This window comes from Tenacibaculum sp. Bg11-29 (genome assembly GCF_002836595.1).
In the GTDB taxonomy this organism is placed as follows: domain Bacteria; phylum Bacteroidota; class Bacteroidia; order Flavobacteriales; family Flavobacteriaceae; genus Polaribacter.
The window spans coordinates 2,613,046-2,728,388 of record NZ_PJBB01000003.1 but is presented as its reverse complement, the minus strand read 5'-3'; the positions used below and the strand labels follow the sequence as shown (position 1 = coordinate 2,728,388).

At 28.9% G+C, this 115,343-nt stretch carries 111 protein-coding genes and 2 pseudogenes (2 of these 113 only partly in view); 43 read left to right on the top strand and 70 right to left on the bottom strand.

Features of this window, described 5'->3' with window-relative positions:
• The 18 genes from CXF68_RS12390 to CXF68_RS12305 form a co-directional block, all read right to left on the bottom strand.
• Positions 1-2,285, bottom strand: partial view of an ArdC family protein gene (locus CXF68_RS12390; protein ID WP_101045137.1) — the 5' portion only. 22 nt of this gene lie to the left of the window's left edge; only the first 2,285 of its 2,307 coding nucleotides appear in the window; it begins with the start codon at positions 2,283-2,285; the stop codon falls past the left edge of the window.
• 5 nt (positions 2,286-2,290) lie between these two features.
• Positions 2,291-2,749, bottom strand: a complete 459-nt coding sequence (locus tag CXF68_RS12385) for a hypothetical protein (RefSeq protein WP_101045135.1) — start codon at positions 2,747-2,749, stop codon at positions 2,291-2,293.
• A gap of 108 nt (positions 2,750-2,857) precedes the next feature.
• Entirely contained in the window at positions 2,858-4,126 is a 1,269-nt protein-coding gene (locus CXF68_RS12380) for a hypothetical protein (protein ID WP_101045134.1), read from the bottom strand.
• Positions 4,126-4,653 (bottom strand): hypothetical protein, encoded by a 528-nt coding sequence (locus CXF68_RS12375; protein WP_101045132.1) that lies wholly within the window; start codon positions 4,651-4,653, stop codon positions 4,126-4,128. The genes CXF68_RS12380 and CXF68_RS12375 overlap by 1 nt, the downstream gene beginning before the upstream one ends.
• Positions 4,654-4,656: 3 nt before the next feature.
• Positions 4,657-5,256 (bottom strand): hypothetical protein, encoded by a 600-nt coding sequence (locus tag CXF68_RS12370; protein WP_101045127.1) that lies wholly within the window; start codon positions 5,254-5,256, stop codon positions 4,657-4,659.
• The gene (locus tag CXF68_RS12365) at positions 5,253-5,561 is read right to left on the bottom strand and encodes a hypothetical protein (RefSeq protein ID WP_101045126.1); all 309 of its coding nucleotides are present in this window, start codon (positions 5,559-5,561) and stop codon (positions 5,253-5,255) included. The genes CXF68_RS12370 and CXF68_RS12365 overlap by 4 nt, the downstream gene beginning before the upstream one ends.
• A gap of 57 nt (positions 5,562-5,618) precedes the next feature.
• Positions 5,619-6,146 (bottom strand): transglycosylase SLT domain-containing protein, encoded by a 528-nt coding sequence (locus CXF68_RS12360; RefSeq protein WP_101045125.1) that lies wholly within the window; start codon positions 6,144-6,146, stop codon positions 5,619-5,621.
• Complete coding sequence (locus CXF68_RS12355) at positions 6,146-6,532, bottom strand: carboxypeptidase-like regulatory domain-containing protein (protein WP_101045124.1); 387 nt, start codon at positions 6,530-6,532, stop codon at positions 6,146-6,148. Before CXF68_RS12355 ends, CXF68_RS12360 begins: the two co-directional genes overlap by 1 nt.
• A 2-nt stretch (positions 6,533-6,534) precedes the next feature.
• Positions 6,535-7,326: a hypothetical protein gene (locus tag CXF68_RS12350; protein WP_101045123.1), complete on the bottom strand. Its 792-nt coding sequence runs from the start codon at positions 7,324-7,326 to the stop codon at positions 6,535-6,537.
• Between the two features lie 10 nt (positions 7,327-7,336).
• Entirely contained in the window at positions 7,337-7,525 is a 189-nt protein-coding gene (locus tag CXF68_RS12345) for a hypothetical protein (protein ID WP_101045121.1), read from the bottom strand.
• Positions 7,525-8,409 (bottom strand): hypothetical protein, encoded by an 885-nt coding sequence (locus CXF68_RS12340; protein WP_101045119.1) that lies wholly within the window; start codon positions 8,407-8,409, stop codon positions 7,525-7,527. Before CXF68_RS12340 ends, CXF68_RS12345 begins: the two co-directional genes overlap by 1 nt.
• 20 nt (positions 8,410-8,429) lie before the next feature.
• On the bottom strand, positions 8,430-8,705 hold the full coding sequence (locus tag CXF68_RS12335) for a hypothetical protein (RefSeq protein WP_101045117.1): 276 nt from the start codon (positions 8,703-8,705) through the stop codon (positions 8,430-8,432).
• A 5-nt stretch (positions 8,706-8,710) separates the two neighbouring features.
• Positions 8,711-9,058: a hypothetical protein gene (locus CXF68_RS12330; protein ID WP_028889386.1), complete on the bottom strand. Its 348-nt coding sequence runs from the start codon at positions 9,056-9,058 to the stop codon at positions 8,711-8,713.
• Between the two features lie 71 nt (positions 9,059-9,129).
• The gene (locus CXF68_RS12325) at positions 9,130-9,726 is read right to left on the bottom strand and encodes a hypothetical protein (protein ID WP_157821924.1); all 597 of its coding nucleotides are present in this window, start codon (positions 9,724-9,726) and stop codon (positions 9,130-9,132) included.
• Positions 9,727-9,730: 4 nt separating this feature from the next.
• The gene (locus tag CXF68_RS12320; protein ID WP_101045113.1) at positions 9,731-10,192 is read right to left on the bottom strand and encodes a hypothetical protein; all 462 of its coding nucleotides are present in this window, start codon (positions 10,190-10,192) and stop codon (positions 9,731-9,733) included.
• Positions 10,193-10,200: 8 nt separating this feature from the next.
• Entirely contained in the window at positions 10,201-11,763 is a 1,563-nt protein-coding gene (locus CXF68_RS12315) for a transglutaminase-like domain-containing protein (RefSeq protein WP_101045112.1), read from the bottom strand.
• 142 nt (positions 11,764-11,905) lie between these two features.
• The gene (locus tag CXF68_RS12310; RefSeq protein ID WP_101045110.1) at positions 11,906-12,115 is read right to left on the bottom strand and encodes a hypothetical protein; all 210 of its coding nucleotides are present in this window, start codon (positions 12,113-12,115) and stop codon (positions 11,906-11,908) included.
• 297 nt (positions 12,116-12,412) lie between these two features.
• On the bottom strand, positions 12,413-12,784 hold the full coding sequence (locus CXF68_RS12305; RefSeq protein WP_101045108.1) for a hypothetical protein: 372 nt from the start codon (positions 12,782-12,784) through the stop codon (positions 12,413-12,415).
• Between the two features lie 429 nt (positions 12,785-13,213).
• Here CXF68_RS12305 and CXF68_RS20620 point away from each other — a divergent pair, with 429 nt between their 5' ends.
• The 3 genes from CXF68_RS20620 (at position 13,214) to CXF68_RS12300 (ending at position 14,696) form a co-directional block, all read left to right on the top strand.
• On the top strand, positions 13,214-13,393 hold the full coding sequence (locus tag CXF68_RS20620; protein ID WP_157821923.1) for a hypothetical protein: 180 nt from the start codon (positions 13,214-13,216) through the stop codon (positions 13,391-13,393).
• A gap of 373 nt (positions 13,394-13,766) precedes the next feature.
• The gene (locus CXF68_RS20850) at positions 13,767-13,940 is read left to right on the top strand and encodes a hypothetical protein (RefSeq protein WP_198553812.1); all 174 of its coding nucleotides are present in this window, start codon (positions 13,767-13,769) and stop codon (positions 13,938-13,940) included.
• Between the two features lie 558 nt (positions 13,941-14,498).
• Positions 14,499-14,696, top strand: coding sequence for a hypothetical protein (locus CXF68_RS12300; RefSeq protein WP_101045105.1), 198 nt, complete (start codon positions 14,499-14,501; stop codon positions 14,694-14,696).
• 408 nt (positions 14,697-15,104) lie between these two features.
• Here the strand turns inward: CXF68_RS12300 and CXF68_RS12295 are convergent, their stop codons facing one another.
• Entirely contained in the window at positions 15,105-15,326 is a 222-nt protein-coding gene (locus CXF68_RS12295) for a hypothetical protein (RefSeq protein ID WP_101045104.1), read from the bottom strand.
• Between the two features lie 127 nt (positions 15,327-15,453).
• On the opposite strand from CXF68_RS12295, the gene CXF68_RS20615 reads away from it, so the two are divergent.
• Positions 15,454-15,621: a hypothetical protein gene (locus CXF68_RS20615; protein ID WP_157821922.1), complete on the top strand. Its 168-nt coding sequence runs from the start codon at positions 15,454-15,456 to the stop codon at positions 15,619-15,621.
• A 381-nt stretch (positions 15,622-16,002) separates the two neighbouring features.
• On the opposite strand, the gene CXF68_RS12290 is transcribed toward CXF68_RS20615, so the two are convergent.
• Together CXF68_RS12290 and CXF68_RS12285 are read right to left on the bottom strand one after the other, a co-directional pair.
• Positions 16,003-16,395 (bottom strand): hypothetical protein, encoded by a 393-nt coding sequence (locus CXF68_RS12290; RefSeq protein WP_198553811.1) that lies wholly within the window; start codon positions 16,393-16,395, stop codon positions 16,003-16,005.
• A gap of 515 nt (positions 16,396-16,910) precedes the next feature.
• On the bottom strand, positions 16,911-17,198 hold the full coding sequence (locus tag CXF68_RS12285) for a hypothetical protein (RefSeq protein WP_101045103.1): 288 nt from the start codon (positions 17,196-17,198) through the stop codon (positions 16,911-16,913).
• A 276-nt stretch (positions 17,199-17,474) separates the two neighbouring features.
• On the opposite strand from CXF68_RS12285, the gene CXF68_RS20610 reads away from it, so the two are divergent.
• Complete coding sequence (locus tag CXF68_RS20610) at positions 17,475-17,648, top strand: hypothetical protein (RefSeq protein WP_157821921.1); 174 nt, start codon at positions 17,475-17,477, stop codon at positions 17,646-17,648.
• 161 nt (positions 17,649-17,809) lie between these two features.
• Here CXF68_RS20610 and CXF68_RS12280 read toward each other — a convergent pair whose 3' ends face one another.
• From CXF68_RS12280 to CXF68_RS12255, 6 genes are all read right to left on the bottom strand, one after another.
• On the bottom strand, positions 17,810-18,406 hold the full coding sequence (locus tag CXF68_RS12280; RefSeq protein WP_101045102.1) for a hypothetical protein: 597 nt from the start codon (positions 18,404-18,406) through the stop codon (positions 17,810-17,812).
• Positions 18,407-18,463: 57 nt separating this feature from the next.
• The gene (locus CXF68_RS12275) at positions 18,464-18,802 is read right to left on the bottom strand and encodes a hypothetical protein (RefSeq protein ID WP_101045101.1); all 339 of its coding nucleotides are present in this window, start codon (positions 18,800-18,802) and stop codon (positions 18,464-18,466) included.
• A gap of 2 nt (positions 18,803-18,804) precedes the next feature.
• Entirely contained in the window at positions 18,805-19,116 is a 312-nt protein-coding gene (locus CXF68_RS12270; protein ID WP_101045099.1) for a hypothetical protein, read from the bottom strand.
• A 12-nt stretch (positions 19,117-19,128) separates the two neighbouring features.
• Positions 19,129-21,015, bottom strand: coding sequence for a hypothetical protein (locus CXF68_RS12265; RefSeq protein ID WP_101045097.1), 1,887 nt, complete (start codon positions 21,013-21,015; stop codon positions 19,129-19,131).
• Positions 21,016-21,120: 105 nt separating this feature from the next.
• Positions 21,121-21,426: a hypothetical protein gene (locus CXF68_RS12260; protein WP_101045095.1), complete on the bottom strand. Its 306-nt coding sequence runs from the start codon at positions 21,424-21,426 to the stop codon at positions 21,121-21,123.
• A gap of 269 nt (positions 21,427-21,695) precedes the next feature.
• Positions 21,696-21,890: a helix-turn-helix domain-containing protein gene (locus CXF68_RS12255; protein ID WP_101045093.1), complete on the bottom strand. Its 195-nt coding sequence runs from the start codon at positions 21,888-21,890 to the stop codon at positions 21,696-21,698.
• Between the two features lie 172 nt (positions 21,891-22,062).
• Here CXF68_RS12255 and CXF68_RS12250 point away from each other — a divergent pair, with 172 nt between their 5' ends.
• Positions 22,063-22,476: a hypothetical protein gene (locus CXF68_RS12250; protein WP_101045091.1), complete on the top strand. Its 414-nt coding sequence runs from the start codon at positions 22,063-22,065 to the stop codon at positions 22,474-22,476.
• Positions 22,477-22,483: 7 nt separating this feature from the next.
• On the opposite strand, the gene CXF68_RS20605 is transcribed toward CXF68_RS12250, so the two are convergent.
• From CXF68_RS20605 to recR, 9 genes are all read right to left on the bottom strand, one after another.
• Entirely contained in the window at positions 22,484-22,639 is a 156-nt protein-coding gene (locus tag CXF68_RS20605; protein ID WP_157821920.1) for a hypothetical protein, read from the bottom strand.
• Positions 22,629-23,360 (bottom strand): hypothetical protein, encoded by a 732-nt coding sequence (locus CXF68_RS12245; protein ID WP_101045089.1) that lies wholly within the window; start codon positions 23,358-23,360, stop codon positions 22,629-22,631. Before CXF68_RS12245 ends, CXF68_RS20605 begins: the two co-directional genes overlap by 11 nt.
• Positions 23,347-23,523 carry a hypothetical protein gene (locus CXF68_RS20600; protein ID WP_157821919.1) on the bottom strand — a complete coding sequence of 59 codons (177 nt, stop codon included), beginning with the start codon at positions 23,521-23,523 and terminating at the stop codon, positions 23,347-23,349. Before CXF68_RS20600 ends, CXF68_RS12245 begins: the two co-directional genes overlap by 14 nt.
• Before the next feature lie 469 nt (positions 23,524-23,992).
• Positions 23,993-24,757, bottom strand: coding sequence for a hypothetical protein (locus CXF68_RS12240; RefSeq protein WP_101045087.1), 765 nt, complete (start codon positions 24,755-24,757; stop codon positions 23,993-23,995).
• Between the two features lie 226 nt (positions 24,758-24,983).
• Positions 24,984-26,315, bottom strand: coding sequence for a hypothetical protein (locus tag CXF68_RS12235; protein ID WP_101045085.1), 1,332 nt, complete (start codon positions 26,313-26,315; stop codon positions 24,984-24,986).
• 302 nt (positions 26,316-26,617) lie between these two features.
• Complete coding sequence (locus tag CXF68_RS12230; protein ID WP_101045083.1) at positions 26,618-27,148, bottom strand: hypothetical protein; 531 nt, start codon at positions 27,146-27,148, stop codon at positions 26,618-26,620.
• A 902-nt stretch (positions 27,149-28,050) separates the two neighbouring features.
• The gene (locus tag CXF68_RS12225) at positions 28,051-28,671 is read right to left on the bottom strand and encodes a hypothetical protein (RefSeq protein WP_157821918.1); all 621 of its coding nucleotides are present in this window, start codon (positions 28,669-28,671) and stop codon (positions 28,051-28,053) included.
• Between the two features lie 34 nt (positions 28,672-28,705).
• The gene (locus CXF68_RS12220; RefSeq protein WP_101045078.1) at positions 28,706-29,932 is read right to left on the bottom strand and encodes a phage integrase SAM-like domain-containing protein; all 1,227 of its coding nucleotides are present in this window, start codon (positions 29,930-29,932) and stop codon (positions 28,706-28,708) included.
• A gap of 151 nt (positions 29,933-30,083) precedes the next feature.
• Positions 30,084-30,704: a recombination mediator RecR gene (recR, locus tag CXF68_RS12215; RefSeq protein WP_101045076.1), complete on the bottom strand. Its 621-nt coding sequence runs from the start codon at positions 30,702-30,704 to the stop codon at positions 30,084-30,086.
• Positions 30,705-30,797: 93 nt separating this feature from the next.
• Between recR and CXF68_RS12210 the strand changes: the two genes are divergently transcribed.
• The 7 genes from CXF68_RS12210 (at position 30,798) to ggt (ending at position 41,728) form a co-directional block, all read left to right on the top strand.
• A complete protein-coding gene (locus tag CXF68_RS12210) occupies positions 30,798-32,261 on the top strand; it encodes an aminoacyl-histidine dipeptidase (protein ID WP_101045073.1) in 1,464 nt (487 codons plus the stop codon).
• An 840-nt stretch (positions 32,262-33,101) separates the two neighbouring features.
• Positions 33,102-33,791, top strand: coding sequence for a hypothetical protein (locus CXF68_RS12205; protein WP_101045071.1), 690 nt, complete (start codon positions 33,102-33,104; stop codon positions 33,789-33,791).
• Positions 33,792-33,796: 5 nt separating this feature from the next.
• Complete coding sequence (locus tag CXF68_RS12200; protein ID WP_232771652.1) at positions 33,797-36,532, top strand: TonB-dependent receptor domain-containing protein; 2,736 nt, start codon at positions 33,797-33,799, stop codon at positions 36,530-36,532.
• A gap of 10 nt (positions 36,533-36,542) precedes the next feature.
• Positions 36,543-37,730 (top strand): DUF4249 domain-containing protein, encoded by a 1,188-nt coding sequence (locus CXF68_RS12195; RefSeq protein WP_101045069.1) that lies wholly within the window; start codon positions 36,543-36,545, stop codon positions 37,728-37,730.
• 10 nt (positions 37,731-37,740) lie between these two features.
• Complete coding sequence (locus tag CXF68_RS12190; RefSeq protein ID WP_101045067.1) at positions 37,741-39,393, top strand: hypothetical protein; 1,653 nt, start codon at positions 37,741-37,743, stop codon at positions 39,391-39,393.
• 51 nt (positions 39,394-39,444) lie between these two features.
• Positions 39,445-40,032 (top strand): ACP phosphodiesterase, encoded by a 588-nt coding sequence (locus tag CXF68_RS12185; RefSeq protein WP_101045065.1) that lies wholly within the window; start codon positions 39,445-39,447, stop codon positions 40,030-40,032.
• A 4-nt stretch (positions 40,033-40,036) separates the two neighbouring features.
• Positions 40,037-41,728, top strand: a complete 1,692-nt coding sequence (gene ggt, locus CXF68_RS12180) for a gamma-glutamyltransferase (RefSeq protein WP_101045063.1) — start codon at positions 40,037-40,039, stop codon at positions 41,726-41,728.
• Between the two features lie 118 nt (positions 41,729-41,846).
• Here the strand turns inward: ggt and CXF68_RS12175 are convergent, their stop codons facing one another.
• From CXF68_RS12175 to CXF68_RS12160, 4 genes are all read right to left on the bottom strand, one after another.
• On the bottom strand, positions 41,847-42,617 hold the full coding sequence (locus CXF68_RS12175) for a GH25 family lysozyme (protein ID WP_101045061.1): 771 nt from the start codon (positions 42,615-42,617) through the stop codon (positions 41,847-41,849).
• 22 nt (positions 42,618-42,639) lie between these two features.
• The gene (locus tag CXF68_RS12170; protein ID WP_101045059.1) at positions 42,640-44,409 is read right to left on the bottom strand and encodes an FAD-dependent oxidoreductase; all 1,770 of its coding nucleotides are present in this window, start codon (positions 44,407-44,409) and stop codon (positions 42,640-42,642) included.
• Positions 44,410-44,453: 44 nt separating this feature from the next.
• Positions 44,454-45,527 (bottom strand): hypothetical protein, encoded by a 1,074-nt coding sequence (locus CXF68_RS12165; protein WP_101045057.1) that lies wholly within the window; start codon positions 45,525-45,527, stop codon positions 44,454-44,456.
• Between the two features lie 80 nt (positions 45,528-45,607).
• Entirely contained in the window at positions 45,608-47,350 is a 1,743-nt protein-coding gene (locus CXF68_RS12160) for an FAD-dependent oxidoreductase (protein WP_101045055.1), read from the bottom strand.
• A 234-nt stretch (positions 47,351-47,584) separates the two neighbouring features.
• Here CXF68_RS12160 and CXF68_RS12155 point away from each other — a divergent pair, with 234 nt between their 5' ends.
• The 15 genes from CXF68_RS12155 (at position 47,585) to ric (ending at position 64,783) form a co-directional block, all read left to right on the top strand.
• On the top strand, positions 47,585-48,445 hold the full coding sequence (locus tag CXF68_RS12155; RefSeq protein WP_101045053.1) for an RluA family pseudouridine synthase: 861 nt from the start codon (positions 47,585-47,587) through the stop codon (positions 48,443-48,445).
• 30 nt (positions 48,446-48,475) lie between these two features.
• Entirely contained in the window at positions 48,476-49,153 is a 678-nt protein-coding gene (trmD, locus tag CXF68_RS12150) for a tRNA (guanosine(37)-N1)-methyltransferase TrmD (protein WP_101045051.1), read from the top strand.
• Positions 49,154-49,500: 347 nt separating this feature from the next.
• On the top strand, positions 49,501-49,848 hold the full coding sequence (gene rplS / locus CXF68_RS12145; protein WP_101045049.1) for a 50S ribosomal protein L19: 348 nt from the start codon (positions 49,501-49,503) through the stop codon (positions 49,846-49,848).
• A 467-nt stretch (positions 49,849-50,315) separates the two neighbouring features.
• On the top strand, positions 50,316-52,541 hold the full coding sequence (locus CXF68_RS12140; RefSeq protein ID WP_101045047.1) for an NADP-dependent isocitrate dehydrogenase: 2,226 nt from the start codon (positions 50,316-50,318) through the stop codon (positions 52,539-52,541).
• 80 nt (positions 52,542-52,621) lie between these two features.
• Positions 52,622-53,437: an N-acetylmuramic acid 6-phosphate etherase gene (gene murQ / locus CXF68_RS12135; RefSeq protein WP_101045045.1), complete on the top strand. Its 816-nt coding sequence runs from the start codon at positions 52,622-52,624 to the stop codon at positions 53,435-53,437.
• A complete protein-coding gene (locus CXF68_RS12130; RefSeq protein WP_101045043.1) occupies positions 53,430-53,666 on the top strand; it encodes a hypothetical protein in 237 nt (78 codons plus the stop codon). The genes murQ and CXF68_RS12130 overlap by 8 nt, the downstream gene beginning before the upstream one ends.
• A 4-nt stretch (positions 53,667-53,670) precedes the next feature.
• Positions 53,671-54,720: a D-alanine--D-alanine ligase gene (locus CXF68_RS12125; RefSeq protein ID WP_101045041.1), complete on the top strand. Its 1,050-nt coding sequence runs from the start codon at positions 53,671-53,673 to the stop codon at positions 54,718-54,720.
• A gap of 117 nt (positions 54,721-54,837) precedes the next feature.
• On the top strand, positions 54,838-55,779 hold the full coding sequence (locus CXF68_RS12120) for a hypothetical protein (RefSeq protein WP_101045039.1): 942 nt from the start codon (positions 54,838-54,840) through the stop codon (positions 55,777-55,779).
• A 38-nt stretch (positions 55,780-55,817) separates the two neighbouring features.
• Positions 55,818-56,522, top strand: a complete 705-nt coding sequence (locus tag CXF68_RS12115) for a hypothetical protein (RefSeq protein WP_101045037.1) — start codon at positions 55,818-55,820, stop codon at positions 56,520-56,522.
• Between the two features lie 293 nt (positions 56,523-56,815).
• On the top strand, positions 56,816-58,027 hold the full coding sequence (locus CXF68_RS12110; protein ID WP_101045035.1) for a hypothetical protein: 1,212 nt from the start codon (positions 56,816-56,818) through the stop codon (positions 58,025-58,027).
• Positions 58,024-59,178 carry a gliding motility-associated C-terminal domain-containing protein gene (locus tag CXF68_RS12105; protein ID WP_101045033.1) on the top strand — a complete coding sequence of 385 codons (1,155 nt, stop codon included), beginning with the start codon at positions 58,024-58,026 and terminating at the stop codon, positions 59,176-59,178. The genes CXF68_RS12110 and CXF68_RS12105 overlap by 4 nt, the downstream gene beginning before the upstream one ends.
• A 322-nt stretch (positions 59,179-59,500) precedes the next feature.
• On the top strand, positions 59,501-61,330 hold the full coding sequence (locus tag CXF68_RS12100) for a PLP-dependent transferase (protein ID WP_232771651.1): 1,830 nt from the start codon (positions 59,501-59,503) through the stop codon (positions 61,328-61,330).
• Positions 61,331-61,725: 395 nt separating this feature from the next.
• Positions 61,726-62,604, top strand: a complete 879-nt coding sequence (locus CXF68_RS12095; RefSeq protein ID WP_101045029.1) for a metalloprotease — start codon at positions 61,726-61,728, stop codon at positions 62,602-62,604.
• Between the two features lie 222 nt (positions 62,605-62,826).
• On the top strand, positions 62,827-64,062 hold the full coding sequence (locus tag CXF68_RS12090; protein ID WP_101045027.1) for an alginate export family protein: 1,236 nt from the start codon (positions 62,827-62,829) through the stop codon (positions 64,060-64,062).
• Between the two features lie 4 nt (positions 64,063-64,066).
• Positions 64,067-64,783: an iron-sulfur cluster repair di-iron protein gene (gene ric, locus CXF68_RS12085; RefSeq protein WP_101045025.1), complete on the top strand. Its 717-nt coding sequence runs from the start codon at positions 64,067-64,069 to the stop codon at positions 64,781-64,783.
• A gap of 519 nt (positions 64,784-65,302) precedes the next feature.
• Here ric and CXF68_RS12080 read toward each other — a convergent pair.
• A complete protein-coding gene (locus CXF68_RS12080; protein WP_101045023.1) occupies positions 65,303-68,671 on the bottom strand; it encodes a VIT domain-containing protein in 3,369 nt (1,122 codons plus the stop codon).
• 170 nt (positions 68,672-68,841) lie between these two features.
• On the opposite strand from CXF68_RS12080, the gene CXF68_RS12075 reads away from it, so the two are divergent.
• The 5 genes from CXF68_RS12075 to CXF68_RS12055 all read left to right on the top strand — a co-directional run bounded on the left by CXF68_RS12075 (position 68,842) and on the right by CXF68_RS12055 (position 72,816).
• A complete protein-coding gene (locus CXF68_RS12075; RefSeq protein ID WP_028889439.1) occupies positions 68,842-69,177 on the top strand; it encodes a zinc-ribbon domain-containing protein in 336 nt (111 codons plus the stop codon).
• A 490-nt stretch (positions 69,178-69,667) separates the two neighbouring features.
• Positions 69,668-70,171: a porin family protein gene (locus CXF68_RS12070; protein WP_101045021.1), complete on the top strand. Its 504-nt coding sequence runs from the start codon at positions 69,668-69,670 to the stop codon at positions 70,169-70,171.
• Positions 70,172-70,267: 96 nt separating this feature from the next.
• Positions 70,268-71,401 (top strand): helix-turn-helix domain-containing protein, encoded by a 1,134-nt coding sequence (locus CXF68_RS12065; RefSeq protein WP_101045019.1) that lies wholly within the window; start codon positions 70,268-70,270, stop codon positions 71,399-71,401.
• Positions 71,402-71,513: 112 nt separating this feature from the next.
• Complete coding sequence (locus tag CXF68_RS12060; protein ID WP_101045017.1) at positions 71,514-71,918, top strand: hypothetical protein; 405 nt, start codon at positions 71,514-71,516, stop codon at positions 71,916-71,918.
• A gap of 25 nt (positions 71,919-71,943) precedes the next feature.
• Positions 71,944-72,816 (top strand): sterol desaturase family protein, encoded by an 873-nt coding sequence (locus tag CXF68_RS12055; RefSeq protein ID WP_101045014.1) that lies wholly within the window; start codon positions 71,944-71,946, stop codon positions 72,814-72,816.
• Positions 72,817-72,927: 111 nt separating this feature from the next.
• Here CXF68_RS12055 and CXF68_RS12050 read toward each other — a convergent pair whose 3' ends face one another.
• From CXF68_RS12050 to CXF68_RS11990, 13 genes and pseudogenes are all read right to left on the bottom strand, one after another.
• The gene (locus CXF68_RS12050) at positions 72,928-73,986 is read right to left on the bottom strand and encodes an AMP-binding protein (protein ID WP_101045012.1); all 1,059 of its coding nucleotides are present in this window, start codon (positions 73,984-73,986) and stop codon (positions 72,928-72,930) included.
• A 72-nt stretch (positions 73,987-74,058) separates the two neighbouring features.
• A complete protein-coding gene (locus CXF68_RS12045) occupies positions 74,059-74,991 on the bottom strand; it encodes a CPBP family intramembrane glutamic endopeptidase (RefSeq protein ID WP_101045010.1) in 933 nt (310 codons plus the stop codon).
• Positions 74,992-75,040: 49 nt separating this feature from the next.
• The gene (locus tag CXF68_RS12040) at positions 75,041-76,081 is read right to left on the bottom strand and encodes an o-succinylbenzoate synthase (protein ID WP_101045008.1); all 1,041 of its coding nucleotides are present in this window, start codon (positions 76,079-76,081) and stop codon (positions 75,041-75,043) included.
• 102 nt (positions 76,082-76,183) lie between these two features.
• Entirely contained in the window at positions 76,184-76,696 is a 513-nt protein-coding gene (locus CXF68_RS12035) for an SRPBCC family protein (protein ID WP_101045006.1), read from the bottom strand.
• Between the two features lie 25 nt (positions 76,697-76,721).
• Complete coding sequence (locus CXF68_RS12030; RefSeq protein ID WP_101045004.1) at positions 76,722-77,519, bottom strand: DUF4349 domain-containing protein; 798 nt, start codon at positions 77,517-77,519, stop codon at positions 76,722-76,724.
• 21 nt (positions 77,520-77,540) lie between these two features.
• On the bottom strand, positions 77,541-78,497 hold the full coding sequence (gene menA / locus CXF68_RS12025) for a 1,4-dihydroxy-2-naphthoate octaprenyltransferase (RefSeq protein WP_101045002.1): 957 nt from the start codon (positions 78,495-78,497) through the stop codon (positions 77,541-77,543).
• 47 nt (positions 78,498-78,544) lie between these two features.
• Positions 78,545-78,946 (bottom strand): hypothetical protein, encoded by a 402-nt coding sequence (locus tag CXF68_RS12020; RefSeq protein WP_101045000.1) that lies wholly within the window; start codon positions 78,944-78,946, stop codon positions 78,545-78,547.
• 113 nt (positions 78,947-79,059) lie between these two features.
• Positions 79,060-79,374: pseudogene (locus tag CXF68_RS12015) on the bottom strand (heterodisulfide reductase-related iron-sulfur binding cluster); the annotation flags it as partial.
• Positions 79,375-79,533: 159 nt separating this feature from the next.
• On the bottom strand, positions 79,534-80,124 hold the full coding sequence (locus tag CXF68_RS12010; RefSeq protein WP_157821917.1) for a hypothetical protein: 591 nt from the start codon (positions 80,122-80,124) through the stop codon (positions 79,534-79,536).
• A gap of 16 nt (positions 80,125-80,140) precedes the next feature.
• Positions 80,141-80,920: a (Fe-S)-binding protein gene (locus tag CXF68_RS12005; protein ID WP_101044996.1), complete on the bottom strand. Its 780-nt coding sequence runs from the start codon at positions 80,918-80,920 to the stop codon at positions 80,141-80,143.
• A 57-nt stretch (positions 80,921-80,977) separates the two neighbouring features.
• Positions 80,978-82,294, bottom strand: a complete 1,317-nt coding sequence (locus CXF68_RS12000; RefSeq protein ID WP_232771650.1) for a (Fe-S)-binding protein — start codon at positions 82,292-82,294, stop codon at positions 80,978-80,980.
• 43 nt (positions 82,295-82,337) lie between these two features.
• Positions 82,338-83,303, bottom strand: coding sequence for an MlaD family protein (locus CXF68_RS11995; protein WP_101044994.1), 966 nt, complete (start codon positions 83,301-83,303; stop codon positions 82,338-82,340).
• Positions 83,304-83,368: 65 nt separating this feature from the next.
• Positions 83,369-84,574 carry an N-acetylmuramoyl-L-alanine amidase gene (locus CXF68_RS11990; RefSeq protein ID WP_101044992.1) on the bottom strand — a complete coding sequence of 402 codons (1,206 nt, stop codon included), beginning with the start codon at positions 84,572-84,574 and terminating at the stop codon, positions 83,369-83,371.
• 92 nt (positions 84,575-84,666) lie between these two features.
• Between CXF68_RS11990 and CXF68_RS11985 the strand changes: the two genes are divergently transcribed.
• From CXF68_RS11985 to CXF68_RS11975, 3 genes are all read left to right on the top strand, one after another.
• On the top strand, positions 84,667-87,354 hold the full coding sequence (locus tag CXF68_RS11985; RefSeq protein WP_198553810.1) for a putative LPS assembly protein LptD: 2,688 nt from the start codon (positions 84,667-84,669) through the stop codon (positions 87,352-87,354).
• Positions 87,355-87,390: 36 nt separating this feature from the next.
• Positions 87,391-87,771, top strand: coding sequence for a Rid family detoxifying hydrolase (locus CXF68_RS11980; RefSeq protein ID WP_101044990.1), 381 nt, complete (start codon positions 87,391-87,393; stop codon positions 87,769-87,771).
• Between the two features lie 125 nt (positions 87,772-87,896).
• Complete coding sequence (locus CXF68_RS11975) at positions 87,897-88,445, top strand: carboxymuconolactone decarboxylase family protein (protein ID WP_101044988.1); 549 nt, start codon at positions 87,897-87,899, stop codon at positions 88,443-88,445.
• Positions 88,446-88,573: 128 nt separating this feature from the next.
• Here CXF68_RS11975 and CXF68_RS11970 read toward each other — a convergent pair.
• The 13 genes and pseudogenes from CXF68_RS11970 to CXF68_RS11910 all read right to left on the bottom strand — a co-directional run bounded on the left by CXF68_RS11970 (position 88,574) and on the right by CXF68_RS11910 (position 105,235).
• Positions 88,574-89,521 (bottom strand): annotated as a pseudogene (locus CXF68_RS11970) (IS110 family transposase).
• A gap of 479 nt (positions 89,522-90,000) precedes the next feature.
• On the bottom strand, positions 90,001-90,363 hold the full coding sequence (locus CXF68_RS11965) for a methylglyoxal synthase (RefSeq protein ID WP_101044986.1): 363 nt from the start codon (positions 90,361-90,363) through the stop codon (positions 90,001-90,003).
• Positions 90,364-90,430: 67 nt separating this feature from the next.
• Positions 90,431-91,423: a type I glyceraldehyde-3-phosphate dehydrogenase gene (gene gap / locus CXF68_RS11960; RefSeq protein ID WP_101047498.1), complete on the bottom strand. Its 993-nt coding sequence runs from the start codon at positions 91,421-91,423 to the stop codon at positions 90,431-90,433.
• Between the two features lie 151 nt (positions 91,424-91,574).
• Complete coding sequence (gene gap / locus CXF68_RS11955) at positions 91,575-92,567, bottom strand: type I glyceraldehyde-3-phosphate dehydrogenase (RefSeq protein ID WP_101044984.1); 993 nt, start codon at positions 92,565-92,567, stop codon at positions 91,575-91,577.
• Positions 92,568-92,590: 23 nt separating this feature from the next.
• Complete coding sequence (gene pfkA / locus CXF68_RS11950; protein ID WP_101044982.1) at positions 92,591-93,574, bottom strand: 6-phosphofructokinase; 984 nt, start codon at positions 93,572-93,574, stop codon at positions 92,591-92,593.
• A gap of 60 nt (positions 93,575-93,634) precedes the next feature.
• The gene (locus CXF68_RS11945; protein WP_101044980.1) at positions 93,635-94,513 is read right to left on the bottom strand and encodes an N-acetylglucosamine kinase; all 879 of its coding nucleotides are present in this window, start codon (positions 94,511-94,513) and stop codon (positions 93,635-93,637) included.
• Position 94,514: 1 nt separating this feature from the next.
• Positions 94,515-95,102: a LacI family DNA-binding transcriptional regulator gene (locus tag CXF68_RS11940; protein WP_101044978.1), complete on the bottom strand. Its 588-nt coding sequence runs from the start codon at positions 95,100-95,102 to the stop codon at positions 94,515-94,517.
• Between the two features lie 2 nt (positions 95,103-95,104).
• The gene (locus CXF68_RS11935; protein ID WP_198553809.1) at positions 95,105-96,001 is read right to left on the bottom strand and encodes an SMP-30/gluconolactonase/LRE family protein; all 897 of its coding nucleotides are present in this window, start codon (positions 95,999-96,001) and stop codon (positions 95,105-95,107) included.
• Positions 95,994-98,036: a beta-N-acetylhexosaminidase gene (locus CXF68_RS11930; protein WP_101044976.1), complete on the bottom strand. Its 2,043-nt coding sequence runs from the start codon at positions 98,034-98,036 to the stop codon at positions 95,994-95,996. Before CXF68_RS11930 ends, CXF68_RS11935 begins: the two co-directional genes overlap by 8 nt.
• Positions 98,033-98,473, bottom strand: coding sequence for a hypothetical protein (locus CXF68_RS11925; RefSeq protein WP_101044974.1), 441 nt, complete (start codon positions 98,471-98,473; stop codon positions 98,033-98,035). Before CXF68_RS11925 ends, CXF68_RS11930 begins: the two co-directional genes overlap by 4 nt.
• 3 nt (positions 98,474-98,476) lie before the next feature.
• Positions 98,477-100,411, bottom strand: coding sequence for a glucosamine-6-phosphate deaminase (nagB, locus tag CXF68_RS11920; RefSeq protein ID WP_101044971.1), 1,935 nt, complete (start codon positions 100,409-100,411; stop codon positions 98,477-98,479).
• A 143-nt stretch (positions 100,412-100,554) separates the two neighbouring features.
• On the bottom strand, positions 100,555-102,147 hold the full coding sequence (locus tag CXF68_RS11915; RefSeq protein WP_101044969.1) for a RagB/SusD family nutrient uptake outer membrane protein: 1,593 nt from the start codon (positions 102,145-102,147) through the stop codon (positions 100,555-100,557).
• 4 nt (positions 102,148-102,151) lie between these two features.
• A complete protein-coding gene (locus CXF68_RS11910) occupies positions 102,152-105,235 on the bottom strand; it encodes a SusC/RagA family TonB-linked outer membrane protein (protein ID WP_101044967.1) in 3,084 nt (1,027 codons plus the stop codon).
• A 196-nt stretch (positions 105,236-105,431) separates the two neighbouring features.
• Between CXF68_RS11910 and CXF68_RS11905 the strand changes: the two genes are divergently transcribed.
• The 5 genes from CXF68_RS11905 to CXF68_RS11885 all read left to right on the top strand — a co-directional run bounded on the left by CXF68_RS11905 (position 105,432) and on the right by CXF68_RS11885 (position 110,547).
• The gene (locus CXF68_RS11905) at positions 105,432-106,496 is read left to right on the top strand and encodes a sensor histidine kinase (RefSeq protein ID WP_101044965.1); all 1,065 of its coding nucleotides are present in this window, start codon (positions 105,432-105,434) and stop codon (positions 106,494-106,496) included.
• 10 nt (positions 106,497-106,506) lie between these two features.
• Positions 106,507-107,214: a LytTR family DNA-binding domain-containing protein gene (locus tag CXF68_RS11900; protein ID WP_101044963.1), complete on the top strand. Its 708-nt coding sequence runs from the start codon at positions 106,507-106,509 to the stop codon at positions 107,212-107,214.
• A 111-nt stretch (positions 107,215-107,325) separates the two neighbouring features.
• Positions 107,326-109,056, top strand: coding sequence for a sodium:solute symporter family protein (locus tag CXF68_RS11895; protein WP_369800504.1), 1,731 nt, complete (start codon positions 107,326-107,328; stop codon positions 109,054-109,056).
• Positions 109,057-109,069: 13 nt separating this feature from the next.
• A complete protein-coding gene (locus CXF68_RS11890) occupies positions 109,070-109,708 on the top strand; it encodes a hypothetical protein (RefSeq protein ID WP_101044961.1) in 639 nt (212 codons plus the stop codon).
• Positions 109,709-109,734: 26 nt separating this feature from the next.
• Complete coding sequence (locus tag CXF68_RS11885) at positions 109,735-110,547, top strand: hypothetical protein (RefSeq protein ID WP_232771649.1); 813 nt, start codon at positions 109,735-109,737, stop codon at positions 110,545-110,547.
• 20 nt (positions 110,548-110,567) lie between these two features.
• Here the strand turns inward: CXF68_RS11885 and CXF68_RS11880 are convergent, their stop codons facing one another.
• Positions 110,568-111,914 (bottom strand): tetratricopeptide repeat protein, encoded by a 1,347-nt coding sequence (locus CXF68_RS11880; RefSeq protein WP_232771648.1) that lies wholly within the window; start codon positions 111,912-111,914, stop codon positions 110,568-110,570.
• Positions 111,915-112,153: 239 nt separating this feature from the next.
• Between CXF68_RS11880 and CXF68_RS11875 the strand changes: the two genes are divergently transcribed.
• The gene (locus CXF68_RS11875; RefSeq protein ID WP_101044956.1) at positions 112,154-112,495 is read left to right on the top strand and encodes a DUF2853 family protein; all 342 of its coding nucleotides are present in this window, start codon (positions 112,154-112,156) and stop codon (positions 112,493-112,495) included.
• Positions 112,496-112,583: 88 nt separating this feature from the next.
• The gene (locus CXF68_RS11870; RefSeq protein ID WP_101044954.1) at positions 112,584-114,008 is read left to right on the top strand and encodes an L-serine ammonia-lyase; all 1,425 of its coding nucleotides are present in this window, start codon (positions 112,584-112,586) and stop codon (positions 114,006-114,008) included.
• Between the two features lies 1 nt (position 114,009).
• Here CXF68_RS11870 and CXF68_RS11865 read toward each other — a convergent pair whose 3' ends face one another.
• Complete coding sequence (locus CXF68_RS11865) at positions 114,010-114,654, bottom strand: vancomycin high temperature exclusion protein (RefSeq protein ID WP_101044951.1); 645 nt, start codon at positions 114,652-114,654, stop codon at positions 114,010-114,012.
• Positions 114,655-115,343, bottom strand: partial view of a peroxide stress protein YaaA gene (yaaA, locus tag CXF68_RS11860; protein WP_101044949.1) — the 3' portion only. It continues 70 nt past the right edge of the window; 689 of the gene's 759 nt are visible here — the last part of the coding sequence; its start codon lies beyond the right edge, outside the window; the stop codon is at positions 114,655-114,657.

Below are 115,343 nucleotides of genomic sequence, written 5' to 3'. Positions count from 1 at the left end.
TTTTCTTCCTCTTCTTCACCAAAATACTCTTTGTACTTCTTAGGGTTTACTTTTCTTAAACCTTCTTCCCATACAACATACTCACCTACTCCATAACGTCCTTGGTTATGCATCACAAAACTATCAACCGTAATTAATGCATCAGTTAAATGCGTCCATCCTTGATCTCCTTTAAAATTCCCAGACTTGGTTACCTCAAAAATTAAAATGAATGAAATATTAGGAAATTTCTTTATAAATCGATCTTCAAACTCATGAGGTTTCATTCCTGTTCTATGAATGTAGGTATTTATCATATCAATAAAAACAAAATCATAATCTCCACTAGCACATAATTTTTCAAGGTCTTTTATTTCTCTTGCTTCAGAAAGAAAAGCATTCTCTTTTTCATGTAATCCTGATAACTTCCATAAATCTTGCGTACTTTTATTTATTCCCTGGTCTGCAAAATTATAAAGTATACTTCCAAAATTAGTCAAGTAATTTGCCAGTTTTGTTGCTCCTGCTGTTTTACCATTTTTAGGTTTCCCCCAAATTGCTAATTTCATTGTTTTTGCAGGTTCTTGCATAAAATTAGCCCACTCCCCTGTAAAAGGCAACGTATCAAAAGTCATATTATTAATATCTGAAGTAGACAAAACATTTTTGTGTTGCTTTGTTGTTCCTCTTTTAGATTCATGCAACACTTGTTGCGGTTTTGTTGCAACGTTGTTGTTTTGTTGCAACAAAGGTGTTTTGTTTTCTGCAACAACTTCAGAAAGCACTGTATTTACAGGGGCTTGTACAGTTGCTTCTTTAAATTCTTCTTGTTGCAGTTTTGTTGCAATTTTGCTGCTACTTGTTGCAACAAGTAATTCTTGCTTTGGTGGTAACCTAAGAATCATTTCTTTAATTGGTGGTAAATCAAGAATTATTTCGGGTGCGTTCATTCCCACAACTTCTTTTTGTCTTGTAACTTTCTTTTTGACTGTTTTTAATAATCCATGTAAATACTTTGGAACGCCATTTTCATCGCGTTGCAAAATAAAGTCCGTTGCTTTTTGCGCTTGTGAACTTGCTCTAAAGAGTAATTTATTATCCTCTTTTAGGTGTTTTAAAGCACTTTTCCAATTCTTTATATATTCTGCATGATTAGAATTATTACGCCACATAATACCCGCTTCTGCACTTAAAAAAATAGCCCCAAATTCTGCCACTAATTCTTCTTTTGCATAAGCTGCATTTCCAAAACTTACACCAGGTACAAAACGATCTAATCTTTTTTTATGGCCTGTACTATGAATAAACTCATGAAACAACGTTCTATAGTAATCTTCCTTAGTATCAAAGTCATTCAGCTTAGGCATTTGCACAAAGTCATTCGTAGGGGTGTAATACGCATTATCTCCACCATGTCTTAACGGTGGATTTGGTTTTGGATACGCTTTTACAATTGCTTCAGCTGTTGTAATTTTCTCTTTAGCTGTTTTGGCAAATTCTTTTCGGTACTCATCTAATTTAAAATCTATTCCTTCAATATCTGACCCGTTAAACACACAGTAGTATCTTAATAAAGGAACTGTCGATTTATAAATAAAGGAATCTAAACTCCCTCCTTTTTGAAAGTGTTTAATTTTACTTTTATGTTTGTTGATGTACGAAACAAACCGCTTTACATCGTAAGTTCCTATTTTTAATTTAGGCGATTCTTGTTGAAATACAAACAGCTTTGTAAAATAAATTACTTCATGACCTTTTGATCCTTTCTTAATTTTTCCTTTAAGCTTTTCAATTTGTTTGAAGGTTAAAAAGTAAGGGTTCTCAAAACTTTGCATTCCAAAAATGGTTAAAAGCGCATGATTGATGCCTCTGTATGCTTTCTTAGATACAAAGTTTACCGGGTACATAAATTCGTTAATCGTTTCTTGCCATTTTTTTTGATAACCGTGTCCGGTTGCTTCTTCTATTAAAGCAATCATCTTATCTGTGATCATCTGATAAATGTCTACTGCATTAATTTTACCATTTAATCCCTGAGTAACATCTTTTACAGGTCGGTTGTACAGCGGAATTCCCATTCCTTGTAATTCCGCAACATCTATCGTTTTTATTTTTTTTGACAACTCAATAAAAAACGCATCGTCTGTAAATTCGTTTAAAATGCTTTGAATTTTACCGTGCATAAAACGAGCTTCTTTGGTTGTATTTTTTACAAGGGCTAATTGTTTTAAAAAAGTGGTTAAAAAAACTCTAGTTACTTCGGTATTATCTAATGCGTTGTATTGCTGAATAAGTGATTCTAACATAAATATTAAGCTATTAATTCAAATTGCTTTCCCAGTGATTCAAACTGCAATTTAATCAAGAGGTTTTCTTCTATATTTCCTTTGAACAATGCTAAGTTTGACAAGATATTTTTTACAGGCAAAGCTGTGGGTACTTCTTTAATTTCTAACGTCTGTTTTGCAGGTATTTGAATGTTTGAGAAGTTTACGTTTGCTGTACCTAAATAGGCATTGTTTGTTTTGTTATAAAACTTAATTTGCTTTAAACTTAAAAGTTTATAGGTGTTAATACCAATATGGGTATTGGTTGGGTTATGAATAACAAAAGATAAATTAAATCGAATTTGTGTGAAACTTGCTTTTAAATTACTTATCCCACTAATTTTTATAGACAATTCATTTAATGATTCCTTTACTTTTTGGTACTTTACAGCTGCGTAAATTCCTGCTCCTGCTATTAATCCTATGATTAGTTTTTTTTTCATTTTTTTAAAGTATTTAATTCTTTTTTCTCCAAAGCTTTATTAACAGCATTCCTAATAATGAGAAAAACAAAAATCCTACGTGATTTATAATAGGCTCATTATCTATTGTTATATGTGTCTATTAATAACGGCATCATTATTAATCGTCGATATTAAATAAGTACCTCTTACCTGTATTTTACCGTTTGTAAATCTATAACTCACCCCTTCTCTTACTGTTTGGTTCCTATCGTTTACACTATTATACCCCTGCAAAACCAGCTCATGACTGTTGCTTACTGTAAAGTTGTAAAACAAATCTTTTAAATCGGTATCTAACCCAGAAATATGCATATCAGAAAACACAGGTTGTTGTTTAGCTACATCTAACCACATGAAATAAGGCAAGCCTTTTATTATAAAATTACCTGATCGAGCTCCATTTCTTTGCGTATTAATATTTAAGATAGTTATTTCAAAATGCAGCACCTTACCTATCCTGTAATACATGCCATAAGCATCATAAGTAAATGTATCTGGAGTTTCATTAGCGACCGCTACTAAATTAACAAGGGACGGTTGAAAAGTACCTGTCTCTATAAAATCATTCGGCATTAACCCTGCGTAATCAACATTAGCTAAAGGGATTATTGCACTCTCTCCTGTACTAGAATTTACCAAACCATTTTCAGAAGCTTGAGTATACGCTAAATCAGTAGAGGAAGAAGCTCCTGATATCGTTAAATAAAAATTAAAATCGTAGGTCTCATTTAAAAGCAAATCGGTACCCAATACAAAATTTGAATAATCCAAGTTATAAACACGATACCTTGCTGTACTTAAATCTAATCTTAAATCGGTTAATGAGTTATCAATTGCATCAGCGTTTTCAGAATTTATAGAAAGCCTATTGGTTCCTTGCATTCTTTTGGCAAAATTATAGGCTCCCTTAGAGGTATCATGTACAAATAGTATACTTCCCTTTAATTCACATAGGTAAAAAATATTACTTGCTTTTGGATTGCCTAACGCTCTGTATATATCTGATATATCTGACATAGGAGGTACTGTTTTTATCGTACCAAATTTTAAAGAACTCCCTGATAAATCAATTGTTTTATCAATAGTTGATTCGCCGCCACTAAAAAAACCTCGTACAGCGAATTCCGTAATTAACGCTTCTGGTGTTTTTGCCCCGAAAGAATCTTCTAATTCATCTAAATCAATGTAAAAATTATTAAAGGCTGCTTCTTCTGGATCTGGTTGAATTTGCACACCGTTTAAATGTTTTGTTACATTTCGCCTGATCGATGAATAACTCGTTTGGGTGTTTCCTTTTTCGGTAATGCTTACCAGGGTACTATTATTTACTTTCTCTATTTTTATAACTCTACTCATTATGATGCATGTTTATTTTTACAGCTACAAGGTTTTTGGTGTGGGTCTGGTCTTGATACTTGCTGAAATGAAGTTGGTCTTTGCTCGTTTTCATTTCTCAATACTTCAGGCTGATATCCTCTTTTAAATGTAAATCCACAAAAAGAATAGGTAACTGCCATGATTGACGCATTTGGAGTTTTATTGCTTGTTGCGATTGCTTTTAATACTATTGGAATATGGGAGCTCGCTACTATTTTTTTATGCAATTCACAGCCTTGAACTTTCCAAATATGGTTATCCAAAAACAATTCAATGTTTTCTATTTTATAAGGAATATTAAGACAACTTAAGGGACTTATAAAACATGTAATCGCTTGTTGGTTATTTTGAACTAACACAATTCTAAATCGTACAGAATCAATGAATTTTACGAACTTATTATATTTTGTAACCCCGATAATTGCAATAATTACAGCGGTAACTAATCCTGTAGGAAAAGAGCTATCTTCTGCTGCTTTTTTGTTTGGTAGTTTTGTTGTTTCCATGATTTAATTTAATGGGATGCCTATTGAAATTTTATAAAAAGCGGTGTTGCTTAGTCCTGGTATATTTAAAAGTCCTGCGCCTGCGCCTATTCTAAATTTGTTTTTAATGGTGTAATCAATCGTTGCTTCAGCTCCTATAAGCGAACTATTAAAGCTCAATAATGGACTTACATTCAAAAACAAGGTGTTTTTTGTGTTTTCTGTAAATACTTCTCTTTCTGTAATTTTGGTGATTATGGAATCGTTTGTAATAACTTTTAAATCGTGTTTTAAAACTTTTCCTTCTGCAAAAATTGTCGAATACACCGTTGCATTTGATAGATTAAACGTGTCTTTACTTTTTACAACTTCTTTTAAAACTTCGTTTTTCTTACGTGGTTGCTTAACATATTCAACGATTGTTTTTCTGATAGTATCATAGACCACTAATTCTTTTATATTAAAAATAGTATCGTGTGAAATACTATCTTTTCGTTGTTTTACTTCCTTGGTAATCGTTGTTTTTTCTGTGGTTATTGATACTGGTTTGTAACATGTTTTCAAATTAAAAAGGAGTAGGAAAACAATCAGTATTAATAAAATATATTTTGTAAAATTTTTCATCGTTTTGTAGGTATCATGGTTTTAATAAATTCAACGTCTGAGCATATTTTTAAAAGTACCTGCACTAAATTCATGGAGGTTAATCCAATCAAAAAACCTACTCCATAAGATGAGTTTTCTGATAAATGAAAAGAATCCACCAACATTGGGGTTATGTAAGTCGTTGTCATTGCACCTCCAAAAGCACGAAAGAGATAATTAAAAAATCCTTTCTTATCTTCTGCTCTTGCGCCTATAATTCCTGAAATACCGCCTGTTATTAATAAACTTATTTTTATTCCTAAAAAATCAAACATTTCTTGCATTGTCTTGTTGTGTTATTTTATAAATTCCAAAGCCAATACCTACGAGAAGGAAAACGGTTAGCAGGTTGCCTTTTTTTTTACAAATACCTTTCTCCAACCCCCAGGAATATGTTTTAAAAGCTTCGTTTCAATTTCTTGAACAGTAATTTTATGATCTTTATTGATATCAAAAATTGGATTTGCTTTTGCTACTCTTTCAGCAGGTAAATGTCTTGTCTGAAGAACATAATTTGAAGGTTTTCCGATCGCAACTGGAAATAAAGTTGCCAAGTACAAATCAATGTAGTTCTTAATCTTTCTTTTGTAGGGTTTATAATACAAGTAAACATAGTCCAGTTGCTGTTCTGCTGTCATGTTTTCTAAATCCTCTACCGTTGTTCCAATTCTTTGAGCTGCTGATTTACCGAATTGAATTAAACCAACATACCCAAAAGGGTTTTTAATGGATGGGCTAAATGTTCCTGCACTTTCAAAATTGATAATAGCCATTAACCAATTAGGATTTACATTTAATTGATCCGCTACTAATTTTAACTTCGATATAAACGAAGCTGAAACTTTATCTTGGTAAATTAATTTCTCCATTATAAAACTACTTTTTTAACGTTCTTTTCTTTTTTTTCTTCATCATTCTTTGATAACAAACCAACCAGTAACAATGTCCCTGCGATACCTCCAAAAATCTTCCATCCGAGATAACTTTTGGGTGGTGGTACGTCTAAAACAACTTCGTCTAGCATATCAAAACTGGCATCCAGTTTTAATACTTCGGGTACTGCTGAAGCTGCAATTGTCTTAATTCCTTTACCTAAATGCGAAAAGTTTAGCGTTGCTTCACTTCCTACTAATAAAGAATAATTACCATCTATATCGGTCGTAGTTCCCGCTAAAGGATCTCCTTCAACGGATACATGAACACCAGGTATTCCCATACCTGTTTCATCTATTATTTTTCCTTGCTTTCTAAACATTTTTATTTTTTTTCGTTTGTAATTTGATGCTGTACAACGACACCAGTCCTATAAAATGGACGAGGCCAAAAATATCCATCAACGATGTAGTAATTTTCTTTGGTGTTGTAATTTTCTTTACTTTTATCTTTGTATGTGTATACTCCGTGCGCGATTATCTTTCCTACTTCCTCCCTAAACTTTAGTTTATCATAAAAAATACCTGTGCCTTTCCATTTTCCATTTTCTTTTGCGGCTTGGTTTACGGTAATACCGTTTTTGTCTGCGCAATAAAGTATGCTTCCTATGGGGTATAGTGTGGTGACATTTTCATTTTTTGAACTCGAACTAATAATACCCCAAAATCGTTTTAATTCTTCGGTGTCTAATCCTTTGCGGACATCTGTAAATAAATTACGATCAAACAGTATATAATAGGCGTGTGATACCGCTTTGATATTCGATACTTTGGTAGCAATATCATTTAACGCTGCTTCATCTGTTGAAATATTTATCGATGAAATCAGCATACTTAATAAGCTTGATGCTGGAAAACCAATTCTAGTAAATGATTCGTAAATAATAGCTGCTGCCGTTAAATTCGGATTCCCTGCATTATTTCTTGCAAAGTTGCTTGCTCGTAGCTTTTTATATTGGCTGTTTGCCAAGCGTAATCCCGCAATAACTCCTAAACCAAGTAAAATCACTTTAACCGCATTCACTCCTTGTCCAATTGCTTTTTGTCCTTCTTTTGAATTTACGACTGTAGTTGCTGCTGTGATCGCTAAAGGGTTTCCCATTCCTTGATTTTTCATTGCTTTTGGTTTAAATAAAGCTTTTTAACATGTTACCGTTTTTAACAAACTTGTTACTTGCGCCTGGCTTTTCTACCATTTCCGCTAAAAGAATCAATGCTTCTGTTGATCCATGCTTGTTTATTGTTGCTAAAGCGGATTGTCTATTCATTTTATCCACAATGTCTTTCCCTGATACTTCTACTTTAAAACTTCCCATTATTTTACCAATTCTTGTATGTTATGTTTTTTTATTAACGCTTCTAATTCAGTTTTAAAGGGTGCGACGCGCAGCATTGCTACCGTTAAAAAGGATAGTTGTTTTGCGAACGCATCATTTATATTGTTAGATTTTATTAAATGAACAAAGGCTTTTTTATCCTCTGATAATCCTTCAGTTAAATCTGGCGCCGCCATACCGACTGATGCTCCTTCTGGTCCTGGTAAAAAATTACCCGCCATTTCAAGGGCTTTATTAATTATAGCGGGATCAAGGAGTGGTTTTTTATTTAAGCGTTCTTCTTTTAACGCTAATTCCTTTACCTGATCTGCAATTTCTATCGCTGCCTTTAGTTTTCTGTTTTCAGAAGACAATTCATCAAACTTTAACTCTTGCCTATTGTGTTTTGCTTTTAAATCACTAAATCTTTCTTTTAATGTCTCGTGCGCTGCAGCAGTAGTATGTAATTGAATTACCTCTGGCATGGACATTCCCATTGCGGCATTCATACCTTGATTTTGTTGATAATAGGTTAAATTAGAAACAGGCGGTGCAATAGGTGGCTGATTTTCTATTGCACGCACTGTTTCATGAACCACCTTCTCTGGCATTTTGTTTTCTGTACTATTAATTCTTATACACAAATCAACTTTGCGTTTTGAACTTCCGTTAGGCTTAAATTTCTGTATCCCTAAAGCAGCAAGGTTGTGTGTGTAATGTAATTGAGAAAGTAAATCTTTTAGAGAACTCGCTTTTCCTGTTAAATCAGCATAGGAAAGTTTTTTATAGTATTTTTCATCTTGATTTTCGTAGTTGAAAATATCTATAGAATTGCGGGGGTCTGCTTTTAAAAAATCAACTATTTCTTCTAATGTGTTTTGCATCTTGATCGGTGGTCATTTAATTAGTCACATGTACATTCTGGTACTTTTATATAGCGTACATACAACTCTTGTTTTATTCCCATACCATCTGTAAAAACAATTTCTAAATTCTTAGATTCTAAGGTTATATTTCCTGTATGTATGTAAGTTTCTTGATCTGGCCTTAAAAGATATTGGCCTATCATTACGTTTTTTTCTCCAAAATTTTTGAAATAGATATTTTGTAGGTTTTCAAGTTGAAAATCTTTATCACTTGTAATTATATCTTCAATAAGCTTACCTTTTACCTCTTCCATTTAATTTATGCTTTATTATAATAAAATATCATTTGAAAGTTGAAATCGGCTGCTAAATCTCCCATTGCTTGCGTTGTGATTTTCACATCTCTATTTCCATCAAAATGCATATCTTTTCTACTGTCAAAATGGTTTCCATTGGTTGGTTGATATTCATGGTAGGTAATAAATGGGTGTAATTCATCGCCTGTACTTGCATCTTCAATTTTTACATTGACAATTTCACTTGGTAGAGAACCATTTACGAACAAAGCACATTTTAAAACAGTACCTTTTTCTATGTGTATTGTTTTAGAGTCTTTATTAGTACCTGAAACAATTTTAATGTTTGCTACTTTTGATTTGATTTTCATCTGAAAAATTTTAAAAAAAAGCTCTTACTTAAAAGCAAGAGCTTTTTTATTATTTGAATATTAATTAACGCTTAACGAGATAGTTTTATACCTCCAAAACCAAGCTCTAAATACTCAATTTCTGTTTTATGTGCCTCAGCTCCTTTTCCAAATTCTAATTCAAATTTGATTTCTAATCCACCAACTAATGTTACTGGATTTTTTAAGTGCACATAATCATCTTCTAAAGAAGTACCTGTATATCTGTTAAACACATCTGACAAACCAGTTTCATAAATAACATCGCCGTCTTGACGAATTCTGAATGTTGCATTTCTAAAAGCAACAGGCAATGCCTTTTTATAAGCTCCTAAAGCTTCTGCTTTAGAAGCTAAAGATGTACAATACCCTATTCTTAGTTTCTCAATAATTAAAACTTCCGTATTTGAAATTACTTTTTCAGAAAAATCGGATACGCCAACCACTTTTCGTGTGTCTTCATCAATTAAGTTTTGAATCCCCATTGAAGGCTTAATTTCCTTTCTTAAAATTGGAGTTCCATTTAAAATCTTGATTCTTTGATTCGAAAAATCACCTATAAATTGTGGGCTTAATTTCTTTTCATTTGCTACTAAAATTGCTTTTATTGCAGCTTTTTGAGCGTCTATGTTGTAAACTGTGCTATTCATTTTTTTATGCTTTAAAATCACTTGTTAATAATTTACTTTTGGCGGTATCTCCTACTTCATCAAGTACATCATTTAAATTCCAGTCATACGCTGAAAGACTTAATGTAGGTTGATACATATCTTCTTCTCCTCCATTCATTCCCGCAATGGCAGCAACAAATTTTTCTCCTTTGGTTGTTGGAGTATCCTTTACACTTGGAGAGACTAATTTTGAAACTGAGGTTAAGCCTTGCTCTACTGAAATACCCAACAAAGCGCCTTTTGAGGCTTTTGCTAAAGTGTCATTTCCTTGAATTCCACTTGCTATTGCAAGCGTTAATAATGAAATTCCTGCTCTTACAATTGGTTTTTTTGCCCCTTCTGGAACAATTCCCATGATTCCTTTTGAGGCAGTAGCTCCTGTAATGGCAGCAACTCCTGTAATGGTTGAATCAATGGCGTTTTTTTGATTAAATTTAAACTTCATTTTTCTTTTTATTTATTTGTGTTACTTTCTTTATTATTATTCATTAAAAGGAATCCTCCACCAAGTGCTAATGCTAAAACAGCAAGTGTTCCGCCTCCAATTCCTGCTTGATTTACATTCTTTTTTGGGGTTCCTGTTGTAGTATTTGAACCTGATTGCGTGTTATCTAGCGAAGTAGTTGTGGTCGTTGTTGTTGGAATGGTTGGCGTAGTATCGTTTACTGTATCCACAGTGTGTACATCTTTTGGGGTAAGGTCAATTGCCGTTGGAGATAAGTTTGTGGCTTTAAATTGTCGGTGTTCATAATTGCCTCGTCCAAACTTAGTAAGAGATGCTTTCCATAGCATCATTTCGTTTGTTGATGTTGTTTTTACAATAAAATTTACGCCTCTATTTTTAAATAAATTATATGTTTTATCAACGATCTCTCCTCGCATTTTACGAAGCGTAACAATTGCATTGTTCATGGCTAAACGTGATGAATATGCACGCCCAATATTATTCATCCAGTAATAATGCTGATAAATTAAAAAATTGAAATATTGATCTAATCGTGTTAATTTTTGCCCAATATTTGAAGCGCTAATACCTCCTTGTAATTTTTGAATTTCTGCTAAATAGGCTTTGAATCCATCTGAACCAGGATATGATGCTGGAGTTTGAGAAGCTCCCCAGGAGTTTAGTCCGTAGGTTAAAACATTACCAATTTCTTTTGTAAATTCAATATCTCCTACAATTGATTCAAATAAACCTCCTCCGATTGGTGAATTTAATCCTGATGATTCTAATTGAATTAACTCCCTATGAATAATCAACCCTTTTCTTGTTAATTTAAAATCAAAATCAAAGCTATTATTTACTGAATATGCTTGTTTTACTTTTTCATTTATAAGCGTTAAAGTGCTTTCCGAGATTCCTTTTTTCTTAAAAAGCTGCAAAACTTTTGAAAACCCACCTAAACGATCTTTATCATTTATAAATTCTTCGGATTTTTCGGTTCCTTCTGCTCCATGCAAACCGTAATAATCTAATTTAACTTCCATATCTTCTTTTTGTATGTATTTTACTTCTGTATTTACCCGTAGTGTTGGGTCAATAATTAATGTTTCATTCCCTGAAGGAATTTGCACGTACACGTGTGACCATCTTGAAGGTGAAGAAGGTTGTTTTACTTTTCTAAATGAGTGTGGTATATTTAAATTCGTAAGTATGGTACTTACAAAAAGACTGTAACTTTTACAGTCAACGCCTTCTAAACGTACATTCCATGTACAGGAAGGACTTCTTAGTTGTTGATCGTACCCATCAGCTTGGTACTGTATATGATCGTAGGTAAATTGATATATGTTTGCAACCGTTTCTTTTAAATTCCGCCCTTTTAATTTTTTAGAAATTTCTTTGGTGAAATTTTTATACTTAAAAGCCCATTCTACCATTTGTTGCATTCCACCTGTTGTTGTATAGCTACCTAAGAAAGTAGCTTTACAAGGTGTTTTAGTGAAATAACGGTCATACTTTGTATGTGTTTTCACGTTACGATACAATGCTGAATTTAATGTTGCTATACTCATATATTGCTATTAATACGGACTCTAAAATCAATATCAATGCAAATATGTGTGCTTATAAAATGTGGGTGTTAGGATTCGTTAGCTTTCGTTAGGATTTGTTAGCTTTTGCAACGATTCGTTAGGATTCGTTAGGATACTTTTGCTAAATTCCATCAATTTCTGCTACAAACAATTTAAATTCTCTTGGTGTTATTGTTTTTAATCGTTTCGCTTCTCCTAATGGTATATTCCTAGATTCTGAAATTATTCTATTAATAGTATTACGGAAAAATCGACTAGAAAGTTTCCAATAATGATTTGCTAATTCCTTTTTTGTCCCCATTAATTTTGGGTAGTTTATTTGAGACTCCATTGTTTAATTATTTGTTGCAGTTAGTTGATTTGCTGTTGCTCTTTTGTTGTAACCTTGTTGCTGTTTTGTTGATTTACTTATTTTTAACTCACTAAAACCTTTATTAATACTACGTTTATCTGTTACCTAAAGCATTTACGTACTGTTGCAACAAAAGTTAATTTTGTTGCAACAGTATTACCTTTTTTTATTGCTTAGGTCTGCATTAATCTTTATATTTGATGCTGTCGGAGTCTCATTTCGACATTTCTTTTTCATAGCAATTTTCCCACCTCTCAATGAAGTGGGTTTTTTATTTTATGACTTTTCAAAGGTTAAATAATGCAATACTTCTATATAAGCTAACATTTGATCTATTACTCCTACCGATGGATCATAAATTTTATCAGCACTCTTCAATACAAAGTGTCTTGTTTCATTAGGATAACTTAAAAGTACAATGCTGTTATTAGGGATCGCTTTTAATTTCATGCCACTAGCACGAATTAACGTGGTTTTATAACCTTCTTTATTTAGTAAGGTTTGTAAATCTGATTCAATACAAGTTGACCATTTTTTCCCTAAAATTGTGCAAACTTCATCTATAGATTTTCCTGTTACCATGGAAAGACAAGCCTGTCCGCATTTTTTAGAATGATACGGTTGTTCTATAAATTTAATTTTATTCATTTTGCTTATTTAATTACAATTTATTTATCCTTACTTTTTGATTTTTAATCGATACTTCAATGCTATTTATCTAACATTTAAAACTCACACCTCTTCTTAAATTATATTTACAGTATAGTTTTTTATATAGATAATTAAATATATAGAATTTGTAAATGAAACATAAAGTAAATCTCACCCCATAGAAAAGAGGTCACTAAAAAGAAACATTTATACATTTCTTAATAATATATTTAATTTACCAGTACTAGATTTTTATACCCTAGTACTGGTTTTTTTTATCATATTTATTAATGATTCTACATTCATAATTCCTACACTATTTATGTTAATTTTAGTTAAGTAAGGTTTTACCTTACTTTTTTTACGGTTTTTTTATACTAATCTTAATTTTTACTTTTTAATTTTGAGAAATTAAAAACTCAAATTATGCTAAAGAACATTTCAAACTTAGGTTCAGTATTGAACAAATCAGAGCAAAAATCTATTAATGGAGGTCTTCAATACTCTTGTGACCCTTCTAGACCAACACCATGTGCTTCACCTATTCATCTTTCTGTTGAATGCATTGGTAATAGATGTGTTTATTCTGACATCACACCTTTTTAATAATCTCTCATTATATTAGAGCCCTTTTTTGATAAATTAGGGCTCTTTTCATTTTTACTACTGTTTGATTAATATTTATTTTACGCTTTTACCTTACTTATTTTACGGTTTTTAATCTATAACTTTATCTTTAATAATTTAATTTTGAAAAAACCAAAATGTATATAGCTTTCTTATGGGGATAAAAAGCTTTATTAATCAAGAGTTCAGAAATGAACTCTTTTTTATTGATTTAATCTTTTCACTTTAATTACACTATTTATGTTATTTGTTAATTTTAGTTAAGTAGGGTTTTACCTTACTTTTATTACGGTTTTTTATTGTCTATTATATTTTTATCTATTTATATTTGAGAAACTTAAAACATTTTATTATGTTAAAAAACATCTCAAACTTGGGTACTACCCTAAACAAAACTGAACAAAAATCTATTAATGGTGGTAATTGGTCACAATGTGGTAATTCAACTTGTTGTAGAACATTACCAAATGGATATGTATTAAGAGAGCCTTGTCAATGTGGTTGGTATGGTTGTATTTTATTATAATTATTTAACGAACAAATTTATAAAGCGAGCTTCGGTTCGCTTTTTTTATACTCCTTATTCTACAGATTAAATGCTTTCCAGAATGCAAAAATTGCAAACACTAGTAAAGCTGTTAATATTATATAGTCCTTTGTTTTGAAACCTAATTTTTTCATAATCTCTACAGTTTTTTTTTATATCTAAATAAATTTTACTTATCAATTCAATTTAAAAAATTAAAAAACCTTATATATATTTGATCTATTAAATTAAGTCGGGGAGATTTAAAGATTGATTAATTGAAAGGAGCTGTAATGGCTCCTTTCTCTTGTTTTAAAATCTACTGTTGATTTTGTAATTGTTTGTTCTGTTTTTTCCATTGTATTCTTTTTATTACTGTTTTATTAATTTTTTTTATGGTTTTTAACTTACTTATTTTATGGTTTTTCACCTATACCTTAATCTTTAAGTTATTTGTTAATTTTTAGTTAAGTGAGGTTTAGCCTTACTTATTTTACGTTTTTTTCTTACTAACTTTATTTTTAACCTTTTAAATTTGTAAAACTTAAAACTTATATTATGTTAAAAAACATTTCAAACTTAGGATTAGAATTAACTAAATCTGATCAAAAACAAATTAAAGGAAGCGGAAGGTTTAATGAAGGATTTGGTGAATCTTGTAATACTAGTACTGATTGTAAACAAACTAATACGATTCCTTCTATTTGTTGTTCTGGTATTTGCATTTACGCATCTAATATCCATGCTTTTTGTTAAAAATTGAATTTGCGATCTTCGGATCGCTTTTTTCACCTATTTATCTTTCATTATTTTTACACTTTTTTTTGATTCCCAGTAACTTTTTTGTTCCGTTACTAGGCTCCGATTATCTACAGATTAAATGTTAATTGATTTTCGTTTTCTAATTCATTCAAGAGCCACCGAAACTGTTTTTCACTTGAATACTGATTATCAAAATTTTCTTTCAATTTGTTCCGGAGCCAATTTTTTGCACTCTCTTTTATTTCGGAAATAGTTTCACCATTTTTAAACTGATTTACAAAACCTGACCAATGACCACAAATTGAAAAACTTTTTCTTTGTTCCGGTGCGTAATCTGTAATTATAAAATTGCACCGGTTACTTTCCCAAATTTAAAAACTTCATTTGCCATTATATCTACTCTTATTTTAGTATTGCTAATTCTTTACACCAGCTTTTCCCTTTTAAAAACATTGTTAAGTTTATAAATAAGTTTTTCCCTTTATCAAAAATGATTTCCGTACCATCTTTACTCACTTTTACTATATATGCTTTTGCAGGATGATTAACTAAACCAGCACCAGTAATTATTATAGTATCATCTTTTTTGATCTGGTCAATTTTTGTTACTTTTTCTAAATTCATTTTATCTACACTATTTATATTATTTGTTAATTTTAGTTAAGTAAGGTTCAGCCTTACTTTTTTTACGGTTTTTTCTGACTAACCTTTTTTTTTTATTTTTATTTTTGAGAAATTTAAAACTACAATTATGTTAAAGAATATTTCAAACTTAGGTTCTGTCCTAAACAAACAACAACAACAATCTATTAATGGTGGAGACGCATGTACCGAGTCGACTATTACTGCTGACGGATGTACTACTACCTACATTAAATGTGATAACGGTGGAACAATGGATATTACTGCTTGTGATTAATGTATTACCTAGCGATCTTCGGATCGCTTTTTTCTTCCTTTTACTTCCCACAATTTCTACTGTTTTTCGCTTTTAAGCGATAGTTTAACGCCATTTATCTAATATTAAACGATTTAACTTCCTTCTTAAACTATCTTTACTGTATAGTTTAAATTTGAGTTAATTATATCGAAAAGAAGTTATACGGGGGGACTGCTTCTTTTCTCTTTTACTACAGTATTTTTAATATGTATTTTATGGTTTTACCGTACTTTTTCTACGGTTTATTATTCACTATTCTGTTTAATTCGATTTAATTTAGCAGCTCTTAAGAGACGTCTTAAGTTCTTTTTCATAGCAATTTCCCACCTCTCAAAAAAGTGAGTTTTTTTGTTATAATTTCTACATATTTAGTGTGTTTACTATTTCATTTAAAGGCATTTCTTCAGTTATTCTAAAATGAAAACCTTGTCTTCCTGCCTTGATTATTTTACCAAGTTCAAATACATAATATTTTACATCTTTGTTAGCTCCCCAATTTTCTATGCCAGTTCTTTTTTTTAAGCTCTTTAACTCAATTACAAATTGTGAGCGAGTCTTTGAGTAACCATTTGAGAAAGTAATAGTGTCAACAATTGGGTAAAATGTTTCTCCTTTAATTTCCTGAGGGAATAAATGCCAAAAACGTTTATCCCAAAATGGTTTAATGTCTCGATACTCTTCGGTTTTAATTCCCTTCAATATCATATCAAACCATTTTCGTTTTAAATTCAGATGTAATGTGTTATCCGTCATACTACACTTATTTTAATTCCCTTGTGACTTTTATTCTTTTCTTGTTTCTAATTAGTTAATAGAAACTATAGAATTCGGGGGGATCTATAGCTTTATATTAAATGGAAGGAACTATAATGGTTCCTTCTTTTTATTAAAAACACTACAGTTTTATTTATTCTATTTGTTTTACTATCTAAATAATTTAACTTAATTTTGAAACTTCTTAAGAGACGTCTTAAGTTTTCTTTTTCATAGCAATTTTCCCACTTCTCAAAGAAGTGGGTTTTTTATTTCCCCTTCTTAACTACAGTTTGTTTATCTATACTATTTTTCTTTTCATCGATACTTAAATGCCATTAATCTAACTTTTAAAAATTCAACGATCTTCTTAAATTATCTTTACAGTATAGTTTAGAGTTTGATTTTCGTTTTATAGTTAAATTTTCTTTTGAAGGGTTATTTGACAATTAAAATTTATTTCCCCTTTTTGTTTTTATGGCTTCTCCCCAGGAGCCATTTTTTTGTTTTAAAACCTACAGATTGTCTAAGTCTATTAATTCTTTTATTCTTATCTCTTCAGTCAAGGATTCAGGTTTTATTAAAATCCATCCACTTTCTTTTAAAGCTCCTAAAAGATCATCTTCAGAATAATCAGTAACACAAGTTGGTTTCATTTTATCTTCTTTAATCATATCTAAATGATACTCTGCATACTCTTCGATATCACTTGAATGAATATTTTCTAATAAAAATTCATCAAAATCTCCTTCGTAAGGAATTCTTTCATAAACTACTCCTTCTACTTTTACAGATTCTATCATAATTTCTACTGTTTTTCGCTTTTAAGCGATAGTTTAAGGCCATTTATCTAATATTAAACGATTTAACTTTCTTCTTAAACGATCTTTACTGTATAGTTTAAATTTGAGTTAATTATATCGAAAAGAAGTTATCCGGGGGGACTGCTTCTTTTCTTTTTTACTACACTATTTATGTTAATTTTAGTTAAGTAAGGTTTTACCTTACTTTTTTTACGGTTTTTTATCATCAATTTTATTTTATACTATTTAGATTTGAGAAACTTTAAAACTCAAATTATGTTAAAGAACATTTCAAACTTAGGTTCAGTATTAAATAAAACTGAACAACAATCTATTAATGGAGGGAAATTTACTCGCTCAGCTTGTTATAATATGGCATGTCCACCTCCTTCTCCTGGTTGTCGATGTCTTATTACATCGAATACCATTTGTGAACAAGAATGTTTCTAGTCTTTTAGTTTACTTTCCTAAAGGTGTCGAATTCGACACCTTTTACTACAGATTTAATGCTATTATTATTAGTATGATGCTCAACCACATCATGGCTCCAATTACTCTTATCACTTTGTCATTTGTTCTAAACAATAAACATTCATTTAATATATCTTTTATCATGCTGCTACTTTTTTGTTTTTAGGGTTCTCTTTACATCTACCAACATGAGCGTTTAAAGCATTTTTACTGGAGTACTCTTTTTCGCAAAATCCGCAAGTAGTTTGTTTTACTTCCCTTAACTCTCGCTTTAATTCGTTAAGCTCTTGTAATGATTCGCTACACTCAATATTAATTTCGCTTATTGCTTGCTGCTTTTCGCTAATTGTTTGCTTGTATTTAGTTACAAAAACTGAAATTAATTGATACCCTATAAAAGCCATGAAAAAGCTAATAAAACTTGAAGTAAGAGTTTCATTAATTGATTTTGAATTAAGAATATTAAACACAAGTAATAACATTACTGCATCCATTAGTGCAATTACATAAGGAGTGTATTTATTTTTATCGTTAACCGATACTATTAATAAGCCAGTTGATAAAGCTACTCCTGTAAACCCTGCTGCTATAAACTTTACAATTATATTTGGTATTATTGGGTTTAAAACTTCGACAAGTAGTACAGAAATTTTTAAAGCATAGCCAAAAATGTAAAGTAAAACAGCAATAGAAACTGCTCGTAAACTTGTCATTTTATCTTCTAATTTATAACTCATTTTAACCCTATTTTGTTTTTTAGTTTTTGAATATTGTTTTCTGAAATATGTTTCAAATTAGCATCCATCACGATCTAGTTTATTTATTACATTTTGAATACCTAGTTTTTCAAAATCAGTATCTCCAATACCGTATAATTCAATACATAATTTTTTTAATGCCCATGCTTCGTAAAAATCTAAAGTAAATTTGATTGATTTTTTTGCTTCGAATAAATCTAGTTTCTTTTGAATGGTTTTATATTTTTTATCAAACTTGTCAGCCAATATCAAACCTATTGAAACTGCTATTTTTTCTTCTTTCTCAAGCAATGAGAAGTTTAAATCATAAAGCTTGTTTGTGATTTTGTGAAGAGAGATTAATTCGTTTATTTTTAAATTCAATTTCTTTTTCATAATTAAACTTTTATACTTGTTACTAAATCACCAGTTATGTTGCTGTAAAAATTTACTTTATTCGTAGCATTTGCATATTTAGATTGCTCAAATCTTCGAAACATAGCGTTTACCAACAGGTTTGCTTTTTTTCTGTTTTTACTTAAATGATTATACCAAACTGGGTTAAATTTTCTGCCACCATTTCCCGCAATTTTTAAATCATTATTTCCATGTTTTAAAAGAATCACCATTTTTAATTCGCTACAATTCGGACAAGTAATTTTATTATTTGCACCACAAGTACATTTCTTCAATTCGTTTTCTTGGCTCATGCTATTTGGTTTTTATGCTAAATTTGTATTTTGATTATTAATTAAATTAGGTAGTGAAATAAGATACTCATGAGGTAAATTATCTTTTACGTAATTGAATAATTGCTTGTAACTAAACTTTCCTAATTCGTATTTTTTTATTGCGTTTGTCAGCTTCTTTTGTGATGATAATCTGCGTTTTCTAATGTTAGAATCCTCTATTTGTTTTTTCCTTTCTGCTTCCTTTTTCTCCTGGTACTTTAAATGACTTTTCCATACTGAATGCAGTCCGTAAAAACCTAATTCATTTGAATTTTTACGTGTTTTATCAAAATATGCGAACGGAAACAATGCCTTTACCTCCTTATTTTTAAGAAACCATTTACGTGCAAAATCAAGCTTCCAACGATACTCTTTTAGTTTTTCAATAATTGTTAATTTGTGAACGATGTTAGCAAACACTTGTGTTTTTAAAGTATTAATAGTCTTGCGCCACTCCCCCACATAAACATTGTGATTTTTCCAAATTTTAGCAGAACTTTTAATAAAATCCTGAATTACTATCTGCTTAAACTCTTCATTACTAATAAGGGCGTATTGTTCAACCTTTTGTAAGTAATCATATCTTAAACCTTTGTAATTATTAAATTCACCACTAGCTAGTTTTTCAGCCAATTTGGTTTCATCTATAAAATTGGCAGTAAAATTTTCGGTTAGTAAATTGGTTTTACTCTTTGGTTCTGATATTTTAAGAAAATCGGGCCGTTTTATTTTTTTTTCGCCGCCGAAAGAAATTTCTTTTTTGTTACTTATCCCTTTGGTGTTCTCGTAGCCGTCCGCAGGACATTCGTTAGTGTTGCTTTCGTGTTCGTTTGCCAGCATCGAACCGCATTTATAAAGAGCTGTGCTATTTGCACAGTCTTTTATTTCTTTTTCTTTTAATTTAGTTCTAGTAGTATCAGTACTATCATGTAATTCTTTCCGATTAAAAGATTTAAAAAATTGAAAATCAGCATTTTGTGATTTTGGAGGATTTCCTTCTAAAACGGTTAAAATTTCAGGTTTAAAATTCACTGAAATAGGTTTTTCTGAATTAATAAACTTATAATTCACCAATAAACCTGCCTCTCTAAACCTTTTAATGTGGTTTTGCGCTGTTTTTTTACAAATTCCTAACATTGCCCACCCTTCTCTTTTATGTTCTGCTAACTTCTTGTGATCTATCTCTAATTTAGGAAGCTTATTTTTTAAAACAGAAGTAGGTTTATTCATTTGAAGAAGAAATGAATTTCTAGTTTTTAATTGCGATACATAAAAACCTGCTAAGGTTCTAAACATCATTTGCGAAAAAGGTTTTAAAGTCTGTTCTCTTTTTTTAGGTAAAATTTTATAAGCTAAAGGGCTATTAAATTCTGCTACTTTTTTATTATAGTCACTAATAAAAAGCCTGTTGTTTTCTTTTTTAAACTTAGTAATTGCGCTTAGAAACTCTTTATTCGTAGTTTTTACAATTGATAAGTTATAAGCTGCTATTTTTTTGTTTTCTTGAGTAACCTTTTCATTATAAATTTCTTTATGCTTTCTAAAGTTATTCATTGCATTATTTACAGCTGCTTGGTTTAAGTACGGAAAATTTATATATGAATACTGTTTTTGCTCGTACTCTTGCTCTTTACCTCTTTTAAGCAGCAATAAACCATGTGTAGCATTAAACGCTTCTACCGATTTATTATACTGTACATCTGTTACTTTTTTTCTATACGCATTATCAATAAAATGTTTAATGGTATGCTCGGTAACTGCGTTTAACTTGCGTTTTCTTAAATTGTCTTTAACAGCCTCATTATAAACGCCAATACTATTAAGTATTAGTTTGCGTTTTTGCGTTTTGTTTGCGTTATTTTTTGTATTTTTGTTCATAGGAAATAACGTGTTATATCTTTCTTTTTTAAGATTGGTTTTATCATACTTATTCCTTTGGTAGAAAGTGGTAGAGGGTCGAAATTTCTAGCCACTTTCTTTATTTTATGCTACTTTATTTATTACTTTACAATTACCTGCTCTATTAATTAAAAACTCATTTAATTTATCTTTTAGTTCTAAGAGTTTATAGGATGCTAAGCATTCTGAAGATTTAAATTTTTCTAAGAATTTTAAAAACTCATTAAAAACACTGTTTTCACAAGTGATTAATGATTTAAAATTACTGTTTGGTAAGTGGTTGGCTTTTCCTTTTACATAAAAAACTTGTAGCTTTTCTGAAAAGAAAACTTGAATAATATTTTGCGGTTTAATTGCGCAATTTTGCTTGGTAATTTGCCCTTTTTTCATTGTTTAAATATTAAAATGGCAGACTAAGAACTTACTATTAAAAACTAAACTACGAACTATATAAAACTCTCTTAATCTGCCAATATGTTAATGATCTTTTAAAGAAAGTAACTCACAACTTTAGAAAAGGGCTAACTTTTAAGAATGTTACTTAGTAACGATGTTGTGAGTTACTGTTAGATAAGCTTTCTTACTTATCCCTTTGGTATTTTTAACCGATTAATGCCCTTTTATCGGTTTGTTAAAAGCAAATTAAATTGCTTTATTTTTTATTTGATAATTCCATTATTTTCCCAATATTTATTGAATGAACTAATTGAAATCATTAACCCTGAATTTTTTCTATTTCCGTTTTTTGAAAACTTAATATCTCCAGTTTCTAATAACTTCAAAACAAAACTTCTTGAAACTCCTGTATCTTCCGCTATTTTTTTGGCTGTTACCCAATCTATCGCTGTTGTCATATTTCTAATCGTTTTGAAAATGAGATATAAAACTCATTTTTAGTTTTACTGAACAATCTTGCAACCCAACATATATCACTTATTTATGTATATTTGTTTTGTTGAGTACAATATTAAGACACTTTTTGGACAATAGCAATATTTTTGGACACTTTTTTTACACTATGAGATAATGGTACAGGAAAAATTTGAGAAATTACTTATAGATTTAAGATTAACACCTGACGAATTCAGTAAAATAATTGGGGTTGGTAAAAGTTCTATATACAAGATTCTTAGGGGTGATACTAAAAAAATAACAAGATTGTTGGCTAAGAAAATAAACTCTAAGTTTGATAAGTATTCGATTGATGATTTACTTAGTTTTAATTTTGATTCACAACCGAAAGAAAAAGAATTAATTTATAAAAATGAAAATGAAAAGGTCTCTTTTTCTGTTAACGAAATAATAGATATCGTTTTAGAAAATGAAGAGTTATTTATGAGTAAAAAGAGTTTTTCTAATTTAATAGAAATTAAAGTTTCTAAACGCATAGCTGAGATAACCTCTTCAAAAGAGAAACTTGAAGAATATCTAAAGTCTTAAAAAACGATTATTTTAATAAATTCAAATTATAAATTGATACGCTTTTATATATTTTAATCTTTTGATTTTGTTTTTCAATAATTTGAATCTGTTTTTTATAGTCTTTTTCTTTTATTTGACCAGATTCTTTTAGCTTTTGAAGTATTTCTTTTTTATTTTCCATTATCAGCAACTTTTTCTAATAATTCCCATTTCTCATCCTCTTTTTCTTCTTTAGTATAATTCAAAACATGAGAAACTAAATTTCTTATATTTTCCAAAAGCTTACCTTCTATAGAAAAAACTCTAATGATAAAATGATAAATAAAGTAAGATAACGGAAACATTACTCCTAATAGAACTAACAAATATGTAATATTAAAGTAATCTCTAGCAGTCATAAAAATAGAGTGGTATAACCAAAACAATGAAATTGCAATAAAAGATATTGCCGCTTTAGGTTCGTACCATTTTAGCAATCCTTTTCTATATAAAATAGCATCTTTAAATGCTAAAAAACAAGAAACAATAAAGAATGTTAATGAAAACCCAAATGATTTCAACCAATAATGTAAACTATTTCTACCGTTAAAACTAAATTCAATTCCAATTTTTTTTCTCCTTTTTGAAATAGCAATGAAATCAGCTTTCCGTTCTTTTTCGTTTCTATTTTTAATTAAAAAGTAATCATTTTTTGAAATCAAATTATTTTTAAAAACACTATCATGAGAAGTTTCTTTTTTATTCCACTCCTTTTTTAATTGAGATCTTTCTTTATTTAATTCTAAACTTGCTGGGTTTTCTTTAAATGGTGTAAAAAAACTATGAGAAAAAGATGCTGTTATTCCAATTAAAAGTAAAACAACAGCAATTATGCTAGTTATTTTGCTCCTACCCTTCACCATCGTCTTCTGGATCTTCTGTAACGATGACTCCGTCATCTCCTGGGTTTGTTGATTGGAGTTCTTTTCCTTGTGTTTCATTTGGTAAATTTTCTAATGAACTATCTGTACAACTTGATAATATAATTACACTAAACATTGCTAATAATAAGACTGCTTTTTTCATTTTTACTTTATTTAAATTAATTTTTAAAAAAGTAAAAATAATGGTATTTTATATTAAGTATTCATCAGTCGAAGGTTTTTCATTTTAATTTTCAGCAAATAAACATACTTTTATTCTAATTTACAATACCCAATACCCCTACATTAAATAGGGTTACCCCTATTTTCTTTAACATTATTTTAACATTTAACAAACCACTTAATAAATATAAATCTTGAACATACAAAACACCTCGTTAGAGGTGTTTTGTGGTAAGTATATATACTGAATTAACGGTTTTGCTAAGTTGCGTGGGCGATTAAAACAGTTGCCCTATCAAACCGCTAAATAAGTAAGTCGATTTAATTAACATATTTATGTTTTGAACAAACTAATTGAATTGGCTTGCTGGTGTTTCTTAATTGTACTAAACTTTCAAACTACTCATAAGCGCACATGAAATTTAGCTTTTGTTAGCGTTTTGTTGTTTTTATAATCCAATTCCTGTTTTCTTAAACTCTTTAATTTTCTCATCTACAAAATTGAAATCTTTACTAAGAAGAAGAGGGCTACCACATAAATGCAATAAGCCATTAATAGCCCCTATATTAACTATCCTATTATTTACTTTAACGATTTCTGGATGATAAATATTTTCCCATAAAATTACAGCTTTTGACTTTAATAAATCCTCATTTTCATCCATCTTCTCAATCAAAACAACGACATTCTGAAACAGTCTAATATTTTCTATAATTGCCTGTAAGTTTGATGTATCATATCCGTCATTACTCAAGTCATCTTGAGCAGCTGAGCATATGGTTGTCAATTCACTCTGTTGTTTTTGTAATTCTGTTAAGTTTCGTGAAATTACATCGAAATTATATTGATTTCGATTACTTTTATTTGCTTTAACTTGCTCTCTGAAAGTAATAAATATTAAGATTGCCCCCAACCAAGCAATAAAAGGAGCGGTAATACCATTTATCGTAGAACCTATATCACCAGTTTTTGAAAAATCAAAATCTGAAATAATTGCTTCCCTTGTAAATAACCATGGTGTGAACGCTATGAGAATTGTGAAAATAATTATAAAAAACCATTGGTAGTTAAATTTGAAATTAGGTAGTTTAAAATCAAGATTCAATTTTTGTTTTTCTTTTTTAGTAAATATTAATTTAATTAATACATAACCTAATAATAGGAAACTGATTATTCCCGTTATATAAAATACTAATTCTATTATTTCTTTCATTGGTTGTTTTTCATTTTACAATAAACGCTAACGTTAAATATATGGCAAGTTGGGCAGAAAATAAGCAATTATCTTCGATTGAACCACAAGCCAAATCTTTTGTATTTTGTTTTAATTTTTCTCTTTTAATACCAAATCAAAAGATTTGGCGACTTTGCAAATAGACACAGACCTTTGGATTAAACACTAATCGCCCAATTTGTTATATATAGTGTTACCACCTTTACTATTTATTTTTAGTTAATCCAACTATTTTTTGAGCTGTGTCAATTACAGAATCAATCCCAGACTTTATACCACCATCTACATCTTTATCCGATTTAGAACGTTTTCTTAATGGGTCTTGATGAATCTCAGATAATGCCATTTTAATATATTCCTTGTATTCATCAGAATTATCTTGCCCATTATTTAATTGCTCTGAAAATCCAACAATTGATTTTGCAAGGACCATTTTATAAGAATAGTCTTCTATTACATTCTTTTGTCTAATATATTGGTTTGCACAAAAAATAGCTCCTATAACAGTGAAAGGAGTTAATGCTATACGTCCAATTGTACCAGAAATATCAGTATGTCCAGATAAAACAATCCAAATACCAATTCCAATTGTTAATAATAAAAAGAATCCAGCTCCTAGTAACCATTGTTTATAATTGCTTTTTTCAATTTTATCGAGTTGCGTTTGGAAGGAAGCGCTAAGGCCTCTGGCAGTATTGTATTCTAAAGCTGTTAAGGCTTGGTTAATTGTATCTTTAGCTTTTTTATTTAATTGTTCTCTTTCTTTTTCAAAATTTTCAATATTAGTATTGTATTCTTGTGTACGTTTGTCAATTGAATCAGCTTGTATTTGTCTTTTTTCTACATTTTCTTCAAAAACCTTAATAGTAGAGGTACTTTCCTTTGCTTCTTCGAGTTGTTCGTTAGTATTTGCGACAGTTTCTTTAGCCGAAGTTATTAAACCATTTCCCTCTGCTATTTTCTCGTCTAATACAGATATTCTTTCTAATAATTCCTCGTTTTTGTCATTAGTATTATTAACTCGTTCCTTTAAATCTTCCAAAAGATTAGATAGTTCCTCATTTTTATCGGTTAAGTCAACTAGTAATTCTTCATTCTCTAATTTTGTCTTTTTTACAACTTCAATTTCCTCTTCTAATAATTGTTTTTTACGACCTACATTTGATATTTCTTCGTCGAAATTTAATAATCGTTCTTGAGTATATCTTATATGAAATGGTCTAATTGCTTGTTTTAAATTATCAAGTTGTCTCCAAAGCTGATTAGGAGATTCAAGATAAGATTCTGTATTTTTTAATCCAGTTAATATTGCTTGTCTTTCATCGTAAGTTGAAAGTTTTAAAAATTGATTAGGAGCTTTTGTAAGTGTTGTAATATCCGTTAATAAAAAATCCAATCCTCCTAAAAGCCCACGATAACTATATTCATCTTCATTACCATAGAAAGAATCATTATATACAGATTTATCAATTTTTGTAATTTGTTCTTTGATTGAGTTTTTTAATTCTCGAATTTCAGTAATGCTTGTTAATTCCATTTTATATCGTGTGATTAACTTTTTTCGTATTGGTGGTAACAACGGGATATATGTACTGGTACATATATTTCCATTATATTTTTTTAAACAAAGCTAAGGGATTTTTAATTAATTTAAAGCTATGAAATACTTTAAGTTTCAACAACTACTCTTGTCGTTTCTTACTTTCTAACTTAGTGAATACAAATTATAATATTTATCGTCAATGAACTTTTTTGTCGTTTTTTTTGTAGCCGATAACTACTGCTATTCTAATGTTTCTTTACTCAAATCTTGAGCATAAAAAACATCTTAATTTTTTATCATTTAAACCAATTTGGCACTGATACCATAGCTCTATGCGTTGAACCATCATTAATTCCTCTTTTAGCTGTGTAGGCTATTAAGTCTGCTCCTTTTCTTTCAAACCAACGAGTAATTTGGTATTGTCCGCTTGGTACTGGCATCCATTCTCCCCCATTAATTTGCATTTCATATTGTTGATTCATTGTCCAAACTTGAGAACTGCCATCTTGGTTAAGTTTAAAATTAAAACCAGGAGGTATTATTGAATGGTCATCAATTCCAATACCACCACTAGCTGTGTTAGAACCTAGTCCATTATGAACACCAGAACGTGCATATTCTCCACTTGGTCCAAATTCTGCGGGTGCAGCATCCCAAGATACTCGCTCTCTCGTTTTTATGTGTCCTAAATCAGCGATAGCTCCAGTACTAGATTCCCATGAAACTTCATGATGAAGAGTTGCTGCACCTGTTGACATTGATTTCGTTTTGAAATTAATGAGGTTTCCTGTAGTTGATGCATTTTCCATTACACTTGATTTTGCCATAATTCTTTATACTTAATTTAATTAATCTTTTTTTTGTTTGGTTTAACGTGCCTTTTAAATTGCCTGTAACAACGGTATATATGTGCTGACACATAAATTTCCATTATATTTTTACTAAATCTAAGAGATTTTTAATTAATTTAAAGCGCTGAAATACTCTAAATTTAAACAGTTACAGCTACTATTTTCGCTTGTTTCGTTGCAAATTTCATCTAATAATAAAATAGTTTATAAAAAAAACACCTAAACGCTTATTTCTAAAGCATGAGAGACGTAAAAACGGGTATGAACGTTACTTATTTAGGCTTGTAAAGCTATTACTTCTTTAATGTTTATTTTTACGGATTTTCGTAACTTTTATTACGGATTTCCTTTAACTTTTATATTTATTAGTAGTTATTTTTGAGAAACTAAAAACTAAAAATTAAAAATTTTACTATGTTAGAAGACTTTAAGAATGATTTAGTAATAAAAGGATACCCACTCTACAGTTTTTTTTTATATCTAAATAAATTTTACTTATCAATTTAGAAGACCTTATATATATTTGATCTATTAAATTTAAATCCGGGGGGATTTAAAAGATTGATTAATTGAAAAGAGCCGTAATGGCTCTTTTCTTTTGTTTTAAAGCCTATAATTTTACGGTTACACCTTACTTATTTTATGGTTTTACACCTATACCTCTATCTTTAATAATTTAACTTTGAGAATATATAGCTTTCTTATGGGGATAAAAAGCTTTATTAATCAAGGGTTCAGAAATGAACTCTTTTTTATTGCTTTAATCTTATCGCTTTTGCAACACTTATTTTAATATTCATTTTCTTATTTTTTTGCATAAAAAAACACCTTGAAAAAGGTGTTTTTTGGTAAGTAGACCTTATAATTTATAAATAAAATCAGGCCTTTTTTATACTCTCTACTCTTTGTTTTTTCTTATCATAAACCAAAATATAACTTTCCACCTTCTCACCACCATCAAAATAAAAATATGCATATATCATACTAATATTATCTTTTGAATAATACCCGTATACATCCATACCTTCTGTTGCTTCAAAATGCTCTTTAAAAAAAACAGGGTAATTAAAATTACTAACGTTCAAGAAATAATCTCTAATAGATTCCCCTTTTTTAAATTTAATAAACATCTCTTTTGTTTTCTCTAAAAACTGATCCACTTCTCTTATTTTATTATTTGAAATATTTTGCTCATCAATAATTTCATTCTTTTTATTATAAAATTTAAAAATAGTTTTTCCTTTAACATTAGCCTCTGGTCTATATTTCGACATGAAACCATCGATTATAACTGAAAGGACTGGTATAAAAAGCTTCTTTCCTCGGTCATTCATTTTATCCTGATATACATGGACTAAAATATCATTAACATTATAATCAATAATTACATCTTCAGCCCCCGTATATGTTTTTACTAAAGATAAATCCTCTTCTAAAACTGAATTTTTACAGGATAATAACACTGACAATAAAATAAAATAAATTAAAGCTCTGTTCATTTTTGTTTTTACTTCAAAACTAAACATTATTTACTTACCACAATTCTTTAAGAACTTTATCTATTACTTGTCTATGATAATTATCTATTTTTTCCTGCGGAAATACATCTAAATAAATATCGGTTGTAGATTTAGTTTTATGACCTAATAATTCTTGTAAATAAAGAAATGGAACTTCATTTAACTTTGCTAAATTTATAAAGGTATACCTAGCTGACATTGAGGTTAAATTAAAATCAACATTTAAATCTTTTTTTCCTATGTTTCGTAAATTACTATTTATTACTGTAAGCTTGTGTTTATAAGCTTTATAATCATTAATACTAGTATCTTTATTATATCCGTTTTCTAATAATGGAAAAACGTAATCGTTTCCTTTAACAAAATATTTTTTTATAATTTCTCTAGCTTCAGGGTAAATTTTAATTTTCTGTTTAGTATTAATTTTTGTTTTTAATTTTTCTCTAGTAAAACTAAAATACTCCCCTTCTATATCTTTTGGTTTAATTAGCGCCATTTCAATAAAATTTATTCCTCGCATTAAAAAACAAAATTTCCAAAAGTCTAACGACATATCTTTATAAGACTTTCCCCAACCAGTGCCATAATTAAGTTTAAATAGTTCTTTTGTCTTAATTAAGTTTAAGTTTCTATTTATAGTTGTTGTAGTTATTTTTTTACTAAAGAGTGACGATTTAAATGGGTTTTTCTTAGGTACAAAATCATCTTGTTCAATAGCGTAGTTATATACTTGCCTAAGTATTGATAAATATCTAGTAGCACTTTTTAAACCTTCATCTTCTAAAAACTTCTTATATTTAGATAGTAATTGAAAATCTAGTTCGTTAAACGAAATATCTTTACCTCCTATAAAATTTTTAAACTTTTTAAGTTTAGACGCATCTAGTAATTTTGTAGAAATACCAATTTTATTTTCAAAATTAATTTCAGCAGAATATTTAAAAAACATTATTTCTTTAGTATCCTTTCCGGCAAATATGCTTGCAATTTTTTTTGAAGACCAACCTTTATCAATTCCTTCAAACAGCAACTCTTCGCATTCTAAAAGTTTTTTTTGACATATTAATGAAAGCCTTCTATTTTTAGGAAGGTTCGTTTTTATATCCCACTCTTCAATATGACAATTAATATTTAGCGTTGTTATTGCTTTTTTTTTATCTTTAAGTATTTGAATTATTATAGGATGAGAACAATCTTTTAAAGTTTGTGAAGTTTTTAATTTTAATTTAGCTGAAGCCATAAAAGTGAAGTCGTAAAATATTTTAAGTGAACTATAAGTGAAATTAATTACGCTAAATATACATAAATATATTAAAAACTTCACTTTTAAAGCTCCTTAAAAACTAAACAAATACGACTACATAACCTATACCCCCTATAAAACCAGTATATTAAGCTCCTTTAATTGACTGCTCAAAAGGAATCCTATTAACAATACTTCTACCCAAAGTAACTTCATCAGCATATTCTAACTCATCACCAACAGAAATTCCACGAGCAATTGTAGACGTTGTTATATTACACTTTTCAATCTGTTTATATATATAAAAATTCGTTGTATCACCTTCCATTGTAGAACTTAGGGCGAAAATCAATTCTTTCACTTCACCTTCTTTAACTTTCGCCACTAATGATTCTATTTGTAAATTCTGCGGACCAATACCTTCAATAGGCGATATCTTTCCTCCTAACACATGATATACGCCCCTAAATTGTGCCGTATTTTCAATTGCCATTACATCACGGATATCTTCAACAACACAAACTATTTCAGCTTTTCTATTAGGATTGTTACATATTTCACACAAAACAGTATCTGAAATATTATGGCATTTGCTGCACGAATTCACATCATTTCGTAAATGAGTTAATGCTTCAGTTAAAAATTTTGTATTCTCATTCGGTTGCTTTAACAAATGCAATACCAAACGAAGCGCAGTTCTTTTACCAATACCAGGTAATCTACTCACTTCATCTACTGCCCTTTCTAGTAATTTTGACGAAAAATCCATGGCGCGAATTTACAATTTTTCAAAGAGCATTCACTAACATATCTAACTTAAAAAAAGTATCTTCGTGCTTTAAATTTAAACAAACATTTTACAATGAATTCAGATATTAAAAATTTAGAACCGAAAGCTGTTTGGAAGAATTTTGCTGATTTAAACGCAGTACCTCGTCCTTCAAAAAAAGAAGAAAGAGTCATTCAGTTTATGGTTGATTTTGGAAAAAAACTAAATCTTGAAACCATAGTTGATAAAGTTGGTAACGTTATTATTCGTAAACCAGCCTCTTCAGGAATGGAAGACCGTAAAATGATTGTAATGCAAAGTCATTTAGATATGGTACACCAAAAAAATTCTGATACTGTTTTTGATTTTGATACAGAAGGAATTAAAATGTTTATTGATGGTGACTGGGTAAAAGCAGAAGGAACTACTTTAGGTGCAGATAACGGTTTAGGTGTAGCATCTATAATGGCTGTTTTAGAATCTATCGAAATTGTTCACCCAGCTATTGAAGCATTATTTACCATTGATGAAGAAACTGGGATGACTGGAGCAATGGGATTAGAAGGTGGAATTCTAAAAGGTGAAATCTTACTAAACTTAGATACTGAAGATGATGATGAAATTAGTATGGGTTGTGCTGGTGGTGTAGATGTTACTGCTACAAGAACATATACTGAAGAAGCTACTCCTGAGAATACAACTGCTTTTACAATTTCTATTACAGGTTTAAAAGGAGGACATTCTGGAATGGATATTCACAAAGGCTTAGGAAATGCTAACAAAATAATGAATCGTTTATTATTTGATGGTTTTACAAACTTCGGTTTACGTATTTCTGAAATAAACGGTGGAAGTTTACGAAATGCAATACCACGTGAAAGCTTTTCTAATGTAGTTATTGATACTGTTTCAAAAGAACCTTTCTTATTTGAAATCCAAGAATTAATAACAATTATTAAATCAGAATTTTCATTAATAGAACCTAATTTATCAATTGATTTAAAAGAAATTGAAATACCAAAACAAGTAATGGACTTAGGTATTCAAGAAGGCTTAATAAAAGCAATGTATACTGCTCTAAACGGTGTGTATCGCATGAGTCCAAGTATTGAAGGATTAGTAGAAACCTCTAATAACATTGCTCGTGTTTTAGTAAAAGAAGGAGCTATTAAAATAGGGTGTTTAACTCGTTCTTCTTCTGACTCAAACAAATGGGATTTAGCAAATTCACTACGTTCAGCTTTCGAATTAGCAGGATTTGATGTTGAATTTTCAGGGTCTTATCCAGGCTGGTTACCTAATTTAGGTTCTGAAATATTAAAGATAGTTGCTAAACTATATGAAGATTTACATCATGAAAAGCCAAATGTTGCAGCTTGTCATGCAGGTTTAGAATGCGGACTTTTAGGTCAGAATTACCCTGAGATGGATATGGTTTCTTTTGGACCTAACATTAGAGGCCCACACTCTCCTGATGAACGTGCTCAAATTTCATCTACACAAAAATATTGGAAATTTTTATTAGAAATTTTAAAGAACATCCCTAGTAAAAATTAATAAAAAGTATTTAAATATAATATAATCCCTTCATTTTAAGTTAAAATGAAGGGATTATATTTAACGTGAGAATTTTCATATGAAGCGTTATTTTCTAAAACGGTTACTTTCTTTTATGTAATTGCACAGATTCTCAGGCATATTCGGAATTAGTAGTTTCTTTATTTTTCTAAAAATAAAATTAACACAAAATAAAAATTATAAATATATTTTTTTTAAAATAAAGGAGGTTATTTTTTTTTTAATATTGCTCCCCCTATACTATATACTTATGCTTTTTATAATTCCTAAAAACACAACACACACATAACCAATTAACAACTACTTAAAGTGAAAAATTTATTTTTATTCCCCTAAAGATTAAGTAAAGATTCTTTCCGTTGATAATTACTGTAAAAAAAATAATCAACGTCTTAAATATCATGCTTTATCTATTTGTCTAAATAAAGAAATATTTAGTATTCTATTAAGGAAAACAGATACGAATTTATATAAAATTTTAAGTTATTACATCTTCATTAAATTCAATTACTTAATATAGCTATACATCTATATTTTTAGAAAAAAAACAACGATAAAACCCTATTTTAATAAATTTTACATAGAAAAAACTTCAATCAAGATAAAATCGTAAATAAAAAAACAAGATCCAATTACTGTCCTTTTTCAAAACGGAAAAAAACATTTTTCTCTAACAGAAATGTTTAAGTAAAAAATGTAAAATACTGAATAATTATACAGCATATTATCCTTATTTAAAATTTATTTATTGTTTTTTTTATTTTTATAAAATTATAATTATACATTTATAATCTGTAAAAAATAAAATTGTGGATAAAAATGAAAAAAAAAATACTGCTATCACTTTTATTAATAGTCAATTATAATCTTTTCTCTCAAAAGAAACATGAAAAAAAATTCTATAACTATTTCGACGAAATCATAGGTCAAAAAAACACCGATTTAAGTTACGGTACACTATTCAAAAACAAATACAAAAAGATAGATGGTAATCACAATTACTATGAAGTAGATGAATTTAGAATAGGGCAAGTTTCTTATAGAAATCAGTTTTTCAGTAATGTTCTTATGAAATATGATTTATTCGATGATAATTTAATTATTTATATAACTCAAGGGTATGAAAACTTCCCTATCAAACTTCACTCTCATCTTGTTGAAAAATTTAAGATAAACAATACTGATTTTATATATAACACTGATTTTGGTTTTTTAGAAACTTTATTATTAAAAAAGGAGATAAAACTATACAAAAAATATATCAAAAAAAAACACAAAAAATTAGATAAAAATTTTAGTTATTACAAGTTTGAAAAAGACATTTTTTATTTAATCAATTTTAAAAACAAAAATTATGTTATCAATAAAGTAAAAGACATTTTCAAAGTTTTTCCTGATAAAAAAAAACAGATAAAAAAATTCAATCAAAAGAATAGTTTTATCCGAAAAGATAATTTTGGTTTATTTATTAAAAATTTAATAGAATCACTGAATCCAAAAAATCAATAAAAAGCATGAAAATAGATAAGATGTTTTTTGCTATATTTTTTACAATTAGTTTTAATTTACTAGCTCAAAATAAAACAGATAAGTTATCTATCAATATAGATAATCTCAATAAAGAACAAATAATTAATTTAATAGAAAGCAAAACTACTTATAATTTTTTTTACTTAAAAAAATGGTTAGATAAAAAAGTTATAACCAAAGACTTTAAAAACTTAAATATTTCTTCTATTTTAAATCACGTTCTAGATAATTCTGATCTAAACTTTTTTATTGATAAAAATAAAATTATACTAACAAAAGGAAATTTAATTCATAAAAGTAGTTATCAAAAAAAAGACTATAAACAGTTACAAAACAACAATCTAAATTTTCTTTCTAAAACACCTATAATAGATAATTATAATTTTTTAAAAATAGGAAAAGATAATAATAATTATAATAATAACACCTATATACTTTCTGGTTATATCAAGAATAAAAAAACAGGAAAACCAATAGAAGGTATTAATGTTTTTGAAAGAAAAAAAAATAAATCTACCACCACGAATAAAGAGGGCTTTTATCGTTTAAAACTTACTTACGGAAAAAACTATATAGAAACTTCTTTTACAGGTTTTAGAAATGATGCGAAGAGTATTATTTTATATGGTAATGGTAATTTAAATTTTCAGGCTTATGAAGAGTCTGAAAAATTAGATGAGATAATAATTAATGCTAATCAGTTTAGTAATAATATTAAGGAATCAATAATAGGTATTACTCAAATAAAAGCTAAGGATATTAAAACTATCCCTCAAGTATTAGGAGAAAGAGATATTTTAAAAGCAGCAACAACATTACCTGGAATTAAATCTGCAGGAGAAGGAGCTGAAGGAATAAATGTTAGAGGTGGAAAAGTCGATCAAAACTTATTTCTTTTAGATGGCGGTGTAATCTATAACCCTACACATTTTTTAGGTTTATTTTCAGCAATAAACCCTTTTACAACTAATGACTTAAAAATTTATAAAGGAAATATACCAGCCGAATATGGCGGTAGGATTTCTTCTGTTTTTGATCTAAAAACTAAAGACGCTAGCACAAAAAAAATAAAAGGAGAAGCCTCTATTGGACCTGTTACTGGTAACATAAGCCTTGAATTACCTATTATTAAAGAAAAAGCAGGGTTAATGATAGGGATTAGAAGTACCTATTCTAATTGGTTATTAAATGCTTTGGACAACAAAAGGTTCAAAAATAGTAGTGCAAATTTTTATGATTTAATAACAAAATATAATCATAAAATAAATGAGACCAATTCAATAAAATTAACAGGTTATTATAGTAAAGATAAATACCAAATAGCTTCAGATTCGATTAACTCTTATGGCAATACTATTGCTTCTTTAAATTGGAGGCATCAATTTAATGATAAAAATATTGGAAATTTAATACTTTCTAATAGTAGCTATACTTTTAATATTGATTATGAAAACAATAGCAATAAATCCTTCAATCTAAAATACAAAATTAATGAAATGAGTATGAAGTTAAAAATGAAATATCTTCATTCAAAAAAACATAATTTCACTTATGGCGTAGAGTCTAAATTATACAATATATCTCCAGGAACAATAAAACCAAGTAATGAAAATTCTTTAGTAACTCCTCTTAGTATAAATAAGGAAAGAGCTTTAGAAAATGGAATATTCTTATCTGATAAATATCAGATAAATAAAAAATTAACTATAAATTTAGGCTTACGTTTTTCTCAATATCTTGCTTTAGGAGCATCTAACCAAAGGATTTATCGAGAAAACTTACCTAAAAATGAATCAACTTTAACGAATACATTGCAGTATGATGAAAATGAGATTTACAAAACGTATCAAGGTCTAAGTTATAGATTATCTACTAGCTACTTAGTTACACCCAGTTTCTCAATTAAAGCGGGAATTAATAAATCTTTTCAATACATACATCGATTAAACAACAATACTAGTGCCTCACCTATAGACACCTGGAGACTATCTAATATTAATATTAAACCTCAAGAAGGAATACAAGCTTCTTTTGGTATATTTAAGAATCTAATTACTTCTAATTATGAAATAAGCTTAGAAAGCTATTATAAAGAGTATAAAAACATTTTAGATTATAAAACTGGAGCTAATTTACTATTGAACGAAACAATTGAAACCGATGTACTTCAAGGTCCTGGTAAATCATATGGTATTGAGTTTTTGATTAAAAAGAAAATGGGACGATTAAATGGATGGTTAGGCTATAGCTATTCTAAGTCTCTTTTAAAATTAGATAGTGAATTTAACGAAGAAAGAATAAATAACGGTAATTATTTTGTAACAAATTATGACAAACCTCATGATCTAAATTTAATTTTAAATTATAAGTTAACTAAAAGGTTTAGCTTATCAAGTAATTTTAATTATCAAACAGGTAGACCTGTTACTTATCCTAATGGAAAATATTCTTATCAAGGAATAGAGTTTTTAACTTATAGTAATAGAAATGAATTTAGAATACCTGATTACTATAGATTAGATATTGGACTTAATATTGAAGGCAACCATAAAATAAAAAAACTAGCCCATAGCTTTTGGAATATTTCTATATATAATGTACTTGGACGAAACAATCCTTATTCTGTGTTTTTCAGAACTGAAGGCGAAAATATTAATGCTTATAGAAGCTCTATTTTCTCTTTTCCTGTCCCTACAATTACGTACAATTTAAAATTTTAACGATTATATTATGAAAAAAACATGCTATTATTTTTTATTTTTTATTGCGATAAGCTGTATTGAACCAATTGAAATTAAATCTACAACTCAAAATAAAGAGTTACTTGTAATTGAAGCCATAATTACAAGTGAGTTTAAAAAGCACGAAATTAAATTATCAAGAACTATACCTATTGATTCTTTAAGTTATAAATTAGAGGGAGGAGCATTAGTTAAAATTATTGATGAGTTTAAAAACACATATAATTTTGAAGAAATTAGTACAGGGAAATATAGATCTAAAACTGATTTTAGCGCTTTAAAAAACACCGAATATACTCTAGAAGTTGAAACTAGTGATGGAGAAGTATATTCTTCTAGAGCAGAAAAAATTACAGCAGAGTCTAAAATAGAAAATATAACTTCTATACCCACTCAAAGCTTCTTTGATGAAGAGGGTGTAATGATTAGTGTTAATAGTTCTACTATTGATGATAATGCAAATTATTATCGATTTGAATACAACGAAACCTATAATATTTTGCCTCCTTTATGGTCTAAAGACACAATCATCGTTACTTCTGATACACCTCCGTTTGGAATAAAAATCGAAACTAAAAAAAACATTAATAGAGATAAAGTTTGTTATAAAACTAAATATTCAGATAAAATATTCCAAACTGAAACAAAGTCATTAGTCGAGAATAATGTTGTTAATTATCCTTTAAGATTTTTATCTTATTCTGGCTTAATACTTTCTTCAAGATATATGCACAGATATACAATAATTGTCAAACAATATGTAGAAAGCTTCGAAGCTTATAATTATTATAATATACTAAATAAATTTTCAGATATAAACAATGTTTTCTCTCAAATACAAACAGGGAATTTAACAGGGAATATTCAATCTAAAAAAAAACCAGACAAAAGTGTTATTGGTTACTTTAGTGTTGCATCAGTTTCTGAAAAAAGAGTGTTTTTCAATAGAAATGAACTTACAAGTCTTCAACCTACTTTTGATGAAAATTGTAAAATACTAAAAACAAGTCTTGCTTCTGGAGATAAAAAAGAATCTCCTTTGATTAGAGCGCTTAATAACGGTTATATTTTTTTTGCTAAAACTGATGATGAAAACCCTTATTATTTAACAAAAAGAATATGCGGTGATTGTACCGCGCAAGGAACTAACGTAAAACCAGTATTCTGGATTGATTAAGAAATAAATTATGAAAAAGAAAAAAAATATTATACTAATTCTTTTCACATTATATACAATAGTAGCTATAGCCCAATCAAATACTGATGACTTACCTATAGAGAAAACGTACATCCATTTTAGTTCTAACTTTTTATTAACTGGAGAAAACCTATATTATAAAATTTATAATCTATCTCAAAAAAAATTATCTCCTTATAGTAAGATTGCTTATGTTGAAATTATAGATGATAATAACAAAAGTCTAATAAAACAAAAAGTAAAATTAAATAATGGAACTGGTTATGGAGATATTTTTATTGAATCAAAGCTAAAAACTGGTACTTATAAGCTCATTTCTTATACACAATGGTCTAGGAATAAACAGATTTTTTTTGAAAATGATCTATACATTGTAAATCCTTTTATTGAAAAACAAAATAGCGGAACAAAAACGATACAAAAAAACACATATACTTCTAATAAAAATTCAAAATACAATCTTAAAATTAACAAAGAAAAATTTTTGAATAGAGAAAAAGTGATATTAAAAATCGAAGAAAATATTAAAGGTAATTTCTCTATATCTGTTAATAAAAAACAACCTATAAATATCCCCTTAAAGAAAAACATTAGAGATGTTTTTAATAAAAATTCGTATTCTCAAAAAATATCTGAAACTAAATTTCTCCCAGAATTAAGAGGCCAACTAATTCAGGGTAAAATATTACAATCAGATAGTATTTCTGCTGAAATATCGAATATTAAACTTGGTTTGTCAATATTAGGAACTAATCCTTTTTTTAGAACTTCAATAACTAATGATCTTGGTGAGTTTTACTTCAATGTTAGCAACAATGATTCTTCTACTGCTTTTATTCAAGTTCTAAATAAAGAGAGGGGAAATTATAAAATTAAAATTAAAAACATTCCATTATATAAACAATTTAAAAACTTCAAGTATCTAAAATTAGATGACAAATTAATGAATCTAATTGATAAAAGAACTGAGTATATGCAAATAGAAAACTCATATCACGAAGTCAAAAAAAACTTAGAATTGCCCTTAATTATAGAAGAAAATATTTTTGATAAAATAAGTTTAACTTATACTTTAAGTGATTATAAACAATTCAAAACAGTTAAAGAAGTTATTATTGAAATTTTAAATGATGTTTGGCTAACTAAAAATAAAAACAATAATTATATACATGTTCGTGATTCTAATTTAAAAACTGACACAAAACTACCTAGTTTATTAGTTGTTGATGGTAACATAATCTTTAACCATCAAGACTTCATGGAATATGATACCAAGAAGATAAAATCGTTCTCTTTAGTAAAAAACAAATATCTTTTTGGAAGTGTTTTATATCAAGGAATACTTTATGTTAATACTTTTAAAAAAGACTTTAAACCAAATTCAGAATATGTAAGTCAGATTGATATACTTAGACCTGTTTCTTTGAAAGAATATTTCTTTCAAATGCATGATGTACCTGAAAAAACAAAAAGAATTCCTGATTATAGAACCCAACTATACTGGAACCCCAATGTTGATTTATCTACGAAAGAAATTACTTTTTACACTTCAGATATCTCAGGAGAATTCGAAATTGAAATTGAAGGTTTTACTCAAAAAGGAAAACCAATATCATTAATAAAAACTTTTTTTGTCGATTAATAAAAACCACAACTGATCGATCAGTTGTGGTTTTTTGTTTACATTTATAAAATGAATTTTTTAGCACATTTATATCTTTCTGGTAATAATACTGATTTAATGATTGGTAACTTTATTGCCGATCATATACGAGGTAATAAATTTTCTCATTATCATGAGGAAATACAAAAAGGTATTTTTTTACATAGAGAAATAGATACTTTTACAGATACTCATCATATTGTTAGAAAAAGCAAGCGTAGATTACATGAACGCTATGGTCATTACGATGGAATTATAATCGATATTTTTTATGATCATTTTTTAGCCAGAAACTGGAATACTTACTCACAAATACCACTAAATACTTACGTTAAATCAGTTTATAAATTATTACAAGATAATTACAATATTCTTCCTGAAAAGACACAAGAAATACTTCCATTTTTAACAAAGTATAACTGGTTATATAATTATCAGTTTGCTAATGGTATTCAAGAAGTCTTAAACGGTATGAACAAGCGCACTAAAGGAAAATCTCAAATGAATTTAGCTTCTGAAGACCTGTTAGTTCACTACCAATTACTTGAAAATGATTTTACATTATTTTTTGAAGACTTACGTAAATTTTGTGACTCTAAAATAAATCCAACAACTTAAAATCATGAAAAAAGGCTTTTTCTTTACTTTCTTACTTATTAATTTATTAAGCTGTAAAACAGTTACAAAAAAGGAAAAAACAATTGGCTTAATTACAAATAAAGCAATGGTTGTTTCTGCTCGTAAAGAAGCTTCTAAAATCGGAACTGACATTCTTAAAAAAGGAGGGAATGCTTTCGATGCAATGGCAGCCACAGAACTTGCGCTCGCAGTAGCCTATCCGTATGCTGGTAATATTGGTGGTGGTGGCTTTATGATATACAGAAAAAAAGATGGAGAAATTGGGGCTTTAGATTATCGTGAAAAAGCACCAATTGCCGCTACAAAAAAAATGTTTTTAGATACTAATGGAAATGTTATAAAATACAAAAGTACACTTGGCGCAATGGCCGTAGGTATACCTGGTACAATTGCTGGTGTTTTTGCTACTCATAAAAAATTTGGATCACTACCTATTGCTGATATATTAACACCTGTAATTGCATTAGCAAAAAAAGGTGTTATTGTAACAAAAAAACAAGCTTACAAAATAAAAAAACATCAACCATCTTTTCTTAAAGCAAATAAAGATTCTATCCTTTTTTCTAAAAATTGGAAAGAAAATGACACTATAAAATACAACGCTTTAGCTAATACTTTAATGCGTATTTTAAAAAATGGCCGTGATGAGTTTTATAAAGGAGATACCGCAAAACGTCTTGTAAAATTTATGCAAGAAAATGGAGGTATTATGACCGAAGAAGATTTAGCTAAATATAAAGTAAAATGGAGAACACCTATTACTTTTAAGTATGATGACTTACGTATTATATCTATGTCACCTCCTTCTAGTGGAGGTATTTGTTTAGCTCAAATTATGAATGCTATTGAACCTTACAACTTAGATAAATTCGGACACAACACAACAAAAACAATACAAGTTGTTACAGAAGCTGAAAGACGTGCTTATGCAGATAGAAGTCATTTTTTAGGAGATCCTGATTTTGTAAATATTCCTTTAAAAACTTTAACAAGTAAAGAATACATAAAAGAAAGAATGAATAACTTTTCTTTTAATAAAGCAACCTCTTCTAAAGATGTTTCTTATGGAAGTGTAGAAATGGTTGAAAGTAACGAAACCACTCACTACTCTATTGTAGATCAATTCGGTAATGCTGTATCAGCAACAACTACTATAAACGCGGCATTTGGCTCAAAATTATATTGCGAAGATTTAGGCTTCTTTTTAAATAATGAAATGGATGATTTTAGTAGTAAGGCTGGCACACCAAATATGTTTGGTTTAATTGGAGCTAAAGCTAACGAAATTGCACCTGAAAAACGAATGTTAAGCTCTATGACTCCTACTATTGTTGAAAAAAACGGAAAATTATGGATGGTTGTAGGAACACCTGGTGGATCAACAATTATAACTTCTGTTTTACAAACCATTTTAAACGTACATGAATTTAAAATGGGAATGCAAGAAGCTGTTAACCAACCACGATTTCATCACCAATGGTTACCTGATGTTATTATGATGGAGCCTAATAAATTTGACACAACTGTAAAGCAAAACTTACAAAAAACTGGTTACATTTTAAACGAAGAAGACTCACCTGTAATCGGAAAGGTTGCAGCCATTTTAATATTACCTAATGGAAAACTAGAAGGTGGAGCCGATCCTAGAGGAGATGACAAAGCACTTGGTTTCTAATTATTAAATAAAACTATAAAAAAAATACTAAAACAGTTTGATTTTTATCAAGATTACAAAAAATCAAACTGTCTTTAAACCAAAAATAATATGTAAAAGTTTAGGTTTAAATTTATTTTTATTTGATACTGCTATTTTTAATAAATATTTTAAATTCTTCTAAACTACCATTAAACATGTCTAAATCATCAGTTACACCATCAAGCTTATAACTATCAGACCTTTGCCACATTAACCATCCTTTTTCTTTCCAAGCATTAGGTAAATCAGGAGATTTTTCTCCATTATAATTAGCTATCCATAATTTATAATCTGCAAAAAAAGAATCATTCAAATACTTATTCCCTGTAGAAACACTTGTATATATTATAGGTTTACGTTCTAGTATTTTCTCTAATTGATTAATAAAAATTTTTAATGTATGTTGAACTTCTTCTACAGATTGTGATACATCAATTCCTCCAACTTCAAAATCTATTATCGGTGGAATATCTGATTTTTTAATACTTGCAATAGTATTCGTAAAATGGTTGGCCTGAGCTATAGGATCATCATCACTTCTATAAAAATGATAAGCGCCTCTTATAAATGATTTTTCTTTAATCATTTTCCAATTATAACTAAACTTTGGATCGGTATACGTAATTCCTTCAGTAGCTTTACAAATAATAAAACTTAAACTATCTTTTTGTTTACTTAACTCAGTAATTTCATCACCTTGATATTTAGAAATATCAATACCATAAACAAATAACGGAGCATTACTTGTTACTTTTTTAGATTTAGTTTCGTTCTTTAAAATCGAGCTGTTAACTTTTGTTTCTTTTTTAGATTGATTACAACTAATAATAATTAGTATTAAAAAAACATATGTTGATATTTTTTTCATTTTTGTTAACTTTATATAATAGTTATAAAATAGTTTTTCTTGATTTAAAAATACATTTTTTATCCTTACTATAATCCAACTTTACCCCTATTAATTTCTCGTAATTATCTACAAAATAATTTTTAGTAGGTACAGAAGCATCTTTAAAACTAATAAATGAACCATTAGTTTCATTTATTATATAATCACGACATACTTCCATCCAATCTAAAGCTCTATTTGAATAAAAACGTGTTGGAATTACTTTTTCGATTGTATTTTCATCCATTTTACATTTGCAATCAGTTTCACTCTGAGTAGGCATATCCCACCATGTTTGGTATTGAATTGTAAAAGCGCTCTCCTGAAACGGAAAAGCACATTTTAAAGCAGATTTTTCTCTAGCTTCTTTAGTTCCATAAAAGTCTCCCTGAATAGCTCCCAAAGTAATGTATGATGAAATATTTGTTTCTTCAATTCCTTTTAATAATATTGATTGCAATGAACAAACTAACTGTTCTCTACTCTTGTCATCCCAACTACTTGTTGGCATTCTTGATGTAATTTTATGAGGTGCAGGACAATCAGTTTCTAAACTCAACCCATTTTCTTTTGCAGTAACAGAGTACCTATCCCATGACTCAAAAGTATATGGATACCCATTAGTAACTCCTTTAATAAAAGTTAGAATATGTGCGTCATTAGTTAATTCATCAAACTTAATTTTCAATCCTTCAATAACAGCAGCTATCATTTCTATCTTTTCTTCTTTATTAAAATCAGGATCCTTTTCTATCAATTTAACTAAATAACTCCCCCATTCTATCATCATTGTTTTCAACTCTTCACGCGTACCTCCAAAATGTCCGTTTAGTGTCCAGTCTAAAACTGCATTTTTAGATATTTCCTTTTTACTAGTAACCTGTTTCGCTACAACCTTTAAATTAGTCCCTATTAGTTGATTATTTTTTCCTGGTGTTGTTATACTTTCCCATGCTTCAATAACTGCTGTCGCTTTTATTTTTTTGAATACAGGAAGCATATCATAAGATATATGAAAACTAGAAGCTATGTCTGGTAATTCAAAAGGCTCATAGAAAAATTCAGTTACAATACCATAACTCAATCCTCCTCCTCCACGGATTGCCCATAATAATTTACTAGTTGCACCTTCAGTATTGCCTTCAGTAGCTTTTTCTTTATTATAAAAAACACTAGATCCTAAATATTTCACAGTACCATCTCCTAAAACGATGGTTGCCCCCATTAATCGTTCGCACCCCATTCCATATTTACGAGTCCAAGGCCCCCAACCTCCTCCCATCGTATATCCTGCGATGGCAACACTTTGGCATGTTCCGTGTGGAATACCTAAATGTTCTTTATCTAATACTTCTTTTATGCTTTTAAACTTTGCACCAGGTTGAATACTTATTTGTTTAACCTCTCCTTTTTCTATAGGATAATTTTTTAAAGAAGCATCAGTCTTATTCATTAGAGCAAAATCAATCAATACTTTTCCTGTAGCGACACATTCTCCTTCATGGTCATGGCCTCCAGATTTTACAGTAATTTGTATATTATTGTCAGTTGCATATTGAGTTGCTATAGCCACATGCTCTGTATTATGTGGCTGTACAATTAAAGAAGGCATGAAATCGAATCTTCTATTAAAAACTTTTCTTAATTCATTATATGAATTATCTCCTGAGGGTTGCCAAAAATTAGGTTTTATTATACAATCGCAAAAAGCTTTTTTAAAATTATCAATCGCTTCTTGGTCAATTTTAACTGTATACATATCGTTTTTCATAATTATAGGGGGAATAAATTTTATTCTGTATTATTAATTAATATTTATTTTTTTAAAGCAGCAAGAATTTTATCTTTCTCTTCTCCTTCAATTTTTTCTAAGAAATTAAAAAGCTTACTGTGCTCTTCTTTTTTTATAGTCTCTTCTGTAACTTTAAGCAATTCACTTTCTACATCATCTTTTAAAGTACCTAAACCAACTTTAAAAGGTGTTCCATCATAATATCTTGCTATTGTTCCTGGACCTTCTGGTGAGCCATGGTCGGCATCAATAGATTCTCTCCACTTTCTTGCATGACTTGCCCATTCATCTTGATCAACTAACTCTGGTTGAGTAAACCAAACATTCCATGTAAGTATATTATCTTTTTGTAACATATTACCAGATCCTAAATTGAAAACGTCCATAATAAATTTATTAAATTCATCTACTACTGGATACCCTGTTTTTTTAATGGCTCCAATTTGTACATTTAAATTACCAACAGTCCAAGCTGCTGCTTCGTGTTTCGCAAAGTCAGGAATAGGAAAACCACTACTCTCCCCTTTATTTAAAGGAAATACTGGTTGTTCAGAATCTCCAACTAAACTTGTAAAAACAACTATTGCTTGTGATTTTTTTGAAGGAAAAGGCAAGTAACTTTTTTCAAAATGATCCCACAATTGCTTTACTATAAAATTCTGTTTTGCTCCTGGGCTAAACCATATTTTACCAACAACCCCCATATCGGCAGCCAATTCTTTATTATCTTCATTTACCCAGCCTCTTGTTCCTGTAACTGTAACCTCTACATTTAAGGTTCCTAAAGAAGGAGAACTAATACCTTGTTGTGGGCAAATAATAGAATATACTTTTCCAGTATCTGTATATCCAATTCTAGAAATATCAGGAGCAAACATTTGATAACATCGCTTAGAATCTGGTTTTCCCATTTGTGTTTCCCAACTGAATTCTGGCCATTTCACTGCTTGTTGTCGTTGAAGTTTGTCTATATTCAACATATTATCTGGCATTGGTAATGAGCTAAGATCTGGGGTTGGGTATGCAAATGCAGGGTTTGACGCTGCAAATCCTCCAATCCAACCTGCTGGTATTGCTGTTTTTAATTTCGTTTTCATTTTATGTTTAAATTAGTTTAGTTTATATGATTTACTTTAACTCTTTGTATGGAGCATTCTATTTTAATAGGTAACCCTTTTTAAAAGCTTACCGGTGTTTCATTCACCTCTAAAGCCGCACGAATACCAGATTCTATAGCGCCTTCTATCCAAGCATGTTTTAGCGAGGCATGTTCTCCTGCAAAATGCACTTTTCCATCCCATTCTGGTTTTTCAATGTCAGCCTGTAATAAATTTAATTGACCTGGTGAAAAGATCGCTGCTTCACCAAAAGCATATGGATTTTGCATCCAAGCTACAGTAGCTGCTCCTTTTATTTTATCTACATATCCTATTGCTTCTGGCGCTTCTGGATCAAATACCGATAGGTTTTTAATCCGTTGCTGTTCCTTTAAATCATCTGGCGCATGTGCTACAGCAATATTATCTAATGCATAAATATATCGATCCATATGACTCATAGAATCCCATTTTCTAGCATCATCAGCCCAACAATAACAAGCTAACATTAATCCATGACCTTTTCCATTTATATCCTGACTTGGATAATATATAAAGCGATTTGCTAAATCAGTAATAGTTCCTCCTCCAACAATATTATATGGGGCTTTTTCCCACCATCTTTCTTTGAATTCAATTAGCACCTTTGTTGCTGCATCATAATGAAGTTCACGGATTGCTTTTCTTTTTCCTTGTGAAAACTCAGGCCAAACGTGTACCATTCTTAATGCTGAAAAAGGGACGGTAACAATTGCTTCGTCAAATTCCATGTTAGAAACTGATACCTCTTGTTTTTTATAGCCTCTTTTTTCATAATAAGATGCCTCTCTTTTAATTTCAATTTCAGTAGAAATTTTCACTTTTCCATCTCTCAAGTAAATATCTGTCATTCTAGTATCTAAATGAGTAATTTCTGCTAATTTACACTTTGCATAAAACCTTTCTGTAATTACATCTGTCCCTCCAATTACCTGCCAAAAAACAGTGTCATTTTTAATAATATTAGACTCAATAAAACTTTGAATAAAATCATATGACATACGTGATTCTAAATTCTGAAGTACTCCTATCATTTCAATTGCATTCTCTGAGTAATTCGTAAACTCCTTTAAAAATCTACGCATCGAATATTCCCCTAGCTTCTCAATTAATTTTGGCCAATTCTCTACAGGGTTAATAGCAATAAAATCTATAAGAGGTTGCATTGCATTGGTTAACAAATCACCCGCATTTTGATTTTCTCCTAAAACTTCTGGGTCAACACTTTCTTGTAAATTATAATTTAACAACTCATTTATATTAGTACTCTCATTATAAACATTTTGTCGTACCTGTTTATAATTAACAAATAAGAACGAGTTAAATGTTTTCTTAGGAAATGTTAAACTGAGTTTTTTATAATTTTCATAAGCTTCTTCCTTGTTTTTCAAAGCTTCTTTTTTATCTACAGATACATAATAAAATGGTTCTAAATCAACATCAAGTTGCTTACAATATTCCATTAACATATAATGAAAATCAGGTAAACGCATCGCTCCAGCTTCAGCATATAATGATGGATCTTCCCAATATTTTTTCTCTTCCGTATTTCTAAATGTTTTAATTCTTCCTCCAATACGTGTATTGGCCTCTACTATAGTAACATTATGTCCTGATTTTTTTAAAATTGAGGCAGTTACCATGCCTGCCATTCCAGCACCAATAACTAAAATATCTTTTTTTTCTCCTTTTCTTTCTGGAAACCCATTTTGAATATATTCTAAGTATTTTTTATCAATTGGATCTTCTTCTTCTTTTAATAGACTATGTAAATATGTTTTCATTATGTATTTTTTAATATTTATTACTAATTTTTTATATAGTACTAATACGTTTCACGTCCTAAATTATTAATAATCTTCTTAAAAGTTTAATAAATTTCTTTAAACGTAGGTATAACAATCAAGAGTGCTTTATTTTTAATGATAAAGCTATTTCATCTAAAAAAACTAGAGACTAATTAAAACGGTTTGTTTAATTTTGACGTAATAAATCATTCTTCATTTAAATTTTATTTTTTGAAAATTTCTGATTCACATAAAGTTCCTTTATTAGAGAAAGCAATTCGACTACAAGAATATGGAGTTGGTATATTTAAAACTATTCCAACAAAATCAGGAATTAAAAAAGCTATTAAAAAAGATTTGGTTTATGTTAATGGTCAAATTGCAACTACTGCTCTATTTATAAAAGGAGGTGAAAGTATACAACTATATAAAACAGAGGAAGGTTCGACTTTTAAACAGTTCAGTTTTCCTTTAGAAATACTTTTTGAAGATGATTATTTAGCTATAATTTATAAACCATCTGGAATTTTAGTTAGTGGTAATTCTTTTGCAACTATAGATAATGCTTTATTACAAAACTTAAGTAAAAGCAACTTACCTGATGCTGTACGCCCAAGGCCTGTACATAGATTAGATTACCCAACAAGCGGGCTTTTATTAATAGGAAAAACAAGCGCAAGTATTATTACTTTAAATAAGTTGTTTGAACTTAAACAAATTAAAAAAACATATCACGCAATTACCATAGGTAAAATGAAAGATAACGGAGAGATTAATTCTCCTATTGATTTCAAAAACGCATTTACTTCTTATAAAGTTATAAAAACTGTATTATCTGAACGTTTTAATTGTTTAAACTTAGTTAAACTACAGCCACAAACAGGAAGAAAACATCAACTAAGAAAACACATTCTTTATATAGGAAATGCCATACTAGGTGATAAAGAACATTATATTGATGGATTAGTTTTAAAAGGAAAGGGGTTGTATTTACATGCATCAACTTTAGAATTCATACATCCTTTTACAAAAGAGCAAGTTATCGCTACAAAGGAACTTCCTAGTAAATTCAAAAAAATATTTACATCTTAATTTCCCTTTAAAAAATATATCTTTGCGCACATGCGAATAGATATTATTACCCTAGCTCCAGATTTATTAAAAAGCCCGTTTGAACATTCTATGATGAAACGTGCTATAGACAAAGGTTTAGCTGAAATTCATTTTCATAATTTACGTGATTACGGAATTGGTTCTTACAAAAAACTAGATGACACTCAATTTGGCGGTGGAGCTGGTATGGTTTTAATGATAGAGCCTATTGATAAATGTATTTCTAAACTGCAAGCGGAAAGAACATATGATGAAATTATTTATATGACGCCTGATGCTAAGACTTTAAATCAATCTATTGCTAATACACTTTCTCTAAAAGAAAACATAATTATTCTAACTGGGCATTATAAAGGTGTAGACCAACGTGTTCGTGATAAATTTATTACAAAAGAAATTTCTATTGGTGATTATGTTTTAACAGGTGGTGAATTAGCAGCAGCTATTTTATGTGACGCTGTTGTTCGTTTAATCCCTGGTGTTTTAGGCGATGAACAATCTGCTTTAACAGACTCTTTTCAAGATAATTTATTATCTCCTCCTGTTTATACAAGACCTGCAGAATATGACGGTTTAAAAGTTCCTGAAGTGCTACTATCTGGCAACTTCCCTAAAATTGATGAATGGAGAAGTGAAAAAGCATATTTGCATACTAAAAACATAAGACCTGATTTATTAGACGAATAAGAAAACATATTATAAATACTTTTTAGTAATACATAAATAGTTAAATACATTATCGTTTTCATAGTTCTGTATTTTGATTGCTTAATTAATGGTTTATAGCAATTAAATAAACTAAAAGTTGTTTTCTTACATGCTAAGAAAAAAATTAAAATAAAACCTCTATTAAAAGAAACAACTTCAAGTTGATAAAGTATCTGTATTAAAAACTTTTACACTAATTATCAGTATAAAAAATAAACAACTTTAATTTTTCATTCAAAAAAATAATTCTTAATTTCGCAGCCACAAATCAACCTCTGACGAAAATCGTGAATGTTGCTTTAAACAACCATATAAATATCATTACAATGGATTTAGTAAAATTTGTTCAAGACGAATTTGTAACAAGAAACGAATTACCAGAATTTGCAGCTGGAGATACATTAACAGTGTATTACGAAATTAGAGAAGGAGAAAAAGTGCGTACTCAGTTCTTTAGAGGTGTTGTTATCCAAAAAAGAGGTGTTGGTGCTTCTGAAACTTTTACAATCAGAAAAATGTCTGGTACTGTAGGAGTTGAACGTATCTTCCCTGTTAATTTACCTGCTATTCAAAAAATAGAAGTAAACAAAAAAGGTGTTGTACGTAGAGCTCGTATTTACTACTTTAGAGGTCTTACTGGTAAAAAAGCAAGAATTAAAGAAAAAAGAAACTAATATCTTTTTTCTTACTCAAGAAATTAAAAGCATCATAATTATTTATGATGCTTTTTTTTGTTTATTTTTTTAACTTATACATTTTATTAAATAAGTTTTCAAAACAACCACTATAAATACCTATTAACTACAATAGTATTATAATAACTATCTTAAGTAAAGACAGTCGTGTCCACACATCAAAACCATAACAACTCTTTTGTTTAAATTTATATTTTAATGTTATTACACTATCAAATACGACTTTAAAAAAGGTGTTTAAACAGAAAACTATACCAGAGAACCTTTTGCATCCAATAACAAAAACTTAAAAAACCATTATTTTTTTATCAAATTCTCAGCAAAACACATAAACTAATAACATTTTAGCATCAAAAAACTCATTCGTAATTCTTAAATTTGCAGTACTTCAATTTAATGATTACTGTGCGTATTTTAATTAATACCACTTTAAAACAACTAATAATATGAGCAAAACTGCTAAAATCATGTACACTAAAACGGATGAAGCTCCAGCGTTAGCTACTCGTTCGTTTTTACCTATTGTAAAAGCTTTTACAAAATCATCTAACATAGAAATTGTAACTAAAGATATTTCTCTTTCAGGACGAATTCTAGCTAATTTTTCGGATTTTTTAACTAAAGAACAACAAGTCGAAGATGCTTTAGCTTTTTTAGGAGATTTAGCTAAAAAACCAGATGCAAATATTATTAAATTACCTAATATTTCTGCTTCAGTTCCTCAATTAAAAGCTGCAATTAAAGAATTACAAGCTTTAGGGTATGCTTTACCTAACTTTCCTGAAGAAGCAAATACAGAAGAAGAAAAAGCTATTTTAGCTCGTTATAATAAAATTAAAGGTTCTGCTGTAAACCCTGTTTTACGTGAAGGTAATTCAGACCGTAGAGCTCCAAAAGCTGTAAAAAATTACGCAAAAAAGAATCCACATTCAATGGGTGCTTGGGCTTCAGATTCTGAAACTCATGTTTCAACAATGAATGATGGAGATTTTGCACATACTGAAAAATCGGTTACAGTAAATAATGCTACTGATGTAAAAATTGTACATACTGATGCTAACGGAAAATCAACCACTTTAAAAGAAAAAGTTTCTTTATTAGATAGTGAAGTAATTGACGGTTCGGTTATGAATAAAAAAGCTTTATTAGCTTTCTTAGCAGAACAAATAGCTGACACAAAAGAAAAAGGGTTGTTACTTTCATTACATATGAAAGCAACGATGATGAAAGTTTCAGATCCAATTATTTTTGGTCATGCTGTTCGTGTTTTCTTTAAAGATTTGTTTACTAAACATAGTGCTACTTTCGATAAAATTGGCGTTGATGTAAATAACGGTTTTGGAAATTTATTAAATAATCTTGAAGAATTAGCTGCTGATAAAAAAGCTGAAATATTAGCTGATATTGAAGCTATTTACACTAAGAATCCTGATGTTGCTATGGTAAATTCTGATAAAGGAATTACCAATTTACATGTTCCTTCAGATGTTATTATTGACGCTTCTATGCCTGCAATGATTCGTACTTCTGGACAAATGTGGAACAAAGAAGGAAAACAACAAGACACGAAAGCTATAATTCCTGATAGCTCTTATGCTGGTTTATATCAAGAAACAATCGATTTCTGTAAAAAGAATGGTGCTTTCGATCCAACAACAATGGGAACTGTTCCTAATGTTGGTTTAATGGCTCAAAAAGCTGAAGAATATGGTTCACACGACAAAACTTTCGAAATAGCTTCTAACGGTACTGTAAATGTTATCGACTCTAACGGAACTACTTTAATTTCTCACGAAGTTGAAGAAGGTGATATTTGGAGAATGTGTCAAACAAAAGATGCGCCTGTTCAAGATTGGGTAAAGTTAGCTGTTACAAGAGCTAGAGCTTCTAAAACTCCTGCTATTTTCTGGTTAGGAAAAGAAAGAGCTCACGATGCAGAAATTATCAAAAAAGTAGCGAAATATTTACAAGACCACGATACTACTGGTTTAGATATTCAAATTTTATCACAAGTTGATGCTACTAAATATACATTAGAAAGAGTAAAAGAAGGAAAGGATACAATTTCAGTAACAGGTAACGTTTTACGTGACTATTTAACTGATTTATTTCCTATTTTAGAATTAGGTACCTCTGCAAAAATGTTATCTATCGTTCCGTTAATGAATGGTGGTGGCTTATTTGAAACCGGTGCTGGTGGTTCTGCTCCTAAACATGTACAACAATTAGTTGAAGAAAATCACTTACGTTGGGATTCTTTAGGTGAGTTTTTAGCCTTAGCTGTTTCTTTAGAGCATTTAGGTGAAACCAATAACAATAATAAAGCAAAAGTATTAGCTGAAACTTTAGACGATGCTACTGATAAATTGTTGGACAATAAAAAAGGACCTTCAAGAAGAACTGGAGAGTTAGATAATAGAGGGTCACATTTTTACTTAGCAATGTATTGGGCACAAGCATTAGCTTCTCAAGATAAAGATACTGACTTAAAAGCTCAGTTTACTCCAGTTGCCAATGAGTTGAAAGCTAATGAAACTTCAATTGTTACTGAATTAAATAAAGTTCAAGGACAAGAAGCTAAAATTGGAGGATATTATGAGCCTACTGATAGTTTAGCTGATACTATAATGAAACCTAGTGAAACATTAAATACTCTTTTAGCTAGTATTTAATTTTATTTTCTATAAAAATTAAAAAGCAGGTGATTTATAACACCTGCTTTTTTTATGCTATAATACATTATATTTGATATATGAGCTTTATAAAAACCACAGAACAATCTTCAAAATATAATCATTTAGAAAAAATGAGCATTTCTGAATTATTATTAAACATAAATAACGAAGATAAAACAGTGCCCTTTGCCGTAGAAAAAGCATTACCTCAAATAAATAAATTAACTACAGAAATAGTGTTAAAACTAAAAGAAGGTGGTCGTTTATTTTATATTGGTGCTGGTACTAGTGGCCGATTAGGAATTTTAGATGCTAGTGAGTGCCCTCCTACTTTTGGTGTTCCTCATGAATTAGTGATCGGACTCATTGCCGGTGGAGATATAGCCATAAGAAAAGCTGTAGAAAATGCGGAAGATTCAATAGAACAAGGTTGGTTAGATTTACAAAAGCATAACATTTCAAACAAAGACGTTGTTATTGGTATTGCTGCCTCAGGTACAACTCCATATGTAATTACTACGCTAGAAAAATGTAACGAAAACAGAATTATAACAGGATGTATAACCTGTAATCAGAATAGTCCTTTAGCCTTAACAGCTCAATTTCCGATAGAAGTTGTGGTTGGCCCAGAGTTTGTTACTGGAAGTTCTCGTATGAAAGCTGGTACTGCTCAAAAGTTAGTATTAAACATGCTATCAACAGCTACAATGATTCAATTAGGCAAAGTAAAAGGCAATAAAATGGTTGATATGCAACTTTCTAACAGTAAGCTTGTAGATAGAGGTGAAAAAATGTTAGTTTCAGAATTAAATATCGACAAAGAAACTGCAAGTAAATTATTAAGACAACATGGAAGCGTACGAAAAGTAATTAAAAACTATAATAATGAGTAAATCAGACACTTTTGATAAAGTTGTAAAAAAATTCTTAATACTATTAGGACTTTTAATTGTTTCCCCAATTATATTAAGTTTTGGTTTTAAAGCTTTAAAAATATACGCGCAAAGTCCTAAAGTTTATATAGCTTATACTTTTTTAACAATAGGTATATTTTTAATTTTATTTACTGTATACTTCGGACTTAAAACAATAAAAGCTTTTTTAGACAACTTATTTCAATAAGAATTTGAGAAAAAATAATACCATAGAAAAACTTACAAATTGGGAACATTGGCCAACAGCCATGTTTTACGTTCCAAATTTGCCCTATGCTTTTTACTTAGCATTTAAAGCAAAACACCTTGCCTTTTTTAGCGCAGCAAATCCATGTATAAAAAGTTCTGGAAATGGCACTGAAAGCAAATACGAGACTATTATGTTGGTTCCGAAAGAATACAGACCTAAATCAATACTCGTAAAACCTAATGCTGATTTTTATAATGTTCTAATTGATATTCAAAAACAAAAAATAACATTCCCTTTAATTGCTAAACCAGATGTTGGATTCAGAGGTTTATTAGTCAAAAAAATAAACTCAGAAGCAGCGTTAAGAAGTTATTTAGAAAAATACCCTATTAATATTATTATACAAGAGTTTCTTGATTATGAAAATGAATGTGGCATTTTTTATCACCGCAACCCCGAAAGTGAAACAGGTAAAATTACTTCTATAACATTAAAACGTTTTTTATCTGTTATAGGAAACGGAAAACATACTTTAAAAGAATTAATTTTAAAAGACAATAGGGCTCGTTTGTACCTTGAGTTGTTTTCTGAAATTCATAAAAAAAAATTAAATACTATTCCTAAAAAAAATGAAACTGTAAAACTTACAGCTATAGGAAATCACTCAAAAGGAACTCAATTTATTAATGGTAATCACTTAATTAGTGACACTTTAATTAAAAGTTTCGATAAACTTAATAAAGCTATTCCTGGATGGTTTTACGGCAGGATTGATTTAAAATACAATTCATTCTCTTCTTTAGAAAATGGTCTTGATTTCAAAATCCTTGAGATTAATGGGATTTTAGCAGAACCGACACATATATACGACTCTGAAAACTACACCTATTTTAAAGCTCTAAAATCAATAAGAAATCATTGGCGAAATGTGTATGAAATAGCTACTATAAATAATAAAAAGTTTAAAACACCTTATAAAAGCCCCAAGTTATTCACCTCTGAGATGATAGAATTAAAAAGACATGTTAAAAAAATAAAAAAAATATGTTAAACTAGTACATGTGACTTATAATAAAAACATGTGTCACATAAATGTAAAAGAAAATTACTATTATTTTTTTATAACAAAAAAAAAAGTTATTATTGTAATTAATATACAGCCCCAAGTATGAAAATAAAATATCTTTTCTTATTTTTTATTTTATTGAACACTTCTCTTTACGCTCAAGTAAAGATAGGAGATAATCCTTCTTCGATTCATTCAAACTCTATATTAGAATTAGAAAGTATTGACAAAGCTTTAGTTATAAGTCGTATGTCTGATACTCAAATGAACGCTATCATTCCTTTAAGAGGAGCTTTAATTTTTAATACTGATCAAAATTGTGTTTTTATATATGATGGAACTTCTTGGAGAAGTTTATGTAATACAGGTGCTGGTATAAATGTTACTACATCATCAACAGCTCCGACAGCTAACAATTTAGGTGATTTTTGGATAAACAACACACTAAACAACTCAACAAGTATTTGGGACGGAACTAACTGGATATCAATAGACAATAATCCAAGAAGAGGCAATGGAATACCTAATATAACAACAGCTCCTAATGCAATTGCTGGTGATGTGTATATCGATAGTACTACAGGAATTATTTACGCATATGATGGTATTGGTTGGGTTAGTTCAAATGCAACTCCATCTGCTAACAATGGGCTTTTAGTTGATGTTACAAATACCATTCAACTAGGCGGTGTATTAATTAAACCAACGACAATAGAAACAGATGTTACAAATACACTTGCCATTACTGGTTTACAAAACGGTGATGTTATTCAAGATGATATCGTAACAGTAAATAGAACCACAGGTCAATTACGAAAAATAAGTGCTGCTAATTTATTTAGAGAGGAAGTTGCTGAAATAATTGCAACAAATGGTCAAATACAATTTACACCACCATTGGTTATAACAGACTCAAGAAAAGTAAATATTTACAGAAATGGTGTACGAGTAGATTTTACTGTAGTTAATACAACTACAATAGAAATAGAACCTGAAGCAGTTTGCTACTCAGGTGATCAAATAAGAATAGTTCAATTTTACTAATAAACCCCAATTATAAACTTTAAAACAATCATTTATTTATGAAAACAATTACAAACAAATTTAAAATAGCACTAGTTGCCGTTGGTCTTTTAACTATCGGAACCGTTAGTGCGCAGAGAACAACTGGAGCTGATTTTACAAAGCAAGCAAATACTGTATTAGGTGCTGCTGCTGGTTCTGTTAAAGTTGTAGATAATAAAGGTACAATCAAATACTTACAATCTAATAATGGTGTAACCATGTTTACAGATACAGCTCCTGATGGTGGTGTCGTTACTACTTGGCAATTAGGTGGTACTTTAACTGATAATACTTATATTGATGCTTCTGGTGCTGAATTTGGAATTACAGGAATTTCAGCTATAGATCCTACAGTAGATGCTGCAGCTGCTATTTCTGACATTGCTGCAACTACATATGGCGCTACAGGTTTTACATTAATGGTAAGAGATGAAGTAACTGGTGAAATTAAAAAATTATTAGCTACCGATTTAGTTAGTGGTATAAGAACAGAGTATATTCAGGTTGGAAATGCTGCTGCTGATGTTGCTATCACTGTTACTGGTTTACCACTATTAACTGTTGGTTCAACTTTCGCAAAATTATTTGTATACAGAAATGGAGTAAAATTAAGAACAATTTCTGATTTTGTAGCTACCGCTGATACAGTTACTATTCAATTTGATGCTGCAGACTTACCAATGTATGCTGGTGATATAATTGAAATTCAATATATTAAATAATTTTTGTATTAAGAACAAATATATTATTATTAGCTTCTGCATTGGTTCTATTTTCTATTAGAACCAATGCTCAAGAAGTTAACTTATTAAGTTTATTAACACCAAAAGAATTATTACAACTGTTAATAACATAAAATTAGATGATCCTGGTATATTAAAAAATCCCCTTATAGCTTTATACTTGTTTGCTAATTATTAGCACTTTAAAGTTATAAATAAAAAATTACATACTAAATAAAGACAGAAGAACTACTTCTCGATCTCGAATTACAAGTTTAGTTTTATAGTAAAAAATGAAAAAAAACAATAAACATATAGTTATATTAGTTTTAGTCTTGATATTTATCTCTTTAAATATCAATGCACAAGAAGTTAATGTTGTTGATAATAAAGGAACTATACAAACTGTAAACAATAATACAGTTACTACAATAGCAATAGCACCTACGAGTCCTGTTGAAAATGATGTATGGTTTGACACTAGTACTACACCAAATACCATTAGGATTTGGGATGGCACATCATGGCTACCTTTTGCTAATAATTTTTGGTCGTTGACTGGTAATTCAGGTACTACTGCTCCTAATTTTTTAGGAACTACCGATGCACAAGCTTTAGTATTAAGAACTAATAATATTGAAAAATTAAAAATTCATGAAACTAAAGGTCAAGTATTGATAAACCAAGCACTTACATTTAACAATCACCCTCTTGTTATTCGTGCAACCGGAGTTGATGTACTTGCTTTTGAAGATGCTACAGGAGATCCTAAATGGCATTGGAATCTTTTAGCAAATGGTTTAAATTTTGCTGAAAGTGGAATTAGTGATAATAGACTCTTTTTAGAATATGGAGGTAATATTGGTATAAATACAGGCACTCCTACAGAACGTTTAGATGTTAATGGTAGACTAAGAGTTAGAACTATTGATAATGGAGATTTAACTACAGATAAAGTAATTGTAGCTGATACTAATGGTGTTATTAAAAAAGTAGATGCTAGTTTTCAGACCTCTGGAGATATTAAAAATGGAGTTCAAGCTGCTGATCATGCTGGCTGGTATATTTTAGATGGTAGGGTTACTAGTAGTTTATCAGCGACTGCACAAGCTGCTGCAAACGCTCTAGGTTTCCCAACAAATTTACCTGATGCAGCCAATCGTGTATTAAAGCACCCTAATGGTGGAGAAACTATTGGATCAACGGGAGGTCAAGTAAATACTACGCTTGTTCAAGCTAATTTACCAAACATAACCTTCCCAACAGCAGCAACGACTACTAACGGAAACCATAGCCATACAATTGCAAGAACTCTAAGAGCTCAACCTGTAGTGTTTGCTTTTGACTCTAATTTAACATTTTACAATAATGGAGGTACTACCAATACATCTACTACTGGTAATCATACACATAACGTAACAGTTAGTAGTGGTGGTAGTGATCAATCGTTTGAACGTTATCAACCTTATTTAGTCGTAAATACATTTATTTATTTAGGCTTATGAGAAACTTAGCCTTTATATTATTTTCATCTTATTTATCTGCACAAACAGCCTTTTTTAATTCAGGAAATGTGCAATTACATGATGGTGCTAAAATTGGTTTTCATACCGATGTGATAAATAATGGTGTCTTGAATAATTATATTGGTTTTGCTGGATTTTATGCTAATACTGAAACTAGAATTATTTCTGGTAATAATAGAATAGCATTCTTTGATGTTGAAATTGATGCTTCAAACAATCTAGAGCTTCAAAATTCTTTAGGTGTAAGAAATCAATTAGATTTTATAAACGGTACAGTAATTACGCCAAGAAATAACCCAAATATTTCTCTTGACTTTATAAATTACGATAGCTATGCAGGAGAAGATGATATAAGACATGTTGATGGGTACTCATCAATAAAAGGAGGCAATCCAAGTTTTACTTTTCCTATTGGTGATGGTACTTTACTACGCCCAATGAGAATACCAAATAAAAATCAATACGATTTATTTAAAGGAGCATATTTTTATGAAGATCCTAACTCTCCTATTACTTTTTCTACAAATTTCTTAACGAATCAAAAACAAGTAATGCTTGAGAATATTAGTAATCTTGAGTTTTGGGATTTAGATGGAAGTAAAGAAACTAGAATTACATTAACTTGGGATGCTAGAAGCGATATTTCTGCTATTTCTGATCAAATTTCATTACTAACCGTAGTTGGCTGGAGTATTACCGAGAACAGATGGGAAAACTTAAGTGTTTTAAATGTTACTGGTGATTTAACTACCGGTGAAATTACATCAGCTGTATTTGTACCCGACAATTATGAAGTAATTACAATTGGTTCAATTGTAAAAGATGTTATAGAAATAGATAGTAACAATATATTAATATCACCAAATGGTGATAATCTTAATGATTTTTTAGTTTTTGATGAAGTAGCCCAATATTCAAACAATAATCTTGTTATTTTTAATCGTTGGGGAAACATAGTATACCAAACTGATGAATATAAAAATAATTGGAATGGTATATCATCAGGTAGAGCCACCTTTAAAAAAGTAGATAAGTTACCTGATGGAACGTATTTTTATGTTTTAAAACTAGGAGATACACCTGCTTCTTTAATTACAGAAAAAAAAGGATGGGTTTATATTCATAGATAATAAACTTAGTACTTTAAACAATATACATCTACTCTTTATAACCTTTTTATTGGTTAATTTTATATAAACCAGAAAAAGACAACTTACCTCTTAGTAATTCTATTTCTTTCAATAAAATAACTCTTATTTTTTACTTAAAACATATCATATTTGATATACTTTAAGCAATTCCCCCCCTTCCTATCTCCTACTTCTAATCACTATTAAAATTTAAAGAATAAACGCTACACCTTTTCTTACTTAGTATTTTATAACAATTAGAAAAATCTAATTATCGTATATTGCACACCTATTAAATAGTAAAAAAATACAACCAAATAAAATGCAAAATTATATTAAAGAAGTATTAAAAAATATGCCAGCAGGTTGGCTGAGTACAACAACTCATCGGTTAGATATTTATGATGAAAAATTAGCTAAAACTCAATTTTTAGAACAGTTCGAAAACTTATTTAATAGTAATAATTTTGAAGTATCAGCACTAAACGAACTGCCTACTGCTTATGACTATATTCGATTAGGTCACCCATTATCTTGTGTACTAGAATGGAGTATTGCTAATTTAAACGCTATAAATGCTGCAAACGTAATTAGTTTTTCTTCTAAGACAATTCCTGTTTTATCAATTCTTAGAAAAAATTTATTAGAGAATAAGAATACCCAAATTATTTATAAAGATGAATTACCAAAAATTCTAAACACAGAAATATTACATAATGTTTATGGCTATAATTTTGAATTAAAAAAAATTCAGAAAACAGAAGATATCTCAACTTTTGATGGTAGCGTTATCTTTATTTCACAACAAGAAGAAATTTATAATTTTGATTTAACCTCAAAAGTTGATTTTTTTATAAATACTCATAATGACTTAGGGAGTATTTTAGTGATAAATGGTGATAAAAACACAAATTACATCTCAGACATACAGCATGTTAGAAGAAGAGAAACTATCGCTATGACTCCTATTAATAGCTTTACGACCTTAAAAATGTTAGTAAAAGAACCATCTCTTAATATTAACAAAAATAATATTGAAACAGATAAAACAAATGTTTTAGGTTCAATTCAAAAAGTTACTGGTACAAATACAAAACCATTAGTAGCTTCTAGTGGCTTATCTATTCAATATGCTATTTTAATGGGATTAATACATGATGCCCTAGAAAATCATAAAGGAAAAGCTATTAAAATAGTTGTTCCTCCGAATTGCTATGGTGGAACAAACGATCAGGCAAGACGTATTGCTGCTTGTATTGATAATGTTGATGTTGTTGATTTACCTGTTGATGGAGGAAATGACATGAATAAAAGTATTGATCTTGTTTTAGCAAAAATAGCAACCGAAGATGCTGTTCCATATATAATTGCTGAAATACCTACAAACCCAAGAGTTGAAGTTCCAGATCTGATTATATTAAAAGATGTTTTAGGAAAAGAACGTAAAACAGCTACAGGAAAAATAGCTATTGACCCTGTTTTTATTTTAGATCAAACATTTTGTCCTAATGTTCACTTTTTAGGTGAAGGTGAAATACTATCAACAGTTCGTACTATTTCTTTTGCTAGTGGTTCTAAGTTTCCAAGCGGAGGTAAATGTACTGCCGGTTACTGTATAGGTAATAAGAAAACAGATCGTTTAATTGAAAAAATTGAATTACATCTTACCCTTTGTGATAACGAAGCTACATCTCATCAGTATGAAATATTAGCACAGCAATTGCCTTCAATGAATCAAAGAATTTACGCTGCTTACAAAAACACTCGTGAATTTGTAAATTATATTAACGATACTTTACCTGAAGCTAAAATAAATTTTGTTTCAGAAGAATTAGCTGAAAAAGGATTTACTCCTTCTGTATTTTCATTAGATCTTCCTACAAAAGGAAATACAGATGCAGAAAGAGAAACTTATAAAAGAGCATTAAATTTAAAGTTAATTAATTTAATGATTAATCAGATTCCTAATGAAAGTAAATATTGTGTTAGTTATGGTCAGTTAAAAGGATGTTATTGGACAATACCTGCTACTTCCACTCAAGGAACAACAAAAGAAGGTGATAAAGATTATATTGCCCGAGTAGCTCTTTCTGCTAATATGGACATTGAACTTCATAAAAAAATATTTTTAGACTTTGTAAAAAGCATTTAATAAATTGGGGAGGTAATTATATTACCTCCCCAATTTATTTTTACACAATTAACATTACCTATTTATTAAAAACAGTATGCTTACTAGTTATCTCGTAAGTTTAATAAACTTCTTTATTTTAAATTATACTAGGATAATTATAATTCTCCTAAAAAGGTTTGATTAATATACCTATGAAATGCTTTCTAAATAAGATTAATTCGATGTTTAATTATTTCATAATAAAAGTATATGGCGCCTGTTGTTTAGTCGTTTTTCTCAAAAAACAAAAAAACCTAATTTTGTTAAATAATTATATTTTTAATGTTTTTTTACTTAAATAATTAATAAAATGATACTTAATAACTATATTCGCCAATGATTTAATCAACCATAACATTCAAACCCTTCCAAAAATGAAAAAAATTATTAAATTAATGACGTTAGCTATTTTAGTTTCGTTACAAAGTTGTGACAAACAAGAAATAGAAAAAGATTTAGATTTAAACGCCAATTCACCAGAAAAAGGCCTTTTACCTAGTGAAGTAAACAATCACAATACAGCACATAACTGCGCTACTGTATCTCAATTTGGGCCTAATTCTTATTGGGCAAACACTATTGTAAATACTAATGAAACAAATTTTTTAAAGCAACAAAACAATAAAGCATCAAGTCTTTTTGGTATATCTAATGTACCTCTTTATTTTGCTGCAGGAAACGGTACATTTAACGCTCTTTCTTACGGACCTCCTAATAATTATATTATTTGGGGAGAAGAAATGCTTAGTGGTGCTTTAAATTACGGAAGATCTGCTGTAGCATATATTGTAGCACACGAAGTTGCGCATCAAATACAATTTAGACAAGGATATCCTTCAGTAACTGGAGCTTCTAATACAGAATTAGAAGCAGATGGTTTTGCTGGATATTTCTTAAGAAGAAGTTATACTACTAATTGGTCTGATGTTATTCCTGCATATAACTTTGCTCAATCTATAGCTGGTTCTAATGGATCATCTCATGGTACTGCTGCACAAAGACGTTCTTCTGTAAGATTAGGATGGTTATTAGCAAATAACGGTGCTTTATCTAATGCAGATCTTGATTACAACTTTTTTTACTACTATAATAGTCATATTCTTCCTGGTAAATTAAAATCAAGTAATCTTGAAAAGCCTAAAAAGATAAATGAAGAGTTACATAAATTTATGTTAACTAAAATAGAAGAGTTAAGCGATATTCATACAGGAAAAATTTCTGAAGAAGAATACGCTAACTTAGGTAATAACTAAAAATAATATTAAATAACGGTTGATTATTTTATAAAGAGAGAGATTTAAAAAATCTCTCTCTTTTATTATTTATATACTTCATATTTTCAATTCCTTTTTCTATACTATATTTTCAATTCTTTAATTTTCTTTTATTATAACAATATTTAAATCATGATTTTTATCATACTTTAAAGAAATATATATACAGAAATTTGTTAATAAATTCTAAAATAGAAGATTATGAAGATAAATAAAATTTTTAGTATAATATTAATTCTAATAACATCATTAGCATATTCTCAATTTAAAATTGATGCAGAAATACGACCACGTGCAGAATACAGACATGGTTTTAAAACTTTATTTCCTGATAACGCTAATGCTGCCTTATTTACCTCACAAAGAACTCGATTAAACTTTACACAATCAATTAATAAATTAAACTTTTATGTAAGTGTACAAGACGTTAGAATTTGGGGAGATGTACCTCAATTAAATAGTGCCGATAATAACGGTTTAAGCATACATCAAGCTTGGGCTGAAATACTTTTAGATGGTAATTTCTCTTTAAAATTAGGTCGTCAAGAAGTTGTTTATGATGATAGTAGAATTTTTGGTAACGTAGCTTGGGCACAACAAGCACGTAGTCATGATATGGCATTAATAAAGTACAAAGAGGGTACTTTTAAATTAGATGTTGGTTTAGCTTTCAACCAATCAAAAGAAAACTTAATAGGAACAAATTTAACTACTCCTAAAACATATAAATCTCTACAATATGCTTGGTTACATAAAGATTGGAATAATTTTTCTGGTAGCTTTTTATTATTAAATAATGGATTACAATCTTCTAATGGTATTAAATATAGTCAAACATTAGGTACCCATTTAAAAGCAAAAAAAGAGAACTTAGATCTAGCTGCAAATTTATATTATCAATTTGGAAACGATATTGCTAATAATGATTTAAGTGCTTATTTATTAGGTTTAGAAGCAAATTATAAAATAACAGATAAAACAAAAATAGGTTTAGGTGTTGAATTACAAAGTGGTAACGACTATAATAGTACTACTGGTAAAAACAATGCTTTTACCCCCTTTTATGGTACAAACCACAAGTTTAATGGTTTTATGGACTATTTCTATGTAGGTAATCATGCTAATAATGTTGGTTTATTAGATATCTACGCAAAAGCTAATTTTAAATTAAATACAAAATCTAGTTTAACTGCTTTTGTACATAGTTTTTCTGCAGCAGCAGATATTAACGCTTCTGTTTCTAAACAATTAGGTACTGAAATAGATTTAGTTTATGGGTATAAGTTTACTAAAGAAATAGGAGTTAAAGCAGGTTATTCTCAAATGTTAGCTTCAAAAGGAATGGAAGCTTTAAAGATGAATACTGATAATAATACAAATAATTGGGGATGGGTAATGGTTACCATTAAACCAACTTTATTTTCATCAAAAAAATAAACTCATGAAAATAAAAGAAAAAACGGTAGCAGATTATGTTACAGAAAATATTAAAACTGCACATATATTTAAAAAACACGGAATAGATTTTTGTTGTGGTGGAGCTATTTCTGTAAAAGAAGCCTGCGCTAAAAATAATGTTGATTCAAAAGTTATAGAAAATGAACTTTTAGAAGTAGATGCTGTTAAAGATGTTATAGAAGATTATAATAAATGGGAGCTGGATTTCTTAATGATTTATATTGAAAACGTACATCATACTTACGTAAAAGAAAGCTTACCTTTAATTTCTGAATATGCAAACAAAGTTGCCAAAGTTCACGGTAATCATTATACAGAAGTTATAAAAGTAAATGAACTTTTTCATACAGTTGCAAATGAATTAATTTCTCACATGCAAAAGGAAGAACAAATATTATTTCCTTTTATTAAGAAATTAGTTGAGGCAAAAAAAACTGAGAAAAAAAATATTATTGCACCATTTGGAACAGTTAGAAACCCTATTCAAATGATGGAACATGAGCATGAAAGTGCTGGTGATATTTTTAAAAATATTGCAGAATTAACAAATAATTATACTCCTCCTAAGGAAGCATGCAATACATTTAAAGCTTTATATGCTAAATTAGACGAGTTTGAAAAAGATTTACACCAACACATTCATTTAGAAAACAATATTCTTCACCCGAAAGCTATTGCTTTAGAAAAAAAATTAATATAATTTATTTTTAAACGAGAAAGAGAAAGATTCTAAAAAATAGTTTTTTTTAGAATTTAACCTTAAAAGCAATTAAGAGTAATACATTACTCTTAATTGCTTTTAAGGTTTTTTTGATTCAGTTTTTTTTAAATACAAACTCTTATACACGGCGGAATAAATAATATAAATATTAACCTTCTCCCCTGCAATACCAAACCAACACTTAACACTTTATAAACAAAAATTTACATCATTTTTAAATTAAAATAAGTTTTTTTTTTGAGGGTAAATAAAAACTAAGCTGTTATATATATTGTAATTAATTCTATTTTTTAGAAAACCTTCAAGTAATTACACTAAGATTGCTTCTTCGGAAGCTTTCTTTTTTTTTGCCTTATAAATTGGCACAACTATTGCAATAATATATTTTTTTTATATTGATTATGTCGGGGGACTTAATTTCAAGAAAGGAACCACAATGGTTCCTTTCTTTTCTTTTTACTACTATATTATTTTGTCTTATCTAGTGATATCTTATGTTTAAAAAAACAGCTCACCAATATCTAAAACATCATCAGCCTTTACTAACCTAACAAGTTGTGTATTTTTTTGTTCATTTTTATACCCATAGTTTTTAAATGTAGTTACTTTTAAAAAAGTAGGTCCTGATATTTTTTGCTGACCACTTGCATAATACTTAACATTAATCTTATAAGAACCTTTAATTGTTTTCTTTAATACAAATTGCTCTGGGCCAAAACCTTGAGTCATATCATTAGACATTAAACCTCCTATTTTGGTTTTTTTGTGACTATAATAGCATTTTTCGCCGTTTGGATCAGTAACCCATAAATCTATATCAGTATCGTTATGATTCCAATCTATTAGAACTCTAATAGCTGTTTTCGTATTATTTATGTAACTTTTATCTATATGAGAAATTGTTAGTTGGTTATTGTAAAGAGAAATCATTCTATTTAATTCATTTAATGCAATTACCTCAATACCCGAAAATCTTCTATTTTCATCTTTCTCTAATAATTCTCCGTTAACAATTTTATATAGTAAATCTACAGATTTCTGGTAATCACCTATATATTCATAAACCAATGCTAAATCTCTATAAGACTGTATATCTTCTGGTCTTAATTTTAAAACTTCTTTATAAATATATACCGCATATTTATATAATTTATATTCTTCAAATTTATAAGCCAATGCTTTTAACAATTCATAGTTATCTAAATCTATTTCTGCAACATTTGTTAAAATTTGAATTGCTAGTTCTTCTGCTTTTCTACTTTTAAAAAAATCTGTTACATCAACATAAAAAGATGGAGATTTACCATATTTCTCTCTTAATTCTATATATTTTAAATAAGCTAACTTATTATCTTTAATTTTATTCAGTACTTTTAAATAAGGAGTATCGGGGTTCCACCCTTTTAATTCTACCTTTTCTTTTATCAAATTTTCAAAATCTTTAATTCCCTTTAAATCATTCTCAAATCCGTTTTTGGTTACTATAACCATAATGCCATTTTTAGCTTTACTACCATAAATACTTTCCCCTTGTTTTTTTGTTAAAGTATAAATAGATTGAATCTCATTTGATTTTAAATTAGGGTTTTTATTCATTACACTACCATCAACTACAAATAAAGGATTAGAAGCTGAAACTGAACTTAAACCTCTTATTTTAACATCTACTACTTTTTTATGTAAAGTACTAGAAATATTTTCCGAACTAACAATCGATACCGCAGCATTTAAAGTTCTAACTTCTTTAGTAACCCCGAATGCTGTAACAACTACTTCGTCTAAAATGTTGTCATTTTCCATTAGCACATTAACATTTGTATTATCATTCATTACCTTCTCTACTGTTCTCATCCCTACAAATGAAAAGATTAACACATCAGTCTTTTTTACTTTTACTTTATATTTTCCATCAAAATCTGTTTCAACTCCATTTGTAGTACCTTTTACCGTTATCATAACCCCAGGCAAAGCACCATTATCATCTACTACTATTCCTGAAATAAAAAACTTATTATTATTATTATTATTATTATTATTATCTATAGTTGTGTCAGGTGTAATTTGTGATCCTTCTCTTTGAATATTTCTTACAATTGAATCTTTTTTTAATCTGTTACTCTTATCAATATCAATGCCTATATAATCTTTATTATACCAGTTAAAAAAATCTTTATAATCACTTAATAAATTCTCTCTTATCCTTTCAAGTCTTTCTTTTTTATTATTAATTTTCTGCGCAATTAATTCATCATACTTATTTCTTAATTCTTTTGGGGGCTCAATATTATGAATTACATAATCTTCAACACTATCTAAAATTAACATTGAGGTAAATGGGCTTATTATTTGATACTTTTTACTTAGTTTAATAATTTCTTCTTTATTTTCTTTAGAATTAATTATTAAGTTTTCTAATTTACTTTGAGCCCATATTTTTGTAATAACAGGGATATCTACTTTATTTTTCTTAACAAGAAACGAAACTGTTTTAATAGTATCTATTCCAAATCCGAAATAAAGTTCAATTTTTTTATTTACATAATTTCCTTTTCCTGTAATTGAAAAATTAGTTGTTACTACGCTACCCTTTTTGGGGTAAACCTCTAGCTCTTCTACTGAAAAATTAGTTCCTAAAAATTGAAGCTGCATATTTGAAATTTTGTCAATAGCATTCGTTATTGACATTTGCTGAAGATTAATATATTTTCCTCCAGAAGCGGTTGCTGCATTTTTTAAAATAATATGATTTGCTGATACTGAACTATTAATTATATGTGTTTTATTATTGAATGATATACTAGAGTTACTTAATGTATTTAAACCATCTGTAAATAGAAACCCCAATTTAGAACTGTCTTTGTATTTTTTTAAAAAAGTAAACGAAGAGGCTCCATCATAAATAATAGTTTCTATTTTATCTTTTAAAATAGCCCAACTTCCATTTTTTACATGGTATTCCTTTTTAGATTTAATTTTTGTGCTAAAAAGCACCAAGTTTACTTTACAATTTTTTACTTTATTAAAATAAGCATTCAAGAAAGCTATTTCTGTGTCTCTCTTTTTATTTTTTTGTGATAATGATATATCCCAAAAAATAGTAATGTCCCTTTTTAAAGCAACCTTTCTTTCTTTTATATTTAATTGTTTATTAAAATAAAAGCAGTTTTCATTTACTAAGACTTTCTCCTTATTAACATTTAAGGGTATTTTAATTAAAACTGGTTTTATAACGCTTGTTTTTCTTTTATTTACTCTAGCATAATACCTTTCATTTTTACTATCATATAAAAACTCTTTTATCATACCTTTAGTAAAAACAGGTTTGTTTTTTTGATTAAAAATATCAAATGAAAGTGAAAACTCTTCTAATTTATTTTTAAAATTAAAAGGCAATTTATAATAATAAGACTCATTACTTAATACTAATTTTTGTTGAAAAGCTACCACTACTCTTTTATATCCTCTTGCTGGTATTGGATAAATTCTTGCTTTATAATTATTACCTTTTGTTTGTTCTAATAAAGCAGGGTCAATTCTTTTTCTAACCGTACTTTCAAAAGCAACTCTAGCTTTTTCTTTTTCAACAACAACAGCCTCTCTTAAATTTCCACTTATATCTAATGCAAAACGAGTTACTGATTGATTTTCTCCTAAAGGAAAAAAAAGCTCACCTTCTAAAACTCTATTTTTAGGATTGTAGAATTCCATGTCATAAGTTGTAATTGCAATATCTCCAACTACAGAAACGTTAACATTTAATTTTTTTATTGAAATTATTTGTTTTCCAACTTTTATAATAGGTATTTCTTGTGAAAAAGAACTTAAAGCAAATAATAATAGTAGTAGGTAAATTAGTTTAGTTTTCATAATTATTGATTTATACAATAAAAGTAAATGCTATTAACAGCTAATAAAATAGTAAATGAGTAAACACTACTTTTAAGTACGTAAAGCAACTTATTTAATTAGTATAAATTTTCGAAAGCTTCTCTTTCTAATAATATTTAATATATTTACTTAAATTAAAAAAGTTAACTATGATTATTTACGGGACAAAAGGTTCACACTTAAAAAGTAAAAATATAAATGCTATTAAATGTGATAGATGCCAACAATCAGAAACACATACTATGAGTATTTATGGTAAATATGCCTATATATATTGGATACCCGTTTTTCCTTTATCTAAAAAGGGTTTTTCTGAATGTCAAAATTGTAAATCTACTCTAGAACCTCAAGAAATGAACCCTCAATTACGCAATAGATTTAATGAGTTTCATGAAAGTGTTAAAACACCTGTTACTTATTGGTCTGGTTTAATAATTATTGGTTTGTTTATGCTTTATGTATTTTCAATTGGTTTATTTAGATAAACATCGCTAATTTTTAAAGTACATATTCAATACTAACATACATCTTATTAAATCCAATGTAAAAACATTGGATTTTTTGTTTCAATCTCTATAAACTCAGACGAAAGATAAATTTTATTGGTACTTAAAATTTAGATAGTGATAGTTTTTCTTCTATTTCTACCAAAAGTACAAGCTAATTATAATAGTTTATACTTCATCACCCCTTTTACTAACGCTACTTCTAATAAAACTTAAAAACTAATAATCAATACATTAAAATTAAACACCGTTTCACATTACAAATCAAGACACCTTTTTTAGTCTGATATTATAGGGAAATACCGTTTTGCTTTTTTACTAACATAAGTTTGCATTAGAATTTTGAATGAGGATTCAATTTTTAAATAAACTATTAGAATTATTAAAAATGAAAAAAAGTAAAAATAGTTTAAAACAAAGAACTATGAATTTATTAAAAAAATGAGTCTTAGTATTATCACTACTATTTATAGGAAATACCACGATTAATGCGCAATCAGATAATACTACTATTTTTGGGATAAAAGGTGGGGTAAATTTATCAAAAATTAATAATGGTAAAAATAAACTTGGAATGGTTATAGGTGCCTTTGCTGAATTTAAAATGTCAGATAAATTTTCTATTCAACCAGAGTTACTTTACTCTAAACAAGGTGCTAAATTTGGTTCAAACAATTTAAAATTAAATTATATAAATGTGCCTGTTTTAGCAAAGTTCTCCCCAATTAACAAAATTAGTATTGAAGCTGGTCCGCAACTAGGTTATTTATTGAGTAAATCAGGAGGAACTCTAGCTAAGAGTAATTACAAAAAACTAGATTTATCAGCAGTAATAGGACTTAATTATCAAATAAGTGAAACTATTGGTATTGATGCACGTTATAACTTAGGTTTAAAAGATATCACAAAAACACCAGGTAAGCATAAAATAAAGTTTTTCAATTTTTGTTATCTTATAAATTTTAAGAATTAATTAGATTTATATTTAAGGATTTACAGCAAAAAAAGCAACGTGCTTTAGGTTGCTTTTTTTCCTGATTTATTATTATCAAAATACTATTTTTGTTAGATGAATGTATTAGATATCACACCTTTATTAAGCCAAATAATAGGCGTTTTATTATTGATTTTTATTCTATTTAAAAAATCAGGTTTAGGAAAAAACAAAAAGATTAAAATCGTTTTAGCAATGATTGTTTTAGTCTATACATTTACTGCATTCGATTACTACATTATAATAAACAATAAAGGGAATACATCTTATTTTGGAATTTCATATTTATTTACTCATTTATTAGGCTTTCTTCTCTATTATTTCGTTGTTTTATTTACAAACACAACAATCAATCTAAAAAAGGGAGTACTTATTGTTGTTGGATATACCATTTTGCGTTGGATTTTCTTTTTTCCTCTTTTCGAATATAATTCACTACAAGAATTCATAGAGTTTGTTTCAAAATCTAATTATAATGAGTGGTTAGAATTAGAATATATTATAACAAGTTTTATTAATATTTTGTTATTTACACTAGCATTTTTAAGGCTATACAAATCACCATTTATTGTAGATTTAAATGAAAGTGAGATATTTAAATATAAGTGGATAAAATTAGTGCTAATTGCATTTGTGTTATTGCAATTAGGTACTTTTATAAGTGAAATTGTAGGAAGTTTTAGAATCAACAATTCAAAAGTGTTTGAAAGCTATGCTGCTTATATGAAATTTGAAACATTGCTCATTTCTATTTTCTTTTTCGTTTTTACTTTTTCTATTATGCACTTTCCTGTATTTGCTTTTACTGGTAATTTTGAAGATTTACCAAAAGTTACTAAAAATAAATACACCAAATCATCATTAATTGATTCTTCAGAGCTTTTTAATGAAATTAATTATTTAGTGAAAAATGAAAAATTATATTTAGATTTTGATATAAAACTAAATACATTATCAGAAAAACTAGGAAAATCAATTCATCATATTTCGCAAGCTATAAATCAGAATGCTCAAATGAGTTTTCCTGATTTTATTAATAATTTTAGAATTGAAGAAGCGAAAAAAAAGCTGCTTCAACCAAAACCAGATACCATTTTTGCAATTTCTTTAGATGTCGGTTTTAATAGTAAAGCTGCATTTTATTCAGCATTTAAAAAAAATACTTCGCAAACACCAACAGCGTTTAAAAAGGCACATAATTCTATCTAAAATTAGTATTACCCGTTATACTAAGACATTTTTTATGTTTGCTATTATAGGGAAGCGCATTTTTTAAAAATCCTCATAATACTTTTGTGTTGTTAAATTAAAACAATTTAAAATGAACACAATAAAAAAAACAGTAACAATTTTAGTACTACTAATAGCTACAACAGTAGTTAGATCTCAAACTAATGACGCATTAACAGGTAAGTGGGAAACTACTTATAAAGAAAATAATGAGACAGTTTATATTACATATCAATTTAAATATGTAGAAGAAAAACTAAAATGTTATTCAGTATCTATTAAAGATGATAGCGGAAAAAAAGGTAAATATGAATCTTTAGTTATGAAAAATATAATTTTAAATAACCGAAAAGGAAAAGCAATCTATATATATAATGATAATGGTGTAGATTATGAATTTAAAGCCAATCTACTTCTTAAAAACGAAAACACTTTAAATGTTAGTTATTCCGTTTTGGGGTATTCAGATACAGAAATATGGAAACGTTTAAAATAAATTATTCATCTTAAATATACCTATTATGAGTTTTTCAAAACTAGTATCTCTTTTCGAAGCATCTGGAATAATGACATTTGTCGTTTACTTTTTTTTATTTAATTTAGGGTTGATAATCTTAGAGATTATTCTAGATTTTTTCTCATCTAAAGAACGACGATGGAAAGATTCTGGAGCAAACTTTATTATTTTTTTAATAAACCAACTACTAGAAAAAGCAATTATAGGTTCGGTAGGTGTTATTTGTTTAATGTTATTTCATTGGCTAACTCCACTAAACATCCCTATGAATGTTTTTACATGGATAATCGCATTTTTTGTAGCTGATTTTACTTATTACTGGATGCACCGTATAGAGCACGAACATCGTATTTTATGGGCAAGCCATAGTGTACATCATTCATCAAAAGATTATAATTTAACGATTTCTTTTAGACTTAGTATTGTTGAAGGCCTTTTTGAATGGATTTTCTTAATACCAATGATATTAATCGGCTTTTCTCCTTTTCAAGCTATTGTAAGTTTAATTTTAGTTGCACAGTTTCAAACGTGGATTCATACCGAACGTATTGGTAAATTAGGTTGGTTAGATGAAGTATTTAATACACCTTCTGTACATCGTGTGCATCACGGCTCTAACAACAAGTATCTTGACAAAAATTATGGTGGTTTTTTAATTATTTGGGATAAATTATTTGGGACTTTTCAAAGAGAAGAAGAAAAAGTTATTTATGGACTTACAAAGAATATTGAAACAAATAATCCAATAACAATAAATTTTATTGAGTACAAAAATATTTGGAAAGATGTTAAAATGTGTAGAACAAAAAAAGATAAATTAAAAATTATTTTTGGAAATCTGATTTGGAAGCCTGATTATTTTAAAGACAAAACTTAATATTTTCAAGCTTTTATCCTCATGTAATTTAGTAAAAACAGGATATCTAGTTTTGATTATATAATTAAGTTCATTTTAAATGAACTACCCCGCTCCAAAAGTGCGGGGATTTTAAAATATCGATAAAAGTTTTAATGTTTTTTTTCGTTGTATTTTTTTTGTTGCTGTTTCAATAAATTTATCTAAGAAATAAATCTTTTTTGGAGTTTCGTATTTAGTTAAATTTCTAAGTAAGCTATAATCAATCGTTCCCTTTGTTCCTTCAATAATTAAAATTAATTTTTCTCCTAAAATAGCATCAGGCATACCAATCACAAAAAAGCGGTTTGTTATTATCTCTGATAATTTTTCTTCTATTTTTTCTGGATGTAGTTTTATTCCTCCAGAGTTTATTACGTTATCATAACGTCCTAACCATTCAAATTCAGTTTCAGAAATTATTTTAACAACATCATTCGTACTAATTATTTCTGATGATACTTTTTGTGCTTCAATAATTAAACAACTTCTAGCATCTACATCAATTTTCACATTAGGTAAGGTTTCGTAAAAAGACTGTTTCTTAGTTTCTCCTTTTAATGACGTAAAATTATTTAATTTTTTTATGGCGATATGAGTAATGGTCTCAGTCATACCATAGGTTGCGAATACTTTTGTTGAAATAGTCTGAATAGCATCAATTAAATCGTTAGACACTACGCCTCCACCAACAATCAATTTATTTACCCTATGTAATTCGTTTAGTGAGTTTCGTAATTGTAACGGAACCATTGCCGAAAAATCATATTGCTTGTTTATTTCTTTTAAAGGACTTGCTTCTGTTGTTATAATATCTAACTGCCAACCTAAAGTTAATGCACGAACTAACATCATTTTACCTGCAATATAATCGGTAGATAAGCATAACAATGCTGTTGTATTTTCTTTTAAATTAAAAAATGCTCCAGTAGCTAAAGCTGAGTTTTTCATAAACTCTTTTTTTAAAGCAATTGGTTTCGGTTTTCCGGTAGATCCTGAGGTTTGTACAATTACAAAATCATTTTCGTTAAACCAATCAGTTAAAAAAGTAACTACAGAGTTTGAAATAGTTTTAGAAAAATCGATTAATTCATCTTCTGATAAAAATGATTTTCCGTTTAACTTAAATTTTTTATGAATCTGATTTTTCATTTTCCACTTTTAAATAAAATGAAGTAATCGACTAATTAAAAATCACTTCGTTATTCAATCTCATAATAACCCTTAGGTTGGTTTTTCTATGCTACCAAATAATTTCTCTTTCCAATTTTTCCAACCGTATTTTTTAGAAAATAAAAACAGCATTAGTGGATAAATTACAAATACTAAAGAAAACATTTCTACTTCTACTGATGGTTCTGAAATATCTATAAACAGCGCATCTGTTTGAAAAACAGTCCAATTTGTAGTTACTAAAAATGCCGCTATTATATTATTTACCGCATGTAAACCTAAAGCCAACTCTGTTCCTTCATCCATTAAAGTTGCAATACCAAAAAAGAATCCTGTTCCTATATAAAATACCATAGAAATGTATCCTAATTTTTCAACTTCTGGATTTGCTCCATGTAATAAACCAAATGCTATTGATGTTATAATTAATGGCACCCACCTGTTTTTAAACCAAGTTCCTAAACCTTGCATAAAATATCCTCTAAAGAGTAACTCTTCAAAACTTGTTTGCAACGGCAAAAATAAAAAAGAAATTGCTACTAAGGTAAAAAATGGAACGGGTTTAAAATTCCACGTATAATTTTCTGGTGATAAAAATATGCCTAAAAATGTTACTATTAAGGCAACGATTCCGAAAGTTATAAATCCAAACCAAAATCGTTTCCAATCAATAGTCTCTCTACTTGTTATCAATGTTTTTACAGCTCTTTTATGAATATATTTTATTGTTATAAATAAAAAAAGTAATCCAATAGCAAACATTAGTATCATTATGAATAAGAATAAATTTTTGTTTATTCCTAGTCCCATAAAGCTATCATTAGCTGCACGAGTAAACTCTCCAATACCTGATGAGTGTAATGCTGCTGTAATTGTTAACGGAATTATTCCTACAAATTGCCAGCCAAATATGACTAATAAAATACCGCCCAAGTAATACGGCCAACTATTTCTTCCTTTATATGCTTGTTGTATAAAATTCATATGTTATTTATAATGTATGATGAGATTCTGAAACAAGTTCAGAATAACGTTAGTCAAAATTAAATTCCCATTCTTTTTGTTTATTATAACCCAAACTGCCGTTTGAGACTTCTAACGGACTATCGAAATTATTGGTAAATAAACCACCTGTTCCTAGCCCTTGGGGTAAAGGATTATTTAATATATATGTAAATTGTGCTATTGCATTTAATCCTACATTGCTTTCTAATGCTGATGTTATCCAATTATCTGCTTTGTAATTTTTAGCTATCGAAATCCATTCTTCACTCCCTTTAAAACCACCAACTAAACTTGGTTTTAAAATAATGTATTGAGGTTTTATTGTTTCGATACATTTTTCTTTTTCTTCGGATGTAAAAACACCTATCAACTCTTCGTCTAAAGCTATTGGTAGCGGTGTTTTTTCACACAAACTTGCCATCTCTTGCCATTGTCCTTGTTCTATAGGTTGTTCGATTGAATGTATTTCTAATTCAGATAATCGTTTTAACTTTTCTAAGGCATCATTTGGTGTAAATCCTCCGTTTGCATCTACTCGTAAGGTTATTTCTTTTGCTGAGAATTGGTTTCTAATTGATTTTAATAAGTTTATTTCTGTATCAAAGTCTATTGCTCCAATTTTCATTTTAATTGTTGAAAAACCTTGTGCCAACTTATCTTTTATTTGCTGTTGCATAAAAGACTTATCTCCCATCCAAATTAATCCGTTAATCGGAATGTTTTGTTTTCCTTTTGTAAAGTCTGAAGGAAATAATTCGAACGGATTATCTGCCTGTAAAGATAAAAAAGCTTGCTCTAATCCGAATTGAATAGACGGGAAGTGAGCAGTTTCTAACAATAATATTTCTAACCCTTGATTAATATTTTCACAAACCCATTTTAATTTTTCTTCATAATTAGGTGTATCATCAACACTCAAACCTCTAAACAATCCGCATTCTCCAAAACCTTGTTTATTATCTTTTGATAGCTTTATAAACCAAGTTTCTTTGGTTCTTAAAATTCCGCGAGATGTTCCGCTTGCTTGCTTAAATTTAAGAAGATGTTTATGATAGGTTGCTTTTATCATCTTTGATTATTGTTGATTTGCGTTAGGTATTGCAATGAAAATCTTTTTGTGAGGTACGAGTAAAAAAATTGTAGTGTAAAGCCCGCTCGAACGCCAAAAAGTTTATTTTTCTACTTCTTCTTTAAATCGTTTCATATAACTTAAACTTAAGTTTTTAAATGTTCCTTTAAAATAAGGAAATAAGCATGCTGTCATGTATGATTTACTATTTACACTGCAATTTTGTATCATTTTTGTTTTATTACCATTTGCTATAAAATTGTAGTCATCAATTTTAGTCATCTGGTCAGAATCAAACTGAAATGTCATTTTTTCATTAGGTATATATGCTGTTATTTTTTCAACCATTTTCATTTCTTGCCCTTGATTAATAACAGTCATTGCATAAGTACTACCTAGTACTCCCTTTTTTTCTTCAATTGGTTCTATCGATTTAACTTCTGGCAACCATTTTTTCATGAAGTCAACATTTTCGAAATTTTTAAAAACCTCATTTATAGGTTTGTTTATTTCTATTTCAGCGGTATACTTAACTTCTGTAACAATTATTCCTGTTAAAAGAAATACCAGTACAAATGCGGTTACAATTCCTAAAACTATTTTTACTGCTTTCATTTTTATTCTATAAAATTAAATATGTTTATTTCTTTTTTTTAAGTCTTCTTTTTATAAAAATAAATGTACCAATTCCTAAAAGGATAAATGGCCAAATATTTACTACCCCTAAAAAGAAATCTTTAATATTATCTACTCCATTTAAAAATGCATTTCCTAATTTATTTCCAAAACTTCTGGTTGGTGATTTGCTTATCTCTTTTTTGTAAAAATGGATATTAAGTGTTGAAAATGATGTTTGATTTTGTAAATATTTTAGGCGTCCTTCGATTGATTCTACTTCTGATCTAACAGTACTTAATTCTCTTTCTACTTCTAAAATTTCTTTTACCGATTTTGTTTTCGATAATAATTGGGTATAACGTTCTTCTAGTTTTTTCTTTACTTTTAAACGTGATTGCACATCCAAAAACTGTTCAGTTACATCGCTTGTTGTAATGTTTTTACTGTCAAAATTTTTCACTTTTGATGATACGTCAGCTAAAAATTGATCGAATTTATTAATAGGTATTCTTACAGTAATGTTTGTATTTATTTTATTATAAGATTTGTTTTCACTGTCTTCAGAAATATATCCTTTGTATATTTTTGTTACTTTTAGTATGTGCTTTCTGGTTTTCATTAAACTATCTGTTTCAAAAGAGATAGTTCCTTTTTTTATAAGTTTTCGTTCTACTACTTCGGTTATATTTTTTTCTTTTGTAGGTTCAATGAAGTTTTCTATTACTTCTTCTGTTCCAAAATTATCATACGTAACTTTCCCCTCATTACTACAGCTTATAAAAAGTAAAAATACTAGCGCAATTTTCAATAAATTTTTCATGTTTTTTATTTTATTGGGAATTTACAAAATGTTCCCTATACCAAAAAGTATTGCAAACAAAAAGGTACTTAATGCTACTTTTTTTAATTCACCGTCTAACAACACTTCTTCTTTATTTTTATAAACAAAAATTAGGTGTTTTAATATTGGTAAATAAGCTATTATAAATAAAAATTGTAGTGGTGAATGAAATGTAATGATAACATATACTACTGCAAACAAAAAGGAAGCTAGTATTAAAGCGTAGTGGTAATACTTAGCAAGCTTGGCTCCTATTTTAACTACTAATGTGTTTTTATTAACTTTTGCATCATTTACTATATCTCGCATGTTATTTAAATTAAGCACTGCCGTACTTAATAAACCAACTGTTATTGCAGGTAAGAAAATAATAAAATTTAAATTTTTGACATATAAAAAATAAGTACCGACTACGGCTAATAAGCCAAAAAACAGGAATACAAATACGTCTCCGAATCCGCTATAGCCATACGCTGATTTACCAACGGTATATTTAATTGCTGCAATAATTGATATGACTCCTAACCCAAAGAAAATTACTGAAAATAAAAAATTGTCTTTTCCGAAAGAAACATAAATAAGTAACAGTGCTACTACTAAAGTTATAGCGCCTGTAATTATCATTGCCATTTTCATTTGTTTTGGAGTAATAGCACCTGATGAAACCATACGTGCTTCTCCTTCTCTATTATCATCAGTACCTTTTATACCATCACCATAATCATTTGCAAAGTTTGATAATACTTGAAATCCTATCGTTGTTAAAATTGCTAACCAAAAAATTGGTGATTGTAAAATTGTAGGACAACCTGCACAACAAACAAAATAAAATGTTTGACTATTACTTTCAATAATATTGTTGAAAAAATCTTGATTTCCTAAAAAGGCTCCAACAATAATCCCTGATATTGATAGTGGTAAAGTTCGTAAACGTGCTGCTTTTATGTAGTTTTTCATTTATCTAATATAATTTTCAAAGATAAATATTTACATATAATAATATTTTATTTATTTATCATTACATCGAAATTAACCTTTTTCCCAAGATAATCAATCATAAAAGCTCTTTCTTGAATTAATACATTATCTCTAAACATCTGTATATCTATTAAATAACTATTAAAATTTTTAATAGTTTTATCTTCATATTCTAAAGATAAGCTAGCTGCAAAATTAATTTCCTCGCTATACCCCTTTTTAAAAGGTAAATTTCCTATATTATATGTATCATCAAACTTAAAAAAACCTGATTCAATAAATAATGTTCTTATTTTTGCTTGACGATTAACCTCTTTCCCATTTACTTTAAAAGTTACAGATGAAAAACTATTATTATCATCTAATGAGAAATCTACGTCATTACATGATAATAAAAATAAGCATAGAAGGGTATAAAAGTATTTCATTTTTATGAATTATTTTGGTTATTAGTTTACACTATTAACAAAAATTACACCAAAAAAAAATAGCTTTACATTTGTAGCACTATTTTAATAAAAACTTATACTAGGCTAGTTCTCTAATAATTTGCTTCAGCTATATCTTTTATAACAACTTGATTTTCTTTTATCTTAAACTTTACACCATCAGTCATCATTGTATTACAATATGGCCATCCAGTTGCTATAATTTGTGGGTTTATTTCTAAAGCATCTTCTGTTCGTAAAACATTAATTTCTTTAATTCCTTTTTCAGCGTCTTTAAACATCTGTACTCCTCTTGCCCCACAACATAATACTATAGATTTATGACGCTTCATCTCTGTCGTTTTTACTCCAAAACAACAAATTAATTAACGTGGCCTTTCATATACATCATTTGCACAACCTAAATAACTTCGAACAACAATCCCTGATATTGATAGTGGTAAAGTTCGTAAACGTGCTACTTTTATGTAGTTTTTCATATATTATAAGTAATATTTTAAAATAATTAAAACACAAAAGGAAAGGTTAAACCTTTCCTTTTACATTTATATACACTTATAAGTATCTTAGTTGTCTAATAATTTTAAGGCGTTTCTTATAGGTATCCTTTTTTCTTTATATAAAGCAACTATAAATGCATCTTTAATACCTATCCTTCTTATTTCATCCCTAAGTATCTTAGCGTCATTATATGTATAAAACTCACCTGCTATGTATTTTTCACCCCCTTTATAGATTTCCTTAGGTAGTTTTCTTAAACCTCCTTTTAAATCGGTTCTTTCTTCTGGAATATTAAAATCTTTAAAATGACCTATTTGAACTGCAAAAATAACAATATTTTGATTCTCTTCTTTTTCTATACTCTCAGTTATAAGTGCTTTATTGTTATTTATACTATCTATTAACCTTTCTAATTGATTTTTTTGTTCCAAGATAACTGTAAATCCAGACTTCTTTTTAAAAACATATAAAGTTAACAGTAAAATAGTAATCGTTAAAATTAGTATCATTAAAGATTTATATTTCCTATAATTATTAACTTTAATATTTTCTAATTTTAAATCTATATACCCTTTTTTTAAATCTTTTTCATTTTCTTTTAACCTGTCTAATTCATTACACATTTTAAGAAATTCATCGTCATCTATTAAAGGCATCTTTATATTTTTTAAGCTATAAATTATTTGCTTCTGCAATTAACTCAGCGATATCTTTTACAACAACCTGATCTTCTTTAAGTTTAAACTTTATTCCGTCTGTCATCATTGTATTACAATATGGACATCCAGTTGCTATAATTTGTGGATTTGTTTCTAAAGCATCTTCTGTTCGTAAAACATTAATTTCTTTTGTTCCTTTTTCTGCATCTTTAAACATTTGTGCTCCTCCCGCTCCACAACATAAAGCTGTAGATTTATGACGTTTCATCTCTGTCATTTTTACTCCTAAACGACGAATTAATTCACGCGGACTTTCATATACATCATTTGCTCGACCTAAATAACATGGATCGTGGTATGTTACTCGTTTTCCTTTTAGATTCGTATCATCTATTGATAAACGACCTTCACTAATTAATTTACTAATAAATTGTGTATGATGATATACTTCGTATTTCCCCCCTAACTCAGGATATTCATTTTTTAAGGTATTAAATGAATGTGGATCGCAAGTAACAATTTTTTTTATTTCATATCCGTTTAAAACTTCAATATTCATCATTGCTTGCATTTGAAACAAAAATTCGTTTCCTGAGCGCTTAGCGGCATCACCTGTTGAACTTTCTTCGGTTCCTAACACGGCGAAATCAACGCCTGCCATGTTTAATATTTTCACAAACGATTTGGTTATTTTTTTGGCTCTATCATCATAACTTCCTGCTGCTCCTACCCAAAACAACACTTCTGGTTGTTTTCCTTGAGCCATCATATCTGCCATTGTTGGTACGTTCATAATTTTATGTTTTTTAATTGATATGCTTCTTTTTATTCTTTGGTTTGAAAAACAATTTTATTCGTCTTTCCAGTTTAATCTATCTTGTTGACTATACTGCCAAGGCGCTCCGTTGTTTTCAATATTAGTCATCATTGCATTTAATTCTTGCGGTGCTGCAGACTCTTCCATTACCAAATAACGGCGCATTTCCATAATAATAGATAAAGGATCAATACCTATAGGACATTCTTGTACACATGCATTACAACTTGTACATGCCCATAATTCTTCTGGTGAAATATAATCGTTTAATAGCTGCTTTCCATCATCTATAAAAGTTCCGTTGTTTGCATCTATATTTTTTCCTACTTCTTCTATACGGTCACGGGTATCCATCATAATCTTACGAGGAGACAACTCTTTTCCTGTTAAATTAGCAGGACATGATGATGTACAACGACCACATTCGGTACAAGTATACGCGTTCATTAACTGAACCCAATTTAAATCGGTAACATCAGAAGCTCCAAATTTTGCTGGTTCTTCTTCTTCTGCTCCTTCTTCTGGCATTGCATATGGATCTACACTTGGATCCATCATCATTTTCACCTCTTTAGTAACTGCTTCTAAATTATTAAACTGCCCTTTTGGTTTTAAATTAGCAAAAAATGTATTTGGAAACGCTAACAAAATATGTAAATGCTTAGAGTAATATAAGTAATTTAAGAAAATTAAAATACCTATTATATGTATCCACCAAGATGCTTTTTCTATTATATGTAATTCTTCATGTGAAAAACTTTGAAACCAAGGTGCTATAAATTGAGAAACTACATTACCTACTCCAGCTTTTTGAAAGTTAACATCAGTTGCATTCATTATTAAAAATAATGACATTAATACCATTTCGAAATATAGAATGATATTACCATCATTTTTTGGCCAACCAGTCATTTCTTTACTCCAAAAACGCTTTACTTTTTCAATATTTCTTCTAAACCAGAAAATAACAACTGCTACAAAAACTAAGGCTGCTAAAACTTCAAAATTCCCTATTAAAAAGCCGTAAATTGTATTTCCTACTATTGGTTGAAAAACACGATGCGTACCAAATAACCCATCTATAACAATTTCTAGCATCTCGATATTAATCAAAATAAATCCTACATATACAACTACATGTAAAATTCCTGAAACAGGGCGACGAACCATTTTGTATTGACCTAAGGCTATTTTAGCCATATTTTTCCAGCGCTCAGGTTTTCTATCAGTCCTATCAATGTCTTTTCCTAGTTTAATATTTCTCACTAATTTTCGAACATTCATTACAAAGTATCCAAGACCTGCGATTAAAATGATTGCAAAAAAGATGTTTGGTAAAATTTTCTCCATCGTTCTTTAATTATTAAGTTTATTTTTAAATTAATATATAAGCTTACTTAGTACTTACATTTTTGATACTATTTTTATCATTAAATGGTTTTGCTTTCTTTCCAAATAATGAAAAATGAACAAATCGTTTTGGATTTAATTTCATTTCTCGTAACAACTCTTCCATTTCTTTAGAGGCATTGGTTAAGTTTGTATACATTTTTTCATCTGTCATTAACTTACCCAAAGTTCCTTTACCTGCTTTAATATTAGCTATTAAACCATTTACATTTGTTAATGTACTTTCTAGCTTTTTAACTGTTGCGCCTATATTAGATTTCGCTAAATCATCTGATACTTTAGAAAAGTTATCTGTTATTTTTTTAGCATTTTTAAAAGTCGAATCTAAATTATCCTTATTATCAACCAATAATTTATTTACAGATGTTAATGTTTTTCTAACTCCATAAATAGTACCCTCTAAACCTATAATACTTCTATTTAAGCTTCTTCGTGATTTCTCATCTAACACCTGATTTATTCCTAATAACAAAGAATCCGCTCCTACCAATACATTTTGTAGTTTTGATTGAATAGGGTTTAATTTTTCTCCTACTGAAGAAAAAATATCAGACTCTACTTCTCCTTGTAAATAATCACCAGAAACGGCAACTATCCCATCATATTTAGGAACTATTGCTAAATTTTGTCCTCCCATTAAACTAGCTGAATAAATTTTAGCAATACTATTTTTAGAAAAATTAAATTCATTTTCTAAAGAAATTTTAACTAATAAAAGTCCTTTTTTCTCAGGTGTTGAATTGAAAGATATATTATCAACCTTTCCTACCTTTAAACCATTTATAGTTACTAAACTAGCTTCGTTTAATCCATTAATATTTTTATACTCAACAAAAAAGTGCCTGCTACTTCCGTTGAACAAATCTTGACCTTTTAAAAAATTATACCCCCAAATAAATAAAGCTATAATTACTACAGCAACTATACCTGTTTTAAGTTCTTTTGACATCATAGAAAAATTATAGCACGAAAATACTAATAATTTTGTGAGTATAAATATAGAATTCCTCTAAATTAAAGGTTTTTAAGGGCTTCCTTAATTGAAATTTTTTGATCATCTTTAAAAGCAACTACCCAAGCATCTTTATAACCAACTTTTTTTGCTTCTATCAAAACTTTTTTAATTTCTGTATAAACAGCTGTACTACCATAATAATATTTATAATAATTATCTATAAACATTAACTCTACATTTTTTAAGCCTTTAAAATTATAGCTAGCTTCTTTTATGTATTTTCTTGAAGCTGCTATTTGTACTTTGAACCTTACTCCTGCTGGTGTTTTTTTAACAACAACTTTTTCTATGGGCTTTTTTACAACTTTCTTTACTACTACTTTTTCTGCGGTACTTTTTTTCTTTGGTTTTACAACTATTTTAAGAGGTGTTCTTTTCTTTTCGGTTTTTACGATATAATTATCTTGAACCTTATTCAGCTGTAATCTTTTTATATATTTTTTTATCGCTTTAGCAATAGCCTTAGCCATTCTAATTTGTCCTGTTCTTGAGTTTAAAAACTTTCCTTCTGTTTTATTTGATAAAAAACCTAGTTCTATTAATACACTTGGCATTACCGTTTCTCTTAAAACTAAAAAATTAGCTTGTTTTACTTTACGATTATAGCGTTTTAAACTCTTAAAATTTGTTTGTACTAAACCTCCAAAGCCTAAACTTAAATCTAAATTTTCTTCTTGTAAGACAGATAAACCTATTAATGACTCTGGTGAATTAGGGTCATAATCATAATTTTGTTTATAATTATCTTCTAATAAAATAACTGCGTTTTCTTTTCTAGAAATCTCAAGATTTTCTTTGTTACCGTTTAAACCGAGCACATAAGTTTCTGCTCCATGTGGTTTACTAGAGTTATTAGCATTACAGTGTACAGAAACAAATAAATCTGCTTTTTTTGTATTTGCTATTTTAGCTCTATTATGTAATTCAATAAAATCATCAGTTTTACGCGTATAAATTACCTTTATATCTTTAGATGTTAACAACTCTTTACCCAAATCTAACACTACTTGTAATGCTATTTTCTTTTCTTTGTAGCTTCCTCTAGAAGCACCACTATCTTTACCTCCATGTCCAGCATCTAAAACAACTGTATATTTTTTCTGTGCAGAAACTGTAGTTGAAAACCCCAACAAAAAGAAGATTGAGGTTAAAAACAAAAAATATATTTTCACAAGATTATATTTACTTAATTTTAAGAATTCCATCAATAAAATTTAACTATTTTTGAATTTTACTTTAAGGCATTCAAATAGTACGCCAAAGTTTTTAATTTAACACAAAAATAGTATTTATAAAATTGCGAACAAATCTAACTTACATACTTTTAATTATATCTCTTTTTTGCTTTCAATTAAGTATAGCTCAAAATATTGAAAAAGCAAGTGTTTCTCAGCAAAAACCTGAGACACAACGTGCATTAAATATTTCAAAAGATACTTTAATTAATTTAAAAAAAGAAAGCCAATTAAACATAAAAAGAGATTCTATAGCCAATGACTCTATAAAACCTAAAGAGGTTATTGATGGAATTATAACTCATAACGCGAAAGACTATACAATACAAAATGCAAAAAACAAAACTGTTACCTTATATAATGAAGCACAAGTAATTTATACAGATATTGATTTAAAGGCAGGGATAATTCTTCTTGACTATAAAAACAATACTGTTTCTGCTAAAGGTATTAAAGATAGTTTAGGGTACCATCAACGTCCAGTATTTAAACAATCAGGGCAAGAATCTGAACAAGATTCTATTTTATTTAATTTTAAAACAAAAAAAGCATTAGTTTACGGTGTAAAAACGGATCAGAATGGAATTATAACGTATGCAAAAAAAACAAAACGTGTAAATGATTCTACTATATACATGCGTCAGTTACGTTTTACAACCTCAAAGAAGAAAATACCAGATTATTATATTCAAACAAATAAAGCAAAGTTAGTTCCTGGTAAAAAAATAATTATTGGTGGTAGTAATTTGGTTATCGCAGATGTACCTACACCTGTATTTTTACCCTTTGCTTATTTTCCTATGACAGATAAAAGAACTTCTGGTTTTCTTATTCCATCTTGGGGAGATAGTAATAGTCAAGGTTTCTTTTTACAAAATGGAGGATACTATTTTGCCTTAAGTGATTATTTTGATTTAAGTCTTTTAGGAGATATATACACTAACGGAAGTTGGGGATTAAGAGCAGATTCAAATTACTATGTTCGTTATAAATTTAGTGGTAGCTTTAGTACTCGTTTTGAAAATATAATACAAGGTATTCGTGGTTTAAGTAATTATAATAAATCTTCAAACTTTAATATTCGTTGGAGTCATAGTCAAGATACTAAATCTAGTCCAAATTCAAGATTTACTGCTTCTGTAGACTTAGGGAGTAGCACTTATTACAGGCAATCTTTAAATGAACTTAACAGTTCTCAGTTTTTAACCAATACCTTAAATTCTTCTATCTCTTATTACAAAAAGTTTGTAGGTACACCATTTAACATGAATGTTACTGCAACACATTCTCAAAACACCAATACGAAAGCCATTACAATGACATTACCTTCATTGCAATTAAATATGGATCGTATTTATCCGTTTACAGGTAAAGGAGGCGTAAAGAATAATCCTATTCAAAAAATGGGGCTAAACTATAGCATGCAAGGAGATTATAGAATTAGCACAACTGATGATGAATTCTTTACTTCTAAAATGTTTAAAACTGCAAAAAAAGGAATTCAACATAATTTAAGTACAAGTACTAATTTAAAAGCTTTTAAATATTTTACTCTATCACCAAATGTTAGTTATAAGGATATTTGGTATTTTGATAAAATTAATAAAAGCTATGACCCTAACGCAACAAATTCTGAAGGTAATTTGGGTGCTGTTGTTAATGATACAATAAGCGGTTTTAATCGTTTTCATGAATATAATTTTGGAGTATCTTTATCAACCAACATTTATGGAACTTTTAACTTTAAAAAAGGTCGTTTAAAAGCTATTAGACATACTATTAGACCTACTATTTCTTATGGGTATAGACCTAATTTTGCTGAAAATTACAATTTACAAACACAACAAAATGCAGACCCTAATGATTTATTAACCTACTCTCCTTTTGAAGGAGGAATATACGGAGTACCCGGTAGTGGCGTAAGTAATTCTATTAATATCTCTGTTAACAATGTTTTAGAGGCTAAAGTAGCTCCTAAAGACCCTGACAGTGATGAGGAAGATAAAAAAATAACTCTCTTAAATAACTTAAACTTTAGTACGAGTTATGATATTACCAAAGATAGTTTGCGTTGGAGTCCTTTAAGTGCAAATGCAGGAACTCGTTTATTTAAAGATAAATTGGCTTTAAATGTAAATGCTCGTTTTAATCCTTACCAAATAGATAGTAAAGGAAATAACATTAACAAATTCAACTCAAACATATTAAGATTAACCAATGTAGGGGTTACTGCAAACTACTCTTTATCTAGCCAAGATTTTGAGAAGAAAAAAAAGGGAGAAAAAGACACCTCTAAAAAAAGTGGTAATGGAGCCCAAAATACTCCCGATGTATTTGGACAAAACACACCTGCTACAAATGATTTTTCTACTAATTCTGAAAATAAGACTAAAGAAACGGAACTATATAAGGCTAAAATTCCTTGGAAATTAAACTTAGCCTATGCTATGAATTATACCAACGATGGACTTGCCAGCAATGTTGCAACAAACTCTTTAATGTTTAGTGGAGATGTAGAACTGTCTCCTAAATGGAAAGTTGGTTTTTCTTCTGGTTACGATATTAAAGATAATGCATTTACCTATACTCGACTTTCTTTCTCTAGAGATTTAGATAGTTGGCGTTTAAATTTTAATTGGACTCCTTTCGGTATAAATTCTTCATATAATTTCTTTATTGGGGTAAAATCATCTGTTTTAAGCGATTTAAAATGGGATAAAAATAAACCACCAGATAGAGTTCTATTTTAATATCAAAAAAACAAACACAACTTTAATATTTACATAATGAAAAAAATTATAACTACTAGTAAAGCCCCTACTCCTATTGGTCCATACAATCAAGCTGTATTAAGCGGAAATACTTTATATACTTCTGGTCAGATTGCTTTAAACCCAGAAACAGGAGAATTAGTGATGGATTCTATTGAAATAGAAACAAAACAAGTAATGGAGAACATGAAAGAGGTTTTAGCTGCTGCTGAAATGACTTTTGAAAATGTTGTAAAATCATCTATTTTTATTTCAGATATGAATAACTTTACTAAAATAAACAGTGTTTACGCTAATTATTTTAATGAAGAAACTGCACCAGCAAGAGAAACTGTTGAAGTTGCTAACTTACCTAAGTTTGTTAATGTAGAAATAAGTATGATTGCTATTAAATAACCACTAAAATTTAGTTTGATTCTTATTTTTTTAGATGAATTTCATTAACATTGAATATAATTCATTGGTGCGGAATCATATTTTTAAAGATTATACACAAGTAAAGAACAAACTCAAAAACACGAATGAAATTTATCAAACATACAACGGAAACAGCACCAGAAAAATCTAAAGAATTATTGAAAAAAGTTTTGAATAAGTTTGGATTCATACCAAATCAAGACAAAATCCTTGCTATTTCACCTTCAATTTATCAAGCATATAATCAATCATTTGATTTATTTCTAGGAAAATCGAGTTTAGGTCTTTTAGAAGGACAAATCGTTATTATGACTGCAAGTTATGAAAACAATAGTCCTTACTGTATGGCTGTTCATACTTGGGGGATGGAAATGACTAAAGTCCCAAAAGATGTTATAGAATCTTTAAGAAACGGAAATCCAATTGCAGACTCTAGATTGGAAATGTTGCGAGATTTTACAAAAAAATTAATGATGAATAAAGGTCACCTTGATGAGAAAATACTAAGTGCTTTTTTTGACACTGGATTTACACAAGAGAACGTGATTGAAATAATTGGAGGAATTTCTGCAAAAACAATTTCTAACTATGTGAATGTAATTGCGAAAACAGAAGTTGATGAAATAATGGAGAAATACAAATGGGAAAAATAAACTCAGTGTACAACAAAAAACTGAGGTAGAAAACAAATCTTTTCTTCATTAAATTTATGTAATATTATTCTAGGCTCAAAATGCTATTACTTGGTATTTTGAGCTTTTATTTTTTAGATAAACACTACTTATTTTGACAAAACGGAAACATACTTTTCATCATAAGGTAAACCAGATTTTGCAATAGCAAAACTTTGTTTGACTAACTTATTTGAAACGGCTATTAAAGCTAGTTTTTTACTCTTTCCTTTGTTTACAATACGCTCATAAATATCTCTACATGCTTTATTGTGTTTACATGCATTAAAGGAACATAAAAACAAGAGATTCCGTAATTTTCGATTACCTACTTTACTTATTCTACTTCGTCCTCTTACACTACTTCCTGACTCTCGTATTGTTGGGGTTATACCAACATAACTACAGAGTTGTTTTGAGTTTTCAAACTTGGTAAAACCATCGGTTATTACAATCATAAATAAGGCTGTTTTAAGTCCTATTCATGGAATACTTGTCAATAAAGTTAATTGTACTTGCTGCTCTTGTTTTACTAATGATAATAGCTTTTTTTCTAAATACTTTTTTATTCGTTTTAAACTACGATATACATATTTAGATGGAATATCTAAAACTTCCTCTCCATGGATTTTATTCTTTGTCGCTGTACGTTTCTTCATACAACTATCCATCAATCTAAACAATTGCAAACATTCACTTTGAACATTTGTAAGCGCTATATATAAAGGCACTTCATTTATTTGCCCATATTCACAAATGGCTTTGGCATCACTTTTATCTGTCTTTATTTTCGCTAATTTCATTTGAATAAATCGCTTAACCAATAAAGGATTTACTACTGAAACAATAATGTTTTGTTTGTATAAAAACTGAGCTAATCGATAATGATAATACCCTGTTGCCTCCATTACAACTAATGATTCTTTAGTAAGTCTTTTTAGAAAGGACTTAAAACCAGATGCATTATTTTTAAATTGATCATGGCAACTTTTACTTCCATGAACATCAAATACGTCTTTGCTAATGTCAACTCCAAAAATTTCCTTATATTTATTCATAAGAACTGATTTATGAAAGAATAAGCTACTTGACTCACAACAACTTGAAATCGAGATCTAGGTCTCACAGAACTGAACGTGATTTTTAGTAGAAAAGAGAGCCAATTATCAATGTTGTCGAAAGTCAATGCTTCACCGTATAAATTAACCTTAATTTTCTCTTTTATTCTTTCTGATTTATATCTTTTAAATTTAACCTTTTTATTAAATTGCTAACTTAAGCAGTATATAAAAATAGCGCGTCGTTGCTAAGATAAAGGTTCGAGCATTTTTGGAAAGTCGCCAAATTTTTAAATTTGACAAATTCCCAAAAATAAAATAATTAGTAAAATTTAAAATTCGGCTTGTGTTTCATCCGAAAATTATCGCTTATTTTCAGCGCTAATTTTCATATACAACACCGTTAGCGAAAATTTTAAAAGCCACCATAAAAAACCGAAACAAATTGCTTCGGTTTTCTTATATAAACATAAATTATTCTAAATAGCTTTCATTAGTAATTCGGCTGTTGCAGGATTTGTAGCTAGCGGAACATTATGTACATCACACAAACGTAATAACATCGTAATATCTGGTTCGTGTGGATGTTTTTCATGAGGATCTCTAAAAAACAATACCATGTTACATTTACCTTCAGCTACTCTACTTGCTATTTGAGCATCACCTCCATAAGGCCCTGATAAAAATTTAGTTACTTTAAATCCTGCTTTTTCGGCTTTAGCACCTGTTGTTCCAGTTGAAATTAATTCTATATTTTTTTGAAGTAAAACAGACTTCTGCTCATTTAAAAATTGAACCATTTCTGCTTTCATTCCGTCGTGTGCAATAATTGCTATTTCCATAATTTTAAAATTAACTAAAAATTCCCGCTAATAGCGGGAATCCGTATTAAATTAAGGTCGATCTATATTATAAAGAAGCTGAATACTCTAATAAATCAACAATTTTGGTAGCATATCCAAACTCGTTATCATACCAAGAAATTACTTTAAAAAAGTTTTCATTTAGTTCTAAACTAGCATCTGCATCAACTACTGATGTTCTTGTTTCAGAAACAAAATCTTGAGAAACAACGGCATCTTCAGTATATCCAACAATTCCTTTAAATTCATTTTCTGAAGCAGCTTTAAAAGTTGCCATAATTTCTTTTAACGACGTTGCTTTTGCTGTTTTAAATGTTAAATCTACTAAAGAAACATCAGCTACAGGAACTCTAACTGCCATACCTGTTAATTTACCTAACATTTCTGGAATCACTTTAGTTACTGCTTTTGCTGCTCCTGTAGAAGTTGGTATAATATTATTTATTACAGAACGTCCTCTTCTCCATTTTTTATTTGGTCCATCAACTGTACTTTGCGTAGATGTTGCTGCATGAACAGTTGTCATTAAACCTTCTGTCATACCATAAGCATCATTAATAATTTTCACTAATGGTGCTAAACAATTGGTTGTACATGAGGCATTAGAAATAATATTTTCATCTGCTTTCATCTCTTTATGATTCACGCCCATAACGTACATCTTAGCATCCTTTGATGGTGCAGAAATAATTACTTTTTTTGCCCCTCCTTTTATATGTAACGCAGCTTTATCTTTATCTGTAAAAAAACCAGTTGACTCTATAATATACTCCGCAGCTACTTCATTCCACTTTAAATCCTCTGGATTTCTATTTGCTGTAATCCTAATTTCTTTTCCATTTACAACTAAATTACCATCTTTAACTTCTACATCTCCTTTAAAACGTCCATGAACAGAATCATATTTTAATAAATAAGCTAAATAATTTACGTCTAATAAATCATTAATCCCTACAATCTCTATATTATTTCTATTAATTGCTGATCGAAAAGCCAGTCTTCCTATTCTTCCAAAACCGTTAATTCCTATTTTAATCATTTCTTTATTTTTATATTCTAATTGTCGTTTTAACTTAAAAAACACGACATTTCTTATCTAAATTGTATAAACAAAGATAAAAACTTCTTTTCATAAAAAAACCTGTTAGTTATAATAACTAACAGGTTTTTAATCAAAATGAAAAATTACTTTATAAAGACGCCGAGTATTCTAGTAAATCAACAATTTTAGTTGCATAACCAAACTCATTATCATACCAAGAGATTACTTTGTAAAAAGTACTATTTAATTCTAAACAAGCGTCTCCATCAACAATTGATGTTTTTGTTTCTGATACAAAATCTTGTGATACAACTTTTTCATCTGTATACCCCAATACCCCCTTTAACTCTCCTTCAGAAGCTTCTTTTAAAGCTGCTTTAATTTCTGCTAATGACGTTGATTTTTTGGTTTTAAAAGTTAAATCTACTAAAGAAACATTTGCTACAGGAACTCTTACTGCCATTCCTGTTAATTTTCCTTCTAAAGCTGGTATTACTTTTGTAACTGCCTTTGCTGCTCCTGTTGATGCAGGTATTAAATTGTTTAAAACCGATCTACCTCTTCTTCTATCTCTATTCGGACTATCTACCACTCCTTGACCAGATGTTGCGGCATGTATGGTAGTCATTAAACCTTCTACTATTTCAAATTTTTCATTTAAAACCTTAGCTAAAGGTGCCAAACAGTTCGTTGTACAAGAAGCATTAGACATAATAGTATCTTCTTTGGTCATTTCGGTATGATTAACCCCCATTACAAACATTTTTGCATCTTTAGATGGTGCAGATATAAATACTTTTTTTGCACCTCCCTTTATATGTAAATTTGCTGCCTCTTCTGTTAAAAAGAAACCTGTAGATTCAATTATATATTCTGCTCCCACTTCACTCCAGTTTAAATTTTCAGGATTTCTTTCAGATGTAACTCTAATTTCTTTTCCATTTACAACCAACTTTCCTTCTTTTACAGATATTTCTCCATCAAAGCGTCCATGAACAGAATCGTACTTTAATAAATATGCTAAATAATCTACATCTAGTAAATCGTTAATCGCGACAACCTCAACATTACTTCTGTTGATTGCTGCTCTAAAAGCGATTCTACCTATTCTTCCAAATCCATTAATTCCTATTTTAATCATATTTATTATTTTTATTATAATTTTTATGTTGTCATGATATCGGAGACTCTTAATAACTCCATATCAATACTATTTTCTCCTTTAATTGCTTTTTCTAAATCAGTGGCTACAATTTTATTATTCTGTAAACCAACCATTAAATTTGTTTGGTTATCAAGTAAAAGTTCAACTGCTTTAACTCCTAACCTACTGGCTAAAACTCTATCAAAACAAGTAGGTGAACCACCTCTTTGCATGTGTCCTAAAACCGAAACTCTCACTTCGTATTCTGGTAAATTCGCTTCTACATAATCAGCTAATTCAAAAACGTTTTTACCTGTTTTATCTCCCTCTGAAACGACTACTATACTAGATGACTTTCCTGTTCTTCTACTTTTCTTTAAAGATTCTAGCATTCTTTCGACTCCTAAATTCTCTTCTGGGATCAGTATTTCTTCTGCTCCAGCTCCTACACCCGCATTTAAAGCTATAAAACCAGCATCCCTTCCCATTACCTCCACAAAAAACAACCTATTGTGTGATGATGCTGTATCTCTAATTTTATCAATAGCTTCAACTGCTGTATTTAAAGCTGTATCATACCCAATTGTATGTGTGGTTCCTGAAATATCATTGTCTATAGTTCCTGGTATACCTATAATAGGAAAACTGAACTCTTTATTAAAAACTACACCTCCCGTAAACGAACCGTCTCCACCAATTACAACCAAAGCATCAACATTATGTTCTTTAAGGTTTTCGTATGCTTTTAATCTACCTTCTTTAGTTCTGAAATCTTTTGACCTTGCTGATTTTAATATCGTTCCTCCTTTATTAATAATATTATTTACGCTACGCGCTGTAAAAGGAACTAGATCTCCTTCTATTAACCCTTGATAACCTCTGTAAATCCCCATACATTCAGTACGATAATAAGCACATGCTCTTACTACCGATCTAATTGCCGCATTCATACCAGGAGAATCCCCTCCTGAAGTCATGACTGCTATTTTTTTTATTTTTTCCATAAGATGAATATCAAATTTACTCATTTTAAATACAAAGTCTATCAATCAAAATTTTATTAACTACTCTAGTTTTTTTAAAAATAATTCGTCTTCTTTTATAGATTGAATAAAAGCTGTTAAAGGTCTTCTTATAAATTTTTTAGGCAGATTTATGTTTCTTTTACCTAACTCTTCTTTGATTATTCCTCTTGCATGATACCCTACAGATCCTATAAAATATAATGGGACTTCTTTTAACTCTGACTCATACTTAAGTAGTTGTTTTTCAATGAATTCTGATATACAAAAGGTTATAATATTTTTAGCATATGGATGTTCTATATTTTCAAATAAAAACCGTGCATATTTAGCTAAATATTTATTGGGCATTTTTGATCCATAGAGTTTAGAAAGCACTTTATCACTATTTAAATTAAACTCTTTTTCTAAAGAAAATTTTAAATCTTCAGGAAGTTCTTTATGATAGTAGCTTCTTAAAACCTGTTTACCTAAATGGTTACCGCTTCCTTCATCCATCAAGACATAACCCATTGACTTTACTTTCTGTTCAATTGTTTTCCCATTAAAAAAACAACAATTAGAACCTGTTCCTAAAATACATACTACCGATGGGGTTTGAGATGCGGACAAAACTGCCAACATTAAATCTTCTTTTATTACTATTCTTGATAAAACAGGAAAAAAACTGTTAAAAACATCCTTTACCTTTTTATCTCCTTTTATATTATTGCATCCCGCACCAAAAAAAAAAACAGCTTCTATTATATTTTTATAATTGGTTAATTCTTTACTATTCTTAAGAATATCATTAATATGCTTCTTCTTTAAAACTGAAGGGTTTATTCCTTCTGTTCGCAACCTAATAACTACCTTATTACTTTTAAGTTCATACAAAAACCAATCACATTTTGTAGAACCACTGTCTGCTATTAAAATCATCCTAAGAAGCTTTTAATTGTATGTTATTCTGCTTTATTCGAACTATTAAGTCATTTACTAATGTTTTTCCATATTTAACAGCATATTCTTTTGCTTTTTCAGACATAATATTCTCTTTATTTTTTTTATTTACAATAGTAAATGGTGTGTTTTTTTGTGAGAAATTAAAATAATTTTTATTGTCATCTAAATATTTCTCTGAATAAAAGCTCGTACACACAATTAATCCGTCTATTATATCCTCTGATAATAAATTAATATAATTAATTTCTTTTCTTGGGTTATTACAGGTTTGATAAACCATAACTCTGTGGCTATTATCACTAGTTTCTTCTGTTATACCATTTACTAAATTGTAAAAAAATTCATTTTTAAAATCAGGTATAATCACACCGATTATAAAGTTTTTTTTACTCTTTAAGTTTCGTGCAAAAAAATTAGGTATATAGTTTAACGACGAGGCAATTTTTCTTATTTTCTCTTTAGTTATACTACTAATTTCATGACTATCATTTAAGGCTTTTGAGACAGTAGATATCGAATATCCTGCTTCTAAAGCAATGTTCTTTAAGGTTATTGTACTTTGCATATTTAAAAAGATTTTCCGCTGATTTGAGTATAAAAAGATTCAAAACATCCCCTATCGGCCATTGTTACAAAACATTGTTTTTTTTCTAATCCTCCAAAAGTTATATTAGTAGGCTTTTTTCCTTTTAATGACACCTTTTGTAGCAACTCTCCCTTAGGTGATAGTATAGCCACAGTACCTTTGCCATATCTACAAACATATAAATTACCCAACTTGTCACAACGCATACCATCTAAACCAAAATCAATAAAACTTTTAAATAATTTTTTATTTCTAACACCACCATCTTCGTTAAGATCATATACCCAAATTTTCTTTTGATGAGATTCATTTACGTATAATTTTGTTCCTAATGAATTAACTGCTATACCATTTGTTGTCCCCATATTTTCTTCAAGCAATATTATTTTATTATTTTTTAGCATCCATAAATTACCTGTGTTACTAGACCAATTCGGATCACTTAAATATATAATACCTGAAGGCGATATAACCAAATCATTAGGTTGGTTCATATTTTTATTATGAGCATAAACACTTGGCTTTATTGAATCTTTTTTAACAATTAATACATTATGATTAACATAATCTGCTATATACATATTGTCTTCTTTATCAAATCTAATTCCGTTACCAATACTGCTTTTAGAAAGCGTAGTATATAAGGTTGAATTACCTTTTTTATCCACTTTTCCTATAGTACCTTCTTTATTAAAGTTTACAGCATAAAGATTTCCTTTACTATCTACCGCAGGTCCTTCAATACCTTTGGTAAATAAATGTTCTTTTGTAAAATCAAACGCTATATAATAATTCTCTTTTTTACAGGAGCAAAATAAAAATATCAGACAACTTAAATAATAAAATAATTTCTTCTGTTCTATTTTTATTTTACTCATTTAAACTAATATTTTTTATTAGTTTTTCTAATGATAAATGAATCATAAGTTCAGTATCTTCCATAGGTTTTCTCAGATTATCAACACTCTTTTTAATTAAATCTCGCTCTTTTAAACCAGGAACTTTTTTATCTCTTAATACTTTTAAAAGAAATATAGATACGGAGTTTAAATCTCTATAAGATGCTTCTATATTTTTTAATAATGGATTCATTTCTAACTTAAAAAAATCATTGTAATTATTACTCCATTTATTTAATAAAAAAACAATTTTATCTTTATCTTCTTTAGAATATTTTCTTAAAAAACTTTCTGTTGCTTTATTAAAAGCAATTGCATCATCGGCATCTACAGAACAAGCGTCTGCAAAAAGAGTAAAAGGTGAAAATGATTTATATTCTGTACCTCCTTTATTTCTTGAGTATATTTTTAAAGGCTCGTATATTTTTGATAAAACTTTTAAAGGTTTTATATCTTGATTCTTAGTAAGGTTTCTTAAAATAACAGCTTTATTCTTTATATGAGTAATACCTAATTCTTCTAATTGATTATTTACAACTTTCAATCGTTTTTTCATATTTTCAACATCTTTCACTCCTTTAGAAGACCAAAATCTTTCTGCAATTGCCGCTGTTCTTGGCCAAATTCTAGAATCAATTGTAAGAGGTGTTACTAATTCACTCCACATGGTTGCTTCAGCTCCTAAAACTCTTTTTAACTCTTCTTTAGTTAATATTTCATTACCTATTGGGTCTACTAAGTAATGATGTTCTACAGACAATACTCTGTCTATATAATATCCATTAGAAAGCACTGTTTGATACCCTTTTTTAGCAGCTTCAATTAAAGTACTTTGTTTTAACCCCTCATGTTTTCCTCTCCAAGAATGAATAACTGCTGTTGTTGGAAGAGATGGTGTTAAAATCTCATCCCATCCCATTAGTTTTTTATCTAATTTTTTTAATATTTTTTCTAATTTAATATTAAAAAAAGTTTGTAGATCGTGGTTTGTTTTTAATTTATGTTTTCTTTTAAATGCTTTAATCTCTACATTTTCATTCCAATGTTTGCCTTCATTTTCATCTCCTCCAATATGAAAATATTCATCTGGAAATAGTGGAGCTATCTCTCTAAATAAAGTTTCTAAAAAAAGATAAGTAACTTCTTTTGCAGGGTTTAAAGTCGGATCGAAAACACCTGCAAATCTCTCAACTTTATAATCATAACCTTCCTTACTTCCTAACTCTGGATATGCTGCTAATATTGCAGATGCGTGGCCAGGAACATCAAACTCAGGAACAACTCTAATTCCTAAATCAGAAGCAAAAGCAACGACATCTTTTATTTGCTCTTGGGTATAAAATAACCCGTCAGCCGCAATTTCTTGCAATCTTGGATATACTTTAGACTCTACTCTAAACCCCTGATCATCTGTTAAATGCCAATGAAAAACATTTAATTTCACAGATGCCATTGCTTTTAAGTTTCTTTTTATAACATCAATTGGTTGAAAGTGTCTTGCAACGTCAATCATTAATCCTCTCCATACAAAGCGTGGTGAATCCTTTATCGTTACACCTTCAAAAAAATGATTATCACTATTAAAATTAACCAACTGTAAAAGAGTTTCTAATCCTCTAACAGCTCCAACATCTGTTTTTGCATTAATTTTAACCTTGTTACTTTTAATTTCTAAAGAATATGACTCATCACTTTCTATATTTAAATTAGATACAGTTTCGAAATTAATCTCTATTGCTCCTTTTTTTGTTTTTACAGGAAAACCTGTATTAATAAAAATACCTGTTCTGTTAGAAAGTCTTCTTAAAAAACTTACTGATGCTTTGTGAGCCCTCTTTTTCAAATCAGCTCCTAAAACACTAATTGTTAGTTTTTCATTTATTATAAAATGAGTATTATTCTCTTCTACTTCTTGTGGCCAAGGCATTAAATTGTATTTTTCTGATAATGCTTTTTGAGAAAAAGAATGTTCTATAAAAATACCTAAGATTATAATTAAAATTATTTTCTTCATTTATTCAATTTTATATATTTTTCAATAATAAATCTATTTATTCCTGCTGCTTTTACTTTTTCTATTCCTGATTGAATTAAAGTATCATCTTTTATTAAAACCTTAAATGAAAATTGATGATTTTTAATTACTTCTATTGTTGTAAAAGCTAATGTTTCTGTATATTTATCTCCTTCTAAAACATAAGATCCAGCTCCACTATAAAATTTTTTATTTCCTGTACTTTCTTGGTTAAAGAATGAAAAATGTGTCTTATTTATAATTTTTATAAACGTTGTGTTTGATAAATCCTTTAATTTAACAGAATCATTTTCTACAACCTCAGCATAAATCATTTTCCAAGTACCTTCTATATTTTTTGAACTTTTTAGTGTGTTTTTTTTACCACAAGAGAAAATAAAAAACAGAAATATTAAGTAATATATTGTTCCTTTCATTTATTAAAAATGATATCGTTTAAACGCCTCTATTGCTGCATAATTTGCCATACCTAAATCATGATACTTTTCTGCAGTTAATCTATTTCGATCTTCTGCTCTTACCCAAAACTCTCTAGCATCACCTCCTTGAAACATAACCCCATCTTTTTGAGATTGATGATAAAAAATGGCATGACGTTTTTTTATTACTTGGTCAGGACTCATAGGTACTGCCATTTCAATTTCATATGATTCCCATTCAAACCAAGCTCCTCTATATAACCAAACCCAACAATCATTCATATATGCTTTAGTTTTAAGAATTTCTAATGATTCAAATAAAGCATCTAAACATACTTTATGAGTTCCATGAGGATCTGCTAAATCTCCTGCTGCATATATTTGATGTGGTTTAATATCTTCTATTAATTCACACATTATATCTAAATCGTATTTAGATAAACTATTTTTTTTAATTCTCCCCGTTTCATAAAAAGGAAGATTTAAAAAATGAACATTACTATCTTTAAGACTTAAATATCTTGTTGCTGCTAGTGATTCTGCCCTTCTAATACTTCCTTTTAATTGTCTAACTTCAAGAGAATCTATATTATTCAACGTTTTAGATTTTATACTTTTTACAATTTCATCTAACCTGTCTTGATTAAGAGATAAAGTTTTAGCAACTTCAACAAATTTTAAAGCATCGCTATCAGCTACAGCAATGTTTCCTGATGTTTGATAAGCAATATGAACCTCATGTCCTTGTTCTACCAATCTATCAAAAGTACCTCCCATCGAAATTACATCATCATCTGGGTGCGGGCTAAAAATAAGTACACGCTTTTTTGATGGTTGAGCTCTCTCTGGTCTATTACTCCCTTCTGCATTAGGCTTTCCTCCTGGCCAACCAGTAATTGTATGCTGTAACTTATTAAAAATTTTTATATTTAAATCATAAGCACTTCCTTCTTCTGATAATAACCCAGACATTCCGTGTTGGTTATAATCTTTATCGGTAAGTTTTAAAATTGGCTTTTTAACCTCTTGACTTAACCAAAAAACAGCTTTCTTTTTTAGTTCACCTGTCCACACACATGACGCAACTAACCAAGGTGTTTTAATTCTCGTTAATTCTGTAGAAGCCTCTACATCTATAATAAAAGTAGTATTCTTATGATCTTGTAAATAACTTGCTGGTATTTGTGATGTTATTTCTCCTTCTATTGTTTCTTTAATAACTTTAGCTTTATTAATACCCCAAGCTAGCAATACAATTCGTTTTGCGTTTCTTATAGTATTAATTCCCATTGTTATTGCTTTTCGAGGAACATTATCTATTCCTAAAAAACTTGAGGCAGCATCTTGTCTTGTTATATGATCTAATGTTATACTTCTTGTTCCTGAATTATAATGAGATCCTGGTTCATTAAAACCAACATGACCTGTTCTACCAATACCTAAAAGCTGAAAATCTAAACCTCCTGCTTCCTTTATTTTTAATTCATAGTCAATACAATATTGATGAATTTCATTTGCATTAATAGTACCATCTGGAACATTTATATTTTCTGGTAATATATCTATATAATTAAATAAATGCTCATGCATAAAATAATGATAACTCTGAACATCATCTGGTTGCATTGCCCAATATTCATCTAAATTAAATGTAATTACATTCGTAAAACTTAAGCCTTCTTCATTATGTAAACGAACCAACTCTTCGTATACTTTTATTGGTGATGACCCTGTAGCTAAACCTAAAATACATTTTTTATTTTCTCTTTGCTTTTGCTTAATCAGATCAGCTATTTCATTTGCTACAATCTTTGAAGCTTCAAGAGAGTTATTAAAAATTATGTTATGATTCTTTTCATAACGTGTTTCTTCAAATTGTCCAGCAGGTTTATATGCTATATTTTTAGGGGTGTCTATTTGTAAGTATCCAACCATCTTTTTGTTTTTAGTAAATTTAATAGCTATCTCTTTTTTTTGCTAATTTTTTCGACTAAACGCTAAAAAAAAGACATAAAAAACAACCAGAAATACATTACATACTCCTGGTTGTTTCATTCAAATAAAAATTAATGTATTCATTAAAAGTTTGACATCCCTGTGTCCCACCAAAGTCTTGTTCCTCCAGTATCTGGTCCATTTAGATATCCTACTGCAGTTGTTACATTTGCTGTATTCGTATTCTTCTCACTATCTACAAAATTAATTCTTCGTACTTGCGTATTTGTATCAATATCTCCTCCACTATTATTTACAACAACTGGAAATACTCTAGGGTATCCTGTTCTTCTAAACTCTGACCAAGCTTCTTGACCGTCAGGAAACATTGCAATCCATTTTTGAGTAATTATTTGTTCTAATTGCTCTTCTTGTGTTGCTGCATTATCATATGCTATTTTAACATCGCTAGCATAAGCTATATCATTTGCTGTATTTAATGCATCTACAAAATTTGCAGGTGTACTTGTATTATCTACTAAATAAGCATCTACCCCTGAAGCTCCATGTTGAGAAAAAGATACTCTCACTCCTTCTTCATAATTCATCTTAGCATTTCCTGCTCCTGACCAACCTCTTAATGCAGCTTCTGCTTTTAAAAAGTGTACTTCTGCATTTGTCATCCATACTTTATGCGTAGCACTTTCAACTACATTTCCTAATAAAGAATGACTACCATATTGAGATTTTGCATTAATTTCAATTCCTTGACGAACACCTTTATGAGTTCCTAAAGCTACATCAGCAGGTGCATTAAAATATTCAGAGATTCTTCCATCGTTAAAACCTTTTAAAATAGCTTCCATCTCTGCACTCATGCATATATCTCCCCATGTTCCACTAATAGTTGCCAATGGATGTGAAAAACCTCCCATATCAACTGTCATTGCTTCTGTAATAAAACCAGCATCACTCGCTAATGCTTTTTCTCCTTCAATTTTTGCTAATGCTTGATCTACTTTAGATACTCTAATTGCTAATCTTAATCTTAATGAATTTGCAAAAGTTCTCCAAGAAGAGATAATTCCGTTTAAGTTAGATTCATCAAAAGGAACAAATTGAACATTACCTTCATATTGCTTTAACCCTACGATAGCTTCGTCTAACTCTTTAAAGAAAGCCTTATAAGCATTCTCTTGAGAATCATATTCTCCTGTAGTATTATAATCATCGTATTTTGAATATCGTATCGGACCAAAAACATCAGAAACTCTATGCATTCCCATTACCTTAATAATGTTTGCTAAAAACACAAATTTTTCTCCTCCTTCTGAATTTGTCAATTCAACTTGCTCTTTAATACCTCTAGCATATGGCATTACTCCATTACCATTGTTTGCATCGTAAGCATCACTCCATATAAAACCATTCCAACCATTAACTAAAGCATAAGTTTGATTGTTTATATTTCCTGCAAAAGGTGTAGGTGAAGTCATATAACCAGAAAAAACATCTGCATTTAAATTTTGTTGTAATTGATAATTCCAAGCTGGTTCAACACGAATTACATTCGAAAACATTGGTGAAAACCTAGAACCTATATGATTATTTCGTTGTGTTAAACTTTCGTTAGAAATTTTATTTGGATCGGTGTTAATTCCTGCGAAATCATTGGTACATGCATTAATAATTATTAAAATTATTAATAACTGTATATATTTTATCGTTCGTTTCATTTCTTTAAAAGTTTATATTAACATTAACCCCTACGCTTCTTGTTGATGGCTGGCTATAAATATCAACCCCTTGTAAACCGATACCTGTACTGGCAGCTATGTTTGGATCAAATGGAGCTTCTTTATAGAAAAAGAATAAATTATTTCCTATTAAAGATAATCTTACACTTTTAAAGAAATCATCTTTTATTGGTAATTTATACCCAATAGATAACTCTCTTAAACTTACATTAGTTGCATTGTATACGTATTCTCCTAACATACCATCTCTACCTCCAATTGCATTATAATACTCTTGTGCAGTAATTTGAGACCCAACACCTGCTTCATTTACCACATTTATCATTCCTCCATTTGTATTTCTTGCATCAGCTGTTGCTTGAGAAACACCATATTTATCGTTAACAGCCTCTGTAACACTCACTACATCTCCTCCAAATTTCCCATCTATTAAAAAACCAAAAGAGAAATTCTTGTAATCAAAAGTATTATTCCAACCTAAAGCAAAATCAGGCTGTGCATGTGCCACAGTTTTAAAACCTAAATCTTTTAAAGTTCCTGAGTCATTAATTACTGGCACTCCATTTTCATTTCTCTCTAAAGATCTTGCTTTAATACTTCCAAAATCTTCCCCTTCTATTAACGAAAACTCGTATCCATTAACACCTCTTGCTGTTATGATAGCCTCACCATCCTGTAATGATGGATGTACAGACACTACTTCATTTTTATTTTGCGCAAAATTTATGGCTGTATTCCATGTAAAATTTTCATTTCTTACTGGTTTACCATTTAAAACTAATTCAATACCTTTATTTGATATTTCTCCTGCATTCACAATATTTTGTGAATATCCATTTGGATTAGGTGCTGCTTGAATAAAGAATATTTGGTTTTCTGTTTTTGTATTATAATACGTTAATTCAAAACCTAAACGATTATTTAAAAACCTCCATTCTGTACCTATTTCAAATGATTTTTGTCTTTCTGGTTTTAATGTTTCACCTTCAATAGGTGCAAAAGATGCTGAACTTACAGATGTATTTGTTAAGTTTATTGAATTTAAAGGTATCGTAGCATATACAGGAATATCTTTACCTACCTCAGCATAAGAAACTCTAAGTTTTGCAAAATTAATTGCTTCTGGCATATTAAACATTTCAGAAAAAACCCCTGTTAAACCTACAGATGGGTAGAAGAATGAGGTTGAGTTTGTATTTACTAACGTAGATGACCAATCAGCTCTACCGGTTACATCTAAATATATCATTTCTTTATACCCCAAGTTAACTGATCCGAACACAGACTGAACTTCTCTATTTCCTACCGACTGCCTAATATTGTTAGTTGTTGTAAAATTAGCTATCGTAAATTCATTTGGAAAGTTTAATCCCATTCCGTCCCTACCTGAATCTAATAAAATTTGATCACCAATAGCGTATTTTGTTAAACTAGTACCTAGTAACCCTGTAAAAGTTAAATCTTCTGAAAAAGCTTTAGAATAATTAGCTATTAAATCAATATACTGCTGTGTATTTTCTGTTTTTTCTAAAATATACCTTCCGTTGTCTCCAGAGTTTACAGGATCTGTACCTGCATACTGTCTTTTATCAAATTTAAAAAATGACTTATCATAACTTACTCTTGATTGTAATGAGAAGTTTTCAGTTATTTGATATTTAGCAGACACATTTGCTAAAACTCTCTGTACAACATCTTTACTAGGACTTCTATTAATTAACCAATATGGATTTTGCTGAATATTTCCATCAAATGATGTAGTATATTGATCCATCATATTCGTTACTTGATTAAAATATTCAAACTTATTTTTATAGGTATCTCTATCGATACCTACTGGATGTAAATAAACTCCTGTTAAAGCATTTGAGTATAATCCATTTGTAGGTCTATTATTAATTCTTTGATCTGATAAATTAATACTAGCAGAGATATCTATCTTATCGTTTAAAAACTTAGCCGTTTCTCTTAATGTTACATTATTTTTAATTAATTTATTTTGCGGAACAACTCCTTCTGCTAATGTATTAGCATATGAAAAATATGTTTGCATCTTAGCACTACCTGATGTTAAAGCTATTGAGTTTATTGATGTATATCCTGTATTAAAAAAACTTTTTGCATCATTAGATAAACCAGATTTTTTTGCCCCCCAAGATTTTGCATCAATAACATTACCGTTTTCAGCAATCGCCCCTCCAACTGAAGCTGATTGATATTCTGATTGCAACTTTGGTAATGACATTACATTATCTACAGTAAAACTAGAGGATACATTTACTGATAATCTACCTTCCTTACCTTTTTTTGTGGTAACCAAAATTACACCATTAGCTCCTTGACTTCCATATAAAGCAGATGCCGATGCTCCTTTTAAAATTGTAATTGAAGCTATATCATCAGGGTTAATTAAAGACATTGCATCTCCTCCGTCTCTGTTTCCTGTTTGACTTCCAAAAATATCTGTACCTGGCTCTGAACCATTAGACCCGTTTCCACTGTTTAACATTGGTATCCCGTCAATTACATATAAAGGGTCATTATTAGTTGTTGAAGAGTTACCTCTTAATACAACCTTTGCTGTACCTCCTAAACCAGAAGAACTTCTTGATATAGTTATTCCTGCTGATTTTCCAGACAAACTATTAATAGGGTTTGTCTGTTTTACTTTTGTTAACTCATCTCCACTAACTTCTTGGGCAGAATACGTTAAACTTTTTCGTTCTTTTTTAATCCCTAAAGCTGTTACTACAACCTCTTTCAATAAAGTTCCTTCACTTAACTGAACATTTATTATTGATTTATTACCTACAAGAACTGAAGAATTCTCCATTCCAACAAAAGAGAACATCAAAACATCTTTCGATGAAGCATTAATTTTGTACTTACCGTCAAAATCGGTTTCAACCCCCTTAACTGTACCTTTTACTATTATGTTAACACCAGGCAATGGTAGTCCATCAGCTTTAGATGAGATTACCCCCGTTATAGTTTTTTCTTGAGCTACTGATACTTGGATCATTAACAAGAAAAAACAAAAACACAATAAGATTTTATTTTTTTTCATATTAAGTAAAAATTTAGAAATAGTTTTGAGATAAAAATATGTATAAACCAATTGTTAAATTAAAAAAAATATACGAACGACTCAAAAATGGCAACAAACAACATCTTTTAAAAAAAAATCATAATTCAATGAAAATTAACAGTGTTTTTTGCTAAAAAAAAATTAAATTCCTACTTTTTTAACATATTAAAAACAAATGATCAATAACTTATTTTCTATCAAAAAAAATAATAGGACTATTTCACGAAAGTACCATATTATCTTTTGGCTAGTTTATTTTATCTTTAATGTAATACGATGGGGTAGTTATTTTGACGACTATTGGTACTCTATAAAATCTAATTTAGTAGAATTTCCTTTACATATAGTATTAGTTTACACAAATGTGTATTATTTTATTCCTAAATTTTTAATAACTAAAAAATACAAAACTTATGTTACACTATTATTTTTAGCCTTAGGATTACTTTATACTATTCGTACTGGCTTAAATTATATTTTAGTTACAAAAAACATATGGCCAGAAACAGATGCTTACCAACAAGCTTTTACATTTAATCATGTTGTTGCTGTTACTATTGGAGAACTATATGTACTAGCTCTAGCTACTGCCATAAAACTTACAATAGATTGGGTTAATCAAAAAAACAGAATAAAAACTTTAAGAGAAGAACATTTAAAAAGTGAATTAAATTTTTTAAAATCTCAAATTCAACCTCACTTTTTCTTTAATACTTTAAATAACTTATATGCTTTAACCTTAGAAAAGTCTGATATGGCTCCAGATGTTGTTTTAAAACTATCAGATATAATGCAATATGTTATTTATGATGTAAAAAAAAGCAAAGTAAATCTTTTAAATGAAATTAAGTATATTCAAAATTATGCTGATTTAGAACTTTTACGCTGTCATGAAAACGCTAAAATAAACATTAACTTAAAAGGGAATATTAGTAATGCAAAAATACCACCTTTAGTTTTTCTTTCTTTTATTGAAAATTGCTTTAAACATGGTAATAAAAACAATAGCGATTTTTATATTTGTATTGATATAGAAAAAAAGGAAAACAATTCTCTTATTTTAAACATTAAAAACTCTTTTGAGCCAACTAACCCTCTTGCTAAAAAAAGATTGAAAAGTGGTATTGGTAATTCTAATACAAAAAGAAGGTTAGATTTAATTTATAAAGATCAGTACAGTTTAAAAATTATGGAAACAAAAAAAGTATTTACAGTAAACCTTCAAATCCCTTTAACTTAAAAACAAACAAGTGAAAATAAACTGTGTCATTATAGACGACGAACCATTAGCCATAAATGTTATCAAAAATCATTTACAAGAATTTAAAAACATTGTAATTGTTGATACTTTCAATAATCCTATAGAAGCAATTAGCACAATTGAAAGTGAAAAAATAGACGTCCTTTTTTTAGATATTAATATGCCTAAAATGAATGGGCTAGATTTTTTAAGAAATACAAAAATAAAACCTTATGTTATAATTACAACAGCCTATAGAGAGTTTGCCATTGAAGGCTATGATTTAGATGTGTTAGACTATTTAGTTAAACCGATTCCTTTCCCTAGATTTTTAAAGACTATTAACAAATTAACACAACGCATACACAATAACAATACTGACTCAGAAATAACAAAAAATTCTCATGTATTTTTAAAAGTTGATAAAAAACTAGTAAAAGTAAAACATGATGATATTTTATACATCGAAAGTTTAAAAGATTATATAAGAGTTTCTACAACCGTTAATAACTATATTGTTCATAAATCTTTAACTAGTATGACAGAAGAACTACCAAGTAAAAGCTTCTTAAGGATACATAGGTCTTATACAATTGCCTTTGATAAAGTAAATTATGTTGAAGGAAATTCACTAAATATAAATAACAAAAGAATACCTATTGGAAGAAAATACTTAAATAATACTAAGCAAATTATTTTAAAAAATAACAATGAGTAAAACAACTATTATAATGTTTAATGTTGTTTATCAAAAAAACAATGTTGTTAGTAGAATTTATTCACCTATACATGCTCAACTTAACTAAATTTCAATTCTAAAATAAAAATAATGATTAACTTAAGCTTACTCGATACTTCAATTATTATCGGTTTTTTTATTCTTTCTTTATTAATAGGTATATGGGCATCAAAATCTGCAGGAAAAAGCAGTTCTGAATTCTTTTTATCTGGTAGAAACATGCCTTGGTGGTTATTAGGTGTTTCTATGGTTGCAACTACTTTTGCTGCCGATACGCCTGGATTAGTAACAGAATTGGTACGTAAAAAAGGGGTTTCAGGTAATTGGGTTTGGTGGGCGATGCTACTTACAGGTATGTTGACTGTTTTCTTTTATGCAAAATTATGGAGAAAATCAGGAATTACAACCGATTTAGAATTTTACGAATTACGTTATTCTGGTAAAATGGCAAGTTTTTTAAGAGGTTTTAGAGCAATTTACTTAGGTGTTATATTTAATATAATTACAATGGCTGGTGTTTGTTTAGCTGGCGCAAAAATTGCAAATATTTTATTAGGTATCTCTCAAGGTGAAATGCTACTATACTCATCTATTATTGTTGTTATTTATTCTTCTTTAGGAGGTTTAAAAGGCGTTTTACTTACTGATTTTGTTCAATTTATAATTGCAATGATTGGTTCAGTATGGGCTACTATTTACATTGTAAACCTACCAGAAATAAATGGTTTATCTAATTTATTGAGTCACCCTAATGTAAGTGGTAAATTAGCAATGCTTCCAGATTTTTCTAATACAGAGTCGTTAATTACATTATTTATAATTCCGTTTGCTGTACAATGGTGGAGTACTTGGTATCCTGGAGCAGAACCTGGTGGTGGTGGTTATATAGCACAACGTATGTTAGCTGCTAAAGATGAAAAAAATGCAACATGGGCTACTTTGTTTTTTAATTTTGCGCATTATGCTTTACGCCCTTGGCCATGGATTATTGTTGGTTTGGCTTCTTTAGTAATTTTTCCTAGTTTAGAAAGTATGAATCAAGCATTTCCTAGTTTGTCTCCAGATATGCAAGGACATGATGTTGGATATGCAGCAATGATGACTTACTTGCCTGCTGGATTACTAGGTATTGTATTAACTTCTTTAATTGCTGCTTTTATGAGTACGATCTCTACCCAATTAAACTGGGGAAGCTCATATTTAGTAAATGATTTTTATAGCCGATTTATAAATAAAGATGCTTCAGAAAAGCAAAAAGTTGTTGTAGGTAGAGTATCAACTGTTTTGCTAATGTTATTTGCTGCGTTATTTTCTTTCTACTTACAATCTGCAAAAGATGTATTTGATTTATTATTACAAATAGGTGCTGGAACAGGATTGCTGTTTATTTTACGTTGGTTTTGGAGTAGAATAAACCCGTATAGTGAAATTGCTGCAATGGGTATTTCGTTTATTATTGCTTTTTTCTTTTTTATAAATGGAAAAATGGAAAATCCTTTTATAGAAATTGCAGGTTACTGGCAATTAATTATAGGAGTTGTTATAACAACTATTGGATGGGTCTTAGTTACACTTTTAACGCAACCTACAGACACAGATACTATTAATAAATTTGAACTTTTAATTTTCGAGGGGGAAGATAAATTTAAAAACATAGGTGTTAAAATAGTAGGTTTTATTACTGGTACTATTGGTGTTTATAGTTTCTTATTTGCAACTGGTAATTGGATTTATGGTAAAACTACTTTAGCTATAATACTTAGTGTTTTAACATTAGTTTGTATTTACATTTTAACTAAAATTTGGAAACGCATTTCTTAAGATCTAAAACCTTATGATAAAAACAATCAGTGTAAGAAGTATTAAACTTAGCCTAATCGTTTTTAGCTCATTAATAACTATATCTTGTTCTTATAAAGAAAAAAAGACCATAGTTAATCCAAAAAGCACTTTTGAAGAAACGCAAGATTCTTTGCGAAAAGTGCTTTTAAATACTAAACCTAATAAAAATATAAAATCGAGTATTTTACAAGAGTTATATATTAGAGGACTTGTAAACAAAGTAAATAATAAAATTAAATTTAAGTTACCTTTTAATCTTCACGGGTTTGATTGTGGAACACCTGATTGTTATTCAACTGATATAACTTTTGAATTTATAGCAAAAGAACCCATTGAATTTCCCAAAAACATTAATTTTAAATTACGAGAACACGGATGCGATATTGAACCTGAAATATTAGAAAGTGGTATATTTGAACTTCTAGAAAGATCTCCTAATTTTGTAAATTACTATTCTAGGAAAAAAAGGAAACTTTATTACTTCACTAGTATAGAGTTAAAGACAATAAGAGGTAATACTATAACTAAAATACTTAACGAATATAATGAGGAGAATACTAATGGAGTAACGCTTTACCAATCATCAATAATGACTGGTAATGAGTATGAGCTTTTTATAAACAAAAAATAAACACTTTCAGTAACGTACAAATAGCAATGAAAAATAAAAAATCTGTGCATATTCTAGTACTAAAAATACTTTTGCATGTTTTAATTTTTAGTTTTCTAACTATAGTTACTCAAACTGGTGGTATTATATATTTAATTACTGTTTTATCTACTAAAAATAGAGTAAAACGAATTATTATTTTCACAGTATTATATCTTTTTACAACCTTTTTAATTATTCCTTATTTAGCTCCTTTTTTTGGTAGAGAAAAAATTAAAGAAACTAATTTTTTAAAAGCACATTCATTTTTTTATAAACTAGCTAATAGAAACTATGTTAAACCAAAATTAAACAAAGTAATAAGTAAAATAGCTGCTGATTTTGAAAATAAGAATAATGGTATTAGAATGGTATATTTAGATGCTAATTTCCCTTTTATAGATAAATTTCCCCTGCTACCCCATCTAAGCCATAACGACGGAAATAAAATTGACATATCACTTATTTATATAAATAAAAATAAAAAACTAACCAATAAAAAACCTTCTATAAGTGGTTATGGTGCTTATGAGGAACCTACTCATAAAGAATACAACCAAAATAAAATTTGTAAAAAGCGAGGGAATTGGCAATACGATTTTCCTAAGTACTTAACATTGGGTAAAATTAATAAAGGTATTAAGTTTTCTAAAAAAGGAACACGAGATCTAATCAAACTTATTTTAAAAGAAAAAAGTATTGGTAAATTATTTATTGAACCTCACTTAAAAAAAAGAATGAATTTAACAAATAACAAAATACGATTTCAAGGTTGTAATGCTGTTAGACATGACGATCATATACATTTTCAGTTGAAATAATATAGTTTATAAAAAAGGCTTTAATTTAAGGCTTTTTTATAACTTGATAATATCTCCTGAACTCTTTTATTTTCAAAAACTGTAGGGTATAACTCTTTTGCAGTTAAATGATATTCGTAATTTATTGCTAAAGCATTTTTTAAATGTGTTAATCCATACTCTTCTTTATCTAAAATAATAAACAAACCACATAAACGAAATTCTATTTCAGCAAATTCTCTGTAGTTTTTTTTTGCTTTTATGACTATTTTTAAAGCATCATTGAATTCGCCTAAAAAAAACAAAATATCAGCTAGTGCTATATAAATTTCTATCTCTTCATCCCCTAGTTCAATACATGTATAAAACGCCTTTACTGCTTCTTCATAAAAATTTAGCTTCAGATTAATATCACCATAAATTCTCCAATAAAAAGCATTTCCTTCATCAATTTGTATTGCTTCTTTTACATAATATAATGCTTTTTGAAAATCATTATCTTTATAACAAGCATTTGTTAACAGTATCCAAACTTTATCCAACAAAGGGTCTTCATGAACTGCTTTTTTATAAAAATGTATAGCTGTATGAATGTTTTCTAACTTCTCATAACATTCTCCTATTCTTTTGTATGCAAAAGCAGTAGGGTCATCTAACTCTAAAGTTATTAAATAGTTTTTAATAGCTTCTTCATAGCTACCTAATTCTTCTAAAGCTTTCGCTTTTTCTAAATAGCCCCCAATAAAACTTTCATCAATTAATACTGAATAATCAAACGAAGTAAGCGCTTCTTTATGCCTACCTAATTCTGAATATTGCTTACCTAATTGATGCCATGCTATTTCACAATACGGATTCTTATCTACATACGAATTTAAATAAACTATTGCCTCTTCATGCTTCTCTTCCATATCAAAACAATATACAATATTGTATAAAGATGAATAGTCTTCAAGTTCTTCTGCTACACATTTTTCAAAATTTAAACGTGCGTTTTCAAAATCATCTAAATACAAATATTCCATTCCCATCATTGACCAAATATCAGATGGATCTTCAATATATTCTAACGAATCTTTTAAAATTAAGATAGCTTCTACATGTTGTTTCTTTTTAGATAAAATTAATGCTTTTTGAATAAATACTTCATCATTGTGAGGCTCTACAGCTTCAATATTTTTAAGCATTTTAGTTGCCTCTTGTAATTCATCTTCAAAAACCAAGATTTCAACCTTCATCAATTTTAACTGAATTGAAGATGGATGTTGTTCTAAACCTAACTCCATCGCTTTTTTAGCTAAGGCATGTTTAGCTATATTTAAATAATGTTCAATAATAGTTTCAAACTCAACAGCATCAAAAAAATATACATCGTTGGTTTTCAACATAGATTCAAATTTCAATATCGACATAAGCTATATACTTGAATATATATAAATTTAATATAAAAATAACGCTTATTTACTTGTAATTCTTTTTGTTTTCAACAATTTAATTAACAATATATACCATCGATATTTAATAAAATTAACTGCTTTCTCTTATATGAAAGAACAGATTATTTTTCTATATTTGGAATGATTAAAGTTTTAACACAATATTAATAGCTAATTATAAATAAAAAATTATGAGTAAATTTGACGAAAAAGTAGAGTTATATAAAAAGTTTATGGACGATAGAAACCTTCCTGCTAACCTTGATTTACTAAAAGCTGTTACTAAAGGTTTAGGACCTTCTATATACAAAAAAGATGCTGAAACAGTATCAGGTAGTGATCCTAAAGAATTAGAGACTGTTAAGAAAAACTTCTTAATAAAAAAGTTAGGTTTAGCTGATAGCCCTGAGTTAGATAAAGCTATTGACGAAGTAATGGAAAAAATAGGAAGATCTGAAAGAAGTAAATACCGTGCTGTAGTTTATTACATGTTAGCTAAGAAATTTGATAAAGAAGCTGTCTACGGAATGTAGAATTCTTAATTTTATATAAAAAAAAAGTTCTGTATTGATTTTAATACAGGACTTTTTTTATTTTAGCCCCCACAAACAAACTATATATATGTCGCAATTCATTAGTGTTTTTGATATGTTAAAAATTGGCGTTGGCCCCTCTAGCTCACACACATTAGGTCCCTGGAGAGCTGCCCAACAATGGATTGAAAGCTTAAAAGAAACAGCTCTTTTTAATACTATTGATGGTATTAAAATAGATTTATATGGTTCTTTATCCTTAACAGGAAAAGGTCATGCTACCGATTTAGCAGTTTTACTGGGTTTAAGCGGTACCGATCCTGAATACATTCCTGTAAATGATATTGATACAATTATCAATAAAATAAAAGAAACAACTACCTTAAATTTTAATGCTGAAAAGCCAATTATTTTCTCAATTGAAAATATTGTTTTTAATAAAAATTTCTTACCTTTTCATTCTAACGGATTAACTTTTAAAGGTTTTTCTAAAGGAAAAGAAGTTTCTTCTCAAACTTATTATTCTATTGGTGGTGGTTTTGTTATACAAGAAGAAACAAAAACACCTTCTAGTACCCAAATAAATAAAAGTAATTTTCCTTTCCCTATAAATAGAGCAACGGAATTAGAAGCGTATTGCGAAAAAGAACTTAAAAATATTTCTGATATTGTTTATCAAAATGAACTAGTTTTAAAATCTTCAAGCGAGATAGATTCTGAATTAAAACGTGTTTGGGACACCATGCTAGAATGCATGTACATTGGTTGTCATACAGGAGGTATTTTACCTGGTGGATTAAATGTAAAGCGTAGAGCATATGGTACTCATACAAAACTAATTAAAGATGCTAACTATTCTAATGAACAAGAATGGATTACAGCTATTAGAAGTACCGAAGTAAAATTTCGTGAAATATTAAAATGGGTAAGTTGTTTAGCTTTATCTGTAAACGAAGTAAATGCTTCTTTAGGTAGAGTTGTTACGGCACCAACAAACGGAAGTGCAGGAGTAATTCCTGCTGTATTAATGTATTACCTAGTTATTGAAAATCATGAAGCTGATTTTGAACATATTAAAAAATTCTTATTAGTTGCAGGAGAAATTGGAAGTATCTTTAAAAAGAATGCAACAATATCTGCAGCAATGGGTGGATGTCAGGCAGAAATTGGTGTTTCATCTGCAATGGCTGCAGCTGCTCTTACCGAACTTTTAGGAGGAAGTCCAGGCCAATGTTTAGTTGCTGCCGAAATAGCTATGGAACACCACTTAGGTTTAACTTGTGACCCTATTGGAGGTTTAGTTCAAATACCATGTATTGAACGTAATGCAATGGGAGCAATTAAAGCCATTAATGCTGCTGAGTTAGCTTTAGAAACAAACCCAAAAGAATCTTTGGTCCCTTTAGATAAGGTTATCGACACAATGTGGGAAACGGCAAAAGATATGCACAAAAATTATAAAGAAACCTCAGAAGGTGGTTTAGCTATTACTGTTGGTTTAGCAGCTTGTTAAATTACTTTATCTCTATTTGTTTTCCTAAAAATTTAGGTTGAACATTAAATAAGATATCTACAAATACTTTTACTCGGGCTAAATATTCTCTTAATTGAACTTTTAGCCCATATCTACGAGAAACACCTTTAGCATTAAAACCAATCGCTTTAATTCCAAAATGATTCGCTAAATAAATAGCTCTCTCATTATGAAATTTTTGAGAAATAATGGTTATGTCTGTTTGTCCAAACACCTCTTTTACTCTTACAACAGAATCTAATGTTCGAAAACCTGCATAATCTAAGAAAATTCTACTCGCAGGAATACCAGCTTTTATCAAATCATTTTTAAAACTAGTTGGTTCATCATATTTTTCAGAGCTATTATCACCACTTACAATAATAAAAGAAATCTTACTTGATTTATATAAAGATACTGCTGCATCTACCCTATACTTGTAATACAAATTAACACGTCCGTTGGCTAAATACTTTACTGTACCTAAAACAAGTCCTACCTTATTAACAGAAACATTATTTACATTAGCATATAATTTATCTTTAGCCTGTTTTTTAACAAAAAAATTACAAGCATAAATTACAATTAATAAAAACAGTCCTAATAAAAACAATCTTTTTATAATTTTAATAATAGTGTTTTTCATTTACCTAGTAAAAAACAATTCTGTTTCTGTTGACATTTCTTCAGAAAAACGATAATCGTTAACATTAAACCCTTTTAACCCCTCTATTGTTTTAATATCATTTTCAATAATATAACGAACCATTAAACCACGTGCTTTTTTAGCAAAAGTCATGATCGTTTTATACTCACCGTTTTTAAAATCCTTAAAAACAGGTGTTATCATTGGTACTTTTAGCACTTTCTTAGGCAATGCCTTAAAATACTCTGAACTTGCTAAATTAACCAACAATTCATCGTTTTCTAATTCATCATTTAAAGAATCGGCCAATTCATTACTCCAGAATTTATATAAATTTTCGGTTCTACCAACTTTTAGTTTCGTTCCCATTTCTAAACGATACGGTTGAATTAAATCTAACGGCTTTAATAAACCATATAATCCTGATAAAATTCGTAAATTATCTTGCATAGTAGGCAACTTGCCTTCAGATATTGTATTTACATCAATACCTCTAAAAACCTCACCTGTAAAAGAGAAAATAGCTTGTTTAGCATTATCTAATTCAAATGGTGTTTGCCAATTTTGATTTCTTTCATAATTTAAACTGGCTAGATCATCAGAAATTTTCATTAATTCACTTAGCTTCTTTCGTGATAAAGTTTTTAATTTTTTATTCAGTTTTATTGACTGTTCTAAAAACCTTGGTT

Bases quoted from the DNA above. Each gene is read 5' to 3' on its own strand.
- CXF68_RS12385 (WP_101045135.1), bottom strand. From the start codon at position 2,749: ATGAAAAAAAAACTAATCATAGGATTAATAGCAGGAGCAGGAATTTAC.
- CXF68_RS12380 (WP_101045134.1), bottom strand. From the start codon at position 4,126: ATGAGTAGAGTTATAAAAATAGAGAAAGTAAATAATAGTACCCTGGTA.
- CXF68_RS12375 (WP_101045132.1), bottom strand. From the start codon at position 4,653: ATGGAAACAACAAAACTACCAAACAAAAAAGCAGCAGAAGATAGCTCT.
- CXF68_RS12370 (WP_101045127.1), bottom strand. From the start codon at position 5,256: ATGAAAAATTTTACAAAATATATTTTATTAATACTGATTGTTTTCCTA.
- CXF68_RS12365 (WP_101045126.1), bottom strand. From the start codon at position 5,561: ATGCAAGAAATGTTTGATTTTTTAGGAATAAAAATAAGTTTATTAATA.
- CXF68_RS12360 (WP_101045125.1), bottom strand. From the start codon at position 6,146: ATGGAGAAATTAATTTACCAAGATAAAGTTTCAGCTTCGTTTATATCG.
- CXF68_RS12355 (WP_101045124.1), bottom strand. From the start codon at position 6,532: ATGTTTAGAAAGCAAGGAAAAATAATAGATGAAACAGGTATGGGAATA.
- CXF68_RS12350 (WP_101045123.1), bottom strand. From the start codon at position 7,326: ATGAAAAATCAAGGAATGGGAAACCCTTTAGCGATCACAGCAGCAACT.
- CXF68_RS12345 (WP_101045121.1), bottom strand. From the start codon at position 7,525: ATGGGAAGTTTTAAAGTAGAAGTATCAGGGAAAGACATTGTGGATAAA.
- CXF68_RS12340 (WP_101045119.1), bottom strand. From the start codon at position 8,409: ATGCAAAACACATTAGAAGAAATAGTTGATTTTTTAAAAGCAGACCCC.
- CXF68_RS12335 (WP_101045117.1), bottom strand. From the start codon at position 8,705: ATGGAAGAGGTAAAAGGTAAGCTTATTGAAGATATAATTACAAGTGAT.
- CXF68_RS12330 (WP_028889386.1), bottom strand. From the start codon at position 9,058: ATGAAAATCAAATCAAAAGTAGCAAACATTAAAATTGTTTCAGGTACT.
- CXF68_RS12325 (WP_157821924.1), bottom strand. From the start codon at position 9,726: ATGAATAGCACAGTTTACAACATAGACGCTCAAAAAGCTGCAATAAAA.
- CXF68_RS12320 (WP_101045113.1), bottom strand. From the start codon at position 10,192: ATGAAGTTTAAATTTAATCAAAAAAACGCCATTGATTCAACCATTACA.
- CXF68_RS12315 (WP_101045112.1), bottom strand. From the start codon at position 11,763: ATGAGTATAGCAACATTAAATTCAGCATTGTATCGTAACGTGAAAACA.
- CXF68_RS12310 (WP_101045110.1), bottom strand. From the start codon at position 12,115: ATGGAGTCTCAAATAAACTACCCAAAATTAATGGGGACAAAAAAGGAA.
- CXF68_RS12305 (WP_101045108.1), bottom strand. From the start codon at position 12,784: ATGAATAAAATTAAATTTATAGAACAACCGTATCATTCTAAAAAATGC.
- CXF68_RS20620 (WP_157821923.1), top strand. From the start codon at position 13,214: ATGCTAAAGAACATTTCAAACTTAGGTTCAGTATTGAACAAATCAGAG.
- CXF68_RS20850 (WP_198553812.1), top strand. From the start codon at position 13,767: ATGTTAAAAAACATCTCAAACTTGGGTACTACCCTAAACAAAACTGAA.
- CXF68_RS12300 (WP_101045105.1), top strand. From the start codon at position 14,499: ATGTTAAAAAACATTTCAAACTTAGGATTAGAATTAACTAAATCTGAT.
- CXF68_RS12295 (WP_101045104.1), bottom strand. From the start codon at position 15,326: ATGAATTTAGAAAAAGTAACAAAAATTGACCAGATCAAAAAAGATGAT.
- CXF68_RS20615 (WP_157821922.1), top strand. From the start codon at position 15,454: ATGTTAAAGAATATTTCAAACTTAGGTTCTGTCCTAAACAAACAACAA.
- CXF68_RS12290 (WP_198553811.1), bottom strand. From the start codon at position 16,395: ATGACGGATAACACATTACATCTGAATTTAAAACGAAAATGGTTTGAT.
- CXF68_RS12285 (WP_101045103.1), bottom strand. From the start codon at position 17,198: ATGATAGAATCTGTAAAAGTAGAAGGAGTAGTTTATGAAAGAATTCCT.
- CXF68_RS20610 (WP_157821921.1), top strand. From the start codon at position 17,475: ATGTTAAAGAACATTTCAAACTTAGGTTCAGTATTAAATAAAACTGAA.
- CXF68_RS12280 (WP_101045102.1), bottom strand. From the start codon at position 18,406: ATGAGTTATAAATTAGAAGATAAAATGACAAGTTTACGAGCAGTTTCT.
- CXF68_RS12275 (WP_101045101.1), bottom strand. From the start codon at position 18,802: ATGAAAAAGAAATTGAATTTAAAAATAAACGAATTAATCTCTCTTCAC.
- CXF68_RS12270 (WP_101045099.1), bottom strand. From the start codon at position 19,116: ATGAGCCAAGAAAACGAATTGAAGAAATGTACTTGTGGTGCAAATAAT.
- CXF68_RS12265 (WP_101045097.1), bottom strand. From the start codon at position 21,015: ATGAACAAAAATACAAAAAATAACGCAAACAAAACGCAAAAACGCAAA.
- CXF68_RS12260 (WP_101045095.1), bottom strand. From the start codon at position 21,426: ATGAAAAAAGGGCAAATTACCAAGCAAAATTGCGCAATTAAACCGCAA.
- CXF68_RS12255 (WP_101045093.1), bottom strand. From the start codon at position 21,890: ATGACAACAGCGATAGATTGGGTAACAGCCAAAAAAATAGCGGAAGAT.
- CXF68_RS12250 (WP_101045091.1), top strand. From the start codon at position 22,063: ATGGTACAGGAAAAATTTGAGAAATTACTTATAGATTTAAGATTAACA.
- CXF68_RS20605 (WP_157821920.1), bottom strand. From the start codon at position 22,639: ATGGAAAATAAAAAAGAAATACTTCAAAAGCTAAAAGAATCTGGTCAA.
- CXF68_RS12245 (WP_101045089.1), bottom strand. From the start codon at position 23,360: ATGGTGAAGGGTAGGAGCAAAATAACTAGCATAATTGCTGTTGTTTTA.
- CXF68_RS20600 (WP_157821919.1), bottom strand. From the start codon at position 23,523: ATGAAAAAAGCAGTCTTATTATTAGCAATGTTTAGTGTAATTATATTA.
- CXF68_RS12240 (WP_101045087.1), bottom strand. From the start codon at position 24,757: ATGAAAGAAATAATAGAATTAGTATTTTATATAACGGGAATAATCAGT.
- CXF68_RS12235 (WP_101045085.1), bottom strand. From the start codon at position 26,315: ATGGAATTAACAAGCATTACTGAAATTCGAGAATTAAAAAACTCAATC.
- CXF68_RS12230 (WP_101045083.1), bottom strand. From the start codon at position 27,148: ATGGCAAAATCAAGTGTAATGGAAAATGCATCAACTACAGGAAACCTC.
- CXF68_RS12225 (WP_157821918.1), bottom strand. From the start codon at position 28,671: ATGAACAGAGCTTTAATTTATTTTATTTTATTGTCAGTGTTATTATCC.
- CXF68_RS12220 (WP_101045078.1), bottom strand. From the start codon at position 29,932: ATGGCTTCAGCTAAATTAAAATTAAAAACTTCACAAACTTTAAAAGAT.
- recR (WP_101045076.1), bottom strand. From the start codon at position 30,704: ATGGATTTTTCGTCAAAATTACTAGAAAGGGCAGTAGATGAAGTGAGT.
- CXF68_RS12210 (WP_101045073.1), top strand. From the start codon at position 30,798: ATGAATTCAGATATTAAAAATTTAGAACCGAAAGCTGTTTGGAAGAAT.
- CXF68_RS12205 (WP_101045071.1), top strand. From the start codon at position 33,102: ATGAAAAAAAAAATACTGCTATCACTTTTATTAATAGTCAATTATAAT.
- CXF68_RS12200 (WP_232771652.1), top strand. From the start codon at position 33,797: ATGAAAATAGATAAGATGTTTTTTGCTATATTTTTTACAATTAGTTTT.
- CXF68_RS12195 (WP_101045069.1), top strand. From the start codon at position 36,543: ATGAAAAAAACATGCTATTATTTTTTATTTTTTATTGCGATAAGCTGT.
- CXF68_RS12190 (WP_101045067.1), top strand. From the start codon at position 37,741: ATGAAAAAGAAAAAAAATATTATACTAATTCTTTTCACATTATATACA.
- CXF68_RS12185 (WP_101045065.1), top strand. From the start codon at position 39,445: ATGAATTTTTTAGCACATTTATATCTTTCTGGTAATAATACTGATTTA.
- ggt (WP_101045063.1), top strand. From the start codon at position 40,037: ATGAAAAAAGGCTTTTTCTTTACTTTCTTACTTATTAATTTATTAAGC.
- CXF68_RS12175 (WP_101045061.1), bottom strand. From the start codon at position 42,617: ATGAAAAAAATATCAACATATGTTTTTTTAATACTAATTATTATTAGT.
- CXF68_RS12170 (WP_101045059.1), bottom strand. From the start codon at position 44,409: ATGAAAAACGATATGTATACAGTTAAAATTGACCAAGAAGCGATTGAT.
- CXF68_RS12165 (WP_101045057.1), bottom strand. From the start codon at position 45,527: ATGAAAACGAAATTAAAAACAGCAATACCAGCAGGTTGGATTGGAGGA.
- CXF68_RS12160 (WP_101045055.1), bottom strand. From the start codon at position 47,350: ATGAAAACATATTTACATAGTCTATTAAAAGAAGAAGAAGATCCAATT.
- trmD (WP_101045051.1), top strand. From the start codon at position 48,476: ATGCGAATAGATATTATTACCCTAGCTCCAGATTTATTAAAAAGCCCG.
- rplS (WP_101045049.1), top strand. From the start codon at position 49,501: ATGGATTTAGTAAAATTTGTTCAAGACGAATTTGTAACAAGAAACGAA.
- CXF68_RS12140 (WP_101045047.1), top strand. From the start codon at position 50,316: ATGAGCAAAACTGCTAAAATCATGTACACTAAAACGGATGAAGCTCCA.
- murQ (WP_101045045.1), top strand. From the start codon at position 52,622: ATGAGCTTTATAAAAACCACAGAACAATCTTCAAAATATAATCATTTA.
- CXF68_RS12130 (WP_101045043.1), top strand. From the start codon at position 53,430: ATGAGTAAATCAGACACTTTTGATAAAGTTGTAAAAAAATTCTTAATA.
- CXF68_RS12120 (WP_101045039.1), top strand. From the start codon at position 54,838: ATGAAAATAAAATATCTTTTCTTATTTTTTATTTTATTGAACACTTCT.
- CXF68_RS12115 (WP_101045037.1), top strand. From the start codon at position 55,818: ATGAAAACAATTACAAACAAATTTAAAATAGCACTAGTTGCCGTTGGT.
- CXF68_RS12110 (WP_101045035.1), top strand. From the start codon at position 56,816: ATGAAAAAAAACAATAAACATATAGTTATATTAGTTTTAGTCTTGATA.
- CXF68_RS12105 (WP_101045033.1), top strand. From the start codon at position 58,024: ATGAGAAACTTAGCCTTTATATTATTTTCATCTTATTTATCTGCACAA.
- CXF68_RS12100 (WP_232771651.1), top strand. From the start codon at position 59,501: ATGCAAAATTATATTAAAGAAGTATTAAAAAATATGCCAGCAGGTTGG.
- CXF68_RS12095 (WP_101045029.1), top strand. From the start codon at position 61,726: ATGAAAAAAATTATTAAATTAATGACGTTAGCTATTTTAGTTTCGTTA.
- CXF68_RS12090 (WP_101045027.1), top strand. From the start codon at position 62,827: ATGAAGATAAATAAAATTTTTAGTATAATATTAATTCTAATAACATCA.
- ric (WP_101045025.1), top strand. From the start codon at position 64,067: ATGAAAATAAAAGAAAAAACGGTAGCAGATTATGTTACAGAAAATATT.
- CXF68_RS12080 (WP_101045023.1), bottom strand. From the start codon at position 68,671: ATGAAAACTAAACTAATTTACCTACTACTATTATTATTTGCTTTAAGT.
- CXF68_RS12075 (WP_028889439.1), top strand. From the start codon at position 68,842: ATGATTATTTACGGGACAAAAGGTTCACACTTAAAAAGTAAAAATATA.
- CXF68_RS12065 (WP_101045019.1), top strand. From the start codon at position 70,268: ATGAATGTATTAGATATCACACCTTTATTAAGCCAAATAATAGGCGTT.
- CXF68_RS12060 (WP_101045017.1), top strand. From the start codon at position 71,514: ATGAACACAATAAAAAAAACAGTAACAATTTTAGTACTACTAATAGCT.
- CXF68_RS12055 (WP_101045014.1), top strand. From the start codon at position 71,944: ATGAGTTTTTCAAAACTAGTATCTCTTTTCGAAGCATCTGGAATAATG.
- CXF68_RS12050 (WP_101045012.1), bottom strand. From the start codon at position 73,986: ATGAAAAATCAGATTCATAAAAAATTTAAGTTAAACGGAAAATCATTT.
- CXF68_RS12045 (WP_101045010.1), bottom strand. From the start codon at position 74,991: ATGAATTTTATACAACAAGCATATAAAGGAAGAAATAGTTGGCCGTAT.
- CXF68_RS12040 (WP_101045008.1), bottom strand. From the start codon at position 76,081: ATGATAAAAGCAACCTATCATAAACATCTTCTTAAATTTAAGCAAGCA.
- CXF68_RS12035 (WP_101045006.1), bottom strand. From the start codon at position 76,696: ATGAAAGCAGTAAAAATAGTTTTAGGAATTGTAACCGCATTTGTACTG.
- CXF68_RS12030 (WP_101045004.1), bottom strand. From the start codon at position 77,519: ATGAAAAATTTATTGAAAATTGCGCTAGTATTTTTACTTTTTATAAGC.
- menA (WP_101045002.1), bottom strand. From the start codon at position 78,497: ATGAAAAACTACATAAAAGCAGCACGTTTACGAACTTTACCACTATCA.
- CXF68_RS12020 (WP_101045000.1), bottom strand. From the start codon at position 78,946: ATGAAATACTTTTATACCCTTCTATGCTTATTTTTATTATCATGTAAT.
- CXF68_RS12010 (WP_157821917.1), bottom strand. From the start codon at position 80,124: ATGCCTTTAATAGATGACGATGAATTTCTTAAAATGTGTAATGAATTA.
- CXF68_RS12005 (WP_101044996.1), bottom strand. From the start codon at position 80,920: ATGAACGTACCAACAATGGCAGATATGATGGCTCAAGGAAAACAACCA.
- CXF68_RS12000 (WP_232771650.1), bottom strand. From the start codon at position 82,294: ATGGAGAAAATTTTACCAAACATCTTTTTTGCAATCATTTTAATCGCA.
- CXF68_RS11995 (WP_101044994.1), bottom strand. From the start codon at position 83,303: ATGTCAAAAGAACTTAAAACAGGTATAGTTGCTGTAGTAATTATAGCT.
- CXF68_RS11990 (WP_101044992.1), bottom strand. From the start codon at position 84,574: ATGGAATTCTTAAAATTAAGTAAATATAATCTTGTGAAAATATATTTT.
- CXF68_RS11980 (WP_101044990.1), top strand. From the start codon at position 87,391: ATGAAAAAAATTATAACTACTAGTAAAGCCCCTACTCCTATTGGTCCA.
- CXF68_RS11975 (WP_101044988.1), top strand. From the start codon at position 87,897: ATGAAATTTATCAAACATACAACGGAAACAGCACCAGAAAAATCTAAA.
- CXF68_RS11965 (WP_101044986.1), bottom strand. From the start codon at position 90,363: ATGGAAATAGCAATTATTGCACACGACGGAATGAAAGCAGAAATGGTT.
- gap (WP_101047498.1), bottom strand. From the start codon at position 91,423: ATGATTAAAATAGGAATTAACGGTTTTGGAAGAATAGGAAGACTGGCT.
- gap (WP_101044984.1), bottom strand. From the start codon at position 92,567: ATGATTAAAATAGGAATTAATGGATTTGGAAGAATAGGTAGAATCGCT.
- pfkA (WP_101044982.1), bottom strand. From the start codon at position 93,574: ATGGAAAAAATAAAAAAAATAGCAGTCATGACTTCAGGAGGGGATTCT.
- CXF68_RS11945 (WP_101044980.1), bottom strand. From the start codon at position 94,513: ATGATTTTAATAGCAGACAGTGGTTCTACAAAATGTGATTGGTTTTTG.
- CXF68_RS11940 (WP_101044978.1), bottom strand. From the start codon at position 95,102: ATGCAAAGTACAATAACCTTAAAGAACATTGCTTTAGAAGCAGGATAT.
- CXF68_RS11935 (WP_198553809.1), bottom strand. From the start codon at position 96,001: ATGAGTAAAATAAAAATAGAACAGAAGAAATTATTTTATTATTTAAGT.
- CXF68_RS11930 (WP_101044976.1), bottom strand. From the start codon at position 98,036: ATGAAGAAAATAATTTTAATTATAATCTTAGGTATTTTTATAGAACAT.
- CXF68_RS11925 (WP_101044974.1), bottom strand. From the start codon at position 98,473: ATGAAAGGAACAATATATTACTTAATATTTCTGTTTTTTATTTTCTCT.
- nagB (WP_101044971.1), bottom strand. From the start codon at position 100,411: ATGGTTGGATACTTACAAATAGACACCCCTAAAAATATAGCATATAAA.
- CXF68_RS11915 (WP_101044969.1), bottom strand. From the start codon at position 102,147: ATGAAACGAACGATAAAATATATACAGTTATTAATAATTTTAATAATT.
- CXF68_RS11910 (WP_101044967.1), bottom strand. From the start codon at position 105,235: ATGAAAAAAAATAAAATCTTATTGTGTTTTTGTTTTTTCTTGTTAATG.
- CXF68_RS11905 (WP_101044965.1), top strand. From the start codon at position 105,432: ATGATCAATAACTTATTTTCTATCAAAAAAAATAATAGGACTATTTCA.
- CXF68_RS11895 (WP_369800504.1), top strand. From the start codon at position 107,326: ATGATTAACTTAAGCTTACTCGATACTTCAATTATTATCGGTTTTTTT.
- CXF68_RS11890 (WP_101044961.1), top strand. From the start codon at position 109,070: ATGATAAAAACAATCAGTGTAAGAAGTATTAAACTTAGCCTAATCGTT.
- CXF68_RS11885 (WP_232771649.1), top strand. From the start codon at position 109,735: ATGAAAAATAAAAAATCTGTGCATATTCTAGTACTAAAAATACTTTTG.
- CXF68_RS11880 (WP_232771648.1), bottom strand. From the start codon at position 111,914: ATGTTGAAAACCAACGATGTATATTTTTTTGATGCTGTTGAGTTTGAA.
- CXF68_RS11875 (WP_101044956.1), top strand. From the start codon at position 112,154: ATGAGTAAATTTGACGAAAAAGTAGAGTTATATAAAAAGTTTATGGAC.
- CXF68_RS11870 (WP_101044954.1), top strand. From the start codon at position 112,584: ATGTCGCAATTCATTAGTGTTTTTGATATGTTAAAAATTGGCGTTGGC.
- CXF68_RS11865 (WP_101044951.1), bottom strand. From the start codon at position 114,654: ATGAAAAACACTATTATTAAAATTATAAAAAGATTGTTTTTATTAGGA.